Annotated in this window: 103 protein-coding genes, 7 tRNA genes and 3 pseudogenes (1 of these 113 running past the window's edge); 81 read left to right on the top strand and 32 right to left on the bottom strand. The window is 70.9% G+C overall.

Features of this window, described 5'->3' with window-relative positions:
- On the bottom strand, window positions 1-460 hold the 5' portion of the coding sequence (locus IE97_RS0123305; protein WP_030243875.1) for a 3-hydroxybutyryl-CoA dehydrogenase. Its footprint begins 413 nt before the window's first position; only the first 460 of its 873 coding nucleotides appear in the window; it begins with the start codon at window positions 458-460; its stop codon lies off the left edge, out of view.
- A gap of 180 nt (window positions 461-640) precedes the next feature.
- On the opposite strand from IE97_RS0123305, the gene IE97_RS0123300 reads away from it, so the two are divergent.
- On the top strand, window positions 641-1,879 hold the full coding sequence (locus IE97_RS0123300) for a glycoside hydrolase family 10 protein (RefSeq protein WP_030243872.1): 1,239 nt from the start codon (window positions 641-643) through the stop codon (window positions 1,877-1,879).
- Between the two features lies 1 nt (window position 1,880).
- On the opposite strand, the gene IE97_RS0123295 is transcribed toward IE97_RS0123300, so the two are convergent.
- Both IE97_RS0123295 and IE97_RS0123290 read right to left on the bottom strand, forming a co-directional pair.
- Window positions 1,881-2,081, bottom strand: a complete 201-nt coding sequence (locus tag IE97_RS0123295) for a DUF1918 domain-containing protein (RefSeq protein ID WP_030243868.1) — start codon at window positions 2,079-2,081, stop codon at window positions 1,881-1,883.
- A 92-nt stretch (window positions 2,082-2,173) separates the two neighbouring features.
- A complete protein-coding gene (locus tag IE97_RS0123290) occupies window positions 2,174-3,091 on the bottom strand; it encodes a DMT family transporter (RefSeq protein WP_030243867.1) in 918 nt (305 codons plus the stop codon).
- Between IE97_RS0123290 and IE97_RS0123285 the strand changes: the two genes are divergently transcribed.
- The 3 genes from IE97_RS0123285 to IE97_RS0123275 all read left to right on the top strand — a co-directional run bounded on the left by IE97_RS0123285 (window position 3,090) and on the right by IE97_RS0123275 (window position 5,674).
- Window positions 3,090-4,526: a PLP-dependent aminotransferase family protein gene (locus IE97_RS0123285; protein ID WP_030243866.1), complete on the top strand. Its 1,437-nt coding sequence runs from the start codon at window positions 3,090-3,092 to the stop codon at window positions 4,524-4,526. The genes IE97_RS0123290 and IE97_RS0123285 overlap by 2 nt on opposite strands.
- 40 nt (window positions 4,527-4,566) lie before the next feature.
- Window positions 4,567-5,007: a GNAT family N-acetyltransferase gene (locus IE97_RS0123280; RefSeq protein ID WP_030243863.1), complete on the top strand. Its 441-nt coding sequence runs from the start codon at window positions 4,567-4,569 to the stop codon at window positions 5,005-5,007.
- 73 nt (window positions 5,008-5,080) lie between these two features.
- Window positions 5,081-5,674 (top strand): histidine phosphatase family protein, encoded by a 594-nt coding sequence (locus IE97_RS0123275; protein ID WP_030243862.1) that lies wholly within the window; start codon window positions 5,081-5,083, stop codon window positions 5,672-5,674.
- On the opposite strand, the gene IE97_RS0123270 is transcribed toward IE97_RS0123275, so the two are convergent.
- The gene (locus tag IE97_RS0123270; RefSeq protein WP_030243859.1) at window positions 5,656-6,096 is read right to left on the bottom strand and encodes a DUF6314 family protein; all 441 of its coding nucleotides are present in this window, start codon (window positions 6,094-6,096) and stop codon (window positions 5,656-5,658) included. The genes IE97_RS0123275 and IE97_RS0123270 overlap by 19 nt on opposite strands.
- Window positions 6,097-6,233: 137 nt before the next feature.
- On the opposite strand from IE97_RS0123270, the gene IE97_RS0123265 reads away from it, so the two are divergent.
- The gene (locus tag IE97_RS0123265; protein WP_030243857.1) at window positions 6,234-8,717 is read left to right on the top strand and encodes an alpha-L-arabinofuranosidase C-terminal domain-containing protein; all 2,484 of its coding nucleotides are present in this window, start codon (window positions 6,234-6,236) and stop codon (window positions 8,715-8,717) included.
- Between the two features lie 73 nt (window positions 8,718-8,790).
- Here IE97_RS0123265 and IE97_RS0123260 read toward each other — a convergent pair whose 3' ends face one another.
- Both IE97_RS0123260 and IE97_RS0123255 read right to left on the bottom strand, forming a co-directional pair.
- Window positions 8,791-9,468, bottom strand: coding sequence for a hypothetical protein (locus IE97_RS0123260; protein ID WP_030243855.1), 678 nt, complete (start codon window positions 9,466-9,468; stop codon window positions 8,791-8,793).
- A 38-nt stretch (window positions 9,469-9,506) separates the two neighbouring features.
- Complete coding sequence (locus IE97_RS0123255) at window positions 9,507-13,988, bottom strand: CHAT domain-containing protein (protein ID WP_030243851.1); 4,482 nt, start codon at window positions 13,986-13,988, stop codon at window positions 9,507-9,509.
- A gap of 170 nt (window positions 13,989-14,158) precedes the next feature.
- Here IE97_RS0123255 and argC point away from each other — a divergent pair, with 170 nt between their 5' ends.
- From argC to IE97_RS0123230, 5 genes are read left to right on the top strand one after another with little or no spacing between them, the layout of a single operon-like run.
- Window positions 14,159-15,187, top strand: a complete 1,029-nt coding sequence (argC, locus tag IE97_RS0123250) for an N-acetyl-gamma-glutamyl-phosphate reductase (RefSeq protein ID WP_030243847.1) — start codon at window positions 14,159-14,161, stop codon at window positions 15,185-15,187.
- Window positions 15,184-16,335: a bifunctional glutamate N-acetyltransferase/amino-acid acetyltransferase ArgJ gene (argJ, locus tag IE97_RS0123245; protein ID WP_030243845.1), complete on the top strand. Its 1,152-nt coding sequence runs from the start codon at window positions 15,184-15,186 to the stop codon at window positions 16,333-16,335. Before argC ends, argJ begins: the two co-directional genes overlap by 4 nt.
- Window positions 16,332-17,258 carry an acetylglutamate kinase gene (gene argB / locus IE97_RS0123240; RefSeq protein ID WP_030243842.1) on the top strand — a complete coding sequence of 309 codons (927 nt, stop codon included), beginning with the start codon at window positions 16,332-16,334 and terminating at the stop codon, window positions 17,256-17,258. Before argJ ends, argB begins: the two co-directional genes overlap by 4 nt.
- Window positions 17,255-18,487, top strand: a complete 1,233-nt coding sequence (locus tag IE97_RS0123235; protein ID WP_078603354.1) for an acetylornithine transaminase — start codon at window positions 17,255-17,257, stop codon at window positions 18,485-18,487. The genes argB and IE97_RS0123235 overlap by 4 nt, the downstream gene beginning before the upstream one ends.
- A 7-nt stretch (window positions 18,488-18,494) precedes the next feature.
- A complete protein-coding gene (locus IE97_RS0123230; RefSeq protein ID WP_030243838.1) occupies window positions 18,495-19,040 on the top strand; it encodes an arginine repressor in 546 nt (181 codons plus the stop codon).
- Window positions 19,041-19,256: 216 nt separating this feature from the next.
- Here the strand turns inward: IE97_RS0123230 and IE97_RS0123225 are convergent, their stop codons facing one another.
- From IE97_RS0123225 to IE97_RS42200, 7 genes and pseudogenes are all read right to left on the bottom strand, one after another.
- Window positions 19,257-20,060, bottom strand: coding sequence for an FAD:protein FMN transferase (locus tag IE97_RS0123225; RefSeq protein WP_030243836.1), 804 nt, complete (start codon window positions 20,058-20,060; stop codon window positions 19,257-19,259).
- Complete coding sequence (locus IE97_RS43495; RefSeq protein WP_267881801.1) at window positions 20,053-20,175, bottom strand: hypothetical protein; 123 nt, start codon at window positions 20,173-20,175, stop codon at window positions 20,053-20,055. Before IE97_RS43495 ends, IE97_RS0123225 begins: the two co-directional genes overlap by 8 nt.
- 91 nt (window positions 20,176-20,266) lie before the next feature.
- A pseudogene (locus tag IE97_RS39360) lies at window positions 20,267-20,899 on the bottom strand (FMN-binding protein); the annotation flags it as partial.
- A gap of 39 nt (window positions 20,900-20,938) precedes the next feature.
- Window positions 20,939-22,321, bottom strand: coding sequence for a ferric reductase-like transmembrane domain-containing protein (locus IE97_RS0123215; protein WP_030243833.1), 1,383 nt, complete (start codon window positions 22,319-22,321; stop codon window positions 20,939-20,941).
- Window positions 22,322-22,457: 136 nt separating this feature from the next.
- The gene (locus IE97_RS0123210) at window positions 22,458-23,159 is read right to left on the bottom strand and encodes a L,D-transpeptidase family protein (RefSeq protein ID WP_030243831.1); all 702 of its coding nucleotides are present in this window, start codon (window positions 23,157-23,159) and stop codon (window positions 22,458-22,460) included.
- A gap of 3 nt (window positions 23,160-23,162) precedes the next feature.
- A pseudogene (locus IE97_RS38630) lies at window positions 23,163-23,749 on the bottom strand (pyridoxamine 5'-phosphate oxidase family protein).
- A gap of 105 nt (window positions 23,750-23,854) precedes the next feature.
- Window positions 23,855-24,522 (bottom strand): annotated as a pseudogene (locus tag IE97_RS42200) (hypothetical protein); the annotation flags it as partial.
- A gap of 222 nt (window positions 24,523-24,744) precedes the next feature.
- Here IE97_RS42200 and IE97_RS0123195 point away from each other — a divergent pair.
- From IE97_RS0123195 to IE97_RS0123175, 5 genes are all read left to right on the top strand, one after another.
- The gene (locus IE97_RS0123195) at window positions 24,745-25,941 is read left to right on the top strand and encodes an argininosuccinate synthase (RefSeq protein WP_030243823.1); all 1,197 of its coding nucleotides are present in this window, start codon (window positions 24,745-24,747) and stop codon (window positions 25,939-25,941) included.
- Window positions 25,942-26,038: 97 nt separating this feature from the next.
- Window positions 26,039-27,472, top strand: a complete 1,434-nt coding sequence (gene argH, locus IE97_RS0123190; protein ID WP_030243821.1) for an argininosuccinate lyase — start codon at window positions 26,039-26,041, stop codon at window positions 27,470-27,472.
- Window positions 27,473-27,607: 135 nt separating this feature from the next.
- A complete protein-coding gene (locus tag IE97_RS0123185; RefSeq protein ID WP_030243819.1) occupies window positions 27,608-28,579 on the top strand; it encodes an aldo/keto reductase in 972 nt (323 codons plus the stop codon).
- An 88-nt stretch (window positions 28,580-28,667) separates the two neighbouring features.
- Window positions 28,668-29,219, top strand: a complete 552-nt coding sequence (locus IE97_RS0123180; protein WP_030243816.1) for a TetR/AcrR family transcriptional regulator — start codon at window positions 28,668-28,670, stop codon at window positions 29,217-29,219.
- Complete coding sequence (locus tag IE97_RS0123175) at window positions 29,216-30,748, top strand: MFS transporter (RefSeq protein WP_030243814.1); 1,533 nt, start codon at window positions 29,216-29,218, stop codon at window positions 30,746-30,748. The genes IE97_RS0123180 and IE97_RS0123175 overlap by 4 nt, the downstream gene beginning before the upstream one ends.
- Window positions 30,749-30,871: 123 nt before the next feature.
- On the opposite strand, the gene IE97_RS0123170 is transcribed toward IE97_RS0123175, so the two are convergent.
- Window positions 30,872-31,546, bottom strand: a complete 675-nt coding sequence (locus tag IE97_RS0123170) for a lysophospholipid acyltransferase family protein (protein WP_030243812.1) — start codon at window positions 31,544-31,546, stop codon at window positions 30,872-30,874.
- A 416-nt stretch (window positions 31,547-31,962) separates the two neighbouring features.
- On the opposite strand from IE97_RS0123170, the gene IE97_RS0123165 reads away from it, so the two are divergent.
- From IE97_RS0123165 to IE97_RS0123155, 3 genes are all read left to right on the top strand, one after another.
- Complete coding sequence (locus IE97_RS0123165) at window positions 31,963-33,138, top strand: glycerophosphodiester phosphodiesterase (protein WP_030243810.1); 1,176 nt, start codon at window positions 31,963-31,965, stop codon at window positions 33,136-33,138.
- Window positions 33,139-33,230: 92 nt separating this feature from the next.
- Window positions 33,231-33,725 carry an RNA polymerase sigma factor gene (locus IE97_RS0123160; RefSeq protein ID WP_030243807.1) on the top strand — a complete coding sequence of 165 codons (495 nt, stop codon included), beginning with the start codon at window positions 33,231-33,233 and terminating at the stop codon, window positions 33,723-33,725.
- Between the two features lie 56 nt (window positions 33,726-33,781).
- On the top strand, window positions 33,782-34,279 hold the full coding sequence (locus IE97_RS0123155) for a GNAT family N-acetyltransferase (RefSeq protein WP_030243804.1): 498 nt from the start codon (window positions 33,782-33,784) through the stop codon (window positions 34,277-34,279).
- Between the two features lie 93 nt (window positions 34,280-34,372).
- Here IE97_RS0123155 and IE97_RS0123150 read toward each other — a convergent pair whose 3' ends face one another.
- The gene (locus IE97_RS0123150) at window positions 34,373-34,804 is read right to left on the bottom strand and encodes a hypothetical protein (RefSeq protein WP_030243802.1); all 432 of its coding nucleotides are present in this window, start codon (window positions 34,802-34,804) and stop codon (window positions 34,373-34,375) included.
- Window positions 34,785-35,144 (bottom strand): hypothetical protein, encoded by a 360-nt coding sequence (locus IE97_RS0123145; RefSeq protein ID WP_030243799.1) that lies wholly within the window; start codon window positions 35,142-35,144, stop codon window positions 34,785-34,787. Before IE97_RS0123145 ends, IE97_RS0123150 begins: the two co-directional genes overlap by 20 nt.
- A 69-nt stretch (window positions 35,145-35,213) precedes the next feature.
- Between IE97_RS0123145 and IE97_RS0123140 the strand changes: the two genes are divergently transcribed.
- The 10 genes from IE97_RS0123140 to IE97_RS0123095 all read left to right on the top strand — a co-directional run bounded on the left by IE97_RS0123140 (window position 35,214) and on the right by IE97_RS0123095 (window position 48,081).
- A complete protein-coding gene (locus IE97_RS0123140) occupies window positions 35,214-35,864 on the top strand; it encodes an HAD-IA family hydrolase (RefSeq protein ID WP_030243797.1) in 651 nt (216 codons plus the stop codon).
- 378 nt (window positions 35,865-36,242) lie between these two features.
- Entirely contained in the window at window positions 36,243-37,277 is a 1,035-nt protein-coding gene (locus IE97_RS0123135; protein ID WP_030243795.1) for a methionine ABC transporter ATP-binding protein, read from the top strand.
- Complete coding sequence (locus tag IE97_RS0123130; RefSeq protein WP_030243793.1) at window positions 37,274-37,981, top strand: methionine ABC transporter permease; 708 nt, start codon at window positions 37,274-37,276, stop codon at window positions 37,979-37,981. Before IE97_RS0123135 ends, IE97_RS0123130 begins: the two co-directional genes overlap by 4 nt.
- A gap of 62 nt (window positions 37,982-38,043) precedes the next feature.
- Complete coding sequence (locus tag IE97_RS0123125) at window positions 38,044-38,862, top strand: MetQ/NlpA family ABC transporter substrate-binding protein (RefSeq protein WP_030243789.1); 819 nt, start codon at window positions 38,044-38,046, stop codon at window positions 38,860-38,862.
- Between the two features lie 152 nt (window positions 38,863-39,014).
- Window positions 39,015-39,647 (top strand): GNAT family N-acetyltransferase, encoded by a 633-nt coding sequence (locus IE97_RS0123120; RefSeq protein WP_030243787.1) that lies wholly within the window; start codon window positions 39,015-39,017, stop codon window positions 39,645-39,647.
- A gap of 136 nt (window positions 39,648-39,783) precedes the next feature.
- Complete coding sequence (gene cbiE, locus IE97_RS0123115) at window positions 39,784-40,998, top strand: precorrin-6y C5,15-methyltransferase (decarboxylating) subunit CbiE (RefSeq protein WP_030243785.1); 1,215 nt, start codon at window positions 39,784-39,786, stop codon at window positions 40,996-40,998.
- A gap of 367 nt (window positions 40,999-41,365) precedes the next feature.
- On the top strand, window positions 41,366-45,379 hold the full coding sequence (cobT, locus tag IE97_RS0123110) for a nicotinate-nucleotide--dimethylbenzimidazole phosphoribosyltransferase (RefSeq protein WP_030243783.1): 4,014 nt from the start codon (window positions 41,366-41,368) through the stop codon (window positions 45,377-45,379).
- 175 nt (window positions 45,380-45,554) lie between these two features.
- Window positions 45,555-46,796, top strand: coding sequence for a uroporphyrinogen-III C-methyltransferase (gene cobA / locus IE97_RS0123105; RefSeq protein ID WP_030243780.1), 1,242 nt, complete (start codon window positions 45,555-45,557; stop codon window positions 46,794-46,796).
- A gap of 64 nt (window positions 46,797-46,860) precedes the next feature.
- Window positions 46,861-47,679 carry a TrmH family RNA methyltransferase gene (locus IE97_RS0123100; RefSeq protein WP_030243778.1) on the top strand — a complete coding sequence of 273 codons (819 nt, stop codon included), beginning with the start codon at window positions 46,861-46,863 and terminating at the stop codon, window positions 47,677-47,679.
- Between the two features lie 9 nt (window positions 47,680-47,688).
- Entirely contained in the window at window positions 47,689-48,081 is a 393-nt protein-coding gene (locus IE97_RS0123095; protein ID WP_030243773.1) for an NUDIX domain-containing protein, read from the top strand.
- A 29-nt stretch (window positions 48,082-48,110) separates the two neighbouring features.
- Here the strand turns inward: IE97_RS0123095 and IE97_RS0123090 are convergent, their stop codons facing one another.
- Complete coding sequence (locus IE97_RS0123090; RefSeq protein WP_420706134.1) at window positions 48,111-49,457, bottom strand: protein kinase domain-containing protein; 1,347 nt, start codon at window positions 49,455-49,457, stop codon at window positions 48,111-48,113.
- A gap of 696 nt (window positions 49,458-50,153) precedes the next feature.
- On the opposite strand from IE97_RS0123090, the gene IE97_RS0123085 reads away from it, so the two are divergent.
- From IE97_RS0123085 to IE97_RS0123075, 3 genes are all read left to right on the top strand, one after another.
- Window positions 50,154-50,363 carry a hypothetical protein gene (locus IE97_RS0123085; protein WP_030243769.1) on the top strand — a complete coding sequence of 70 codons (210 nt, stop codon included), beginning with the start codon at window positions 50,154-50,156 and terminating at the stop codon, window positions 50,361-50,363.
- A 329-nt stretch (window positions 50,364-50,692) separates the two neighbouring features.
- A complete protein-coding gene (locus IE97_RS0123080) occupies window positions 50,693-51,628 on the top strand; it encodes a phosphotransferase family protein (protein ID WP_030243767.1) in 936 nt (311 codons plus the stop codon).
- 78 nt (window positions 51,629-51,706) lie between these two features.
- Complete coding sequence (locus IE97_RS0123075; RefSeq protein ID WP_030953664.1) at window positions 51,707-51,997, top strand: zf-TFIIB domain-containing protein; 291 nt, start codon at window positions 51,707-51,709, stop codon at window positions 51,995-51,997.
- Between the two features lie 64 nt (window positions 51,998-52,061).
- Here the strand turns inward: IE97_RS0123075 and IE97_RS0123070 are convergent.
- The 5 genes from IE97_RS0123070 to IE97_RS0123050 all read right to left on the bottom strand — a co-directional run bounded on the left by IE97_RS0123070 (window position 52,062) and on the right by IE97_RS0123050 (window position 52,531).
- Window positions 52,062-52,133 (bottom strand) — tRNA-Val (locus IE97_RS0123070).
- Between the two features lie 43 nt (window positions 52,134-52,176).
- Window positions 52,177-52,248: transfer RNA gene (locus tag IE97_RS0123065), tRNA-Val, on the bottom strand.
- Between the two features lie 26 nt (window positions 52,249-52,274).
- Window positions 52,275-52,346: transfer RNA gene (locus IE97_RS0123060), tRNA-Val, on the bottom strand.
- Between the two features lies 1 nt (window position 52,347).
- Window positions 52,348-52,421, bottom strand: a tRNA-Cys gene (locus tag IE97_RS0123055).
- Window positions 52,422-52,458: 37 nt separating this feature from the next.
- Window positions 52,459-52,531 (bottom strand) — tRNA-Gly (locus IE97_RS0123050).
- Window positions 52,532-52,708: 177 nt separating this feature from the next.
- Here IE97_RS0123050 and IE97_RS0123045 point away from each other — a divergent pair.
- The 3 genes from IE97_RS0123045 (at window position 52,709) to IE97_RS0123035 (ending at window position 55,462) form a co-directional block, all read left to right on the top strand.
- Window positions 52,709-53,752 (top strand): chorismate-binding protein, encoded by a 1,044-nt coding sequence (locus IE97_RS0123045; RefSeq protein ID WP_030243765.1) that lies wholly within the window; start codon window positions 52,709-52,711, stop codon window positions 53,750-53,752.
- Window positions 53,749-54,570 (top strand): aminotransferase class IV, encoded by an 822-nt coding sequence (locus tag IE97_RS0123040; RefSeq protein WP_030243764.1) that lies wholly within the window; start codon window positions 53,749-53,751, stop codon window positions 54,568-54,570. Before IE97_RS0123045 ends, IE97_RS0123040 begins: the two co-directional genes overlap by 4 nt.
- A 67-nt stretch (window positions 54,571-54,637) precedes the next feature.
- Entirely contained in the window at window positions 54,638-55,462 is an 825-nt protein-coding gene (locus tag IE97_RS0123035) for a GNAT family N-acetyltransferase (protein ID WP_030243762.1), read from the top strand.
- A gap of 45 nt (window positions 55,463-55,507) precedes the next feature.
- Here IE97_RS0123035 and IE97_RS0123030 read toward each other — a convergent pair whose 3' ends face one another.
- Window positions 55,508-56,038: a DsbA family protein gene (locus IE97_RS0123030; RefSeq protein ID WP_030243759.1), complete on the bottom strand. Its 531-nt coding sequence runs from the start codon at window positions 56,036-56,038 to the stop codon at window positions 55,508-55,510.
- Window positions 56,039-56,230: 192 nt separating this feature from the next.
- Here IE97_RS0123030 and IE97_RS0123025 point away from each other — a divergent pair, with 192 nt between their 5' ends.
- Both IE97_RS0123025 and IE97_RS42575 read left to right on the top strand, forming a co-directional pair.
- A complete protein-coding gene (locus tag IE97_RS0123025) occupies window positions 56,231-56,671 on the top strand; it encodes a hypothetical protein (RefSeq protein WP_030243757.1) in 441 nt (146 codons plus the stop codon).
- A 153-nt stretch (window positions 56,672-56,824) separates the two neighbouring features.
- Window positions 56,825-56,977, top strand: a complete 153-nt coding sequence (locus IE97_RS42575) for a hypothetical protein (RefSeq protein ID WP_167545780.1) — start codon at window positions 56,825-56,827, stop codon at window positions 56,975-56,977.
- 98 nt (window positions 56,978-57,075) lie between these two features.
- Here IE97_RS42575 and IE97_RS0123015 read toward each other — a convergent pair whose 3' ends face one another.
- Both IE97_RS0123015 and IE97_RS0123010 read right to left on the bottom strand, forming a co-directional pair.
- Complete coding sequence (locus IE97_RS0123015; RefSeq protein ID WP_030243755.1) at window positions 57,076-57,636, bottom strand: CGNR zinc finger domain-containing protein; 561 nt, start codon at window positions 57,634-57,636, stop codon at window positions 57,076-57,078.
- Window positions 57,637-57,925: 289 nt separating this feature from the next.
- Entirely contained in the window at window positions 57,926-58,339 is a 414-nt protein-coding gene (locus IE97_RS0123010) for an SsgA family sporulation/cell division regulator (protein ID WP_004002642.1), read from the bottom strand.
- Between the two features lie 191 nt (window positions 58,340-58,530).
- On the opposite strand from IE97_RS0123010, the gene IE97_RS0123005 reads away from it, so the two are divergent.
- From IE97_RS0123005 to IE97_RS0122975, 7 genes are all read left to right on the top strand, one after another.
- Window positions 58,531-58,989, top strand: a complete 459-nt coding sequence (locus IE97_RS0123005; protein WP_030243752.1) for a TIGR02611 family protein — start codon at window positions 58,531-58,533, stop codon at window positions 58,987-58,989.
- Between the two features lie 75 nt (window positions 58,990-59,064).
- Window positions 59,065-59,136 (top strand) — tRNA-Val (locus tag IE97_RS0123000).
- A 350-nt stretch (window positions 59,137-59,486) separates the two neighbouring features.
- Window positions 59,487-60,776 carry an ABC transporter substrate-binding protein gene (locus IE97_RS0122995; protein ID WP_030243751.1) on the top strand — a complete coding sequence of 430 codons (1,290 nt, stop codon included), beginning with the start codon at window positions 59,487-59,489 and terminating at the stop codon, window positions 60,774-60,776.
- Window positions 60,776-61,777, top strand: coding sequence for a carbohydrate ABC transporter permease (locus IE97_RS0122990; RefSeq protein ID WP_030243749.1), 1,002 nt, complete (start codon window positions 60,776-60,778; stop codon window positions 61,775-61,777). The genes IE97_RS0122995 and IE97_RS0122990 overlap by 1 nt, the downstream gene beginning before the upstream one ends.
- Window positions 61,774-62,655: a carbohydrate ABC transporter permease gene (locus IE97_RS0122985; protein WP_030243746.1), complete on the top strand. Its 882-nt coding sequence runs from the start codon at window positions 61,774-61,776 to the stop codon at window positions 62,653-62,655. The genes IE97_RS0122990 and IE97_RS0122985 overlap by 4 nt, the downstream gene beginning before the upstream one ends.
- Before the next feature lie 7 nt (window positions 62,656-62,662).
- Window positions 62,663-63,253 (top strand): hypothetical protein, encoded by a 591-nt coding sequence (locus tag IE97_RS0122980; protein ID WP_030243744.1) that lies wholly within the window; start codon window positions 62,663-62,665, stop codon window positions 63,251-63,253.
- Between the two features lie 113 nt (window positions 63,254-63,366).
- Window positions 63,367-66,108, top strand: a complete 2,742-nt coding sequence (locus IE97_RS0122975) for a hypothetical protein (protein ID WP_030243740.1) — start codon at window positions 63,367-63,369, stop codon at window positions 66,106-66,108.
- Window positions 66,109-66,306: 198 nt separating this feature from the next.
- On the opposite strand, the gene IE97_RS0122970 is transcribed toward IE97_RS0122975, so the two are convergent.
- Window positions 66,307-68,673 carry an SCO7613 C-terminal domain-containing membrane protein gene (locus IE97_RS0122970; RefSeq protein WP_051705081.1) on the bottom strand — a complete coding sequence of 789 codons (2,367 nt, stop codon included), beginning with the start codon at window positions 68,671-68,673 and terminating at the stop codon, window positions 66,307-66,309.
- Window positions 68,674-68,772: 99 nt separating this feature from the next.
- Here IE97_RS0122970 and IE97_RS0122965 point away from each other — a divergent pair, with 99 nt between their 5' ends.
- Entirely contained in the window at window positions 68,773-69,219 is a 447-nt protein-coding gene (locus IE97_RS0122965) for an SRPBCC family protein (protein ID WP_030243735.1), read from the top strand.
- 39 nt (window positions 69,220-69,258) lie between these two features.
- Window positions 69,259-69,330: transfer RNA gene (locus IE97_RS0122960), tRNA-Val, on the top strand.
- Window positions 69,331-69,388: 58 nt separating this feature from the next.
- On the opposite strand, the gene IE97_RS0122955 is transcribed toward IE97_RS0122960, so the two are convergent.
- Window positions 69,389-70,117, bottom strand: coding sequence for a 3'-5' exonuclease (locus IE97_RS0122955; RefSeq protein ID WP_030243733.1), 729 nt, complete (start codon window positions 70,115-70,117; stop codon window positions 69,389-69,391).
- 168 nt (window positions 70,118-70,285) lie between these two features.
- Here IE97_RS0122955 and IE97_RS0122950 point away from each other — a divergent pair, with 168 nt between their 5' ends.
- From IE97_RS0122950 to IE97_RS0122935, 4 genes are all read left to right on the top strand, one after another.
- On the top strand, window positions 70,286-70,852 hold the full coding sequence (locus tag IE97_RS0122950) for a DUF4365 domain-containing protein (RefSeq protein WP_030243729.1): 567 nt from the start codon (window positions 70,286-70,288) through the stop codon (window positions 70,850-70,852).
- Window positions 70,849-72,078, top strand: coding sequence for a hypothetical protein (locus IE97_RS0122945; protein WP_030243726.1), 1,230 nt, complete (start codon window positions 70,849-70,851; stop codon window positions 72,076-72,078). Before IE97_RS0122950 ends, IE97_RS0122945 begins: the two co-directional genes overlap by 4 nt.
- Before the next feature lie 94 nt (window positions 72,079-72,172).
- On the top strand, window positions 72,173-74,149 hold the full coding sequence (gene thrS, locus IE97_RS0122940; protein WP_030243722.1) for a threonine--tRNA ligase: 1,977 nt from the start codon (window positions 72,173-72,175) through the stop codon (window positions 74,147-74,149).
- Window positions 74,150-74,215: 66 nt separating this feature from the next.
- Window positions 74,216-74,776: an HIT family protein gene (locus IE97_RS0122935; protein ID WP_030243718.1), complete on the top strand. Its 561-nt coding sequence runs from the start codon at window positions 74,216-74,218 to the stop codon at window positions 74,774-74,776.
- Window positions 74,777-74,924: 148 nt separating this feature from the next.
- On the opposite strand, the gene IE97_RS0122930 is transcribed toward IE97_RS0122935, so the two are convergent.
- Window positions 74,925-76,592 (bottom strand): hypothetical protein, encoded by a 1,668-nt coding sequence (locus IE97_RS0122930; protein WP_051705078.1) that lies wholly within the window; start codon window positions 76,590-76,592, stop codon window positions 74,925-74,927.
- 169 nt (window positions 76,593-76,761) lie between these two features.
- Entirely contained in the window at window positions 76,762-78,960 is a 2,199-nt protein-coding gene (locus IE97_RS0122925; RefSeq protein ID WP_030243714.1) for an elongation factor G-like protein EF-G2, read from the bottom strand.
- 217 nt (window positions 78,961-79,177) lie between these two features.
- Here IE97_RS0122925 and pgsA point away from each other — a divergent pair, with 217 nt between their 5' ends.
- The 4 genes from pgsA to IE97_RS0122905 all read left to right on the top strand — a co-directional run bounded on the left by pgsA (window position 79,178) and on the right by IE97_RS0122905 (window position 82,628).
- Entirely contained in the window at window positions 79,178-79,933 is a 756-nt protein-coding gene (gene pgsA / locus IE97_RS0122920; protein WP_030243711.1) for a phosphatidylinositol phosphate synthase, read from the top strand.
- Entirely contained in the window at window positions 79,930-80,838 is a 909-nt protein-coding gene (locus IE97_RS0122915) for a phosphatidylinositol mannoside acyltransferase (RefSeq protein ID WP_030243708.1), read from the top strand. Before pgsA ends, IE97_RS0122915 begins: the two co-directional genes overlap by 4 nt.
- Complete coding sequence (locus IE97_RS0122910; protein WP_030243705.1) at window positions 80,835-81,998, top strand: glycosyltransferase family 4 protein; 1,164 nt, start codon at window positions 80,835-80,837, stop codon at window positions 81,996-81,998. Before IE97_RS0122915 ends, IE97_RS0122910 begins: the two co-directional genes overlap by 4 nt.
- A gap of 87 nt (window positions 81,999-82,085) precedes the next feature.
- On the top strand, window positions 82,086-82,628 hold the full coding sequence (locus IE97_RS0122905; protein ID WP_030243701.1) for a membrane protein: 543 nt from the start codon (window positions 82,086-82,088) through the stop codon (window positions 82,626-82,628).
- A 116-nt stretch (window positions 82,629-82,744) separates the two neighbouring features.
- Here the strand turns inward: IE97_RS0122905 and IE97_RS0122900 are convergent, their stop codons facing one another.
- Window positions 82,745-83,050 (bottom strand): hypothetical protein, encoded by a 306-nt coding sequence (locus IE97_RS0122900; RefSeq protein ID WP_234310816.1) that lies wholly within the window; start codon window positions 83,048-83,050, stop codon window positions 82,745-82,747.
- A gap of 187 nt (window positions 83,051-83,237) precedes the next feature.
- On the opposite strand from IE97_RS0122900, the gene IE97_RS0122895 reads away from it, so the two are divergent.
- The 13 genes from IE97_RS0122895 (at window position 83,238) to relA (ending at window position 96,207) form a co-directional block, all read left to right on the top strand.
- Window positions 83,238-83,528, top strand: coding sequence for a hypothetical protein (locus IE97_RS0122895; protein WP_030243695.1), 291 nt, complete (start codon window positions 83,238-83,240; stop codon window positions 83,526-83,528).
- Between the two features lie 259 nt (window positions 83,529-83,787).
- Window positions 83,788-84,693 (top strand): pyridoxal 5'-phosphate synthase lyase subunit PdxS, encoded by a 906-nt coding sequence (gene pdxS / locus IE97_RS0122890; protein ID WP_030243693.1) that lies wholly within the window; start codon window positions 83,788-83,790, stop codon window positions 84,691-84,693.
- 14 nt (window positions 84,694-84,707) lie between these two features.
- On the top strand, window positions 84,708-85,313 hold the full coding sequence (gene pdxT, locus IE97_RS0122885; protein WP_030243690.1) for a pyridoxal 5'-phosphate synthase glutaminase subunit PdxT: 606 nt from the start codon (window positions 84,708-84,710) through the stop codon (window positions 85,311-85,313).
- Window positions 85,314-85,364: 51 nt separating this feature from the next.
- Window positions 85,365-86,117 carry a YebC/PmpR family DNA-binding transcriptional regulator gene (locus IE97_RS0122880; RefSeq protein WP_030243687.1) on the top strand — a complete coding sequence of 251 codons (753 nt, stop codon included), beginning with the start codon at window positions 85,365-85,367 and terminating at the stop codon, window positions 86,115-86,117.
- A gap of 217 nt (window positions 86,118-86,334) precedes the next feature.
- On the top strand, window positions 86,335-86,874 hold the full coding sequence (ruvC, locus tag IE97_RS0122875) for a crossover junction endodeoxyribonuclease RuvC (protein WP_030243685.1): 540 nt from the start codon (window positions 86,335-86,337) through the stop codon (window positions 86,872-86,874).
- Window positions 86,871-87,476 (top strand): Holliday junction branch migration protein RuvA, encoded by a 606-nt coding sequence (gene ruvA, locus IE97_RS0122870; RefSeq protein ID WP_030243683.1) that lies wholly within the window; start codon window positions 86,871-86,873, stop codon window positions 87,474-87,476. Before ruvC ends, ruvA begins: the two co-directional genes overlap by 4 nt.
- A gap of 25 nt (window positions 87,477-87,501) precedes the next feature.
- Window positions 87,502-88,596 (top strand): Holliday junction branch migration DNA helicase RuvB, encoded by a 1,095-nt coding sequence (ruvB, locus tag IE97_RS0122865; protein WP_030243681.1) that lies wholly within the window; start codon window positions 87,502-87,504, stop codon window positions 88,594-88,596.
- 184 nt (window positions 88,597-88,780) lie between these two features.
- Window positions 88,781-89,278, top strand: coding sequence for a preprotein translocase subunit YajC (gene yajC / locus IE97_RS0122860; protein ID WP_030243679.1), 498 nt, complete (start codon window positions 88,781-88,783; stop codon window positions 89,276-89,278).
- A 131-nt stretch (window positions 89,279-89,409) separates the two neighbouring features.
- The gene (secD, locus tag IE97_RS0122855) at window positions 89,410-91,161 is read left to right on the top strand and encodes a protein translocase subunit SecD (RefSeq protein WP_030243676.1); all 1,752 of its coding nucleotides are present in this window, start codon (window positions 89,410-89,412) and stop codon (window positions 91,159-91,161) included.
- Window position 91,162: 1 nt separating this feature from the next.
- Window positions 91,163-92,272, top strand: coding sequence for a protein translocase subunit SecF (gene secF, locus IE97_RS0122850; RefSeq protein ID WP_030243674.1), 1,110 nt, complete (start codon window positions 91,163-91,165; stop codon window positions 92,270-92,272).
- On the top strand, window positions 92,269-92,808 hold the full coding sequence (locus tag IE97_RS0122845) for an adenine phosphoribosyltransferase (RefSeq protein WP_030243672.1): 540 nt from the start codon (window positions 92,269-92,271) through the stop codon (window positions 92,806-92,808). Before secF ends, IE97_RS0122845 begins: the two co-directional genes overlap by 4 nt.
- A gap of 235 nt (window positions 92,809-93,043) precedes the next feature.
- Complete coding sequence (locus IE97_RS0122840) at window positions 93,044-93,451, top strand: hypothetical protein (RefSeq protein ID WP_158708325.1); 408 nt, start codon at window positions 93,044-93,046, stop codon at window positions 93,449-93,451.
- 239 nt (window positions 93,452-93,690) lie between these two features.
- Window positions 93,691-96,207, top strand: a complete 2,517-nt coding sequence (relA, locus tag IE97_RS0122835) for a GTP pyrophosphokinase (protein WP_030243668.1) — start codon at window positions 93,691-93,693, stop codon at window positions 96,205-96,207.
- Between the two features lie 77 nt (window positions 96,208-96,284).
- Here relA and IE97_RS0122830 read toward each other — a convergent pair whose 3' ends face one another.
- Together IE97_RS0122830 and IE97_RS0122825 are read right to left on the bottom strand one after the other, a co-directional pair.
- Entirely contained in the window at window positions 96,285-97,514 is a 1,230-nt protein-coding gene (locus IE97_RS0122830) for a DUF349 domain-containing protein (protein WP_030243665.1), read from the bottom strand.
- A gap of 136 nt (window positions 97,515-97,650) precedes the next feature.
- Window positions 97,651-98,496, bottom strand: a complete 846-nt coding sequence (locus tag IE97_RS0122825) for a peptidylprolyl isomerase (RefSeq protein ID WP_030243662.1) — start codon at window positions 98,494-98,496, stop codon at window positions 97,651-97,653.
- 167 nt (window positions 98,497-98,663) lie between these two features.
- On the opposite strand from IE97_RS0122825, the gene IE97_RS0122820 reads away from it, so the two are divergent.
- The 15 genes from IE97_RS0122820 to IE97_RS0122750 all read left to right on the top strand — a co-directional run bounded on the left by IE97_RS0122820 (window position 98,664) and on the right by IE97_RS0122750 (window position 114,656).
- On the top strand, window positions 98,664-99,371 hold the full coding sequence (locus IE97_RS0122820; protein WP_030243658.1) for an MBL fold metallo-hydrolase: 708 nt from the start codon (window positions 98,664-98,666) through the stop codon (window positions 99,369-99,371).
- 11 nt (window positions 99,372-99,382) lie between these two features.
- Complete coding sequence (gene hisS, locus IE97_RS0122815; protein ID WP_030243655.1) at window positions 99,383-100,645, top strand: histidine--tRNA ligase; 1,263 nt, start codon at window positions 99,383-99,385, stop codon at window positions 100,643-100,645.
- Window positions 100,646-100,859: 214 nt separating this feature from the next.
- A complete protein-coding gene (locus IE97_RS0122810) occupies window positions 100,860-101,516 on the top strand; it encodes a vitamin K epoxide reductase family protein (protein WP_030243653.1) in 657 nt (218 codons plus the stop codon).
- Between the two features lie 56 nt (window positions 101,517-101,572).
- The gene (locus IE97_RS0122805) at window positions 101,573-102,928 is read left to right on the top strand and encodes a replication-associated recombination protein A (RefSeq protein WP_030243652.1); all 1,356 of its coding nucleotides are present in this window, start codon (window positions 101,573-101,575) and stop codon (window positions 102,926-102,928) included.
- A gap of 311 nt (window positions 102,929-103,239) precedes the next feature.
- On the top strand, window positions 103,240-103,854 hold the full coding sequence (gene rpsD / locus IE97_RS0122800; protein ID WP_030243651.1) for a 30S ribosomal protein S4: 615 nt from the start codon (window positions 103,240-103,242) through the stop codon (window positions 103,852-103,854).
- Between the two features lie 175 nt (window positions 103,855-104,029).
- Window positions 104,030-104,470 carry a DUF948 domain-containing protein gene (locus tag IE97_RS0122795; protein WP_030901392.1) on the top strand — a complete coding sequence of 147 codons (441 nt, stop codon included), beginning with the start codon at window positions 104,030-104,032 and terminating at the stop codon, window positions 104,468-104,470.
- Window positions 104,471-104,479: 9 nt separating this feature from the next.
- Window positions 104,480-104,833, top strand: a complete 354-nt coding sequence (locus tag IE97_RS0122790) for a hypothetical protein (protein WP_030243649.1) — start codon at window positions 104,480-104,482, stop codon at window positions 104,831-104,833.
- Entirely contained in the window at window positions 104,833-107,502 is a 2,670-nt protein-coding gene (alaS, locus tag IE97_RS0122785) for an alanine--tRNA ligase (protein WP_030243648.1), read from the top strand. The genes IE97_RS0122790 and alaS overlap by 1 nt, the downstream gene beginning before the upstream one ends.
- A gap of 16 nt (window positions 107,503-107,518) precedes the next feature.
- Window positions 107,519-107,983, top strand: a complete 465-nt coding sequence (ruvX, locus tag IE97_RS0122780; RefSeq protein WP_030243647.1) for a Holliday junction resolvase RuvX — start codon at window positions 107,519-107,521, stop codon at window positions 107,981-107,983.
- 121 nt (window positions 107,984-108,104) lie between these two features.
- Window positions 108,105-109,796 (top strand): endolytic transglycosylase MltG, encoded by a 1,692-nt coding sequence (mltG, locus tag IE97_RS0122775; protein ID WP_030243646.1) that lies wholly within the window; start codon window positions 108,105-108,107, stop codon window positions 109,794-109,796.
- Between the two features lie 10 nt (window positions 109,797-109,806).
- Window positions 109,807-110,622 carry a shikimate dehydrogenase gene (locus IE97_RS0122770; protein WP_030243644.1) on the top strand — a complete coding sequence of 272 codons (816 nt, stop codon included), beginning with the start codon at window positions 109,807-109,809 and terminating at the stop codon, window positions 110,620-110,622.
- Window positions 110,623-110,844: 222 nt separating this feature from the next.
- The gene (gene aroC / locus IE97_RS0122765; RefSeq protein WP_030243642.1) at window positions 110,845-112,029 is read left to right on the top strand and encodes a chorismate synthase; all 1,185 of its coding nucleotides are present in this window, start codon (window positions 110,845-110,847) and stop codon (window positions 112,027-112,029) included.
- A complete protein-coding gene (locus tag IE97_RS0122760; protein ID WP_030243639.1) occupies window positions 112,026-112,541 on the top strand; it encodes a shikimate kinase in 516 nt (171 codons plus the stop codon). Before aroC ends, IE97_RS0122760 begins: the two co-directional genes overlap by 4 nt.
- On the top strand, window positions 112,538-113,629 hold the full coding sequence (gene aroB, locus IE97_RS0122755) for a 3-dehydroquinate synthase (RefSeq protein WP_030243637.1): 1,092 nt from the start codon (window positions 112,538-112,540) through the stop codon (window positions 113,627-113,629). The genes IE97_RS0122760 and aroB overlap by 4 nt, the downstream gene beginning before the upstream one ends.
- Window positions 113,630-113,792: 163 nt before the next feature.
- Entirely contained in the window at window positions 113,793-114,656 is an 864-nt protein-coding gene (locus IE97_RS0122750; RefSeq protein ID WP_063752211.1) for a Pro-rich N-terminal domain-containing protein, read from the top strand.
- Window positions 114,657-114,833: the final 177 nt, after the last annotated feature.

Raw genomic sequence — 114,833 nt, 5'->3', positions numbered from 1 at the left:
CCGGCGCCGGGTTGAAGAAGTGGATGCCGATGACCTGGTCGGGCCGCGAGGTCGCCACCGCCAGCTTCACCAGAGGGATGGAGGAGGTGTTGGAGGCCAGGATGGCGTCGGGCCGGGTCACGACCTGGTCGAGCACCTGGAAGATCTCCGTCTTGACCTGCTCGTTCTCGACGACGGCCTCGATCACGAGGTCACGGTCGGCGAACTCGCCGAGATCCGTGGTGAAGCTGAGCCGGGCCTGCGTCGCCTCCTGCTCCTCCTCGGTGATCTTGCCGCGCTCCGCTGCCTTGGCCAGAGAGCTGAACAGCCGGGTCCGGCCGATCTCCAGCGCCTCGCCGGTGGTCTCGGCGACCATGACGTCCAGGCCGGCGCGGGCACAGACCTCGGCGATCCCCGCGCCCATCTGACCGCAGCCCACGACTCCGACGCGTGCAATGTCTCCCGCTGGGATGTCCGTCACATCGTCCCTTTCGCTGCTGATCCACTTCTGGGCAGGTGCGCCGGGTTCCGGTGCCTGCTCCGTTCGTGCACGTTACTCCCAAGTATCGATGATCGATCGAGTGGGGCGGGACAGCTTCGGGCATCCTGGCCCAGGGACGATCCGCGACCGGGCGGATCCGCGGCTTTCTGGGGCATGCGGATGGGACGAGTGTCACGCAGGGCGTTCGCGGTGGCGGCGCTGTCGGCTTTCACGATGATGCCTCCGGCGTCGGCCGCGCCCAGGGGGGACGGCAAGGGGGGCAGCGGGGCGGCCTCGGAGATGCGGGGGGTATGGCTGGCCACCGTGGCCAACCGCGACTGGCCGTCGAAGCCGGGCCTGACCGCCACGCGGCAGCGCGCCGAGCTGATCAGCCACCTCGACAGGGCGGTCCGCGACCGGCTCAACACCGTGATCTTCCAGGTCCGGCCCACGGCGGACGCCCTGTGGCCCTCACCGTACGAGCCGTGGTCGCAGTACCTCACCGGCACCCAGGGCAAGGACCCCGGCTGGGACCCGCTGGGCACCGCCGTCGAGGAGGCGCACGCCCGGGGCTTGAAGCTGCACGCCTGGTTCAACCCGTACCGGGTCGCCGTGCACGCCGATCCGGACCGGCTCGCCGCCGGGCACCCCGCCCGCAGGAACCCGCACTGGGTGGTCACGTACGGCGGGAAGCTCTACTACAACCCGGGTCTGCCCGAGGTCCGTGCCTTCGTGCGGAAGGCGATGCTCGACGCGGTGGCCAGGTACCCCGTCGACGGCGTCCACTTCGACGACTACTTCTACCCGTACCCGGTGGCGGGCCAGACCTTCGACGACGACACGGCCTACGAGGAGCACGGCACCGCTTTCCCCAGCCGGGCCGCATGGCGGCGCGACAACATCGACAAGCTGGTGCGGGAGACGGCGGACCACATCAAGCAGGTGCGTCCCGGCGTCCACTTCGGCATCAGCCCCTTCGGCGTGTGGCGCAACGCCGCCACCGACCCGCTCGGCTCGGACACCAGGGCGGGCGTCCAGACGTACGACGACCTGCACGCGGACACCCGCACGTGGGTGCGGGAGAGCTGGATCGACTACATCGTCCCGCAGCTGTACTGGAACATCGGCTTCACCGCCGCCGACTACGAGAAACTCGTGCGGTGGTGGGCGGACGTCGCGCGCGGCAGCTCGACGCGGCTCTACGTGGGAGAGGCGCTGTACAAGGCCGGTGACCCGGCGCAGCCCGCCGCCTGGCAGGACCCGGCCGAGCTGTCCCGGCACCTGACGCTGGCGAGGGAGCACGCACAGGTGCGCGGGCACGTCTTCTTCGCCGCCAAGGACCTGGCGACCGATCGGATCGGGGCGATGGCGCGGGTGGTCGCCGACCACTACGGGCAGCCGGCGCCTTCCCCGCGCTGAGTCACGGCCCGGTGGTGGTTTCCCGGTGCCGGATCTCGGTGTCGGGTCCCGGTGAGCAGATGCCCTCGTGCCCGTCCTCGAAGCGGACGCGGTACGGGGGAGTGCCCTCCTGGCCGAGCACTTCGACGATCTCGCCCACCTTGTCGTGCTGACCGACCACCCTGCCGTGCTGGACAAGCTGGTCACCCACGGTTGCGCGCATCTGGGGCCTCCTCACGGGGTGCGGAGCAGCGGTCCGTGGCCACGAGTCTACGGCGGGGGGCGCGGGTCGGCAGGGGGCCGTGGCCGCCTCCCTCAGCCGCGCGCCCGCTGTGTGACGGCGATGCAGACCAGCACCGCCGCGGCCGTCAGCGGTGCGGCCACCGTCAGGTGCTCGCCCAGCAGGAGCACCGACCACACCAGTGTGAGCAGGGGCTGGGCCAGCTGCAACTGGCTGGCCTTGGGAATGCCGATCGCCGCCATGCCGCGGTACCAGACGACAAGCCCGAGGAACTGCGAACCCGCCGCGACCCACAGCAGCCCGGTCACGCTGTGCGCGGTGAGCCGTACGGGCTCCTGTGCCAGCGCGAGGGCGGCGACCGGCACGGTGAGCGGCAGGCACAGCACCAGAGCCCATCCGATGACCTGCCAGCCCGGCATGATCCGGGCCAGCCGGCCGCCCTCGGTGTAGCCGGCCGCGCAGACCAGCAGTGCCGCGAAGAGGTACAGGTCGGCCGCGGTCAGGGCACCGCCGCTCTGCTGCACGGTGAAGGCGAGCACCGCCGCCGCGCCCGCGAGGGCCGCCGTCCAGAAGGTGCGCGAGGGGCGGCTGCCGACGCGCAGGGCGGAGAAGAGCGCGGTGGTCAGCGGGAGCAGTCCGACCACGACGGCGGCGTGCGCGGTGGTCGACGTCTGCAGCGCCAGCGTGGTCAGCAGCGGGAAGCCGAGCACGACACCGGCCGCGACGACGGCGAGGCCCGGCCAGTGGTGGCGGGCGGGCAGCGGTACCCCCACCGCCATGAGCGCGATGCCCGCGATCACCGCGGCCAGGACGCTGCGCACCGCGACGAGCGACCAGGGCCCGAATCCCTCCAGCCCCCAAGCGGTGGCGGGGAACGTGAGGGAGAAGGCGACGACGCCGAGGGCGGCCTGGAGGGTGCCGAAGCCGGGACGGTCCCGCTCGGTGCTGACTGCTATCCGTGGTGCGGCAGTAGCGCTACTCTCTGCTCTCATGCAAGAGCGTAGCAGCGTCGGTGAACTGGCGGAACAACTGCGGCGGGAGCTCGACCGCTACTCGCCTGGTGGAAAGCTCCCGTCGAGTCGGACCCTCGTCGAGCGGTTCCGGGTGAGCCCGGTGACCGTGTCGCGGGCCCTCGCCCAGCTCGCCGCCGAGGGTCTGGTGGTCACCCGGCCGGGCGCGGGCGCTTTCCGCGCACCGGCCCGGACGACACCGGCCCCGGCCGGCGACACGTCCTGGCAGGAGGTCGCGCTCAGCGCCGAGGGTGCCGCCGAGCTCGTGCCGCGCTCGGTGGACGCCTCCGGGGTCCTGGTCTCGCTGGCCGCTCCGCCGCCCGGCGTCATCGAGTTCAACGGCGGCTATCTGCACCCGTCCTTGCAGCCGGAGCGGGCGATGGCCGCCGCCCTGTCCCGTGCGGGACGCCGCCCCGGAGCCTGGGGGCGCCCGCCCATGGAGGGGCTCGCGGAACTGCGCGAGTGGTTCGCGCGCGGTATCGGCGGGTCCTACACGGCGGCCGAGGTGCTGATCACCGCGGGCGGGCAGTCCGCGCTCACCACCGCACTGCGCGCCCTCGCCCCGCCAGGCGCCCCCGTGCTGGTCGAGTCGCCGACCTACCCCGGCATGCTCGCCATCGCCCGTGCCGCGGGACTGCGCCCGGTGCCCGTGCCGGTGGACCCGGACGGCGTGAAACCGGCGCTGCTCGCCGACGCGTTCCGGGCCAGCGGGGCCCCGGCCTTCGTCTGTCAGCCGCTCTTCCAGAACCCCACCGGCGCCGTGCTCGCGCCCGAGCGGCGCCGCGAGGTGCTGCGCATCGCCCGTGAGGCGGGGGCGTTCGTCGTCGAGGACGACTTCGTGCGGCGACTCGTGCACGAGGACGCGGGGCCCCTGCCACGGCCGCTGGCCGCCGACGACCCCGACGGCGTCGTGGTCCACGTGTGCTCGCTGACCAAGGCGACCTCGCCGAGCTTCCGGGTGAGCGCCCTGGCCGCGCGCGGCCCGATCCTGGAGCGGCTGCGCGCCATCCAGGTCGTCGACACCTTCTTCGTGCCGCGGCCCCTTCAGGAGGCAGCGCTCGAACTCGTCGGTTCTCCCGCCTGGCCGCGGCATCTGCGGGCCGTCGCCACCGAGTTGAAGGCGCGCCGCGACGCCATGACCGGCGCGCTCGCGCTGCACCTGCCGGAAATCGCCCTGCCGCACGTCCCGTCCGGCGGCTACCACCTGTGGCCGCGTCTGCCCGACGGAACGGACGAAGCCGCCCTGACGGCCGCGGCCCTGCGCGCGGGCGTCGCGATCACCCCGGGCCGCCCCTACTTCAGCGCCGAGCCGCCGGCCCCGCACATCCGGCTGAGCTTCGCGGCGGTCGCCGGGACCGGTGAGATCGCGGAGGGCGTGCGGCGGCTGCGCACCGCCTGCGACGAGGTGCTGGGATAAGCGTTCGACGCCGTGGCCGGGTTTTTGCGAGCATCGCGCCATGACCGACACCCCGCCCCTGCCCGAGGGCTACGAACTCTCCACCGACCCCGCCCGTATCGACGCCGTACGCGTGCACCACTGGTTGTCCACCGACGCGTACTGGGCGCTGGGCCGCTCCCGTGAGAAGCAGGACCGGGCGATCGCGGGCTCGCTCAACTTCGGCGTGTACGAAACGGTGTCGGGGGAGCAGGTCGCGTACGCCCGGGTCATCACCGACCGGGCGACCTTCGGCTGGCTCTGTGACGTGTACATCGACCGGTCGGTGCGCGGCAAGGGAGTCGGTTCGGCGCTCGTGGCGGCCGTACGGGACGAACTGGGCTCCTACGGGGTGCGCCGGATCCTGCTCGCCACGCACGACGCACACGGCGTCTACAGCAGGCTCGGTTTCGGCGAGTTGGAACACCCCGAGCACTGGATGGCGCTCATCTTCGGCCAGTGAGGTCGGGCCCACCCTGGGTAACTCCCGGATAACACCTCTTGACCTGCGCACTTGCGGGACGCACGATCCCCGCATGCCACTGAGGGTCACGTTCGTCGCCGCCGCTCGCAGCTCCCCGCTGCTCGCCGAGCGTTTCGAGGACGACCGGCCGCTGGACCAGGCCGGCTGGGGCGAGGTGGAGCGCGTCGCCCACGAGTTGCTGCCGCTCGCCGCCGCCGAGCTGCGGTACTGCTCGCCGACTCCGCGCAGCCGTGCCACGGGGGAAGGGCTCGGTTACGCGCCGCTCGTGCAACTCGGTCTGCGGGACTGCGACATGGGCCGGTGGGGCGGCCTGACCCTGGGCGAGGCGATGGCCCGGGAGCCGGAAGCCGTGGACATCTGGCTCGCCGACCCGCGGGCCACACCGCACGGCGGTGAGTCGCTGGTGGACTTCATCACCCGCGTCGGCGGATGGCTCGACACCCGGCCCGTCGAGGACGGCTGCCGGGTGGTGGCGGTGGCCGAGCCGTCGGTGATCCGGGCCGCCCTGGTGTACGCCCTGAAGGCCCCGCCCTCCACGTACTGGAACATCGATGTCCGCCCCCTGTCGACGACCGCTGTGACGGGCCGCGCGGGGCGCTGGAACCTGCGCTTCGACGGGGTGTCCGCTCAGCCTTCGCGCGCGTAGTCGGTGCGCAGTACGAGGTCCTTCGCGGGGCCGCGGACCCGCCACACCGTCCGCCAGTGGCCGGCGTCGCGAACGGTGAACTCGCCGCGGTAGAGGTCCGCCGCGCAGGGATGGCCGGCGACATGCCGCCCGGACCTCAGGTCCAGTTCGTGGAACGGCCGCCCGTCCGCGAACCGCACGTCGGCCGTGCCGTCCGGCCCCGGCAGGAACCGCAGGGTCCGCTCGGCGGGCCGGGCGACGCCGTGCCAGGTGAAGGTGCCGGACTCGACGTGCAGCAACCCGCCGGTCTCCTGCTTCTCGAAGAGAGTGGTTCCGGTGAACTCGCCCTGCACGCCCTCGGCGAGATCCCGCACCGACCGCGCCACGCGCCACCGTCCGGCCAGATACGCCAGGGCATCGGGCACTGGCCAGAACTCGCCCATACCGTCCCGCTTTCCGTCACATCCGTTGCCGCGCGACCCATTGACGCACTTGGCCCCCCTCCCTATCTTGCCGTTCGAAGTGCTGATCAATGTCTGATATTTCGAACACTCCTCTACCAGAGAGCCGCGGAGTATCCATGCCACGCACCGCCCGCACCCGATGGAGAGCCGGTCTCACGACCACCGCACTCCTGACGGCAGCAGCCCTCGTACCGGTCCCCGCGCACGCCGAGGACGTCACCGACTACGCGATCACCGTCGACCCGTCCGCCCGGGGCGCGAAGATCGACGACACGATGTACGGCGTCTTCTTCGAGGACATCAACCGGGCCGCCGACGGCGGTCTCTACGCCGAGCTCGTGCAGAACCGGTCCTTCGAGTACTCCACCGCCGACAACGGCTCGTACACGCCCCTGACCTCCTGGACGGTCGGCGGCACGGCCCAAGTCGTCAACGACTCCGGCCGGCTCAATGAGCGCAACCGCAACTACCTGTCCCTGGGCGCCGGTTCGTCCGTCACGAACACCGGCTACAACACCGGTATCCGGGTCGAGCAGGGCAAGCGGTACGACTTCTCCGTGTGGGCCCGCGCCGAGAGCGGCACCACGCTCGCCGTCTCCCTGAAGGACGCCGCCGGCTCCCTGGCGACCGCCCGCCAGGTCGCCGTCAAGGGCGGCTGGGCCAAGTACGAGGCCACCTTCACCGCGACCCGCACCAGCAACCGCGGCCGACTCGCCGTCGCCTCGGTGAACGCCGCGGCGCTCGACATGGTGTCGCTGTTCCCGCGCGAGACGTACAAGAACCAGCCGAACGGCCTGCGCAAGGACCTCGCCGAGAAGATCGCCGCCCTGAAGCCGGGCTTCGTGCGCTTCCCCGGCGGCTGCCTGGTCAACACCGGCTCCATGGAGGACTACAGCGAGGCCAGCGGCTGGCAGCGCAAGCGCAGCTACCAGTGGAAGGACACCATCGGGCCCGTCGAGGAGCGCGCGACCAACGCCAACGTCTGGGGCTACAACCAGAGCTACGGCCTCGGCTACTACGAGTACTTCCGCTTCTCCGAGGACATCGGCGCCATGCCGCTGCCCGTCGTCCCGGCCCTGGTCACCGGCTGCGGCCAGAACAAGGCCACCGACGACGACGCCCTGCTCAAGCGGCACATCCAGGACACCCTGGACCTCATCGAATTCGCCAACGGCCCGGCGACGTCGAAGTGGGGCAAGGTGCGCGCCCGCATGGGCCACCCGAAGCCCTTCCACCTGACCCACATCGGTGTCGGCAACGAGGAGAACCTCCCGAGGGAGTTCTTCGCCCGCTTCCAGCAGTTCCGGGCCGCCATCAAGGCCGAGTACCCGGACATCACCGTCATCTCCAACTCCGGCCCGGACGACGCCGGAACGACCTTCGACACCGCCTGGCAGCTCAACCGCGAGGGCAAGGTCGACATGGTCGACGAGCACTACTACAACAGCCCGAACTGGTTCCTGCAGAACAACGACCGCTACGACTCCTACGACCGCAGTGGCCCCAAGGTCTTCCTCGGCGAGTACGCCTCCCAGGGCAACGCCTGGAAGAACGGCCTCGCCGAAGCCGCCTACATGACCGGCCTGGAACGCAACGCGGACATCGTCAAACTCGCCTCGTACGCCCCGCTGCTCGCCAACGAGGACTACGTGCAGTGGCGGCCGGACATGATCTGGTTCAACAACCGGGCCTCCTGGAACTCGGCCAACTACGAGGTCCAGAAGCTGTTCATGACCAACGTCGGCGACCGCGTCGTCCCGTCGAAGGCCACCACCACTCCCGGCGTCAGCGGCCCCATCACCGGCGCCGTCGGCCTCTCCACCTGGGCGACCAGCGCCGCGTACGACGACGTGAAGGTCACCTCGGCGGACGGCGCGGTCCTGCTCGACGAGGACTTCTCCGGTGACGCCGCGAAGTGGAAGCACACAGGCGCCGGCAGCTGGAGCATCCAGGACGGCCAGTACGTCCAGACCGACACCGCCGCCGAGAACACCATGGTCACGGCGGGCGACCCCGCCTGGAAGGACTACGACCTGCACGTGAAGGCCACCAAGAAGTCCGGCAAGGAGGGCTTCCTGGTCGCCTTCGGCGTCAAGGACACCGGCAACTACTACTGGTGGAACCTGGGCGGCTGGAACAACACCCAGTCCGCGATCGAGCAGGCCGTGGACGGCGGCAAGGGCACGCTGATGACGAAGGCCGGATCGATCGAGACGGGCCGCGCCTACGACATCGACATCAAGGTGCGCGGCCGCCAGGTGACGCTGTTCCTGGACGGCGAGGAGTGGGGCAGCTTCACCGACGACAAGCCGGCCGAGCCGTTCCGCCAGGTCGTCACCGAGGACGCGAAGACCGGCGACCTGATCGTCAAGGTCGTCAACGCCCAGGCGGCCGAGGCCCGTACCGCGATCGACCTGGGTGGCGCGAAAGTCGCCTCCACGGCCCGGGTGACCACGCTGGCCGCCGACGAGGACGCGGTGAACACCGAGACGGACACGCCGGTGACCCCGGTGACGTCCACGTTCCGCGGCGTGGCCGGGAAGTTCAGCTACACCTTCCCGGCGAACTCCGTCACGTTCCTGAGGATCAAGCAGAGGTAGCCGTCGGGCCGGGGCGCGGGCCGCTGTCCGAGGGGCGGCGGCCCGCGCTCGTCCCTGGTCCGTCTGACGTGACTCACGCGAGCCGGACGGTCCTCTCGGTGGTGCTGGTCCTCGCCAGGAGCGGGATGAGCCGTGGCAGCCCCCGAAAACGGACCTTGACCCGAACCGTGAAGGCGGCGTGCACCGGCGTGCCGGCCGGGGCGTCCACGAGCAGCCGCAGCTCCTTGTCGGAGTGCAGATAGTCGCCCGCCTTGGGATAGAAGTCCCAGTACGCCTTGCGGAAGCCGACGCCCGAGGCCAGGACCATCGGGTGGTAGACCGTGCGTCGCCGCCCGACCTGCGGAGCGCCGGAGAGATCGACCACCGACGCGGCGACGGAGAAGGACAGGTCGAGACCGACCGTCGTCTCCACCTCGACCGGCAGGTCCTCGACCTCGCGCGGGGCCATGTCCGCGATGACGCAGTCCGGTGTCGGGCTGAGGTCGACCAGAAACCGGGACCAGGCGAACGTGCACTCGGGGTGGGCGTGCAGCGCGAACATCAGAGGCACGTCGTGGCCGCACCGGTCCGCCGCCTGGCCGGGAGCGGACACGCGTCTGCTGGGCGCACGGGCGATGGCCACCCGGTTCTCACGCTTGAGCAGGCGCAGCGTGGCGTCGTCGATCACTTCGGTGGCCGCGCGATCGGTCTCCTCCTCGTCCACGTCGAAGGCGAGTTCGGTGAGAGGCGTGAAGAGTGTGTCGTCGGTCATCCGTTGATCCCTCCCGTTGGTCCGTGGGGTGCCGCCGGTCAGCGCCAGTCGCCGATCAGCTGGAAGCCGGACCATCGGTCCAGCCGGTCCGGTCCGTAGGTGTCCCTGGCGTTCAGCACCGCACGGCGCAGCGAGTCGACCTTGCCGGCGCCGCTCTGGAGGCCGTCGTAGAACTGGCTCATCATGTCCCTCGTCGCCAGGTCCGGAACCTTCCAGAGGCTGACCACCATGGCACCGGCACCCGCGAACAGCAGGGCCCGGGTGAGACCGATCAACTCCTCGGCGGCGTCCGTCTCGGACACGCCGGTCTCGCAGGCGGACAGGGTGACGAGGGACAGCGACGGTGCCTTCAGCCTGAGGATCTCCCGAGCACTGAGCACACCGTCGGAGAGGACCAGTCCGGATGCCAGGGCGTCCCTGGGGTCGAAGCGGGCGTGCGCGGCGACATGCAGCAGGTCCACCGTCGTCAGGGCCTGCCGTACGGCAGCCGTCGAGGCGTCCCCGCCGAGCAGGGGCGTCGTCGCGAACCTCGCCGCGACGGACACGGCTTCGTCCCGTGCGCCCGGCAGGTCCCCGACCGGATCGCCGAACACCGCGGCGGGCTCCGCGGCCGGCACAGGGGCCGCGGAACGCAGGGCCCGCAGGAGGGAGGCGCCCGGCAGCAGGGCGAGAGGGTTCCGCTCCAGCAGGATCCGCTCTCCCGTCCGCAGCGCTCCGAGAGGAACATGGTGCAGGGCGCCCACGGGGCAGACGATCAGGAGTTCCTCCGGGTCGCAGACCGCTGTCAGCAGGTCGGCCACCGGCGCCATCTCGTGCTGGAACAGGTCCTCGGCGTCCACCGCCAGCTCCCGCACCCGCCCGGCCGAGCCGAAGTTCATCCGGACGAACCTGGTGAGCCGTGCCATGTCGACCGGACGGGTCTGCACGACCGGGGTCGGCCGGTCTCCCCGCAACGCGATCACACCGAGCAGCCCGTCGTCGAGCCGAACCAGACTGGCCAGCACGGCCGGACGGCCGCCCTGGTCCAGAAGGGAGGTCAGGTCCGCCGGATCCGCCGGCCGGGCCTGCCGCACCTCCACATACCCCTCGGCGGACGGGGACGTCCTGCGCATCTCCTCCCACACGCCGTCGAGCTCCTGGGTGAGGTCCCGGTACTCCGCCCAGAAACCGAGGTCCTGCGCCTCCTCGGCCTGCCGCAGGCGGCGCCGACGGATCAGCAGTTCCCTTTCCCGCTCCAGGAGGTCGGCAGGAACGCCGGGCGGAGGGGAGAGCTCGGCGTCGCCGAGCTCGTCGAGGAAGGCACGCGCCCGCATGGACTCGTTGGCCAGCCAGGCCTCCTCGGCGTAGAAGTCGGATTCCCGCCCGCCGCTGCACGCCAGACGGACCAGCACCTTTGTCAGGTCGGCGAAGGCCTCGATGCGCTGGTTCTGCACCGCGATCCGCTGACGGTCGTCCACCAGCCCGGTCCGCATCAGGTCCGCCAGCCGGGTGGCGAGGGTCAGAAAGCGGACGGCCGCCGGATCGTCCCCGGACTCCTGAAGGAACCGGCCGAGCCGTAACAGGACAGGCCAGGCACGGTTCGGCGCGCTGATCCGATACCGTGTGCCGTCCGTTGCCGTCCAGCCGAACGCGTCATGGCCGGGATCCGGCACGCTCGCGTAGGTCAGCGCTTGTTCCAGGTGACCGCGCGCGTCCCGGGCCTCGGGGGCGGTGGCCGCACCGGAGGCGCTCACCGCGTCGGCCAGTTCGGGGTGCTGCCGCAACACGTCGGCGATGTGCATGTGGTCGTACGCGAGACGATCGGCGTTGCCGGTCCGTTCGTTGAGCAGTCGGGCCCGGTCGAAGCAGGCCAGTGCCGCGCGCGCTGTGCCCAGCCGCAGGTGTCCCCGCCCCAGACCGTTCAGTGCCGTGGTCAGCATGCGCGGTACCAACGGGTCCGGATCGTCGTCCTCGGCAAGGTGGAGCGCATGCTGGAACAGGCCCAGCGCCTGGTCGGTCAGGCCGCTGTCGAGGGCCGAGTCCGCGGCAGCGATGAACCCCTGGACCTCCGCCTCGGTGGTGGGCCGGGACTCGTCCAGCCGCCTCGCCTCCCTCCGGTGTCGCTGTGCGGCGACGTGGTCCCCCAACTGGTGACAGACCTCGGCCAGTGAGTCGAGGATGCCGGACCGCACGCTCGTCTGGTGGAACAGCCGGTCGAACTGTGCCTCGCCTGCCAGCCCGGCCCGTGCGCGGGCGTTCTTCTCCGCGGTCAGCAGTTCGAGACAGTGCTCGTAAATGGCCCGTGCCTCCGGGAGCAGCCCCTCCGACACCCGCACACCCGCCAGGGACGTCAGCGCGTCCGCCAGGAGACGGTCGCGGCCCAGTTCCACAGGGCTGCCGGCCGGGCCGAAGTCCGCGGGCAACGCCTGTGCCAGCTCCACCTGCCGCCTCACCCACAGCTTCCAGCGGGGCAGGTCGCGGTCCTTGACGTGGTACTGAAAGCTGACGGCCACGGCCGTCAGACCGGCTCGCACGAGATCCTCGGGAGCGGCCGCCTCGACCCAGCGTGCGAACCGCTCGTCGTCGTCGACCGCGCCGACGAAGCCGTCGGGACCGTCCCGGTCGAGAAGGACGGAGACCAGGCGGTCGCCGTGGCCGGTACCTCCCGGCGCCACCTCGGCCGATGGTGACGACCAGACGGACTCCCGTCGCTCGGTGGGATCCGTCTGCTCCGCGGTGCCGGGAGCAGCAGCCGGGCCGGGACCGGCCGGCTCAGGTCCTCCGGACTGCGCCTGCCGGACGGCCGGCGCGACGACCGTGTCACCGGTGTCCGGCGGCTCAGGCCCGTCCGGCGGCTCCTGCTCCTCCAGAGCGGCGAGTGCCTGCCGGGCGCCCCGGTATTCCGGCGCGAGGCGCAGCGCGTTCTCGTAGCAGGGACGTGCCCGCCGGGCGCCGTGACCGCCGTACCGAAGCGCGTCGCCGAGGAAGCGGTAGGCCTCCGGCGTCGGTTCGATGGCCAGGGACTCCTCGAAGTAGGCCTGAGCGATGTGGTAAGCGCCCCGCCGGTACCACGTGTCCCCGAGGTACGTCATGGCCTGCACGTGGTCGGGCTGCAGCCGAAGGGTGGCCTCGTACTCGGTCTGGGCGTCGTCGAGGCGGCCGGCCGCGAAGTGTTCCTCGGCGGTACGGAAGTGCTCCATGGCCTCGGCCTGTTCGGGAGTCACCCGGACCAGTCCGAGCAGGGCCAGTACCCGCTCGGCCAGGGTGGGATCGTCGCGGAACAGCGTGTCGAGCAGTTCGCCGCCGTCCGGACTGCCCGAGACGACCGCCGCCGTCATGTGGGCGGATATCTCTTCCTGCGGCAGTTCGAAGAGCTCCTCGCTGACGTGCAGCTTGCCGTCGCTGAGGGCGGCGAGCAGCGGTGGGGGCTCGTCCGGCTCCACGACGACGCCCGGTAGTCCTCGGAACGGGTCGGAGTCCGGGTCCAGCTCCACGATCGCCTGACGCCACCGCAGGGCGTCCTCGGTGTCGCCGTTCAGGTGTGCCAGCATGCACAGGTCCACGAGAACCGGCAGGTCGTTGCGTTCCGGTGGGTCGCCGAGCAGCCCGGTCAGGAGTGCCCTGCCCTCCGGCCAGCGGCCCATCGAGGCGTAGACCACTGCCAGGGTCTTCAGGTCCGTCCTGTTGTCCGGGTCCCTGGCGAGCAGTTCGGACAGCAGCATCTCGGCGTCGGCCCACTGCCGCCTCCGGAACAAGGCGCGCGTCAGTTCCCGCAGACTCGACTCCGCCGTGATGGACTCCGGTCGGGCGGCGTCGGCGGCATGCGACATCCGCGCGGCCACCCGGGGGTCGTCGAGTGCCGACAGTGCGAAGTAGTGCAGCAGGGCTGAGCATTCCTCGTCGGCGTCCGCCGGACCGCGCTCCTCCGCGCCGCGTCCGGCGCGTACGTCCGCGGCCCAGGAGACGACCCTCTGGTACGGCTGGAGCGTTCGCCGCAGGGCGGCAGCGGCGTCGATGTCGCCGGCCGCCAGCAGCTCCAGTCGCTCGTGGGCTTCGGTGAAGTCGGCGTCGAACAGTGCAGCCTGGCTCGCGGTGGAAGAAGCGAACGACGCCAGCAGACCCAGGGCCTCCGCGCCGTCGCTGCGGTAGGCGAGCGCCGCGAGTTCGTAGGTCCGGCGCGCCTCGCTGGGGGACGTCAGATGCTCGTCGAGCCCGATCAGGAAGTGTGCGTGCGCGGATGCCAGCTCGCCTCCCGGGAAGCCGGTGCCGTGTCCGTGCGCCACGATCCGCAGCAGCAACCGCCCGGCGCCGTCGAGCCGGACTGTGCCGTCCCCCGCGGCTGTGGCGGAGAGCGCCCTGGTCAGCAGGGTGATCACCGCGCTCACCACACGGTCGTCATCGGCGGCGACCACGGCGTCACGCACCGCGCGAGGGTCGGCGGTCCTCAGACGGTCCACCCAGGCCTCGGCGCCGGGGTCCGGGGGCGCGGACGGCACCGTCACCAGGCGGGACCAGCACGACGCCAGCGTCGCTACGAACACGCTTCGCCCCCTCCGATGACGAGCCGCAACGGCACAAACAGTGTGAGCTTGTCGTGCTCCCCCCGCCAGAGCCAGGGAAGTCACTCGTACGAGTGAGTCATGGCCAGCGATCGCGGATTGCATAAACGTGCAGCAGAACGTATAGTCATGCTCTCTAAGGAGGAGGTTCCATGGCGGTACGTGCGGCAGTGGCCGGAGCGAGTGGATACGCGGGCGGGGAACTGCTGCGTCTGCTCCTGGCGCACCCCGAGGTCGAGATCGGCGCCCTGACCGGCAACTCCAACGCGGGACAGAGGCTCGGCGCGCTGCAGCCGCATCTGCTGCCGCTGGCCGGCCGAGTGCTCCAGGAGACGACCCCCGAGGTCCTCGCCGGGCACGACGTCGTCTTCCTCGCCCTGCCACACGGGCAGTCCGCCGCCGTCGCCGAACGGCTCGGACCGGACGTGCTGGTGATCGACATGGGGGCCGACTTCCGGCTCACGGACGCCGCCGCCTGGGAGAAGTTCTACGGCTCGCCGCACGCCGGAACCTGGCCCTACGGCCTTCCCGAACTGCCGGGTGCCCGCGCCGCGCTGGAGGGGTCCAAGCGCGTCGCGGTGCCCGGTTGCTACCCCACGGCCGTGTCGCTGGCGCTCTGCCCGGCCTACACCGCGGGTCTGGCCCGGCCCGAGGCCGTGATCGTCGCCGCGTCCGGCACCTCCGGCGCGGGCAAGGCGCTCAAGCCGCACCTGCTGGGGAGCGAGGTCATGGGCTCGATGTCCCCGTACGGCGTCGGCGGCGGCCACCGGCACACCCCCGAGATCACGCAGAACCTCGGCGCGGCCGCCGGCGAGCCGGTCACCGTCTCCTTCACGCCCACCCTCGCGCCGATGCCCCGCGGCATCCTCGCCACCTGCACCGCCGCCGCCCAGGACGGCGTCACGGGCGAGTCCCTGCGCGCCGCCTACGAGAAGGCCTACGCCGACGAGCCCTTCGTGCACCTGCTGCCCGAGGGACAGTGGCCCGCCACGGCCTCCGTCTACGGTTCGAACGCCGTTCAGGTGCAGGTCGCCCACGACGCCGCCGCCGGACGGATCATCGCGATCAGCGCCATCGACAACCTCACCAAGGGCACCGCGGGCGGTGCCGTGCAGAGCATGAACATCGCCCTGGGGCTCGACGAGTCCACCGGACTGACGACGATCGGAGTTGCGCCGTGAGTGTGACGGCAGCGAAGGGATTCACGGCGGCGGGCATCGCCGCCGGGATCAAGGAGAACGGCAACCCCGACCTGGCCCTCGTGGTCAACACCGGCCCCCGCCGCGCCGCCGCCGGCGTCTTCACCTCCAACCGCGTGAAGGCCGCCCCGGTGCTGTGGTCCGAGCAGGTGCTCAAGGACGGCCGGCTCTCCGCCGTCGTCCTCAACTCGGGCGGCGCCAACGCCTGTACGGGCCCGAAGGGCTTCCAGGACGCCCACGCCACCGCCGAGAAGGCCGCCGACGTGCTCGGTGTGGGCGCCATCGAGGTCGCCGTCTGCTCGACCGGCCTGATCGGCGTCCTCCTCCCCATGGACAAGCTGCTCCCCGGCGTCGAGAAGGCCGCCGGGTCCCTGAGCGAGCACGGTGGCGAGAAGGCCGCCATCGCCATCAAGACCACCGACACCGTCCACAAGACGTCCGTCGTGACCAAGGACGGCTGGACCGTCGGCGGCATGGCCAAGGGCGCCGGCATGCTCGCACCCGGCCTCGCCACCATGCTCGTCGTCCTCACCACAGACGCCGACCTGGACAGCGAGACCCTGGACAAGGCGCTGCGGGCCGCCACCCGCACCACCTTCGACCGGGTCGACTCCGACGGCTGCATGTCCACCAACGACACCGTGCTGCTGCTCGCCTCCGGCTCCGCCGGCGTCACTCCGGAGTACGAGGAGTTCGCCGAGGCCGTACGGCAGGTCTGCGACGACCTCGGCCAGCAGCTCATCCGGGACGCCGAGGGAGCCAGCAAGGACATCAAGGTCGAGGTGATCAACGCCGCGACCGAGGACGACGCCGTCGAGGTGGGCCGCTCCATCGCCCGCAACAACCTCCTCAAGTGCGCCATCCACGGCGAGGACCCCAACTGGGGCCGGGTGCTCTCCGCCATCGGCACCACCTCCGCCGCCTTCGAGCCGGACCGGCTGAGCGTCGCCATCAACGGCGTCTGGGTCTGCAAGAACGGCGGCGTCGGCGAGGACCGCGACAAGGTCGACATGCGCTTCCGCGAGGTCCACATCGTCGCCGACCTGGCCGCCGGCGCCGAGACCGCCACCATCTGGACCAACGACCTCACCGCCGACTACGTCCACGAGAACAGCGCATACAGCTCATGAGCAGTCCGACGCGGAAGCACACCGCCCTCCCCAAGGCCCAGATCCTCATCGAGGCGCTGCCCTGGCTGGTCCGGCACAACGGCAAGACCGTCGTCATCAAGTTCGGCGGCAACGCCATGGTCGACGAGGACCTCAAGGCCGCCTTCGCCCAGGACGTGGTGTTCCTGCACCACGCCGGCCTCAAGCCCGTCGTGGTGCACGGCGGCGGCCCGCAGATCAGTCGGGCGCTCGATCAACACGGCATCGTCAGCGAGTTCAAGGCGGGCCTCAGGGTGACCACCGAGGACGCCATGGACGTCGTACGGATGGTGCTGGCCGGTCAGGTGCAGCGCGAACTGGTCGGGCTGCTCAACCAGCACGGGCCGCTCGCCGTCGGCCTGACGGGCGAGGACGCGCACACCATCACCGCCACCAAGCACCAGCCCGAGATCGACGGCGAGCTCGTCGACATCGGGCGGGTGGGCGAGATCACCGCGATCGACACGGGCGCGATCGAGGCCCTCCTCGCCGACGGCCGCATCCCGGTCGTCTCCTCCATCGCCCGCTCCCAGGACGACGGACATGTCTACAACGTCAATGCTGATACGGCGGCTGCGGCACTCGCTGCTGCACTGGACGCCGAAACCCTCATGGTCCTCACGGACGTCGAGGGACTCTACGAGGACTGGCCGCACAGCGACGAGGTGATCAGCCGCCTCACCGCCTCCGAGCTGGAGCGGCTGCTGCCCGACCTGTCCTCCGGCATGGTGCCGAAGATGGAGGGCTGCCTGCACGCCGTGCGCAACGGCGTCACCACCGCCCGCGTCATCGACGGCCGGGTCCAGCACTCGATCCTGCTGGAGATCTTCACCGACGAAGGCATCGGCACGATGGTCGTGCCCGACGAGAAGCCCGGCGGACCGGGCGAACAGGGGGAGTCGTGAACAACGCCGTGGACAAGGTCACGGGCAACGTCGCGGGCAATCAGGAACTGACCGCGCGGTGGCAGGGCGCGCTCATGAACAACTACGGCACCCCGAGGCTCCCGCTCGTCCGCGGCGAGGGCACGAAGCTGTGGGACGCCGACGGCAACCAGTACCTGGACTTCGTCGGCGGCATCGCGGTCAACGCGCTCGGCCACGCCCACCCGGCGATCGTCGAGGCCGTGAGCCGGCAGATCGCCTCCCTCGGCCACGTCTCCAACCTGTTCGTCGCCGAGCCGCCGGTCGCGCTCGCCGAGCGGCTGCTGCGGCTCTTCGGCCGCGACGGCAAGGTCTACTTCTGCAACTCCGGAGCCGAGGCCAACGAGGGCGCCTTCAAGATCGGCCGGCTCACCGGCCGGACCCACATGGTCGCCACCCAGGGCGGCTTCCACGGCCGCACCATGGGCGCCCTCGCGCTCACCGGCCAGCCCGGCAAGCAGGAACCCTTCCTGCCGCTGCCCGGCGACGTCACGCACGTACCGTACGGCGACGCGCAGGCCCTGGCCGCCGCGGTGACGGAGGAGACCGCCCTCGTCGTCATCGAGCCGGTCCAGGGCGAGAACGGGGTCGTGGTCCCGCCCGCCGGCTATCTCAAGGCGGCCCGCGCGATCACCGCCGCGACCGGGGCGCTGCTCGTCCTCGACGAGGTGCAGACCGGCGTCGGCCGGACCGGGCACTGGTTCGAGTACCAGGCCCACGAGGGTGTGCTGCCCGATGTCGTGACCCTCGCCAAGGGCCTCGGCGGCGGACTGCCGCTCGGCGCGACCGTCGCCTTCGGGCGGGCCGCCGAGCTGCTCCGGCCCGGCCACCACGGCACGACCTTCGGTGGCAACCCCGTCGCCTGCGCCGCCGGGCTCGCCGTCCTCGACACCATCGAGAACGAGGGGCTGCTGGAGAACGTCAAGCGGCAGAGCGAGAAGCTGCGCGACGGGATCGAGGGCCTCGGCCACCGATTGATCGATTTCGTCCGGGGCTCGGGCCTCCTCCTGGGTATCGTGCTCACCGAGCCGCTCGCGCCCCAGGTGCAGCAGGCGGCTCAGGACGCCGGTCTCCTGGTGAACGCGCCCGCCCCCGATGTCGTACGGCTCATGCCGCCGCTGAACATCGCCGATGCCGAGGTGGACGCTTTCCTCCGGGCGCTGCCCGGCGTCCTCGACGCAGCCTACGGGGACGGACGATCCGGGGAATGAGACGACGATGAGCCAGGCGCAGGACCACGAGCAGCCGGGGGCGAACGGGCCCGCCGTGCCGCAGACCCGCACCGCACGCCACCGCCGGATCGTGGACATCCTCAACCGGCAGCCCGTGCGGTCGCAGAGCCAGCTGGCGAAGCTGCTCGCCGACGACGGGCTGAGCGTCACGCAGGCGACGCTCTCCCGGGACCTGGACGAGCTGAACGCGGTGAAGATCCGCAACGCCGACGGTGACCTGATCTACGCGGTGCCGAGCGAGGGCGGTTTCCGCACGCCGCGCGCGCCGCTGGGCGGGTCGGCGAAGGAGGAGCGGATGCGGCGGCTGTCGCAGGAGCTGCTGATCTCGGCGGAGGCTTCGGCGAATCTCGTGGTCCTGCGCACCCCTCCGGGGGCGGCGCAGTTCCTGGCCTCGGCGATCGACCAGGCGGAGCTGCACGACATCCTGGGGACGATCGCCGGTGACGACACGTTGCTGTTGATCAGCCGGGACCCTGTCGGGGGGCAGGCGCTGGCGGATCACCTGCTGAGGCTGGCGCAGAACGGGCACTGAGCGCCGTAGGGATGCGGGCCTGTGGTGGTGTGCGGGTGGACTGTGGCTGATCGCGCAGTTCCCCGCGCCCCCAAGAAGCCAACTCAGCTGCGGGCAGTCGTGCCGCTGGGGCGATGGGGGTCCCCGCTGCTCGAGCGGAGCCGAGAGCTTGGGGGAGGGTGTGCGCAGCGGCACCCCGCGCCGCCGGGTTGCGCAACGCCCCGCCCCGGCCCCCACTCACCCCAGCCTCGCTGCCAGCCCCCCAGTGCAGCGCACCTCGTCACCCGCCGTGATGAGTAACGCCTCAACCCCCGGCAGCGACTCCAGCCACGCCAGCCCCTCCCGCGACCCCATCGCGAACGCCGCCGTCGCCCAGCAGTCCGCCCACGTCAGCCGCGGCCCCACCACGGTCACGGCGACCAGGTCGGTCACGGCCGAACGCCCCGTACGCGGGTCGAGGATGTGCGCGCCCCGCTCCGCGGTACCGGACGTGGCCACCGCCAGCTCATCAACCCCGGCCGCCGTGACGACCGCCGCGAGGCCCCCCGGACGCAGCGGGTCCGACACCCCGACCCGCCACGGCCGCTGCGCCTCCGGCGCGCCGAGCATCTGCACGTCGCCGCCGCCGTTGATGTTCACCCCGCTCACGCCGGGCGTACGCGCCAGCCGCCGCGCCGCCCGCTCGACCGCCCAGCCCTTGACGATGCCGGTCGGATCGAGGCGGCCCTGGTACGACGTGCTGAACCAGCCGTCGCTCAGCCGCTCCGCCTCGGCGGCCAGCTCCAGTACCTCGGCGACCTCGGGGTCGCACTCCTCGACGGTCAGTTCGCCGCGCTGCAGCCGGGAGATCTGGCTGTCCTCGCGATAGGTGCTGAACACCTCGTCGACCCGGTGCAGCCCGGCCACCGCCTCGTCCACCGCCGCGCGCACGGCGGCCGGTTCCCCGCCGCGGACGTCGAAGGAGAAGACGGTCCCCATCGTCTCCTCCACATGACGCACCGCGGCGGGAGCCTGTGCGGAGTCGGCCACCGTGTCAGCCACCGGCCTGGTCCAGCGCCTGGTTGAGGCGGGGGACCGAGGAGGAGGTGATCTGGTCGCTGCGTCCGCCCTTGGGGGCCTGGACGGCCTCGGCCTTGGTGATCTTCCCGCCGGCCACGGTGATGCGGACCTGGACCGGACCGTACTCCGTCTGCGCGACACTGCCCGTGACGGTCCTGGCCTGGGCGCTGCCCGCGCCGGAGCCCGCGCGCCTGGTTGAGGCGGGGGACCGAGGAGGAGGTGATCTGGTCGCTGCGTCCGCCCTTGGGGGCCTGGACGGCCTCGGCCTTGGTGATCTTCCCGCCGGCGACCGTGATACGGACCTGCACCGGCCCGTACTGCGTCTGCGCCACGTCACCCGTGACCGTCTGGGCGTTGCCCGAGCCCTGCGAGGCGCCCGCCGAGGCCTTGGCCTTGTCCAGCGCCGACTGGAGGGACTTCTTGTAACCGGCGCTGGTGTACGTCGCCCCGGAGACGGCGTCGATGTCCGCGCTCTGCGCGGCGACCGCCGCCTGGTTGAGGCGGGGCACCGAGCTGGCGGTGATCTGGTCGCTGCGCCCGCCCTTGGGCGCCTGCACCGCCTCGGCCTGGGTGATCTTGCCGTTGCTCATGGTCAGGCGGACCTGCACCGCGCCGTACTCGGTCTGCGCCGCGTCCCCGGTGACCGCGCCGTTCACGCCGCCCTGCGGGGCCTGACCGGCCGCCGCGGGCGGGACCTGACCGCCCGCGGCCTGGGCGCCGCCCGGGTCGGAGGCCGGCTTCATGGACAGCAGCAGCACGATGCCGGAGACGGTGGCTGCGCCGGCGAGCACGGCACGCCGGACGGGGTGACTCTTCTTCATGTTCCTCAAGCTCCTGAAGGGCCGTTGATGTCCCGTCGCTCACATCTCGAACGACTCGTGATGGATACGGCGGGCGGGGACTCCCGCGCCGCGCAGTGCCTCGTACACCGACTGCGCGAAGCCGGGCGGCCCGCACATGAAGACGTCGTGGTTGTCGATGTCCGGGATCTTCCGCTGGAGGGATTCCGCGGAGATGTCGGGGCGTTCCCCGTCCGGGCTGTTGACCGCGTACATCAGCCGGGCTCCGCGCTCCTCGGCGATCTTCGCGAGTTCGCCCCACAGCGCCAGGTCCTGGGTGGTGTTGGCCCGGTAGAGCAGGGTGATGTCGCCGGACGCGCCCGGCAGCGTCTCGAACAGCGCCCGCATCGGGGTGATGCCGACACCGCCCGCGACCAGCAGCACCTTGCCGCGGCTGCGGCGCTGGGCGGTCATCGCGCCGTACGGGCCCTCGGCCCACACCTTGGTGCCGGGCTCGAGGTCACGCAGCCGGGAGGTGTGGTCACCGATCGCCTTGACGGTGATCCGCAGCATGTCCGGGCGGGGCGCCGCCGACAGCGAGTAGGGGTGCGAACTGAAGCGCATGCCCGGTGCCTTGAACCGCCAGCGGAAGAAGTGCCCGGCCTCCGCGCCCATCCGGTGCAGCTTGCGCCCGCTGATCAGCACGGACACGATGCCCGGGGTCTCCTCGATGACGGCCGCGACGCGCATACGGTGCCGCAGGTTCAGCCGGATCGGGGTGAGGATCCGGTACCAGAGCACCAGCGCGGTCACCACCCCGTACAGCCCGTACCAGAAGGTCTTCGCGGCGGGCTCGACGGCGAACTCGTTGCCGGTGGTGATCTGGTGCCAGAACGTCATGTACACCGAGGCGTACGTCAGCAGGTGCACGTGGTACCAGGTGTCGTACCCGATCAGCCGGCGGACCCCGCCGATCGACAGGATCCCGATGACGAACAGCAGGCCCGTGCCGATGGCGGCCTTGCCCATGTCCGGCAGCTGGTTGATGGAGTCGATGGTCTGCTGGACGATGTCGCCGAGCCCCTTGCCCGCCTGGAGGGCGTAGCCCCACATGGTGAGGAAGACATGGGCGAGGACCAGGCAGAGCGTGTAGCGGCCGCTCATGGCGTGCCAGCGCGCGACCCGGTCGCTGCCCACCCGCCGCTCCAGCGCCGGCACCCGGGCCATCTGGAGCACCACGAGCGCCATCAGGTAGCCGGCGAGCAGTCCGGTGATCCGGCCCGCGGCCAGGATCTTGCTCGAGGTGTCCGCGAGGGACGGTGTGTTGTCCCACCACAGCCACAGCACGGCCGCCGCACCGGCCGCCAGGGCGATCAGCAGCGGGACGGCCGGGGAGCGGCGCGGGCGGATGCGGCGCATCGTCTGGCGGCGGGCGGCACGTCCGCCTGCGAGCGTGGTGGTCACGGTTCCTCCGTGGGGACTTGACCCTTGGCCCACAGATACGTGCCGGGACACGGGAGTGTTCAGCCACGTGCCGAGTCATGTGCGCACAGGCGTGACCGGGGGTAACACGTCTGGGTGCCCGGGTGGTCTGCCGGCCCTAGTACCGGGTGACGGCCGTGGCGCCGCTCGTCGTCCCGACCGCGATGTGAGGGCGCCGCGCCGGGTCGGCCCACGTCAGGATCCGCCGCATCGCCTCCTTCGGCACGGAAACGCAACCGGCTGTCGCCCCGCGGCCGTGGACGTGCAGGAAGATGCCGGCCCCGCGCCCCCGTACGGGACGGCGGTAGTTGAAGCCGATGACGAGCGCGTGCGCGTACCGCTCCCCGTAGGTGATCAGGTGCTCGGACTCGGCGGCCCGGCAGTCGGCCGCGCGGGGCTCGGTCCAGCGGTTGTAGGAGCGGGACTCGTTGTCCTGGCACCACCAGGAGTCCCGGTGCACCCGGCGGTACCGGTACGCCGTCCCGCGCGGCGCCGCCTCGATGCCGAAGGCGTACGGCAGGCCGTAAAGACCCGTGGGTGTCGTGTTCGTGCCCTGCTTGCGGGAGGCGCCCTGGGCCAGCCCGTTCGCCCCGAAGCGGGCGCGTGTGGAGCCCGCCTTCACCCACCGTCCGCCCCTGCGGTCCCACCAGGTGACGGTGCCCGTCGTCGAGGTGGACCTCGGCGCCACCGCGGTGATCAGCTGGGTGCCGCCGCCGGTGTCCGCCATCCGGGCCGGCAGTGGCTGTGACGAGGGGGGCGGGGGCCCGACGCCGAGCACGACGAGGGAGGAGACGGCGAGGGCGACGGCACCGGGGCGCATGCCTCAGACCGTAGAGGGAGGCAGCGGCAACGGCAGCCCGGGTAGTCCGTCCAGGCTGGTCGCGATGTGCTCCTTCTTGGTGAAGTAGGCGCTCAGCGAGGCGTCGTCCTCACGGGCGAAACGCTTGCCGTCCAGATCGCGCTCCGCCTCGTACGCCATGAAGGGCACCGCGTAGCCGCAGGTGTCGCGGACGAGTTCGGCTGTGACGACGATGATCGCGCGCAGGCCGTGCTGTGTCGGGTCGATGTCCGGGAAGTGCGCGAGCAGTTCTCCGAACCGCGGCTCGTCGCGGAACACCGGCTCGCCCTTGCCGTGCACCCGCACGATGTTCGGCGGCCCCTGGAAGGCGCACCACATCAGGGTGATCCGCCCGTTCTCCCGTAGGTGGGCGATGGTCTCGGCGTTGGAGTCGGCGAAGTCGAGATAGGCCACGGTGTGCTCGTCGAGCACCACCAGAGAGCCCTTGAGGCCCTTGGGGAGAGGTTGACCGTGCCGTCGGCGGACAGGGGAGCGGTGGCGGTGAAGAAGACCGGCTGCGCCTCGATGAACGAGCGGAGCCGGCCTTCTATGGCCTCATGAGTCGTTCCCATGCCTCAGGATCATGGGCGCGAGTCCTTCGACCGTCTAAGGAATTGCGGGATCCGGTCACCTCTGCCGGATCCCGCCCCCGGCGCCTGCCTGTGGCCGCCCCGGCCGGCGCTCGAACGGGGCTCGAGCGGGCCGAGGATGGCGTTCTGGACGAAGTTGGGTCCGCCCTGGCCGACGGTGTCGACGAGGCGCTTGTTGGCCTCCTCGATCTGCTTGTTCAGGTCGCCCAGGTTGCGGTCGACCTCCGCCTGCGCGGAGGCGGGGACGGCCGGCAGCTGGGAGGCGACGTCCGGGCAGCTGATCGTGCCCGCGTCGGCGTTCCCCGCCTCACCCGCACCCGCGCCCGCACCCGCGTCCTCCCCGGCCCCGGCCTCCGCGCCCGCTCCGGCTTCCGCGCCGGCTCCGGCCTCGGCACCCGCTCCCGCCTCGGCGCCTCGAGCGGGCCGAGGATGGCGTTCTGGACGAAGTTGGGTCCGCCCTGGCCGACGGTGTCGACGAGGCGCTTGTTGGCCTCCTCGATCTGCTTGTTCAGATCGGCAAGGTTGCGGTCGACCTCCGCCTGCGCCGAGGCGGGGATCGCCGGCAGCTGGCCGGTGACGTCAGGGCACGAGATGCTGCCGGGACCGGCCAGCGTCCGCGCGTTCTTTCCGCCGCCCTCGGGCGTCTCCCCGGCGAGGGCGAAGCCGGCGATCACCGTGCCGGACAGCGCCACCGCGGCGGCGCCGCCGATGAACGTGACGCGACGCTTGTTGTACTTCGGAAGAGCCCTGGACATGCGGATGCCTCACTCGGGGTCGGGGGGTGTTGTGGGTGGTGCAACGCGGCGCCTGCGTTCGGCGAGAGGTACGGGTAAGCGATTTCTCGCGTTCAAAGGATCTTCAAATTTCTCTCGCGTGGCCGGAAGCAGGCCCCCGCCCCCTGCTCAGCGGATTGACGAATCATGCAGAACACTGCATACTCATGCATGTCAGTGGTTGCAGTATGAGGGGAAGAACCCGTGGCCGAGCGCGTCGTACTCGCCTACTCAGGCGGTCTTGACACCTCCGTCGCCATCGGCTGGATCGCCGAGGAGACGGGCGCCGAGGTCATCGCGGTAGCGGTGGATGTCGGCCAGGGCGGTGAGGATCTGGACGTCATCCGCAAGCGAGCCCTCGCCTGCGGTGCGGTCGAGGCCGAAGTCGCCGACGCCAGGGACGAGTTCGCCGAGGAGTACTGCCTCCCGGCGATCAAGGCCAACGCCCTCTACATGGACCGTTACCCGCTCGTGTCGGCTCTCTCCCGGCCGGTGATCGTCAAGCACCTCGTCGCCGCAGCCGAGAAGCACGGCGCCACCACGGTCGCCCACGGCTGCACCGGCAAGGGCAACGACCAGGTCCGCTTCGAGGCCGGCATCGTCGCCCTCGCTCCCGACCTGAAGTGCATCGCCCCGGTCCGCGACTACGCCATGACCCGCGACAAGGCCATCGCCTTCTGCGAGGAGAAGGGCCTGCCGATCGCGACCACCAGGAAGTCGCCGTACTCCATCGACCAGAACGTCTTCGGCCGCGCCATCGAGACCGGTTTCCTGGAGGACATCTGGAACGCGCCGATCGAGGACCTCTACGAGTACACCGAGAACCCGGCCCTCGCCCGCGAGCCCGACGAGGTGGTCATCACCTTCGAGCAGGGCGTCCCGGTCGCCGTCGACGGCGAGTCCGTCACCGTCCTGCAGGCGATCCAGCGGCTCAACGAACGCGCCGGCGCCCAGGGCGTCGGCCGGATCGACATGGTCGAGGACCGGCTCGTCGGCATCAAGTCGCGCGAGGTGTACGAGGCTCCGGGAGCGATCGCGCTGATCACCGCCCACCAGGAGCTGGAGAGCGTCACCGTCGAGCGCGAACTCGCCCGCTACAAGCGGCAGGTCGAGCAGCGCTGGGGCGAGCTCGTCTACGACGGCCAGTGGTTCTCCCCGCTCAAGCGCGCCCTGGACGGCTTCGTCGACGAGGCGAGCCAGTACGTCACCGGAGACATCCGGATGACCCTGCACGGCGGCCGCGCGGTGGTCACCGGTCGCCGCTCGGCGCAGTCGCTGTACGACTTCGACCTCGCGACCTACGACACGGGCGACACCTTCGACCAGTCCGCGGCCAAGGGCTTCATCGACATCTACAGCCTGTCGTCGAAGATCGCGGCGCAGCGTCAACAGCGGGCGTGACCCGGCGGGGCCTCGCGCAAGCAGTAGCGTGATGACCGCCTCCTCACCAGGGGTGAGGAGGCGGCGGCACATCCACACCCATTGAGGAGCACAGCAGGTGAGCAGCAACAGCGGTGACGTCCGGCTCTGGGGCGGCCGTTTCGCCGACGGTCCCGCCGAGGCCCTGGCGAAGCTGTCCGCTTCCGTCCACTTCGACTGGCGGCTCGCGCCGTACGACATCGCCGGTTCGCGTGCGCACGCGCGCGTGCTGCACAAGGCGGGCCTGCTCACCGAGGACGAGCTGACCCGGATGATCGCCGGCCTGGACCAGCTGGAGGCGGACGTCGCCGACGGCTCCTTCGTCGGCACCATCGCCGACGAGGACGTCCACACCGCCCTGGAGCGCGGCCTCCTGGAGCGGCTCGGTCCCGACCTCGGCGGCAAGCTGCGCGCGGGCCGCTCCCGGAACGACCAGGTCGCGACCCTCTTCCGGATGTACCTGCGGGACCACGCCCGGGTCATCGGCGGTCTGCTCGCCGAACTCCAGGACGCGCTGATCGGCCTCGCCGAGGCCCACCCCGACGTGGCGATGCCCGGCCGCACCCACCTCCAGCACGCCCAGCCGGTGCTCTTCGCCCACCATGTCCTCGCCCACGTCCAGTCCCTGTCCCGGGACGCCGAGCGCCTGCGCCAGTGGGACGAGCGCACGGCGGTCTCCCCGTACGGCTCGGGCGCCCTGGCGGGCTCCTCCCTCGGGCTGGACCCGGAGGCGGTGGCGAAGGACCTCGGCTTCGAACACGGCTCCGCCGGCAACTCCATCGACGGCACGGCCTCCCGCGACTTCGTCGCCGAGTTCGCCTTCATCACGGCGATGATCGGCGTCAACCTCTCCCGGATCGCCGAGGAGGTCATCATCTGGAACACGAAGGAGTTCTCCTTCGTGACCCTGCACGACGCGTTCTCGACCGGCTCGTCGATCATGCCGCAGAAGAAGAACCCGGACATCGCGGAGCTGGCCCGCGGCAAGTCCGGCCGTCTGATCGGCAACCTGACCGGCCTGCTCGCCACCCTGAAGGCACTGCCCCTCGCCTACAACCGTGACCTCCAGGAGGACAAGGAGCCGGTCTTCGACTCCATCGACCAGCTGGAGATCCTGCTGCCGGCCTTCACTGGCATGATGGCCACGCTCACCGTGCACCGGGAGCGCATGGAGGAACTGGCCCCGGCCGGCTTCTCCCTCGCCACCGACATCGCCGAGTGGCTGGTCAAGCAGGGCGTCCCGTTCCGCGTCGCCCACGAGGTCGCCGGCGAGTGCGTGAAGGTCGCCGAGGCAGAGGGCAAGGAACTGGACGACCTGACGGACGAGCAGTTCGCGAAGATCTCCAGCCACCTGACGCCCGAGGTGCGGACGGTCCTCAACGTCCCCGGCGCGCTGGCGTCCCGCAACGGCAGGGGCGGCACCGCCCCCAGCGCGGTCGCGGTACAGCTGGCCGAGATGAAGGCAGACGTGGAGACACAGCGCGCCTGGGCGACAGCGCGGCAAGGATCCTGAGGGGCGCGGGGAACCGCGCGACAAGCCCCAGAAGCCCCGCATCCGCAAGAGCGCGACAAGCCCCGAGGTCAGGGGCGAAGGTCATCCCGGGCGTTACGTTGGTCGAAAGCCGCAGCCGACCGAACGGAGCCCCCGATGCCCTTCGCCCGCCTGGCCACAGCGACGACCCCCACCTGCCACATCGGCCTGGGCCTCGCCGCCGTGGGACGCCCCGGCTACATCAACCTCGGCCGAGACGAGGACCTTCCTTCGGAGCGCACGGTCGATGCCCTGCGGGAGCGCACCCACGAACTCCTCGACGCCGCCTACGCACAGGGCGTCCGCTACTTCGACGCCGCCCGCTCCTACGGCCGCTCGGAGGAGTTCCTCGCCGACTGGCTGCGGAACAGGCCCGGCCTCGATGACATCGTCATCGGCAGCAAGTGGGGCTACACCTACACCGCCGACTGGTCCACCGACGCCGAGACGCACGAGGTCAAGGACCACACCCTGGCCGCCTACGAGCGGCAGCGCGCGGAGAGCCACGCCCTGCTCGGCGACCGGCTCGACCTGTACCAGATCCACTCGGTGACCCCCGACAGCCCGGCCCTCAGCGACAAGGAGCTCCACGCGAAGCTCGCGGAGGCCGCCGCCCAGGGCCTCACCGTCGGCTTCTCCACCAGCGGCCCCGCGCAGGCGGACGCGATCCGCGCCGCCCTGGCCGTGACGGTCGACGGCGAACCCCTCTTCCGTACGGTGCAGTCCACGTACAACGCGTTGGAGACCTCCGCCGCCCCCGCGCTCGCCGAGGCGCACGACGCCGGCCTGACCGTGATCGTCAAGGAGGGCATGGCCAACGGCCGACTGGCGGGCCCGCACGCGCCGGACGTCATGAAAGAGATCGCCGAGCGGACGGGACTGGGCTGTGACGCCGTCGCCCTGGCCGTCATCCTGCGTCAGCCCTGGGCCGGGGTCGTCCTCTCCGGCGCCGCCACCACCGGCCAGCTCGCCTCCAACCTGCACGCCGCGGTCGTGGACCTCGACGACGACCAGCTGGCCCGCCTCGCCACGCTGGCCGAGGAACCACGCGCGTACTGGGAGCGGCGCGGACAGCTGCCCTGGCACTGATCACCCCTCTCCCTCCGTGACTCGGCAGCAATGAGTCACGCATGCCCTGTGTGAGACATTCATGTCTCATATGGTCTATGCTCGTCTCATGGCTGTCGACCTTGACCATGTGCTGCGCTCCGCCGCCGCCCTGCTGACGCACAAATCCACCGCGACGATGGACGAGGTCGCCAAGGCCGCCGGGATCAGCCGGGCCACGCTGCACCGCCATGTCGCCGGACGGGACGCCCTCGTCCGCGCACTGGAGACGCTCTGCATCGCGGAGTGCCAGGCCGCCCTGGACGCGGCCCGGCTGGACGAGGGCGCGGCGAGCGAGGCCGTCCGCCGGCTGGTCGGGGCCGTCGAGCCGGCCGCCGGACTGCTCGCCTTCCTCTACACCGAGAACCAGCTGTTCGAGGGCGAGGAACAGAACGCGGGCTGGACCCTGATCGACGACCGGATCTCCGCCCTGTTCCGGCGCGGCCAGCTCAGCGGCGAGTTCCGCATCGACCTCACGCCGGCCTGGCTCACCGAGGCGCTGTACGGGCTGATCGCCTCCGGCGCCTGGATGGTGCAGAGCGGCAAGGGCGCCCCCAAGGACTTCCAGCACATGATCGTCGAGCTGCTGCTCGGCGGTGCACTACGGAGAGAGGAATCATGACCAGCACCCTGCAGACGGCGACAACGACCGAGGCGGTGAAGCGCCCGGGCCGCTGGCTAGCGCTCGGCGTTCTCGTGCTCGCCGTGCTGCTGGTGGCCGTCGACGCGACCGTCCTCGGTCTCGCGACCCCCTACATCAGTGAGGACCTGAACCCCTCGGGCACCCAGCTGCTGTGGATCGGCGACGTCTACTCGTTCGTCATCGCCGGTCTGCTCGTCTCCATGGGAAGCCTCGGCGACCGCATCGGCCGCAAGCGGATCCTGCTGGCCGGTGCCACGGCGTTCGGCGCGATATCCGTGTTCAACGCCTACGCCACCACGCCCGAGATGATGATCGTCGCGCGGGCGCTGCTCGGCGTCGCCGGCGCGACCCTGATGCCGGCCACGCTCGCGCTGATCCGCAACCTCTTCCACGACGCACGGGAGCGCAGTCTCGCCGTCGGCATCTGGGGCGCCACCGCATCGGCGGGCACCGCCGTCGGCCCCATCGTCGGCGGGTTCCTGCTGGAGCATTTCTGGTGGGGGTCGGTCTTCCTGATCAACCTGCCCGTGATGGCCGTGCTGGTCCTCGTCGGAATCAAGCTGCTGCCCGAGTCGCGCACGGCGAACCCGGGCCCCTGGGGCCTGGGCAGCGTCGTGCTGTCACTGGTCGGCATGGTCGGTGTCGTGTACGCGATCAAGGAGACCGCCACCCACGGTTTCGCCTGGGCCGCCTCGGCCGCCGGCCTGCTGGGTCTCGCCGCCCTGTACGGGTTCGTCCGCCGGCAGTTCCGGCTCCCGGCCCCACTGCTGGACATGCGGCTGTTCCGCAGCCGTGGCTTCAGCGGGGCGGTGCTGGCCGACCTGCTGACCATCCTCGGCCTGTCCGGACTGGTGTTCTTCCTCTCCCAGTACCTGCAGCTCGTGCAGGGCAGGGGGCCGTTCGAGGCGGGTCTGGCCGAACTGCCCGCCGCGATCGGCGCGGTGGTGGCCGGTCTGGTCGCGGGGCGTACGGCACGCCGCTTCTCGGTGCGTGCCGTCGTCTCCGGCGGCCTCGCGGCGATCGGCCTCGCCCTGGCCGCGCTCACGGTGATCGACCAGTCCACCGGCTACCCGCTGCTCGGAGCCGCGCTGCTGGTGGTCGGCGCCGGTGCCGGTTTCTCGTTCACCGTGACCGCCGACGTGATCCTCTCCAGCGTGCCCAGGGAGCAGGCGGGCTCCGCCTCCGCCGTGTCCGAGACGGCCTACGAACTGGGCGCCGCCCTCGGCATCGCCGTGCTCGGCTCGATCGTGACCGGCGTCTACCGCGACTTCACCGGCCCGGCGGGCACACCCGCCGCGGCCCACGAGTCGCTGGGCGGCGCGGTCGAGGCGGCCGCGGGCATGCCCCCGCACAGCGCCTCCGTGATGCTGGACGCGGCCCGCACGTCGTTCGTCGACGGACTGGCACTCGCGTCGGGCGTCGGCGCGGCGGTCCTGCTGGCCGCGGCGGCGGTGGCCTGGTTCCTGCTGCGCCACCAGAAACTGGAATCGACCCCGGACCACACCTGACCCGCCCGCCCGACGGAACGCCCCTGAGGGTGACCACCCTCAGGGGCGCGGGGAACTGCGCGACCAGGCCACGCCCTCCCGCGGCCGCGAGACCCACCGGCCACGGCGCGCGCCCGGTCGGAACTACGCCGCTTCCTTCGCCTTGCTCGCGTACATGTCCACGTACTCCTGCCCGGACAGCCGCATGACCTCACTCATCACCGAGTCGGTCACGGCCCGCAGCACGTAACGGTCCCGGTCCATCCCCTCGTACCGGGAGAACTCCATCGCCTCACCGAACCGCACGGTGACCTTGCCGGGGCGGGGCAGACCCGCCCCGCCCGGCTGGAGCCTGTCCGTGCCGATCATCGCGAACGGCACCACCGGCGCCCCCGTCATCAGCGTGAGCCGGGCAATGCCGGTACGCCCCCGGTACAGGCGGCCGTCGGGCGACCGCGTGCCCTCCGGGTAGATACCGAAGACCCGGCCCTCCTCCAGGACCCGTCGCCCGGTCATCAGCGCGGCCACGCCGCCCCGGCCGCCGTCCCGGTCGACCGGGATCATGCCGACGCCCGTGAAGAACCAGGCCATCAGCCGGCCCTTGAGGCCCTTGCCGGTCACGTACTCGTCCTTGCCGATGAAGAAGACCTGCCGGTCGCAGACCAGCGGAAGGATCATCGAGTCGATGAACGTCAGGTGGTTGCCGGCCAGGATGACCGGACCGTCGGCGGGAATGTGCTCCGCGCCTTCCACCTGTGGGCGGAACATCAGGCGCATGATCGGGCCGAGCACTGCCTTGATGAGCGCGAAGCGGGACAACGGACCCTCCGGTGTCAAGGGATTGCTTTATGAGTCTGTGCAGGTGAGGACGATACTCGCGGCCCCGGGGGTCGCGCACATCGGCACGGCGACTTAACCGAGGCCTTACGTACTGTTGACGCGTGTTTACCTGCGGTGACGCACCGTCGATGGCCGGTGACACAGCCGCCACGATGTGACGGACATCGCCCCGGGCGCGCCGCCGTCGGCCCCGCACGCGTTCCCAGCACAGCCGCTCCGAATCCACCGGGGCGCCGATCGGGGCCCGAGAAATGCGACGGTCCGTCAGTTCTCCCCCACACGGGCCACCGTGACATCCCTCGTCACCCGCGTGTTCCGCGCGGCGTCTCCCACTCGTCATGTACGCGCCCTTACGATCAGCCCGCACTGACGAGCCGACGGCAGGGAGGCCGCTCATGGGTACGCAGAAGTCGAACGAGGAAACGAGCGGCACCGGACGGCGGGCCCTGCTCGGGGCGGCGGTGCTCGGCGCCGGCGGAGCGGTCCTCGGCGTGACCGGCACGGCGAGAGCGGACGGCGCCCGGCTGCGCGGCGGCGCGCACGGGGGGTTGGAGAGCCTTCCCAAGCCGACGATCGTCGGCCACCGCGGGGCCAGTGGCTACCGCCCGGAGCACACCATCGGTTCGTACCAGCTCGCTCTCGACATGGGCGCGGACATCGTCGAGGCCGGCGACCTGGTGCCGACGAAGGACGGGCACCTCGTCTGCCGTCACGAGCCGGAGATCGGCGGCACCACGGACGTCGCCGACCACCCCGAGTTCGCCGACCGCAAGACGACCAAGCTCCTCGACGGCGTCTCCACCACCGGCTGGTTCACCGAGGACTTCACCCTCGCCGAGTTGAAGACCCTGCGCGCGGTCGAGCGCATCCCGGCCAACCGCCCGCACAACACCCTCTACAACGGGCGCTGGGAGATCCCCACCTTCGAAGAGGTCCTGGAGTGGCAGGGCGAGCAGACCCGTGAGCGCGGCAAGCAGGTCTGGATCTACCCCGAACTCAAGCACCCCACCTACTTCCGCAAGCAGGGCCTGCCGCTGGAGGAGCGGGTCGCCAAGCTGCTGCGCAAGTACCGCAAGTGCGAGCGAACGTCCCCGGTCGTCATCCAGTCCTTCGAGCCGACCAGCATCGAACGCCTCAACAAGCTCGTCGACAACCCCCTGGTCGTCCTGCTGTCCTCGGCGAACACCCGCCCCTGGGACTTCGTCGAGTCGGGCGACCCGCGCACCGTCGCCGACCTCGTCAAGCCGGCCGGCCTGAGGGAGATCGCCTCCTACGCGCAGGGCATCGGCCCGACGCTGGACCTGGTGATCCCGCGGGATGCCGAGGGCAACCTCACCGAGCCGACGACGCTGGTCTCGGACGCGCACAAGGTGGGCCTCATCCTGCACCCGTGGACCCTGCGCAACGAGAATCCCTTCCTCCCCGCCGACTTCCGCAAGGGCACGGAGGCCGACGCCTACGGTGACGTCTTCGGCGCGTACCGGGCGTACTTCGCGACCGGCATCGACGGCGTCTTCACCGACCAGCCCGACACGGGCCTGCTGGCCCGCGAGGACTTCCTCAACGGCTGAGCGCGTCAATGACCGAGCCCCACATCCACCCGGTGGGGTGAGCTCCGGCCGTCCGGGCAACCCGCCACCCGGGCGGCCGCGTCGCTCCGCATATGACGCACGACCTGGTCACCGACCTGCGCCCGCTGCTCAACGCCGAGGCCTGCGCCGAGGCGCCTGCCGCCGGAGCCGAACCGGGCGATCTGGAGCAGGCGGTCTGGCTCCGCCTGCTGGAGCGTCTCGACGCCGAGGATCCGCCGTCCGACCCGCAGGAATGGCTCCGCCGGGCCATCCGCTCGGAGGCCCGCCGCACCCGCCGTACCAGCCGCCTCGAACAGCCGTACGCCGTCGAGCCGGTCGACGACGATCGGCGCGGCCCCGAACAGCTCGCGCTCGCCGCGGCTCGCGGCCGTGCTCTGCGGGAGGCCGTACGGCGCCTCCCGGGCCGCTGCCCCCGGCTGATGGAGGCCCTGCTCTCGCCCGAGGACCTGACATACCAGGAAATCGCAGGGGAGTTGGGTATCTCACAGGGGAGTCTTGGTCCGGAACGTTCCAGATGCCTGGGATGTCTCCGCAGATTGCTCACGCCGGAGGTTGCGGCCCGCTGAGGACGGGGATAGGAGTGAGGGACGATAGTGATCAGATGAGCGGGAGGCGTGCGCACATGGGCATGAGTGTGACCATCTCTGCGGCGACCGAGCAGGACGCGGAGCAGATCTTCAGGCTGCAGTACCTGTGCTTCCAGCCGGAGGCGGCGCTGTACGGGAACTACCGCATCGACCCGCTCGTCCAAACACTCGACTCGGTCCGCGAGGAGGTAGCCCGCGACTGCGTCTTCGTGGCCCGGCTCGGCGACGAGGTCGTGGGCTCGGTCCGCGGCTCGGTCACCGAGGACGGCGCGGCCGCCATCGGCAAGCTCTGCGTGCACCCGCGACTCCAGGGCCACGGCATCGGCGCCCGCCTCCTCCGGGCGGCCGAATCGGCCCTCGCCGGCCAGCACGGCGCCACCCGCTTCCGCCTGCACACGGGCCACCGCAGCGAGGGCAACCTCCGCCTCTACCGCAAGGTGGGCTATCAGACGGTGGGCACGTCCCAGGGGGCGGACGGAGTACCGATGATCGTCCTGGAGAAGCCGGCCGGGACGTACGCGGCGACAGCCTGAAGCTCGCCCTTGAGGGGCGCGGGGCTATAGCGAAGTGCGGCTCCGCCGCGTGGGCGCGAACAGCGACACACTGCCCGCGGCCGCCTGATCACCTCAGGCGGCATCCCCATCTCGCGTACGCGAGATCCGTAGCCAGTAGATCGCCGACAACGGCAACAGAACCGGGATGAACACATACCCCATCCCGAAGTCCGACCACACGGTGGCGTCGGGAAACGCCGACGGCTCGACCAGCGTCCAGGTCCCCACCGTCAGCACACCCACCAGCTCCGCGACACAACACACCAGCGCCGCTCGCCGAGCCCTCTCCCCACCCCGCACCAGCGTGTACGTGATGAACCCGTACACGACACCGGCCACGGCCGACAGCGAGTACGCCAGCGGCGCCCGGTCGAACTCCGTCGCGATCTGGTACGCCGATCGCGACACCGCCCCGACGACCATCACGCCGTACAGCCACACCAGCAGCGTGCCCGGCCCACTGGTCAGCCGTCGCCGGCTCACCTCAGCCTCCCCAGATGTCATAGAGCCGCACCTCCAGCACGGCCAGCACCACACCACCCGCGGCGACCGTGACCGAGCCCCACCGCGTTCGCTCGGCCAGCGACATGAACCCGGCCGCGGGGATGCATGCGAACGCCCCCAGGAGATACGCCACGAAGATCGTCGTGCCCTGTTCCGGATCCTCGCCCTGCGCCAGCAGCACGATCCCCACCACGAGCTGGATCGCCGACAGCAGCGTGACGACGGCCATCCCGATGAAGTGCCAGTCCTTCGTCGGCTGGTCACGGTAGGCGGCCCAGCCGCACCAGGCGGCGAGCAGCAGCGCGGCGACGCCGGTCACCAGCGTCAGGGCATCAAGCATGGTGCGACCTTATTACGGCCGAAAAGGCCCGATGCCTCCGGCCCTGGCCCGCCCCGTAGGGTCGAGGACATGAAGATCCACGCGCACGCCCTGCTGTTCGACAACGACGGAACCCTCGTCTCGTCCCTCGCCTCCGTGGACCGCTGCTGGACGCGATGGGCCGCCGAGTACGGGATCACGGCCGAGGAGTTCGCGCGGGTCGAGCTGCACGGCAGGCCGGCCGCCGAGATAGCCGCCGACCTGCTGCCCGCCGAGGTCGTGCCGCGGGCCGTCGCGCGGATCGAGGACCTGGAGGTGGAGGACGTACCTCACGGCGGCGTGCACCTGCTGCCGGGGACGCGCGCCCTCCTCGACTCCCTGCCGGCCGAGCGCTGGGCCGTCGTCACCTCCGCCACCCGGCGGCTGGCCGAGGCCAGGCTCGACGCCGTCGGCATCCTGCCCAAGACGCTCGTCGCCGCCGACGACATCACCCGGGGCAAGCCCGACCCCGAGCCCTACCTGCTCGCGGCCCGCACCCTCGGCGTCGACCCCGCCCACTGCGTCGTCTTCGAGGACGCTCCCGCGGGCCTCGCGGCCGGGCGCGCCGCCGGCATGACCACCGTGGCGTTGACCACAACCCACCAGGCCCACGAGCTGCGGGCCGACCTGGTCGTCGAGGACCTGTCGGCCCTGTCGGCACAGGTCACCGACCACGGAGTGGAGATCTCCCTCCGCGGCTGACGCGTCCCGCCTGCCTGTCCACCGCTGTCCACCATCCGGACAGCGGCGGCTTGTCAGGACCGTACGCATGTTTTACTGACGGCATGACCACGACGAGCGACCGCATCCCCGCGACCGAGGCGACCATGACGCCCGGTGCTCGTTGTACGTGTCGAATGTGCGCCTTCTAGAGGGCCCCCGCACCACCCCCTGAGCTCGCGCCCCGAAGCGAGACCGCGGCATGTCCGCACGCCCTGAGCGATGCGTGACGCCCAGCCGCCCCGCGCACATGTTCTCCCCGGTTCCACGCCCCCGCGAGAACCGTGTCGCGTCCCTGAACGAACGCACCCGTGCCCGGGCACACCCGCGCCCGCGCACTCGACAGTGACGGAAACCCACGTGATCACCACAACGGACCTGACCAAGGTCTACCGTTCGCGCGGCCGCGAGGTCACCGCCCTGGACGGCGTCGACCTGCACGTCCGCGAAGGCGAGGTGTACGGCGTCATCGGCCAGTCCGGCGCCGGCAAGTCCTCGCTCATCCGCTGCGTCAACCTGCTGGAACGCCCCACCTCCGGCACCGTGACGGTCGCCGGACAGGACCTCACCGCCCTGGCGGGCAGGGGCCCGCGCGCCGGAAAGGAACTCCGGCAGGCGCGCAGCAGGATCGGCATGGTCTTCCAGCACTTCAACCTGCTGTCCTCGCGGACCGTCCAGGACAACGTCGAGCTGCCGCTGGAGATCCTCGGCAAGTCCGGGAAGGAACGCTCCCGCAAGGCGCTGGAGCTGCTCGACCTGGTCGGCCTCGCCGACAAGGCCGGCGCCTACCCCGCCCAGCTCTCCGGCGGCCAGAAGCAGCGCGTCGGCATCGCCCGCGCCCTGGCCGGCGACCCGAAGGTGCTGCTGTCCGACGAGGCCACCAGCGCCCTCGACCCCGAGACCACCCGCTCGATCCTGGCCCTGCTGCGCGACCTGAACCGGCAACTCGGCCTGACCGTCCTCCTCATCACCCACGAGATGGACGTCGTGAAGTCGGTCTGCGACTCGGCCGCGCTCATGGAGAACGGCCGCATCGTCGAGTCGGGCACGGTCAGCGAGCTCCTGGCGACCCCGGGCTCCGAACTGGCCGCCGCGCTGTTCCCGCTCGGCGGCGAGGCCTCCGGCGACGACCGCACCGTCGTCGACGTCACCTTCCAGGGCGAGAGCGCGACCCAGCCGGTCATCTCACAGCTCGCCCGCACCTACAACATCGACATATCGATCCTCGGCGCCGCCATCGACACCGTCGGCGGGCTCCAGGTCGGCCGCATGCGCATCGAACTTCCCGGCCGCTACGAGGACAACGTCGTCCCCATCGGCTTCCTCCGCGAGAAGGGCCTGCAGATCGACGTCCTGGGCCACCAGGCCGAACTGGTGAAGGAGGGTGCCAAGTGACCTGGTCCGAGATGCAGCCCCTGCTGGAACAGGCGTGCTGGGACACGCTCTACATGGTCGGCTGGTCCACGCTCATCGCCGTCGTCGGTGGACTCCCGCTCGGGATCCTGCTCGTCCTGACCGACCGCGGCGGCCTCCTGCAGAACCTCGCCGCCAACAAGGTCATCGGGCAGGTCGTGAACATCGCCCGCTCCCTGCCGTTCATCATCCTGATGGTCGCGCTGATGACCTTCACCCGCTGGATCACCGGCACGACCATCGGCCGCGAGGCCGCCATCGTGCCGCTCGCCATCGGCGCCATCCCCTTCTTCGCGCGCCTGGTCGAGACGGCCGTCCGCGAAGTGGACCACGGGCTCGTCGAGGCCGTGCAGTCCATGGGCGGCAACACCTGGACCATCGTCCGCAAGGTCCTGGTGCCCGAGTCGCTGCCGTCGCTGATCTCCAGCACCACCACCACGATCGTCGCCCTCATCGGCTACTCCGCGATGGCGGGCACCGTCGGCGCCGGCGGCCTGGGCGACATCGCCATCCGCTACGGCTACCAGCGCTTCGAGACGCAGCTGATGTGGATCACCGTCGCGATCCTCGCCGTCGTCATCTCCCTCATCCAGTTCGCCGGCGACTACGCGGCCCGCTCGCTGCACCGCCGCGGCGCCCACTCGGGCCCCGCCCCGAAACTGCGGCTGCTCAAAGCCGCCTCCTGATCCCCTCGTCCACCCACGACGAGGTCGCACCACTCGCAAGGCCATAAGGAAAGGCACTTTTCGTGCGTAACACCGCCAAGATCACCACTGCCGCCCTCGCCGCCGGAGCCCTCACCCTCGGGCTCAGCGCCTGCGGCGCGGGCGCCTCCGGCTCCGACGGACCCCTGATCGTCGCCGCCAGCCCCACCCCGCACGCCGAGATCCTGAACTACGTCAAGGACAACCTCGCCAAGAAGGAAGGCCTCGACCTCCAGGTCAAGGAGTTCACCGACTACGTCACGCCGAACACGGCGACGCAGGACGGCTCCGTGGGCGCCAACTACTTCCAGAACCAGCCGTACCTCGACGACTTCAACAAGAAGAACGGCACCGACATCGTGCCCGTCGTCACGGTCCACCTGGAGCCGCTCGGCCTCTACTCCCACAAGGTCAAGAAGGCCGACGCCCTGAAGAGCGGTGCGACCGTCGCCATCCCCAACGACACCGTCAACGAGGCCCGCGCCCTCAAGCTCCTCGCCGCCCACAAGCTCATCACCCTCAAGGACGGCGTCGGCAGCGAGGCCACCCCCGCCGACATCACCAAGAACCCGAAGAAGCTCAAGTTCAAGGAGCTGGAGGCGGCCCAGACCCCGCGCTCCCTCGACGACGTGGACGCCGCCGTGGTCAACGGCAACTACGCCATCGAGTCCGACCTCAAGCCCTCGAAGGACGCCCTCGTCCTCGAGTCCCCGAAGAACAACCCGTACGGCAACTTCCTCGCCGTGAAGAAGGGCGAGGAGGACGACCCGCGCGTGAAGAAGCTCGCGAAGCTCCTCACCTCGCCCGAGGTGAAGAAGTTCATCCAGGACAAGTACGCCGGCTCCGTGCTCGCCTCCTTCTGAGCCCCCGCCCGGCACCCGCCACGCACGGGGTCCTCCCGCACCGGACGACTGCCGGACGGGGGAGGGCCCCGTGGTGCGGAGCAGTGCTTTCATGCTGCATGCTGGGCAGTTCAGCAGGTCCCGAAGGTTCACCGAAGGTTACGGAGCGGCGCATGACGAGCACCTTTCCCAACGTCTCCATCAGCACGGAGCGGTTGGTGCTGCGTCCCCTCGACGAAGACGACGTCGCCGCCCTGACCGCGATGATGAACGACGAGCAGGTGGTGGCGTGGACCTCCGTCCCCCAGCCCTTCACGGAGGCCGGAGCCCGTACCTGGATCACCGAGTGCGCCCCCACCGAGCGCGCCGAGGGACGCGGCCTGGACTTCGCGGTCACCGAGTTCCTCACCCAGCGTCTGGTCGGCGTCATCCGGCTCGGCAAGACCAACTGGCAGGTGCGCTCCACCGAACTGTCGTACATCATCGCCCCCTGGGCCCGCGGCGAGGGCTACGCCTCCGAGGCCGCCCTCGTCACCGCCCGGTGGCTCTTTTCGGACCAGAAGTTCGAGCGCATCGAACTGCGCACGGCGGCCGGCAACACCGCTTCCCAGCAGGTCGCCCAGAAGATCGGCTGTATCAGCGAGGGCGTGCTGCGCAACGCCTGTATAGCCCGGGCGCGTACCGAGGACGGCACCTGGACCGACGTGCGCACCGACTTCATCGTGTGGAGCCTGCTCCCCGAGGACCTGGAAGGCGTGGGCGAGCAGCTGCCCGGCGGCTTCACGTCCTTCGGCGACTGGAACTGACCGGACGGATCCCGCGCGCCACGGCACCGCCGCTCCTTCCGCCGCCTTCACCGGGTACTCTCACGGAGCCCCGCCTGCGGGCCGCTCACCACACGACACGCAGACGACCTGCGAGAACCCCTGGAGACTGACGACGATGGCCGACCGGGTCACGGTGATCGGCTGGGACGGTTCGCCGCTGACCGCCGCGGCGCGCGCCGCCCTGGGCGCCGCCACGCTCGTGGCGGGTGCCGCCCACCACCTGGCGCTGCCGGAGGTCCCCGCCGGAGCCGAGCGCATCCGCCTCGGCAGCGTCGCCCTCGCCGCCCGCCGTATCGCCGCCCACCGCGGCACGGCCGTCGTGCTCGCCGACGGCGACCCCGGCTTCTTCGGCGTGGTACGCACCCTGCGCGCCCCCGAGTTCGGCCTCGAGGTCGAGGTCGTCCCCGCCGTCTCGTCGGTCGCCGCCGCCTTCGCGCGCGCCGGTATGCCCTGGGACGACGCCCAGGTGGTCGTCGCACACCGCCGCACCCTGCGTCGCGCGGTCAACGTGTGCCGAGCCCACACCAAAGTGGCCGTGCTCACCTCACCCGGCGCCGGCCCCGCCGAACTCGGCCTGCTCCTCGAAGGAGTCCACCGTTCCTTCGTCATCTGCGAGGAACTCGGCACCGAACGCGAGCGGGTCACCGTCGTCACCTCCGACAGGGCCGCCGACCACACCTGGCGCGATCCCAACGTCGTCATCGTCCTCGGCGGTCCGGCCCGCCCCAGCTCGGAGTCCGGCGGCTGGATCGCCGGCCGCGACCCGTCCGCCGGGCCACGTGGCTGGACCCTGCCCGCCGAGGCGTACGGCGGTGACCTCGGCGAGGGCGAGAACCAGCTGCTGCGCGACTCCCAACTCGCCCGTCTCGGGCCGCGCGTGGGTGACCTCGTGTGGGACATCGGCTGTGGCAGCGGCGCCTTCGCCATCGAGGCCGCGCGCGCCGGCGCCGCCGTCATCGCCGTCGACAGCGACCCGACGGCCTGTGCCCGCACCGACGCGACCGCCCGCCGCCTCGGTGTCCAGCTCCAGATCGTGCACGGCACCGCCCCGCACATCCTGGAGAACCTCCCCGAACCCGATGTCGTCCGCGTGGGCGGTGGGGGAGCGGCCGTCGTCTCCTCGGTGGCCGACCGTCGCCCGCAGCGCATCGTCACCCACGCCGCCACCCGCGACGCCGCCGAACTCATCGGCCGGGACCTGACGGAGCACGGCTACCGTGTCGAGTGCGCGCTTCTCCAGTCCGTCGAACTCGACACCCGGGCCTGGTCGGAGAAGGAACGGAGTGTCACGTTCCTGCTCAGCGGTGTACTGCCCCGGCGCAGCGCCTGACCCCGCCGCCGTCCCCGTGATCGGTTTGTCGTACCGCGCGCGGTAGGCTGGCCGATCGCTGCACCGCACCAGGACGCCCGGCAGTTCGTCGGTCAATGTCCGGAAAACCCGCCCGTTTTGGGGTGAGTGTGGTACGGCACAACCGGAGGACGCGCAACGTGGCGCAGTCCACAGCGGAACCGTCGCGGATCAAGGTGCCGTGACGGTGGTTCGGCCGCAACAATGCCAGTGAGTGGCTTTGTCGCCTTTTCCGGGCGGGCCGTTCGTGCCGCTGGGGACGCACGCTCGTTCTTCACTGTGGGGCGGTCGGTGCGCCGTTCCAGGCGAGCTGGTCGTAGGAGCACTAACCGATGGGCGAGGGGTACGCATGACCGACACCGGCCAGGTCCCGGGCGAGGGACTGCCGGAGAGCGCAGGCATGGTGGAGCAGCCGGGCGCCCCCGCGCACGGTGCGTACGCCTACCTCTCCGAGGACACCGTCGAGGATGAGGACCTTCTGCTGCCGGGCTCCCACGGTGCCTGGGGCAACGAGGTCACCCCGCCCGCGCCGGAGCCGGTCGTCGAGGCCGTGCACCAGCCGGGTCCGCATGAGCTCTCCGGCCGCGACAGCGGTTCGGTCGACCTCGGCGGCGTACGCCTCCCCGACCCCCCGCCCATCCCGCCCACCACCCCGCGCAGGCCCCTGCACCTCGGCCCGCCCCTGCCCGACAGCTCCGCCAGCCCGGTCCGTTCCCTCGCCGACCGCGGCCCTGCGGACGCGCCGGTACGCCAGCCCGCACCGGCGTCGGCCGGCCCCGAGTACCTCGATGCCCCGCGCGCTGCCGAGCCGCTCTCGCCCCCGGCGGCTCCCTGGGGCGCGCAGCCGACGCCCCAGGCCCAGGTGAGCGCCGGGGCGGCACCTGCGGAAACGGTTGTTCCGGCTCCGCATCCGACGGGCACGGCCCAGGCCGTGGCGACGGACACGGCCGAGCCGGCACCGGCGCACCCGGCCGAAACCGAACAGCTGCCGGCGACCGCGCAGGGCACGGAACCCACGGCCGCCCCCGGCCCGGACGAGGCCCAGGCGGCTGCCGCCGAGGCGGAGTCTGCGGTGCCCGTGCAGGGCGCCGGGGTCGTCGGCGAGCCGGGCGCCGCCCCGGACGTTGCCCAGGCGGGTGCCGCCCAGGCGCAGTCGCCGGTGCCTGCGCAGGGTGCCGAGGTTGCCGGCGAGCCGGGTGCGGCGGAGGTCCGCCCGGAGGCCGGCCAGGTGGCCGACGCCGAGGGCGGGCAGGCCGCGCCCACGCCTGGTGTGACCGACGCCGCCGGAACGGGCACCGGGCCGGAGGCAGATCCTCCGGTAGCCGCCCAGGCCGGGCAGGTGGCGTCCGTTCAGGGCGCCGAAGTCGCGGCTGACCCCACAGAGGCCGGGATCGTGCCTGCGCAGACCGATGAGTCGGCGCCGGTGGACAGTGCCGGTCAGGACGGTGAGCAAGGGGCGGCCGCCGCTGCCCCCGAAACCCCCGGCGCGGCCGTCGCCGACGACTTCGCCGACGGTGCTGCACAGGGCCCGGCGGCCGCCGCCGCGGAGCAGGGTGTGGCGCCCGCTCCTGTCCCCGAGGCCGTCCAGGCCGCCGAAGCGGTCCCCTCCCCGGAGGCTCCCGTCATGCCCGAGCCCGCCGTCACGGCGCCCCCCGCGGCTGGTGCCGGAGAGGCGGTTGCCGCGCCCGGGGCTGCCGAGGCCCCCGCACCGGCCCAGGCGACCGGTGCCGGTCCCGAGGCCGCCGCCCCGGATGTGGCCGCGGCCGCCGCCCCGGAGCCGGACGCGCCGGGTGCCGAGGCCGCGGCTCCGGCCCAGGTGACCGGTGTTGGTCCCGAGGCCGCCGCTCCGGGTGGGGCCGTGGGCGCCTCCGGGGCTGCCGCGCAGGCGCCGGACGCAGAGGATGTGGAGGCCGCGGCTCCGGAGCCGGACGCCACCGGCGTCGAGCCTGCCACGCACCCTGCCGAGCAGGTCGCCCCGCAGGCCAACTCCCAGGCTTCCGAGGCAACTGACGTCGCGGCAGCCGCGCAGGAGGCGACGCCGGAGCAGACCACCGCTCCCGAAGCACCCGCAGACGCCCCCGCCGCTCCGGCCGCCGAGACGGTGGCCCCTGCTGTGCCCGCCGACGCGCCCACCCCCGAGGCACCCGCCGACGCACCGGCTCAGCCCGTGGAATCCGCGCCCGCTCAGGCCGCTGACACCGCGCCCGCTCAGCCCGCCGAGACGGTCACCCCGGACCCCTCGGCGGAGCCCCCCGCACCTGCTCAGGCAACCGAATCGCCCGTCCCCGACCCGGCAGCCGAGACGCCCGTGGAGACGGAACGACCCGCACCCGAGCCGACCGCCTCCACATCGGCTCCCGCCGAGAACGTCACCCCGCCGGCCGTCGGCGAACAAGGCGCACAGCCCGTCCTCCAGGGCCCGCAGCAGTCCCAGCCCCCCGCCGCTCAGCCGGCCCGACCCGAGGCGGAACCCGTGGTCATCGTCCCCGCCCCCCGCGAGGGCGACGCCGAACTCGCACAGAACGCCGACGACCTGGACACCCGGGCCGCCGAACAGGAAGACCCGGCGGACCAGGAACGCCACGGGTCGGAGAGCGCGGCCGAAGTGCCAGAAGCACGACAGCCCACCGGCCCCGCCGCACCCGGCTACGATCCCGCCGAGCGCGAGGCCGTGCTGAAGGTCATGCGCGAACGCCGCGACATCCGCAACGGCTTCCGCAGCGACCCGATCCCGCACGAGGTGCTGCTCCGCGTCCTGGAGGCCGCCCACCACGCGCCCTCGGTGGGCCACTCGCAGCCCTGGGACTTCGTCGTCATCCGCTCCGCCGACACCCGGCGCGCGATGCACGAACTGGCCATGCGCCAGCGTGACGCGTACGCCAAGTCCCTTCCCAAGGGCCGGGCCAAGCAGTTCAAGGAACTGAAGATCGAGGCCATCCTCGACACGCCGGTGAACATCGTCGTCACCGCCGACCCGACCCGTGGCGGCCGCCACACCCTCGGCCGCCACAGCCAGCCCCAGATGGCGCCGTACTCGGCCGCCCTCGCCGTGGAGAACCTCTGGCTCGCCGCCCGCGCCGAAGGCCTCGGCGTCGGCTGGGTCAGCTTCTTCGACGAGCGCGAGATGGTCCGCTCGCTCGGGCTGCCCGAGCACCTCGAGGTCATCGCCTACCTGTGCGTCGGATACGTCGACGAGTTCCCGGACGAGCCCGAGCTGCTGCAGGCGGGCTGGTCCAAGCGCCGCCCGCTGTCCTGGGTCGTGCACGAGGAGACGTACGGCCGACGCGCCCTGCCCGGAGAGGAACCGCACGACCTGCTCGCCGAGACCGTGGCGCAGATCCGCCCGCTGGACGCCAAGGCGCTCGGCGAGGCGTGGGAGCGCCAGAAGCGCATGACCAAGCCGGCCGGAGCGCTGGGCATGCTGGAGATCATCTCCGCACAGCTTTCCGGCCTGTCCCGCCAGTGCCCGCCGCCCATCCCGGAGCCCGCCGCCGTCGCGATCTTCGCCGGTGACCACGGCGTCCACGCGCAGGGGGTCACCCCCTGGCCGCAGGAGGTCACGGCCCAGATGGTGGCCAACTTCCTCGGCGGCGGCGCCGTCTGCAACGCGTTCGCCACCCAGGTCGGTGCCGAGGTCTGCATCGTCGACGTGGGCGTCGCCGCCGACCTCCCGGCCACGCCGGGCCTGCTGCCCCGCAAGGTCCGTGCCGGTACGTCCGACATGACCACCGGCCCCGCGATGACCCGTGACGAAGCCAGGCAGGCCATCGAGGTGGGTATCGAGACGGCCCGCGACCTGGTCGCCGCCGGTAACAAGGCGCTGCTCACCGGCGAGATGGGCATCGGGAACACGACCGCTTCGGCCGCCCTGATCTCCGTCTTCACGGGTGCCGAGCCGGCCGAGGTCACGGGCCGGGGCACCGGCATCAACGACGAGACCCTCGCCCGCAAGACCGAGGTCGTCCGCCGCGCCCTCGAACTCCACCAGCCGGACCCGGCCGACCCGATCGGTGTGCTCGCCGCGATCGGCGGCTTCGAGCACGCCGCCACGGTCGGTCTCCTCCTCGGCGGAGCGTCCCTGCGGACGCCGGTCATCCTGGACGGCGTCAGCGCCGGCGCCGCCGCCCTGGTGGCCCGCGCCATCGCCCCCGAGGTGCTGGCCGCCTGCATCGCAGGCCACCGCAGCGCCGAGCCGGGCCACGTGGCCGCCCTCAACAAGCTCGGCCTGCGCCCTCTGGTCGATCTGGACCTGAGGCTGGGCGAGGGCACGGGCGCGCTGCTGGCCCTCCCGCTGGTCCAGAGCACGGCCAGGGCGATGCACGAGGTGGCGACGTTCGATTCGGCGGGAGTCACCGAGAAGTAAGCGCTCGCGGGTCCTTGGGTCCCGTGGGTCCGGGTGTTCCGGGTCCGCGGGTCCTGTGGGGCCCGCACCCGGCAACCATGCCCAGCCACCGGACACCTGTGCGCCCGAACCCACCCGCAGCCTAAAATCCGCACGTCAGGGCACCGATAACCGCCACAACAGGAGCCACACCGTCATGGCCGAACACCCCGCCTACCCCGTAGGCCTCCGCCTCACCGGCCGCCGCGTGGTCGTCCTCGGCGGTGGTCAGGTCGCCCAGCGCCGTCTCCCCGCCCTCATCGCGGCCGGCGCGGACATCCACCTCGTCTCCCCCGAGGCGACCGCGTCCGTCGAGGCCATGGCCGACGCCGGCGAGATCACCTGGCACCGGCGCCCCTACGAGGAGGGCGACCTCACCGGAGCCTGGTACGCCCTGATCGCCACCGGCGACAGCGAGGCCAACACCCGGGCCTCCGCCGAAGCGGAGCGCCACCGTGTCTGGTGCGTCCGCTCCGACGACGCCGACGAGGCGACGGCCTGGACCCCGGCCACCGGCCACAGCGAGGGCGTCACGGTCGCCGTGCTGACCACCGACGCGCGCGGCCGCGACCCCCGTCACACCGCGGCCATCCGCGACGCCGTCGTCGAGGGCCTGCGCGACGGCACGCTCGTCGCCCCGCACCACCGCACCCGTACTCCCGGCGTCGCCCTGGTCGGCGGTGGCCCCGGCGACCCGGACCTGATCACGGTGCGCGGTCGCCGCCTGCTCGCCGAGGCGGACGTCGTCATCGCGGACCGCCTCGGCCCGCGCGACCTCCTCGCCGAACTCCCGCCCCACGTCGAGGTGATCGACGCGGCGAAGATCCCCTACGGCCGCTACATGGCCCAGGAGGCCATCAACAACGCGCTCATCGAGCACGCGAAGCAGGGCAAGTCGGTCGTCCGTCTGAAGGGTGGCGACCCCTACGTCTTCGGCCGTGGCATGGAGGAACTGCAGGCTCTCGCCGAGGCCGGCATCGCCTGCACGGTCGTCCCCGGGATCTCCAGCTCGATCTCGGTCCCGAGCGCGGCCGGCATCCCGGTCACCCACCGCGGCGTCGCCCACGAGTTCACCGTGGTCAGCGGCCATGTCGCGCCCGACGACGAGCGCTCCCTGGTCGACTGGCCGTCCCTGGCCAGGCTGACCGGCACGCTGGTGATCCTCATGGGCGTCGACAAGATCGGAAAGATCGCGGAGACGCTCGTCGCGCACGGAAAGCCGGCCGACACCCCCGTCGCGCTCGTCCAGGAGGGCACGACGGCCGCCCAGCGCCGCGTCGACGCGACGCTGGCGACCGTCGCCGAGACCGTGCGGGCCGAGGATGTGAAGCCTCCGGCGGTCATCGTCATCGGCGAGGTCGTGAAGGTCGGCCCCACGGCTGCGGCGACAAGTGAGTAACCCGGGGTAACCCAACCCGTCCCAAGCCGTTGGCACCGTACCCAGGACAAGGCAGTATCACCCTGTGGCCGATCTCATCACCGTCGAGGATCCCGACGACCCGCGCCTGCACGACTACACCGGCCTGACCGACGTGGAGCTGCGCCGCAAGCGCGAACCCGCCGAGGGCCTCTTCATCGCCGAGGGCGAGAAGGTCATCAGAAGGGCCAAGGAAGCCGGCTACGAGATGCGGTCCATGCTGCTCTCGGCCAAATGGGTCGACGTCATGCGCGACGTCATCGACGAGCTCCCCGCCCCGGTCTACGCCGTCAGTCCGGAACTCGCCGAGCGGGTCACCGGCTACCACGTGCACCGCGGCGCGCTCGCCTCCATGCAGCGCAAGCCCCTGCCCACGGCGGCCGACCTCCTCCGCACCACCCGCCGCGTCGTGATCATGGAGTCGGTCAACGACCACACCAACATCGGGGCGATCTTCCGCTCGGCCGCCGCCCTCGGCATGGACGCCGTCCTGCTCTCCCCGGACTGCGCCGACCCCCTGTACCGCCGCAGCGTGAAGGTCTCCATGGGCGCGGTCTTCTCCGTGCCGTACGCCCGTCTGGACACCTGGCCCAAGGGCCTGGAGTCGGTCCGCGAGGCGGGCTTCACGCTCCTCGCCCTCACCCCCGACGAGAAGGCCCGCCCCCTCGACGAGGCCGCCCCGCACACCATGGACCGGGTGGCCCTCATGCTCGGTGCCGAGGGCGACGGCCTGTCCACCCAGGCACTGGTCGCCGCCGACGAGTGGGTCCGCATCCCCATGTCCCACGGCGTCGACTCCCTCAACGTGGGCGCCGCGGCCGCGGTGGCCTTCTACGCCGTGGCCACCGGCCGCCCCCGGACCTAGGGGCCGTACGTGGAGCAGCGCGAGGCCATCGTGGCGGTACTGCGGCGCGGGGACCGCGTCCTCGCGATCCGGCGCGGACCGGCCGTCGCCCGCCCCGGCTACTGGCAACCCATCAGCGGCAAGATCGAACCGGGCGAGACCCAGGAGCAGGCGGTCGCCCGGGAGGTCCGCGAGGAGGTCGGCCTCACCGTCGTGCCGCTGGCGAAGGCCTGGGAGTCGGAGACCGACGACCACCGGTTCCGCCTCCACTGGTGGACCGCCCGCGCGGACACGGGGGAGGTGCTTCCCGACCCGGGCGAGGTGGCCGAGACCCGCTGGGTCACGCCGGAGGAGTTCCTGGCCCTGGACCCGGTGTTCGACGGCGACCGCGAGTTCTTCGAGCGGATCCTGCCGGGTATGTGAGCGCCGGCCCGGGCCGCCGTCGAGCCGGCTCAGCCCCGGCTCGGGGCACCCGGCCTCGCAGCCGCGCCGTTCAGCGGCTGCGAGCGGTGAACCTGCCGTTCCCGTACGCCGTCTCCGTCGTCGCCGAGCCCCCGCGCCGGGCCCTGGCAGCCCTGGATCAGGGCGATTCCCAGGGCCACCACCAGGGTGACCACGACGAACACGAACAGCCGCTGCCGGAGCAGCCGCGGATTGGCGGGCCGCAACCGGGACCCCGTGTTCCTGGACGCCGGGCGCCCGGTGCCGCTGTGCGGAGCGGTGCGGCTGCCGCTGCCCGAACGCGTCCCGTTGCGCCCGGTGGGCGTCGGCCGCGCCCCGGACCGTGACGGCGAGCCGCCGCGAGGGGCGCCGCCACCCGTCGGCGCTCCGCCGCGGGAGCCGCGCCCGGTGGGCTTGCCGCTGCCCTGCGTACCGTTCGCCCGCCGGGGCACGCCGTCCCCCGCGGGAGAGGCCCCCCGCGACGGAGTACCACGGCCCCGCTGCGCGCCGGACGCGCCGGCACCCTGCTGTGTCTGTGGACGCCGGGTGCGCTCGGGGTAGGTGTCGGCATGCCGCTCGGTCTCGGCGCCGCGCGGCCCGGGCGGCCGTACGCCGGCCAGATCGTGCGCCTCACGAGCGGCGATCTCCTTGAGGCGCAGGGAGAGTTGGAGCGTGCTGGGCCGCTCCTCGGGGTCCTTGGCCAGGCAGGCCCGGACGAGTGGGGCCAACGCGTCGGGCACGCCCTGAAGCTGCGGTTCCTCGTGCACGACGCGGTACAGCATCACCTCCGAACTGCCGTGCCCGAAGGGAGAGTCGCCCATGGAGCAGTACGCGAGCGTGGCGCCGAGCGAGAACACGTCGGTGGCCGGGGTGACGGCCGCCCCGCGCACCTGTTCCGGTGCGAGGAAGCCGGGCGAGCCGACCGCCGTGCCGACATGGGTGAGCGTCGAGGCGCCGGTGGCCCAGGCGATGCCGAAGTCGATGATCCGCGGCCCCTTCGGGGACAGCAGGATGTTGGACGGCTTCAGGTCTCGGTGCACGACCCCGGCCTCGTGCACGGCGACCAGGCCCTCCGACAGCGCGGCTCCGACGGCCGCGACGTCGGCCGCGCCGAGCGGTCCCTCGGCGGCGACCTTGTCGTGCAGGGAGGGGCCGGGTACGTACTGCGTGGCGAACCACGGGCGGTCCGCGTCGAGGTCGGCGGCCACGAGACGTGCCGTACAGCCGCCGCGGATCCGGCGCGCCGCCGACACCTCACGGGCGAACCGCGAGCGGAACTCCTGATCCTCCGCGAGATCGGGCCGGATGACCTTGAGAGCGACCCGCTGGCCCTTCTTGTCGGAGCCCAGGTAGACCACGCCCATCCCGCCCGCGCCGAGCCGTCTGTGAAGCCTGAACGAGCCGACGACGCGCGGGTCCTCGCGCCTCAGGCGCATCATCGCCATGTTCATCCCCGCTGCCCGGTCCTGTGACGAGCCACAGCTTACGTTTCCACGGCCGCCCGCGCGCAGAGGCCGCGCCCTCTCGGGGCGACGGATTGTCAGTGCTGCGCCGGAAACGTGAAGGGCGGTCAGGGGACCTGCGGGCAGCACGCGTTCACACGGATGGGTAACCCAACCAGCTGCTAGATAGGGGCGATTGGATCCGTCACGAGGGATCGTGCGGAGACGGCCGTGAACGCGGGCCACCCGACGCGGAGGTACGAGGTGGTGGCGGGACGGACGGGCCGCAGGGCGGAGACTGCGGCACGCCGGGGCCCCGTGGGAGTGAGCGAAGTCACGCGATGGAGTGTGCCCGGACAGCTCGCCAGGGTGGGGGAGTCCGGCGTCCCCTCGGGGAAGACCCTGAGACCGGGGGCCGCGTCTCCAACCAGGGGAGTACATCCCGGATGACGGCTCATCCTCGGGGAGGCCCGGCAATCGGTACGAGGGCATGACGCCCCGAGGGGGGCCGGGAGCCTAGATTTGAGGTCAAGCGGCGGGTGCAGCACTCGTCCCCCGAGGTCAGACACCCGCCGCTGCCAACGACAACTGAGAACGGTCAGGAGAGGGACCATGGCCCACACGGCACCGCGGACGATGATCCGCGAGGAGGGACGCAAGGTGTACGCCGCCGCGTTCCGCCCCCGCCGCCAGGGCCGTCGCCACCCCGTGGTGGCGACGCTGATGGCCCTCCCCCTGGCGGTCCTGCTCCTCGTCGTCTTCGACGGCTGGGAGACAGTGGCCACACAGGCGTCGTCCGTGGGCGAGATGCTGGGGCGCTGAGCGGCGACCCCAGGCCCGGAAGAGCGGTCCGGGCGGGGACATCCACCCATGAAACCCCGTGGGGACGGGGGTGCGGCGGACGGCACAGATGCCGGCGCAGCTGGGGAGCTGCGCCGGCATTGCTTTTGCCCCCGGGAGGTTGGGCCGTGCCGCTGGGGCGATGGGGGTCCCCCCTGCTCGAGCGAAGCCGAGAGCTTGGGGGAGGGTGGGCGCAGCGGCACCCCGCTCCGCCGGGCTGCGGACCACCCCCGGCCCCAGCACCCACACCGGGTACCTGGAGTCGACCGTTTCCTACGGCCCTGATCTCGCCTGCGCGTACCCTCGCCCGCGTGAACCCGACCCTGCTCCTGCGAGATCTCACTGCCCAGGCCCGAGCCACCGCCCACGCCCGCTCACCGGCCTGCCCCTGCGAAGCAGCCACCCTGGCGGACCGCTCCGACGGCACCGTCGTCCGCCACGCGGACACCGTCGCGAAGGCCCACCCTCCGGACACCGACCCCACCGAACTGGCCGGCCGCCTCACAGTCGCCGCCGGCCACCCCGGCATCCTGCTGCCCCCACTCGCTCCGACCCCGGCCGACCTGCACGGCCGCCTCGTGACCTTCTGGCCGTACGGATCCCCCGTCGACCCGGACACCCCCGACGCCGCCCCCTGGGAAGCCGCCGCCGCACTCCTCGCCCGGCTCCACCGCACCCCGGCCCCGCAGGCCCTGCCCGTCATGCGGGGCCCGGCCAAGGCGGCCCGCGCCGTCGCCCGGCTCCGGGACGCCGGCCGGCATCCCGCCGCCGCCCCCGTCCACCGGGCCTGGGACACGCTCCCTGCCTGGGCCCGCGCCGAGGCCCCGATGCCGGACACCACGACGCTGTGCCACGGCGACCTTCACCTGGGCCAGCTCGTACGCCACCCCGCTCCCGACGGCCCCTGGCTGCTGATCGATGTCGACGACCTCGGCGTCGGCGTCCCCGCCTGGGACCTCGCCCGTCCCGCCGCCTGGTACGCCTGTGGACTGCTCCCGCCCGACGAGTGGGGCCGTTTCCTCGCCGCCTACCGTGCGGCCGGAGGCCCCGCCGTCCCCGTCGACGGCGATCCCTGGCCCGCCCTGGACGTCCCCGCCCGGGCCATCACCGTGCAGACCGCGGCCAGGGCCGTCGCCAAGGCGGTAGCGGCCGGCCGGCCCCTGGACGAGGTGGAGCAGTCGGTCGTGGACGCCTGTGACCGAATGGCCACCGTCCCGCCGCAGTTGACGCGGGAGCACGCGAAGTAGGGTGCAACCGACCACAGCGGGACAGAGTCTGTCCTGTCGACACACGAAGCAGGACCGACCGGCGAGGAGTGAACGACCATGCAGTGTCCGAAGTGCCATGCGCCGATGCACACGTACAACCGCAACGGCGTCCAGATCGAGCAGTGCAGCGGCTGCCGTGGGATCTTTCTCGACTACGGCGAGCTGGAGTCGCTGACCCGCCTGGAGGCCCAGTGGTCACAGACCGCCCCGCCGCCTCCGCCCGCCCCGCAGGCCTACCCGGCTCCTCCGGCCCCCGCTTGGGGCGCACCGCACGGCGGCCACGGTCATCACGGCCACCACGGACACCACCGCCACAAGAGCTTCGGGCACATGCTGTTCTCGTCATGACGGGGCGAGGCGGACACGACCGAGCCCCCGGCCGATTCGTTCGGCCGGGGGCTCCGGTGTGATGTGGACGATACTGGGATTGAACCAGTGACCTCTTCCGTGTCAGGGAAGCGCTCTCCCGCTGAGCTAATCGTCCTCGGGACCATGGCCACTCAAAGGAGCGGATCATGGGCACTGCGTGCGCGATACTGGGATTGAACCAGTGACCTCTTCCGTGTCAGGGAAGCGCTCTCCCGCTGAGCTAATCGCGCGGGTTCGGATCTTCGAACAGATCCAGTGGACGATACTGGGATTGAACCAGTGACCTCTTCCGTGTCAGGGAAGCGCTCTCCCGCTGAGCTAATCGTCCTTGGAGGTGGAGACGGGATTTGAACCCGTGTAGACGGCTTTGCAGGCCGTTGCCTCGCCTCTCGGCCACTCCACCAGGAGTGTAGGGGGCCGGGAAGCCCCCTGTTCCTTCGAGCGGACGACGAGGCTCGAACTCGCGACCTCAACCTTGGCAAGGTTGCGCTCTACCAACTGAGCTACGTCCGCCTGTCGTTTCGGTCCGCTCTCGCGGCCCGGCGACGTGTTGAACTCTAGCGGATTCCGGGGCCAGTACAAAAACGCGTTTGTGCAGCGTGCTGCGCCTCACCTGCTCAGGCGCGTCGCAGAGCGTCCTGAGGGGACATGCCCCGGTCACCCGGAGGACACCGCCATAGACTCGACTGCGTGCTCGACCTCCCTCCTCTCGCCCGCTTCGGCGACCGCGTCGCCACCGGGCTCCTCGATGTCACCGATGATCCCGAAGCCCTGGAATCCAGCGGCTTCTGGGCCGTCTGCGCCGACTTCGAGGGCCGTCTGACCTGCGCCCGCTTCCGGGAGGTGCACCGGGCTCCGGTGCCCGCTCCCGTGCCCGGCGCATGGCGGGGACCGGCGGCACATGACTGGACGTCGTCGCTCGATCGCACCGCGTACACCGCGGCCGTGCGGCGGATCCGCGAACACATCGCGGCCGGCGAGGTCTACCAGGCGAACCTGTGCCGGGTCCTGTCCGCGCCCGTCCCACCCGGCGCCGACGTGGACGCCCTCACCGCGCTGTTGGCCCGCGGCAACCCGGCCCCGTACGCAGGAACGATCCGCCTGCCCGCTCACGGGGTGGAGATCGCCACGGCTTCCCCCGAACTGTTCCTGCGGCGCGCCGGCCGGGTCGTCGAGTCCGGGCCGATCAAGGGCACCGGCCGCACCGAGGCGGACCTGCTGGAGAAGGACTACGCCGAGAACGTGATGATCGTGGACCTGGTGCGCAACGACGTCGGGCGGGTCTGCGCGACCGGCAGTGTGACGGTGCCCGACCTGTGTGCCGTCGAGAAACACCCGGGGCTGGTGCATCTCGTCTCGACGGTCCGCGGTGAGCTGGCGGACGGGGCCGGCTGGGCCGAGCTGCTCGGCGCCGCCTTTCCGCCCGGCTCCGTCACCGGCGCGCCCAAGTCGAGTGCCCTGCGGATCATCGACGCGCTGGAGACCGCGCCCAGGGGGCCGTACTGCGGGGGGATCGGCTGGGTCGACGCGGACCGGCGGGCCGGTGAGCTGGCCGTCGGCATCCGTACCTTCTGGATCGACCGGACCGACGGCCTGCTGCGCTTCGGTACCGGTGCCGGCATCACCTGGGGTTCGGACCCCGAGGGGGAGTGGCGGGAGACCGAACTGAAGGCGGCCCGGCTGCTCGCGATAGCGTCGGGAACATACGAGGCGAGTGGAGAGGACCTGACGTGAAGATCTGGCTCGATGGCGGGCTGCAGGACATCGAGTCCGCCCGCGTCTCCGTCTTCGACCACGGACTGACCGTGGGCGACGGCGTCTTCGAGACGCTGAAGGCCGTGCACGGCCGCCCGTTCGCGCTCACCCGGCACCTCGACCGGCTCACCCGGTCGGCGCGCGGCCTCGGACTGCCGGACCCGGACCACGACGAGGTGCGCCGCGCCTGTGCCGCCGTCCTCGAAGCCGATCCCGTGCCGCTCGGCCGCCTCCGCATCACCTACACCGGTGGCCACGGTCCGCTCGGCTCCGACCGCGGCGAACACGGCCCCACCCTTGTCGTCGCCGTCGGCGAGACCACCCGCCGCCCCGATTCCACCGCCGTGATCACGGTCCCCTGGACCCGCAACGAGCGCGGCGCGCTCACCGGCCTGAAGACCACCTCGTACGCCGAGAACGTCGTCGCCCTGGCCCGGGCCCGTGAACAGGGCGCCTCCGAGGCGCTGTTCGCCAACACCGTGGGTCAGCTGTGCGAGGGCACCGGGTCCAACGTCTTCGTGGTCCTCGACGGTGAGATCCACACGCCGCCGCTCGCCTCGGGCTGCCTCGCGGGCATCACACGCGCGCTGACGATCGAGTGGACCGGCGCCACGGAGACCGACCTGCCGCTGGACGTCCTCGAGCGGGCCGACGAGGTGTTCCTCACCTCCACGCTGCGGGACGTGCAGGCCGTGCACCGGGTCGACGGCCGTGAGCTGCCGGACGGGCCGGGCCCGGTGACGGCCAAGGCCATGCGGATCTTCGAGGAGCGGTCCGGGAACGACCTCGACCCCTGACACGCTTCGTCACGTGCCTCGGACATCCGGCTGAAGAGGGCCGCGGCTCGTGGGTAGAACAGCCCTGATGACCACGACCCTGCGGCCGAGCGAGCCGCTTCAGCAGAACGGCGACGGGACGCGCTCACGTCGCTACCAGGTGTGCGTGAACAGCCGTCCCGTAGGGGCGATACACCTCGGCACACACCCCGTGTTCGGTGGCGCCGTGGCCCGGATCATGAGCCTGCGCATCGAGGAACCGGACCGGGGGCGCGGCCGGGGGACGGTGGCCGCGCTCGCGGCGGAGGAGGTGGCGCGGGGCTGGGGGTGCCGGCGTATCGAGGTCGCGGTGCCCGCCGGCTCCGCGCCGGCGTTCCGGCTCGCCACGGCCCTCGGCTACGTGGTGCGCAACCGGGCCATGGCGAAACCGCTCGGCGACACCGCGCCGGACCTGCCGGAGGGCAGCCGTGCCCGGCCCATGACCGAGGCGGAGTTCGGCCCCTGGCTGGAGAAGGGCAAGGAGGACTACGCGCGGGACTGGATCGAGCGGGGCGTTCCGGAGGCCGAGGCCCGGGCCAAGTCGGAGCGCGACCACGCCACCCTGCTGCCCGAGGGCCTCGCCACCCCCGGGAACCTCATCAGCGTCGTGGAACACGAGAGCACGTCCGTGGGCACGCTGTGGCTCGCGCTGCGCGAGGACAACGCTTTCGTCTTCGACGTCGAGACCCACGCCGCCCACCGGGGCAGGGGACACGGCCGCACCCTCATGCTGCTCGCCGAGGCCCAGGCGATCGTCGAGGGCAGAAGGGTCATCGGCCTCAACGTCTTCGCCGGCAACGAACCGGCGGAGCGGCTCTACGCCTCGCTCGGCTACGAGACCGAGCAGTACGCCATGTACAAGCCGCTGCTGTAGCGGCCGGGGCAGGGGATCAGGGATCAAGGGCCGGGGACCGGGCGGTCAGCCCTGCTGCTCCTGCCCCGCCAGCAGCCGGTCCGCGATCTCCTCGATCCGAGCGCGCAGCCCCTCCTGGCTCTTGCCCCCGTCGAGCCGCTCGCCCCCGATGACGTACGTCGGGGTGCCCGTCACGCCGATCGCCTTGCCCTCGGCCTGGTCGGCGTCCACGAACAGGATGTGCCGGCCGTCGATCAGCGCGGTGTCGAACTCCTCGGCGTCCAGGTCCAGTTCGCGGGCCAACTCGACCAGGAAGGGCTCTCCCTTACGGCCCAGCTCCTCGACCCGCCCGAGCAGTGCCTCGACGTAGGGCCACCCCCGGCCCTGTTCCCACGCCTCCTCCGCGGCCTGGGCGGCGGCGAAGGCGTGCTTGTTCTTCTCCAGCGGGAAGTGCCGCAGCCGCAGCTCCAGACGGTCGCCGTAGCGGGCGCGCAGGGCACCGAGGTCGTCCAGCGCGGTGCGGCAGTCCGGGCACTGGAGATCGCACCAGATCTCGAGAACGGGGGCGGCGGGACGGGCGGGGGCTGAGTCGCTCATGCCGACAGTCTTCCAGCCCGTGTGCACCTCGCCCCAATCGGACCTCACCGGGCCGGACCCGCCCGGCACCCGAGGAGGAGACGACCCGGAGATGTCCCTGATGTCCGGCCGGGGCATGGCCCGCCGGGGTGCGGCGGGTGCAGGATGGAAGAGACGAAGGCCCTGCTCGACCGCGCCACGCTGGAGGACCGGATGATCGCCGAGACAGTCTGCTCCGCCGTGTCCGCGGCAGGCCTGGGTATCGCGGCCATCACGGCATACCGTAAGCGTTTCCTCGCGGCGGTCCGCATCGCCGCGTACTCGCTCGTGCCGATCGGCCTGGTGATGACCGGAGTCGTCGAGTGGCTGGCCGACACCGCGTTCAGCCCCACGGCGTGGGCCGGCTTCGGGGTGCTCGGCGTCGCCTGGGTGCTGTTCACGACCACCCGTGTCGTGGAGCGCCGCCGCGGCGGCACCCGCAAGGAACGCAGAGCGGCGGCCCGCGCGGCGGCCCAGCCGGACGCGGTGGCCCCGGCGGCCTCGGCACCCTCCCTGAGCCAGGGCTCCCGCCCTGCTTCCCGGCCCGCGGCGGCCCCCAAGAAAGACGACGACTTCAGCGACATCGAGGCCATCCTCAAGAAGCACGGCATCTGACGGGCCACACGTCGGCTGAATCGTCACAGTGCGTCCGAGGGCGCGCGGAAGTGATCACAACCCGAACCGGACCTCGCCGAATCGGCGCACTCCCGCTCCGAACCGGGGCGCTGATCGCGTCCGGTCGCCCGGCTGCGTCATCATCGCCGCGAGATGCTGGACACGACACAGAGCGACCCCGCGCCGCCCCAGGACGAGCCACGGGGTTGCCTCTTCGCCCTTTCCCAGCCACCGCTGATGATCTTCCTTGCGGTGATCGGGAGTCTGCTGCTCATGGCCTCGTTGCACGACCTGCTGCTGCTGTGAGCCGTACTCGCGGTGCCCGGCGTCACCCGCTGGGGCCGCGTGGGCGTCCATGTCCTTCCGGAGTCCCGCCGGACCGGCCGCGCGCGGCGGACCGGGCGTCAGCCGGCGGCTTCCTTGCGGCGTGCCCGGTACGCGGCCACGTGCAGGCGGTTTCCGCAGGTGCGGCTGTCGCAGTACCGCCGTGAGCGGTTGCGGGACAGATCGACGAAGGCCCGTCGGCAATCGGGCGCCTCGCAGCGCCGCAGCCGCTCCTGCTCCCCGGCGACCACGAAGAACGCCAGCGCCATCCCGCAGTCGGCGGCGAGGTGATCGGCGACGGACGCACCGGGCGCGAAGTAGTGCACGTGCCAGTCGTAGCCATCGTGGTCCGTGAGCCGCGGAGTGGTGCCGGCGGCCGCTACCAGCTCGTTGATCAGGTTCGCCGCGGTCCGGGCGTCGGGGGCGGCGAAGACGGAGGCGAACCGCCCGCGGATCTTGCGCACCGCCGAGAGATCGAACTCCGAGAGCACACCGACATCGCTGATCTCGTGGTTTCGTACGAAATCTGCGAGGGCCGCCACGTCCGGCAGCCCGTCCGGCGCCGTGTCGTCCTCCGGTGCGGTGTTCACCAGATCGACCACGGTGTCGAGGGCGCACCGGGTGTCGTGGGTGATCAGCACGATTTGCTCCCTGGCCTGGGGGTCGGGCAGGCGCCCGCCGATGCTGGCCGATGGTAACGGCTCCACCAGCGCCGGACCGCCCTCATGCCCGCACATGGCTTCGATTACAACGCTGCCGGGCTCGGCATGGTTCCCACCGCGGCCGGCCAGGCGTGGCCGGGGCGCACGCGAACCGGCGCCGCCCCGCGAGATGCGCGGTGCCGGCGCCGGTGTATCCCGTATGCGGTTGTCCGGGCCCGAGCCGTCTCCCCGAGTCGACGGCGCCGGGCGGCTTCGTGAGCGCCTCGCCCTAGCTTTCCGCCAGGATGTGCGACAGCTCCTGGTCGAGATCGAAATGCCGGTGCTCCGTGCCGGGCGGCACGGCGGCGTCTGTGCGCTTCAGGAAGGACTCCAGGGCCCTTGCCGGGGCCTCGAGCAGAGCCTCGCCCTCCGGAGAGCTCAGGGCGATGCACACGACGCCCTGGCCGTGACTGCGCGACGGCCAGACGCGGACGTCGCCGGTGCCCGTAGGGCGGTGAAGTCCCTCGGCGAGGAGGTCGCGGGCGAACACCCACTCGACGGTCTCCTCGGCTCCGGTGTGGAAGGTGGCGTGCACGGCGTAGGGGTCGGCCGTGTCGTACCGCAGGCCTGCGGGGACAGGCAGGGAGGACTCGCTCGACACAACGAGGCGCAGGTGCAGCTCGCAGCTGACCGTGGTGTTCATAAGCGCCAGGGCCTTTCGCTCAGTGTGCGCTCGGGGATTCGCACGTCGGCGAAATCGACATGCCACCTACGGTGCCGTTGTAAACCCCTCTGAGTGTTTTGCGTGCCTTTACGTAACCCTTCCGGCCGAGAGATCGTTCGCGTCGTGCGTCCATTCCGGTGACTGGTTTCGCTCAGGTAGTGTTTGCCCGTATGAATACGGGGAGTAACGAGCCGGGCGAGGTGGCCGTGGCGTCGAACGAGACGGGGACCGACGAGGCGAGCGGTGAACAGGAGCGGGGGCTCGGTTCGCGTGCGCCGGAATTCATCAAAGCGCGCCGCGTGCTGCATGTGAGCTGGCAGGTCGGCGTCTTCATCATCGGGCTCGCGGTGGTCGTGACGGGCATCATCATGCTGCCCCTGCCCGGACCGGGCTGGGTCGTGATCTTCGGCGGTATGGCGATCTGGGCGACCGAGTTCGTGTGGGCCCAGCTGGTGCTCCGCTGGACCAAGCGGAAGGTCACGGAGGCGGCGCAGCGCGCCCTCGACCCCAGGGTGCGGCGCCGGAACATCATCCTGACCTCGATCGGGCTGGTGATCGTGGCCGTACTGGTCGGTATCTACGTGTGGAAGTTCGGCATCGTCATGCCGTGGAAGATCGAGAACCAGTGAGGCGTGGCGGGGTGCCGGTGCCGGCCCGCTGGTCACAGGCACCCCCTGACATGGGGTAATGTTCTTCCTGCGCCCGGGCGATTAGCTCAGTGGGAGAGCGCTTCGTTCACACCGAAGAGGTCACTGGTTCGAACCCAGTATCGCCCACCCGGGTCGGCGGCCCGCCTGCACAGCACGTGCAGGCGGGCCGCCGTCGTTGTCCGCGCGGGCGGTGTCCGTGGATGTGCGTGTCCGCTGCCGCCGCCTTTCGGCCGCGACCGAAAAACCTGCGCCCCGCCCGGAGCCGTTGGAACCTCCCGTCGCACCTGCCTCACCAGTGATGTCGCCGCGTCGGCACCTCCCCGGGCGGGTCGCCGTCCACTCCTGCCCTCCGGCCGCTCGGTGAGAAATTCTTGCCCGAGTCATTGACGCACTCTCAGCCCCTCCGTACCTTGTGCCAGCAAGCGCTTACTTGAAACGATTCATGCGAGCGGGACGACGTGCGGGGAGGTCCAACCGTGGTGAACGGCGGGAATGTTGACAGACGTACGATCCTGAAGGCGGCCGGTGCCACGGCAGCCACGCTGGGGCTGGCCGCGACCACCGGCTGCGGCGGGGACGGAGGCACTTCCGCGGACGGGACGGTGACGATCCGTTACGCGTGGTGGGGAGCGGAGGACCGCGCCCAGCGCATCAACAGGACCATCGCGCTCTTCGAGAAGAAGTACCCGAAGATCAAGGTGAAAACGGACTTCCAGTCTTATCTCGACTTCTGGAAGAAGTTCAACACCCAGGCCTCCGGCGGGAATCCGCCGGACGTCTTCCAGAATGCCATCGGGTTCCTCCGCAAATACGACTCCAAGAACGTGCTGCTCGATCTGAGCGAGCAGGTCAAGGCCGGCAACCTCCGGACGGACGGATTCCGTGCGGGACTCGAGAAGTTCGGCGAGATCGACGGGAAGCTCCTTGGGGTTCCGGTCGGCTCCAACTCGATGGCCCTGGTGATCGACAAGCCCGTCTACACCAGGGCCGGCGTGAAACCGGAGCAGGGCTGGACCTGGGACGATTACCACGCGGCGATGAAGAAGATCCGCGACAAGACGGGGCGTGCCGGTGACACCGGCCCGTACAACGTCATGTACCTCTACGACCTCTACCTGCGCCAGAACGGCAAGGCGTTCTTCACCGAGGACGGACTCGGGTTCACCGAGGCGGATCTGAAGGACTGGTGGGCGAAGGCCAAGGAAGGCGTCGAGGACGGCAGCTACGCCGACCAGAAGAAGGTCGCCCAGATCAAGCCCAAGTCGGCGGTCGCCGGGGAGATCTCCGGCGGTGAGTTCACCTGGGACAACTTCACCGTCCGCTACACCTCCGAGGGCAAGAGCGAATACGGTCTGGCCCCCATCCCGACCACGGACGGCAAGAAGACCGGCCAGTACCTCGGCTCGCTGATGCTGAGCGCCTCCAAGCGCACCCAGCACCCCAAGGAGGTCGCCCAGTTCATCGACTTCATGGTGCACGACCCCGAGGTCGCCAAGATCATGGGCTACGACCGCGGGGTGCCCGCGACGCAGGCCCAGTACGACGCGTACCAGCCGACCGATCCGGTCAACAAGGCGATAGCCGAGTACGAGGAGTCCCTCGTCGAGGCCGGTGTCCTGGAGCCCATCACGCCGCACCCGAACGGCGCGGACATCTGTGAGACCGCGTTCCTGCGCATCGGCGAGGAACTCGGCCTGGGCAAGCGCTCGGTGGACGAGGCCGTCAAGCAGTTCTTCACCGAGTCGAAGACGGCTCTCGGCACCTGATGGGAACCACCGTGACACACGCCCCTGCGATGGAGGCCCTGACCAAGGACTCCGAGCCGCGGCACGGTCCGGTGAAGCCCGCGCGCCCCGCCGCCCTCAAGCGGCGACGGCGCCGGGAGAACCTGGCCGGCTATCTCTTCATGTCCCCGTGGATCGCCGGGTTCCTGCTGCTCACCGCGGGCCCGATGATCGCCTCGCTGTACTTCGCGTTCACCGACTACAACCTGTTCGACGCGCCCAAGTGGATCGGCCTCGACAACTTCTCCGAGATGTTCGGCGATCCGCGCTGGCGCCACTCGGTGCAGGTCACGCTCTGGTACGTCGTCGTCGGTACACCGCTGAAGCTGCTCGCGGCCCTCGGCGTCGCGCTGCTGCTCGCCCAGAGCCGGCGGGGGCAGGCCTTCTACCGGGCCGCCTTCTACGCGCCGTCGCTGATCGGCGCGAGCGTGTCCATCGCGATCGTCTGGAAGGCGATCTTCTCGGACGACGCGATCGTCGACCGTACACAGAAGATCTTCGGCGTGGACGTCGGCGGCTGGACCGGCGACCCGGATTTGATCATCTACAGCCTGGTGGCGCTCACCGTCTGGCAGTTCGGCGCCCCCATGGTCATCTTCCTGGCCGGCCTCAAGCAGGTCCCGCGCGAGCTGTACGAGGCTGCCGAGGTCGACGGGGCGGGCAAGCTGCGGCGGTTCTGGAACATCACGCTGCCGATGATCTCACCGGTGCTCTTCTTCAACGTCCTGCTGGAGACGATCCACTCCTTCCAGATCTTCAGCTCGGCGTACATCGTCGGCGGCGGCGCAGGCGGCAACGCCTGTGGCCCTGCGGACGGTTCCATGGTTTACACCTGCTATCTCTACGTCCAGGGCTTCGAGAACAGCAGGATGGGTCTCGCCTCCGCCATGGCCTGGGTACTGCTCGTCGCGGTGGCCCTGGTGACGGCGGTGCTGTTCTGGTCCCAGAAGCGCTGGGTGCACTACGAGGAGGGCGCCCGATGAGTGCTCAGGTCACCGACGTCACCCCGCGAGGGGGCGGACTGCGGCACAAGCTGCCGGGCTCCCTCGCCTGGCACATCGGGTCCCTGCTGGTCCTCGCGGTGATCCTCTACCCGGTGATCTGGGTCATCGGCGGTTCCTTCAAGAAGAGCGAGGACATCGTCGGCAGCCTGGACCTCCTCCCGGGCGACCCGATCATCGGCAACTACACGAGCCTCGCCGACGGCATCGCCGGCATCTCGATCTCCACGTTCTTCTTCAACTCGCTCTTCCTCGCGGTCGGTTCCGTGGTCGGCATCCTGCTGTCCTGCTCGCTGACGGCCTACGCCTTCGCGCGGATCCGGTTCGCGGGCCGCAATCTGCTCTTCACGCTGATGATCGGCACGCTCCTGCTGCCGTACCACGTGCTGCTGATCCCGCAGTACGTGCTGTTCCGCAACATGGAGATGATCAACACCTATACGCCGCTGCTGCTCGGGAAGTACCTGGCCACCGAGGCGTTCTTCGTCTTCCTGATGGTGCAGTTCATGCGCAACATGCCCAAGGAACTGGACGAGGCGGCTCGCCTCGACGGCTGCGGGCACCTGCGGATCTACTGGTCGATCGTGCTGCCGCTGAGCCGGCCGGCCCTGATCACCAGCGCGATCTTCACCTTCATCAACTCCTGGAACGACTTCATGGGGCCGCTGATCTACCTCAACGAGCCCGACAAGTACACGGTCTCGCTCGGCCTGAAGATGTTCGTCGACCAGGAAGGAGTGGCCAACTACGGCGGCATGATCGCCATGTCGCTCGTCGCGCTGCTGCCGGTCCTCGCCTTCTTCCTCGCCTTCCAGCGGTACCTGATCGACGGCATGGCCACGTCGGGTCTGAAGGGCTGAGGTGAGCATGGCCGGGACTCGGGTGAAGGCACGTGGTGAGTCGGTGCTCGCCGAGAGGTTCTCCGTGTTCGCCGAGTGCTTGCTGACCGGGGTCTGGATCGCGGTGGCCTCGCTGGGAGTTGTCACGTACCCGGCGGCCTTCGCCGCCGGGGCGCGGCATCTGCGGCGGCGTACCGCGCACGAGGGCGGGGGGTGGCGGGAGTTCGTCGCCGACTTCCGGACGGCCCTGCGCGGCGGGTGGCTCGCCGGGGTCGCCGGGTGGGCGGCGGTGGCCGCGGTCTGGGTGGACGTCCAGGCGGCCCGGGCGGGGATTCCCGGCGGGCCGCTCGTCGGGGCGGTAGGGGTCGTCGCGCTCATCGGGCTCGTGGTGGCCGGGCTGCGCGCGGCGGCGGTCTGGGAGCCGGACGCCCGCTGGCGGACACTGCTCGCTCAGGCCTGGCGCCGGACGGTCCTCGACCCGGCCGGTTCCTTCCTCGTCGTCGCCGGTCTGGCCGTGGTCGCGCTGTCAGCCTGGTTCGCCGCGCCGCTGGCGGCCCCGGTGCTCGGGGCCGTCGCGGCGGCGGCCGTCGCCGTGGAGCAGCGGTACCGGCACCGCTGACCGGTGGTGCCCTCATTCCAGGTCGGCGCCCCGGACGCCGCACCTCTCTCTGTCATGCCCTGATCAGCGCACGGAATCGCTTCCCGCACGGACAAGGAAAGGCAGCATTCTCAATGTCCCCCATCCCTCGCAGGTCCCTCCTGAAGGCGGCCGCCGTCGCCGGAGCCGCCGCCCAGTTCAGCTGGGCGCTGGGAGCGCAGGACGCGCAGGCCGCACCCGTGGCCGAGAACGCCGACCCCGACCCGGTGATCCTGGACTGGCTGGAGGACGGCGGCCTCGGCGCGGCCCCCGGCTCCACCGTCGGCGTGCCCTGGCCGAAGGGCGCCTACCAGAAGGACCAGACCTTCGCGCTGACGGACGCGGACGGCAAGGCCGTACCCGTGCAGTCGTGGCCGATCGGCTACTGGCCCGACGGCTCCCTCAAGTGGACCGCGCACGCGGTCGGTTCGGGCACCGGCAAGCTCACCCTGAAGGCCGGGACGCCCGCCGCCCCCGAGAAGAAGGTCACCGTCGACAAGAGCGGCGGCACCATCGACGTCTCGACCGGCGTCATCACCGTGAGGATCGGCAAGTCCGGCTCCACGATCGTCAAGTCGGTCACCCGGGGCTCGACGGAGATCGCCAGGAATGGCCGGCTGGTGCTGATCCGCCAGCCGGAGATCGAGGACGAGGACCAGGGCGCGGTCAAGACCGAGCGCTTCGACGGCGCCGTCTCCAAGGTCGAGGTCGAGCAGGAGGGCCCGGTCCGCGCGGTCGTCCGCATCGACGGCAAGCACCGCAAGGGCGGCCGCAGCTGGCTGCCCTTCTCGATCCGGCTCTACTTCTACGCGGGCGCCGAGTCGTTCCGCATGGTCCACACCCTCACCTTCGACGGCACCCAGGAGCCCGGAAAGGCGAGCGGCGACTTCATCCGCGGGCTCGGCGTGCGCTTCCAGGTGCCGATGCGTGACGCGGCCTACGACCGGCACATCCGCATCGGCGGCGACGGCACCGGCCTGCTCCGCGAGGCCGTCAAGGGCATCACCGGCCTGCGCCGCGACCCGGGCGCGGCCGTGCGCACGGCCCAGTTCGAGGGCAGGAAGCTGCCCGACCCGTCGACCTGGGACCAGCGCGTCACCACCCGCCTCCAGTACATCCCCGAGTGGGGCGACTACACCCTCTCCCAGCTGTCCGCCGACGGCTTCACCGTCCGCAAGCGCACCAAGAAGGGCCACGGCTGGATCGGCGCGGGCGGCGGCCGGAGAGCCAGCGGCTTCGGGTACGTCGGCGGCGCGAGCGGCGGATTCGCCTTCGGCCTCAGGGACTTCTGGGAGAAGTTCCCCGCCCAGCTCGACATCCGCGACGCCCAGACCGACACCGCCGAGATCACGCTCTGGCTCTGGTCGCCGGAGGCGCAGCCCATGGATCTGCGCTTCTACCACGACGGCATGGGCCAGGACACCTATCCCGAGCAGCTCGAAGGCCTCAACATCACCTACGAGGACTACGAGCCCGGCTTCGGCACCCCCTACGGCATCGCCCGCACCAGCGAACTCCTCTTCTGGGCCCACGAGTCCACACCGAGCGCCGAGCGGATGGCCGAGCAGGTCGAGGCCGTACGCACCCCGCCGCAGCTCGCCGCCCCGCCCAAGCAGCTCATCAAGGCGGGCGTCTTCGGCAAGCTGTTCTCCGAGCCCGACCGCTCCACCGCCGCCAAGGCGAAGATCGAGGACCACCTCGACTTCCTCTTCACCTACTACAAGGACCAGGTGGAGCAGCGCCGTTGGTACGGCTTCTGGGACTACGGCGACATCATGCACAGCTACGACCCCAGCCGTCACCAGTGGTGCTACGACGTCGGCGGCTACGCCTGGGACAACTCCGAACTCTCGCCGGACCTGTGGCTCTGGTTCGCGTACATGCGCTCCGGCCGCGCCGACATCTTCCGGTTCGCCGAGGCCATGACCCGGCACACCGGCGAGGTCGACGTCTACCACCTCGGCAAGTGGGCGGGCCTCGGCACCCGGCACGGCGTCCAGCACTTCGCCGACAGCGCCAAGCAGCAGCGCATCGCCAACACCACCTACCGGCGCTACTACTACTTCCTCACGGCGGACGAACGGGTCGGCGACCTCATGCACGCCAACGTCGACTCCGACGAGACGTTCCTCGTCCTCGACCCCATCCGCAAGATCCGCACCGAGCCCTACACGCCCGACCGCAACGCCCTGTCCGTCGGCTTCGGCACCGACTGGAGCGGTCTGGTCTCCGCCTGGCTCACCGAGTGGGAACGGCGCGGCCCCAAGTGGGAGAAGGCCAGGGCCAGGGTCCTGTCGACCATGGAGACCATCGCCGCCCAGCCCAACGGCTTCGTCCAGGGCAACGGGCTGTACGACCTGGACACCGGGAAGTTCGCCATCGCGGACAAGCCGGTGGTCGGGGTCTCGCACCTGTCGGCGATGTTCGGCCTGGTCGAGATGTGCGCGGAACTCATCGACCAGATCGACATGCCGAAGTTCAAGGAGGCGTGGCTCGACTACTGCCGCTACTACAACGCCACCAAGGCCGAGCAGAAGGCCCGCTACGGCTCCGACTTCGGCAGCCTGCTCCTCTTCCAGGGCCACTCCCGGCAGGACGCCTACGCGGCTGCCCGGACGGGCGACGAGAAGCTGGCCGCCCGGGCGTGGCGGCAGTTCTACAACAGCGCCGACACCTGGGACTACAAGGAGAGCACCGACTGGTCGACGAAGAAGATCGAGGGCCCGACCGCTCTGGTGGCGGGCAGCGAGGCGGCCTGGGTCTCCACCAACGCCACGGCGCTGTACGGGCTGGCCGCCATCCAGAACCTGGCGCTGGTCGGAGACAAGATGCCCTAGGGGGTGTCCGCAAAGTCCCGCCTGCCCCGCGACGCCCGGCACGCACTCTCGCCGCACCGGGCGAACACCCGAGTACAACCAGTACGCGGGCGTCCGCCCGGCACGCCGAGAGCACGCACCGGACGCCGCGGGGCCCGCCCTCCGGGCGGACGACGCGACATTGCGGACACCCCCTAGCCGACGGCTGGTGCCGCGGCACTAGTTCATCCTCCCCAGGACCTCCCGCACCCGCCGGACGTCCCGGATCCGCTGCTCGTACGTCGCCCCGAGCGCGAGCAGCAGGAGTCCGGCGAGGGCGGGAGGTGCCCAGCGGGGGAGTGCCCCGGTCACCTGCGCGATATACGGGGCGAGTTCGTGCAGTGTGACCAGGGCCAGCACCGAGCCGCCGAGCGCCAGCGGCGCCTGGAGGCGATGACGGGCTCCCAGCAGGGTCACCAGCAGTGCGGCCGTGCCCAGCAGCAGCGGCCTTGTCCAGCCCGGGTCGCCCCAGGCCGCGACGAGACTCGGCGTGAGGGTGGCCGCGAGCCCGGGACCGTAAGCCGCCCAGGAGGAGGCCTGCGGGTCCCGCCGCCGGCGCAGGGCGCCGACCAGCAGCGCCGGAACGGTGACCGGGAGCGTGTACGCCTCCGGCGTGGCGACCTCCCAGGCGGCCAGGCGTACCCAGGCGGCCAGCACGAACAGGGCGGTGGCCACGTAACCGGCCCGGCGACGCCCCGGACGCAGCGCCGTGCCCGCGGCGATCACTCCGCACAGGGCGAGCACCAGGGCGAGCAGCGGAGGGTCCGTGACGGCGAGGCCCACGGCGAGCAGGCCGGTGGCGGCTCCCACGACCTCGACCGGCACGGTCGCCCGGGACCCGTCGAGGCGTGCCGCGAACAGGGCGGCGGCCACGGAAACGGCCAGGACCAGCAGGGCGACACGGGCCGGCGGCCAGTCCGCGGCGGCGCCCGTCGCCGAGGCCAGGACGGCGGCGTACCCGAGGGCGGCCGGAGCCGTCACCGGTGCGACGCCCGCCGGCCACGAGGCCGCCGCGAACAGTGCCGTCAGCACGGACAGCACCACGAGGGTCGCGCTCTGGGAGGCGAGCGACACCAGGGTGAGACAGACGGAGGTGACCAGGGCGAGGACGAGGGCGGTGGTCCGTGCGGCGGACACCACCGTCCGGCACAGGTACAGGGCAGCCGCTGTCAGCACCCCCAGGACCAGCAGGCCCGCGACGTACGGGACCGCGAGGACCGCCGGGAGGATCAGCGCCGTGGCCGCTCCCAGGCCGAGCGCGCCGGTCCGCGCCCGCGCACGCCACTTCTCCGCACGGACGGCCAGAGCGAGAACCACCGCGACGGCCATCAGGACGACAGGGGCGCCCAACGCGTCGGGCGGCCAGGGGGCTTCGACGGTCACCGCGGCACGCGCGTCCACCGGCGTACCGCTCCACACCCGGCCCAGCCAGCCGGCCGGCCCCAGCACCACCACGGCGACCACGGGCAGGGTCCACAGCACGGCCAGCGCCTGCACGACACCGGAGGCCCAGGCGAAGCCCATCCGCACCGGGTCCGGCAGCCACCCGGCCCGCAGCGCCGCCAACAGCGCGATCCCGCAGAGCAGATACCCCGGAACCGTCCACATCTCCGGCGTCCAGGAGCGGGCCAGGCCGCCGAGCGCGCCGACCGTGAGCAGCCCCGAGGCCACCGCGAGGCCCAGGGGGTGGTGGTCACCCGGGCTGCGCCAGGCGGCGCCCAGTGCGATCACCGCGGCGAGAAGGAGGAGGGCTCCGGCACGAGCGGACCCGGCCGGACCGTCGGCCGCCAGGGAGAGCCACGCCGCGGCCAGGACGCCGCAGCCGCCCACGGCGTACGCACCGGCCATGGCGGTGATCCGTACGGACCTGCTCATGACGCGCAACGCCACCGCGGCGTCGAAACCGGCCGTCACCAGCAGGGCGGCCGTGACCGTGTACGGACCCGCGTCGACAGCCAGGGCACACAGCGGCAGCGGGAACTGTGCCGCCGCCACGGCGCAGGGGAGGGGCAGCCGGAGCGCGGCCGTGGCGGGCAGCAGACCGTACGCCGACCAGACCGCGGCCAGCACCGCTGACGCGACCGCCGCGTACCCGGTGCCGGCCGCCCCGGCGAAGGCCGCCGCGTGCAGTGCGTAGGCATCCAGGACGGTCAGCGCCAGCCCGAGCCCCGCCACCGACTCGGCGGTCGAACGCAGCCCCCGCTTCAGCAGCACCACCGGTGCGGCGAGCGTGGCCACCGTGACCGCGCCGAGCGCCAGCGCCCGCCCCGCGATCCCCAGGTGCCCCCAACTGACCAGCGTGAACACCGCCGCCGCGAGAGTGAGCAGGACACCGCCGAGCACCAGGAGCACGTTCTGCACGCTGGGCGCGGTGGTCTCCGGGCGCGGCGGTGCCGCGGGCGGCGTCTGCGGCGGCGGCTGCGTCTGGCGCAGGGCCGCGACCAGCCAGGCGCGACGGGCCAGCAACTGGGTGCGCCGGGCCTCCAGTTGCCAGAGTTCGGCATCGAGGAGCCGCAACTCCTCGGCCGGGGGCGGAAGGTGCGTCATGCCTCGCAGTGTGGTGCGGGTCACCCCGTGCGGGCATGAGTGCGGATACTCAGGCGCGTACTCAGACAGCACACCACGGTGTGTGGGCAGACTGCCGTCATGGACTGGAACCATTACCGCTTCCGCAGCCGGTGGAACCTTCCCGCGCCGCCCGCCACCGTGTACGAGACGCTGGAACGCGCCGAGGACTACCCCCGGTGGTGGCGCCAGGTCCGCGAGGTGACCCGGCTCGACGACACGACCGGGGTGCTCCGGATCCGCTCCGTCCTGCCGTACGACATCACCTTCACGGCGCGCGAAACGCGGCGCGACCCCGCGGCGGGCGTGCTGGAGATCGCCCTGTCCGGCGACATCGAGGGGTCGGCACGCTGGACGGTCACGCCGCTCGGGACCGGCGCCCTCGCGCGGTACGACCAGGTCGTCGACGTCCGCAAGCCGCTGCTGCGCCGGCTCGCGCTGCCGTGCCGGCCCGCCTTCCGGGCCAATCACCGGCTGATGATGCGGGCGGGAGCACGAGGACTGGCCAGGCATCTCCAAGCGGTTTGAAGGAAACGTGCCGGGGCCTGTATTGTTCAGTGCGTTCCCGGGCGATTAGCTCAGTGGGAGAGCGCTTCGTTCACACCGAAGAGGTCACTGGTTCGAACCCAGTATCGCCCACCGGAAACAGCCGGTCCGCCTCAGGCGGACCGGTTTTTTCATGCGCCGCGCCAGGCGCTCAGGCCGCCGCCGGCAGGTCCGGACGCAGGGGCCAGGCCGGGTCGACCGCCTCCTCCACGCCGCTGCGCGCGAACCACGCCTGCAGCCCCCGGGCCTGCGCCGCGTGCCACACCGCCTGCAGCGTGTGCAGCTCACCGGGAGCGAGCCGCTCCAGCCGGGTCGCGAAACGCCGGCCCACCGCCCGGGTGACCTCCAGCGCCGCCATGGCGTCGGCCGCCGCGTCGTGCGCGCCCTCCAGGGCGACGCCGTAGTGCGCGCACAGGTCCGTCAGGGTGCGACGGCCCTTGCGGTAGCGGTCCAGATGCTTGTCCAGGACCCTCGGGTCGAGCACGCACAGGGGCGCCGACTCGAACCAGCGGCTCAGGGGCGAGGCGCGGTGGCGGCGCAACTCCCGGTCGAGCAGCGTCAGATCGAACGGCGCGTTCATCACCACCACCGGACGGCCGACGTGGGCCTGCTCCGCCAGCGCCTCCGCTATCTCGTACATCACCGGTGCCGGCCAACGCCCGCTGCGCTGCAGGTGCTGCTCCGTCAGCCCGTGCACCGCCGTCGCCTCGGCGGGCACCGGCACCCCCGGGTTCACCAGCCAGCGGCTGACCCGCGGCCGGACGCCCGGGGCGTCCTGGACGACCACGGCGGCCGACACGATCCGGTCGGTCTCGACGTCCACGCCCGTGGTCTCCGTGTCGAAGGCGGCCAACGGCCCCTCATACCAGCACGTCGTCATAGCCATCAACCCCTTGTTGACCTTCGGCAGTTGACGCACCGTCCGCTGCCCGATCCGGTGATACCCGGGCTGTTTGCGCCGTACGCCGGAAGGAGACAACAGAAGTACGGGTTGATGCAGTTCAGCGGCCCGCAACGGGGACTCACTTGTTCTGGAAGGCTGTTGGCCATGGCCATTGCGCAGCCCGAACGGGGCGGGCTGCTGCCCGAGCGCACGGCTCCCTCCCGCGGCACTCTCGCCACCACCGCCTGCATGGAGACGCTGCAGGTCGGCTATCTGCACGCCGTCGCGGCGGCCGCCGGCTGCTCGCTGTCCCAGCCGTTCCCGGACAACGGCATCGACTGGCACGTCAGCCACAGCGCCCCCGGGCACACGGTCGACGACGAGGTCACCATCAAGGTGCAGCTCAAGGCCACCTACCAGGTGCCGCCGAACCCTCCGGGCCGCACCTTCGCCTTCACCCTCGACAACGACCACCTGGCGAAGCTCGCCCGCACACCCGTCTCCGTGCACAAGATCCTGGTGGTGATGCTGGTGCCGCGCTCCCAGGACGACTGGCTGCGCGCCGGCCACGACCGGCTCGACCTCAGGCACTGCTGCTACTGGACCAACCTCGCCGGCCACCCCATCACCGGCCGCCGCCGCACCACCGTGCGGATACCGACCTCACGCATCTTCGACGACCGGGCGCTGTGCGAGATCATGACCCGGGTCGGGACGGGAGACAGACCGTGACGCACCGCCCCACGGAGGAGCCAGTACGGCAGGTCCGGCCGCACCCCGCCGAGACCACGGGCCGGCACGGCCGCCCACCCGAGCCCCTGGACGTCGACCCGGCCGTCCTGGGCACCCTGCTGCGCCGGCACGGATGGCAGCGACGCGGCGGCGCACCCGGGCGCTACGGCCGCTGGACCCCGCCCGGCCCCGGCGGCAGCGGCACCAGCCTGCTGGTGCCCGAGAGCCGCGCCTTCCCCGACAGTGACGACCTGCTCGGTGAGGCGATGCTCGCCCTGTCCCGCAGCGGCTCACCCGCCGCACGCGAGGTCCTCGTCTCCCTCGCCGTGCCCAGCGACGAGATCCGCTGGTGGCACGACGTACCAGCCGGGCCGGCCGGTGCGGCGCCCTGGGCCGTCGAGGACCGGCTGCGCACCGCCGCCCGCCGCATGCTGCTCGCGGCGGCACTCGCCACCCGCGCACGGACCGGCTACCACGGGGCCCGCCACCGCCGCTCCGCGGCCGCGTCCCTGGAGAACGTCCTCGTCGGCTCCGCCACCGACGGCCGGCTCACCGCCTTCGTGCCCGTCGCCGGCGGCCGCCCGCTCGCGGTACGTCTCCACCACGCCCTGTTCGCCGCCCGGGAGGCCATCGACTACCAGCGCGCCACCGGTGGCATGGACGCCTTCGACGGGGCGGTCGAGGCGGGAGTGAGCCATGAGTTCACCGAGGCGCTCGTGTCCCTGGTCCGGGGTACCGAGGGTGCCCGGATCGCCGTCGACTGGGCCCCGGCGGCCGGAGTGCCCGAGGGCTGCGCACCCTCCGCCGAGCCGGTGGAGTTCTCGCCCGGTGACCTGCCCGCGCTGCGCGAGGCCGGGGCACGCTACCGCCGCGAGGAACCCGCCGTGCCGGTCCGGATCACCGGAACGGTCGTCCGGATGCGCAGGTCGGGGCCGCGTGGAGAGGGCACCGTACGGCTGCGTGTGCTCGCCGGGATCGACGTGCCGCACGTGCGGATCACCCTGGACGAGGAGGCGTATCGGATCGCCGGGCACGCCCACCTCGTCGGACTGCCGGTGCGGGTGCGGGGGCGGCTGGAGAGCCGCGGCGGATTCCGGCGCCTCACCGGCGCCCACGGCGTCGTACCGGTGCATGTCGACGACGCCGAGCGGGACCGGATGATGAAGGAGCTCCACGAGAACCTCGACTTCTTCGAGGAGGCCTGCGGCGGGGACTGCGGGGACTGATTTCGCCCAGGGCGGTCCGAGGTCGGTACGATCCTTACTCGTGCGCGCGCTCCGGTATGGCGCCCGCAGCCCCACCTTCAGTCAGGAGAGACCGGTGTCAGACGTCCGTGTGATCATCCAGCGCGATTCCGAGCGGGAAGAACGCGTGGTGACGACGGGCACTACGGCCGCCGAGCTCTTCGCCGGCCAGCGTTCGATCATCGCCGCGCGCGTGGCCGGCGAGCTCAAGGACCTGTCGTACGCCCTCTTGGACGGCGACGAGGTCGAAGGCGTCGAGATCTCCTCCGAGGACGGCCTCAACATCCTGCGCCACTCCACCGCGCACGTCATGGCCCAGGCCGTGCAGGAACTCTTCCCCGAGGCCAAGCTGGGCATCGGCCCGCCCGTCAAGGACGGCTTCTACTACGACTTCGACGTCGAGAAGCCGTTCACGCCCGAGGATCTCAAGGCCATCGAGAAGAAGATGCAGGAGATCCAGAAGCGCGGGCAGAAGTTCGCCCGCCGCGCGGTCACCGACGAGGCCGCCCGCGAGGAGCTCGCGAACGAGCCGTACAAGCTGGAGCTGATCGGCCTCAAGGGCTCCGCGTCCAGCGACGACGGCGCGGACGTCGAGGTCGGCGCCGGCGAGCTGACGATCTACGACAACCTGGACGCCAAGACCGGCGAGCTGTGCTGGAAGGACCTCTGCCGCGGTCCCCACCTGCCCTCGACCCGGGCCATCCCGGCGTTCAAGCTGATGCGCAACGCGGCCGCCTACTGGCGCGGCAGCGAGAAGAACCCCATGCTCCAGCGCATCTACGGCACCGCCTGGCCGAGCAAGGACGAGCTGAAGCAGCACCTGGAGTTCCTCGCCGAGGCCGAGAAGCGCGACCACCGCAAGCTCGGCAGCGAGCTCGACCTGTTCTCCATCCCGGAGCAGATCGGATCCGGCCTCGCCGTCTTCCACCCCAAGGGCGGCATCATCCGCCGGGTCATGGAGGACTACTCGCGCAAGCGGCACGAGGAGGCGGGCTACGAGTTCGTCTACACCCCCCACGCGACGAAGGGCAAGCTCTTCGAGACCTCGGGCCACCTGGACTGGTACGCCGACGGCATGTACCCGCCCATGCAGCTCGACGAGGGCGTCGACTACTACCTCAAGCCCATGAACTGCCCGATGCACAACCTGATCTTCGACGCGCGCGGCCGCTCCTACCGCGAACTGCCGCTGCGCCTGTTCGAGTTCGGGACCGTGTACCGGTACGAGAAGTCCGGTGTCGTGCACGGCCTCACCCGGGCCCGCGGCTTCACCCAGGACGACGCGCACATCTACTGCACCCGCGAGCAGATGTCCGAGGAGCTCGACAAGCTCCTCACCTTCGTCCTGGACCTGCTGCGCGACTACGGCCTGAACGACTTCTACCTGGAGCTGTCCACCAAGGACCCGGAGAAGTTCGTCGGCTCGGACGAGGCCTGGGAGGAGGCGACCGAGACACTGCGCCAGGTCGCCGAGAGGCAGGGCCTGCCGCTGGTCCCGGACCCGGGCGGTGCCGCCTTCTACGGGCCGAAGATCTCCGTCCAGGCCAAGGACGCCATCGGCCGCACCTGGCAGATGTCGACCATCCAGCTCGACTTCAACCTGCCGGAGCGCTTCGACCTCGAGTACACGGGCGCGGACGGCTCCAAGACCCGCCCGGTCATGATCCACCGCGCGCTGTTCGGCTCGATCGAGCGCTTCTTCGCGGTGCTCCTGGAGCACTACGCCGGTGCCTTCCCGGCGTGGCTCGCCCCGGTCCAGGCGGTCGGCATCCCGATCGGTGACGCGCACGTCGAGTACCTGGAGAAGTTCGCGGCGGCGGCCAGGCAGAAGGGCCTGCGCGTCGAGGTGGACTCCTCCTCCGACCGGATGCAGAAGAAGATCCGCAACGCCCAGAAGCAGAAGGTGCCCTTCATGGTCATCGCGGGCGACGAGGACATGTCCCACGGGTCCGTGTCCTTCCGCTACCGCGACGGCTCCCAGGAGAACGGCATCCCCTTCGACGAGGCCATCGCGAAGATCCAGAAGGTCGTCGAGGAGCGGGCGCAGGTCTGATCACAGGGCGCACGGGCCCCCGGAGAGATCCCGGGGGCCTTTGCCGTCCCCCCAGCTCGACGCCATATGCTGCACTGCATGACGAGTGAGCCGGAGCAGCAGCTGGGAGTGGGGACGCAGGACGCGTTCCAGCGTCTGTGGACGCCCCATCGGATGGCCTACATCCAGGGCGAGAACAAGCCGACCGGCCCGGGCTCCGGCGACGGCTGCCCCTTCTGCTCGATCCCGGCCAAGTCCGACGAGGACGGGCTGGTCGTCAAGCGCGGCGAGCAGGTCTACGCGGTGCTCAACCTGTACCCGTACACCGGCGGCCACCTGATGACGGTGCCCTACCGCCACGTCGCCGACTACACCGACCTCACCGCGGGGGAGACCGCCGAGCTCGGCGAGCTCACCAAGCAGGCGATGACGGCCCTGCGCACGGCCTCCGGCGCACACGGCTTCAACATCGGCATGAACCAGGGCTCGGTCGCCGGCGCGGGCATCGCGGCGCACCTGCACCAGCACATCGTGCCGCGCTGGGGCGGGGACACGAACTTCATGCCGGTGGTGGGCCACACGCGGGTACTGCCGCAGCTCCTGGCCGACACCAGGAAGATGCTGTCGGAGGCCTGGCCGGCTACCTAGCCTGCGGGCAGTCGTGCCGCTGGGGCGATGGGGGTCCCCCCTGCTCGAGCGAAGCCGAGAGCTTGGGGGAGGGTGGGCGCAGGCGGCACCTCGCAGCGCCGAGTGCGCACACCCCCCGCCCCAGCGACAACGCCGCGCACCTCAACAACTAGGCGTCGTACACGTCCGCCTTCTTCGGCGAAGCCTCCTGCACGGTCCCACTGAGCGCCGCCGACCGCGCCCCGAACTTCTCCACGTCCACCCCGTTCTCCCGCAGCACCTTCAACGCCGCCGCATGCACCACACGCAGCACAGGCGTCGCGGCCCGAAGGGCGTCGTCCGCCATGAACCGGTGCCGCCACGGCTGATCCGCCCACGCGTGCCGCAGACCGAACGGCTCCGGAAGCGTCAGCTTGCCGCCGAGCCAGTTCAGCAGCGGTGGGTACCAGGTCAGCGGGGCCCGCGCGGCCAGCCGGACCACCTCGTCGGTGTCGATCAGCGGGAGCTTCACGGTGCGGGTCTCCCAGAACCGCAAGGACTTCTGGACCGTCTTCTCCTTGGCCGCGGGCTTCTCGTTGAACAAAGGGTTGACCGGCCCCAGCGCGTGCCCCGTGACCTCGATGCGCAGGGTGTCGTGCAGCACCGTCACCGTGATCAGCATCGTGATCACCAGATGGCCGTCCCAGAGCGTCCACTGCACGCCGAGGTAGTGCCGGTCGCCGCTGCCGAACTGCTGCTTGTTGCAGATGTCCTGGACGGCGTGCGTCCGGATCGTGTACGCGTCGACGTCCGTGCCGCTCGGCCGGGACACCTCCGTCGCCTTCTCCCCGATCGGCGTGACGATCCAGTGCGTGATCGACGGCTTGGGGAAGCCGCCGGTGTTGATGGACGTGCGCTCCAGCATGCTCAGTCCGCCCTGGATCGCCACGATGACGTCCCAGCTGCGGAAGGGGTGGAAGTCCTTGCCCGGCTCCGCGGAGACCAGTTCCTCGGCCAGCTGCCAGCTGCCCCAGCGCGTGCCCATGCCGAGTATGCCCCTGGGGCCCGCGTAGAAGACGGAGTTGGAGCGCTGCTCGGCGCCGAGGCGGGCCAGTTCCTTGCGCACCTGCTCGGCCGCGTCGCCGGGATTGCCCGGCACGGCCTCGGGGATCTTGGCTCCCACGCCGCCGCCGGACAGCAGACCCGCCCACCGCTCCCGCAGGTCGCGGGCCGTCCGCTCGCAGATGTGCTTGGCCCAGAACCAGCCGACGACCGGCATGATGACCGCCGCGCGCCCGTAGAGGGCCCAGAAACCCGTGAACGGCATGCGGATCAGGAACAGCACGGCGAGGGCGCCCACCGCGACCAGCAGGGTCGTGGCGAGGGCGCCGGCGCGCTTGTCCTCGCGCTTGGCCATGGTGGTGCGCAACGTGAACACCAGCAGCCACACGAGGAAGCCCGGCAGGAAGAGCACCCCGCAGATCACCGTGACCGCCGAGAGCCAGTTGTCGCGGTCGCGGCGGATGCGGTGGGCCGCCAGACAGTGCTCCACGACGACCTGGGGCTCGATGCCGAAGGACTGGATGACCGGTGCGCGATCCGCACCCAGCATCCGGTCGATGACGGCGCGGGAGAAGGCCTCCCCGAAACGCGGGCGGAAGATCTTCGCCCAGGGACGCGGCGGGGTCACCTTCGACTGGTGCCACTCGTTGTCCGCGTTCAGGATCTTGGTGACCTCGTCGTCCCGGTACGCCGCGGCGGCCAGTGCGTAGGTCGCCGCCGTCTGGCCAGTCGCACCCGCCAGGGGCACCTGAGCCCCTGGGCTGAAGTCGAATCCGTCCGTCACTGCCGCCCCCATCGCTGCCGCACCTGCATTGCGGCCTTCCCGACTTCCGCGCTCCGCACACCTGTTGATCAGGTCATCAGCGTATCGGCAGGCGCCGGCATCCGTCGGCGGGCGGCCCGCAAGCCACCCGCCGCTGCGGAGAGAAGCCCCCAGGGGGGAACTTGGTGGCGCCGGGCGCCAATTACGAGGCCGCGCGCGCCTCCTCGCGCACCCTTTCCGCGACCTGCGGCGGCATCGGCTCGTGCCGCGCGTAGCGGCGGCTGAAACGGGCCGTGCCGTGCGCCATCGACCGCAGGTCGATCGCATAGCGGCCGATCTCGATCTCGGGCACCTCGGCCCGGATCAGGGTGCGGCCGCCGGGCGTCTGTTCGGTGCCGAGCACCCGGCCGCGGCGCCCCGACAGATCGCTCATCACGGCACCCACGAACTCGTCGCCGATCAGTACCGACACCTCGGCCACCGGCTCCAGCAGATGGATCTTCGCGTCCGCCGCGGCCTCCCGCAGCGCGAGCGCGCCGGCCGTCTGGAACGCGGCGTCGGAGGAGTCCACCGAGTGCGCCTTGCCGTCGAGCAGCGTCACACGTACGTCGATGAGCGGATGCCCGGCGGCGACTCCCTTGGCGGCCTGGGCCCGTACGCCCTTCTCCACCGACGGGATGAACTGCCGCGGCACCGCGCCGCCGACGACCTTGTCCACGAACTCGATGCCCGAACCACCGGGCAGCGGCTCGACCTCGATCTCGCAGATGGCGAACTGGCCGTGCCCGCCGGACTGTTTGACGTGCCGGCCGCGCCCGGCCGACTTGCTCGCGAACGTCTCACGCAGGGAGACCCGGTGCGGGACGACATCGACCTGGACGCCGTACCGGCTGCGCAGCCGCTCCAGGGCGACGTCCGCGTGCGCCTCGCCCAGGCACCACAGGACCACCTGATGCGTGTCCTGGTTCTGTTCGAGCCGCATCGTCGGGTCCTCGGCCACCAGCCGGGCCAGGCCCTGGGAGAGCCGGTCCTCGTCCGGTTTGCTGTGTGCCTGGATGGCCAGCGGCAGCAGCGGGTCGGGCATCTGCCAGGGCTCCATGAGCAGCGGGTCGTCCTTGGCGGACAGGGTGTCCCCGGTCTCGGCGCGGCTCAGTTTGGCCACGCACGCGAGGTCGCCCGCGATGACGTGCGACACCGGGCGCTGCTGTTTGCCGAACGGCGTGGACAGGGCGCCGATCCGCTCGTCGACGTCGTGGTCCTCGTGCCCGCGGTCGGCCAGGCCGTGCCCGGAGACGTGGACCGTCTGGTCGGCGCGCAGAGTGCCGGAGAAAACGCGGATCAGGGACAGCCGGCCGACGTACGGGTCCGAGGACGTCTTCACGACCTCGGCGACCAGCGGGGCGTCGGGGTCGCACGGCTTGAGCTCCCTCGGCTTGCCGTCGATGGTGGTGACCCGCACCGTCTCGTGCTCCAGCGGGGTCGGGAAACCCCGCGTGATCAGCTCCAGCAGTTCCACCGTGCCGAGCCCCTGCCGGGAGCCCTCGGCCGCGGGGGCGGCGGCCAGGACGGGGAAGAACGCCCCGCGTGCGACGGCGCGCTCCAGGTCGTCGATCAGCGTCTTGACGTCGACCGGCTCCCCGCCCAGGTAGCGGTCCATGAGGGTCTCGTCCTCACTCTCCGAGATGATCCCCTCGATGAGCCGGTTGCGGGCCTCCTCGATCACCGGCAGCTGGTCCTCGCCCGGCTCGGACTCCTTGCGCTCGCCCGTCGAGTAGTCGAACAGCTTCTGCGACAGCAGGCCGATCAGGCCGGTCACCGGCGCGTGCCCGTCCGGGGCCTGGGGGCCGTGCAGGGGCAGGTAGAGCGGCAGGACCGCGTCGGGGTCGTCCGCGCCGAAGGCCTCGGCGCACACCCGTGTCATCTCCTCGAAGTCCGCGCGTGCCGCTTCGAGGTGCGTGACGACGATGGCCCGTGGCATGCCCACGGCCGCGCACTCCTCCCACACCATGCGGGTGGAGCCGTCCACGCCGTCCGAGGCCGAGACGACGAAGAGGGCAGCGTCCGCCGCCCGCAGACCGGCCCTGAGCTCCCCTACGAAGTCGGCGTAGCCGGGGGTGTCGAGAAGGTTGACCTTGATGCCGTCCCATTCGACGGGCACCAGGGAGAGCTGCACCGAGCGTTGCTGCCGGTGCTCGATCTCGTCGTAGTCGGAGACGGTGCCGCCGTCCTCCACGCGGCCCGCCCGGTTCACCGCCCCCGCCGTCAGCGCGAGGGCTTCCACCAGCGTGGTCTTGCCCGATCCGGAGTGGCCGACCAGCACCACATTCCGTACGGACTGGGGGTGGTCGGCCGCCTGTGCCCTGCCGGCGGCTCCGGGGTGTGTCTGTGCCTTGTCGCCCATGGTCCTGCCTCCCGTGCACGGTGAGGTCACTGTGGGCGCGGACACGCGGGATCCGCGTGCGGTGCGGCTCCGGCGACGCCCGCGGTCATTCGACCTTCCCACTCCCGTCACGGTGCGTCCATACGAACGACGTGATCGCCCCTCCCGGCAGCCGCTTGACGGTTCAACCGAAGGGGTCAGGGTGCCCACCCCTCGCCCGCACTCGCGCGTGGCTACGATGGGCCAGCCGGTGGCCAGCAGGGGCCAGACGGCGACACCGACCCTCGGGAAGGCCATGCTGAACAAGTACGCGCGTGCATTCTTCACGCGTGTCCTCACACCGTTCGCCGCGTTTCTGATCCGGCGTGGCGTCAGCCCCGACACCGTCACGCTCATCGGCACCGCCGGTGTGGTCGCGGGTGCGCTGGTCTTCTACCCCAGGGGCGAGTTCTTCTGGGGCACGGTCGTGATCACGCTGTTCGTGTTCTCCGACCTCGTCGACGGCAACATGGCCCGCCAGCTGGGCCGCTCCAGCCGCTGGGGCGCCTTCCTGGACTCCACGCTCGACCGGGTCGCCGACGGCGCGATCTTCGGCGGCTTCATCCTCTGGTACGCGGGCGGGGGCGACGACCTCGTCCTGTGTGCCGTCTCGATCTTCTGCCTGGCCAGCGGGCAGGTGGTGTCGTACACCAAGGCCCGCGGCGAGTCGATCGGCCTGCCGGTCGCCGTCAACGGGCTCGTGGAGCGTGCTGAGCGGCTGGTGATCTCCCTGGTCGCGGCGGGTCTCGCGGGCCTGCACGCGTTCGGTGTGCCCGGTATCCAGTACCTGCTGCCCGTCGCCCTGTGGATCGTCGCCGTGGGCAGCCTCGTCACGCTGATCCAGCGGGTCGTCACGGTCCGCCGGGAGTCCGCCGAGGCCGAGGCCGCCGAGGCGGCGCAGGACAATGAAGGCAAGCAGCACAACGCCTCTCACGGGAGCGAGGCGGCCACGTGAGCGCCCAGGACCGGCTGACGGACGCGCTGTACGGCCTCGGCTGGAGCACGGTCAAGAAGCTCCCCGAGCCGGTCGCCGTCCGGCTCGGACGGACCATCGCCGACCTCGCCTGGAAACAGCGCGGCAAGGGCGTGCAGCGTCTGGAGAGCAACTACGCGCGCGTGGTGCCCGGCGCGGGCCCCGAGCGCCTCGCCGATCTCTCCCGCGCGGGCATGCGGTCCTACCTGCGCTACTGGATGGAGTCCTTCCGGCTCCCCACGTGGAGCAAGGAGCGCATCGAGGACGGCTTCGACGGCAAGGACCTGCACTACCTCACCGAGGGCCTGGCCGCCGGCAACGGCGTCATACTCGCCCTGCCGCACCTCGCCAACTGGGATCTGGCCGGCGCCTGGGTCACCACCAAGCTGGGCATCCCCTTCACCACGGTCGCCGAGCGCCTCAAGCCGGAGACGCTGTACGACCGGTTCGTCGCCTACCGCGAGGGCCTCGGCATGGAGGTCCTGCCGCACAACGGAGACACCGCCTTCGGCACCCTGGCCCGGCGGCTGCGCGACGGCGGCCTGGTCTGCCTGGTCGCCGACCGCGACCTGTCCGCCTCCGGCGTCGAGGTCGACTTCTTCGGCGACACGGCCCGGATGCCGGCCGGACCGGCCCTGCTCGCCCAGCAGACGGGCGCCCTGCTGCTGCCCGTCACGCTCTGGTACGACGAGTCGCCCGTGATGCGGGGCCGCGTCCACCCGCCGGTGGAGGTGCCCGAGTCGGGCACGCGCGCCGAGAAGACGTCCGTCATGACACAGGCGCTGGCCGACGCCTTCGCCACCGGGATCGCCGACCATCCCGAGGACTGGCACATGCTGCAGCGCCTGTGGCTGGCGGACCTCGACCCTGCGAAGGGAACCTCGTGAGAATCGGCATCGTCTGCCCGTACTCCTGGGACGTACCGGGCGGCGTCCAGTTCCACATCCGTGACCTGGCCGAGTACTTCATCCGGCTCGGGCACGAGGTGTCCGTCCTGGCCCCGGCCGATGACGACACCCCGCTCCCGCCGTATGTCGTCTCCGCCGGACGCGCCGTGCCGGTGCCGTACAACGGCTCGGTGGCCCGGCTGAACTTCGGCTTCCTGAGCGCCGCCCGGGTGCGCCGCTGGCTGCACGACGGCGCGTTCGACGTCATCCACATCCACGAGCCGACCTCGCCGTCGCTGGGTCTGCTGACCTGCTGGGCCGCCCAGGGCCCGATCGTGGCGACGTTCCACACCTCCAACCCGCGCTCCCGGGCCATGATCGCCGCGTACGCGATCCTCCAGGCCGCCCTGGAGAAGATCAGCGCGCGGATCGCGGTGAGCGAGTACGCCCGCCGCACCCTCGTGGAGCACCTCGGCGGTGACGCGGTGGTGATCCCCAACGGCGTCGACGTCGACTTCTTCGCCAAGGCCGAGCCCAAGGCCGAATGGCAGGGTGACACGATCGGCTTCATCGGCCGCATCGACGAACCCCGAAAGGGTCTGCCGGTGCTGATGAAGGCCCTGCCCAAGATCCTCGCCGCCCGCCCACAGACCCGCCTGCTGGTCGCCGGCCGCGGCGACGAGGAGGAGGCCGTGGAGACGCTCCCGGCCGAGCTGCGCTCCCGCGTCGAGTTCCTCGGCATGGTCAGCGACGAGGACAAGGCCCGCTTCCTGCGTAGCGTCGACCTCTACGTGGCGCCCAACACCGGCGGCGAGAGCTTCGGCATCATCCTGGTCGAGGCCATGTCCGCCGGAGCGCCCGTCCTCGCCTCCGACCTGGACGCCTTCGCACAGGTCCTGGACCGGGGCGAGGCCGGCGAACTGTTCCCCAACGAGGACGCCGACGCCCTGGCCGACGCGGCCGTACGCCTCCTGGACGACCCGGCCCGCCGCGCGGAGCTGCGCGAGCGGGGCAGCGCCCACGTACGCCGCTTCGACTGGTCGACCGTCGGCGCGGACATCCTGTCGGTGTACGAGACGGTGACCGCGGGGGCGGCGGCGGTCGCCGAGGACGAGCGGACGACGGGGCTCTGGGGCCGACTGGGGCTGGCCCGGGACTGACACCGGGCCGCGGGGGCATTTCCAGCCGGTGCGCGGGACGGGGTGGGGCGCACGGACGGACCGGCCCTGGCGCTAGCCTTGCCGCCCGTGACCACCACTCTCATCTGGATCGCCGTGGCCCTGGTGGCGATCGGGCTCTACCTGAGCTGGACCGCCGGGCGCCTCGACCGCCTCCACGCCCGGATCGACGCCGCCCGGGCCGCCCTGGACGCGCAACTGCTGCGCCGGGCCTCGGTGGCACAGGAACTGGCCACCTCCGGGGTGCTCGACCCGGCCGCCTCGATCGTGCTCTACGAGGCCGCCCACGCCGCCCGGCAGGCCGAGGAGGAACAGCGGGAGGTCGCCGAGAGCGAGCTGAGCCAGGCCCTGCGCGCCGTGTTCGCCGAGCCCGCGCAGGTGGAGGCCGTACGCGAGGCGCCCGGGGGCGAGGAGGCGGCCCGGGAGCTCACCGAGGCCGTCCGCCGGGTCCCGATGGCCCGGCGCTTCCACAACGACGCCGTACGGGCGGCCAGGGCCCTGCGCCGGCACCGCAAGGTGCGCTGGTTCCGCCTGGCCGGCCACGCGCCTTTCCCTCTGGCCTTCGAAATGGACGACGAGCCTCCGGCGGCATTGGTGGAGCGGGCCGCCTAGTACTCCAGCCGTAGATCGTGATCTCGAGGGTGAGGGGCGCCGAGGAGACAGGTGGCCAGCGTCGATCGTCTGGACGAGATCGACCCCGCCATCGGGGGCGTCCGTTCCGTCTCGGCCTACGCGAGTCCGCCGAGACGGAGGGCGTCCCTTGTCTCGCTGAGCTTCGCGGTCGTCGCCGGGGTCCACTCCTTCTCCTGTTCACCGAGTCGGAGGGCATCCTCGATCTCGCTGAGCTTCGCTGAGGACAGGGCGCCCGCCCGCTCGATCAGGTCGTCCCGGGACACGGTGGTCAGCCACGTGCAAGGGGTAAAGCCTGGACGCGGGAACGCGAACCGCAGCACGCCTTCAAAGGGCAGTCCTTCCATGGCGCCTACTACCACTTCGACGCCCAGACCGCTGATGTCGGACCAGGGGGGAGCCACGCGAACGGTGGTTCGGCCTACCGTGAGAAGAGCGTCTGCCTCGACCCCAAGAAGAAGTTCGCAAGTCCTCCAGGGACAGCGGAGAGCGGGAAACCCACTGCGTCACCATCGTGGTGAGCGTGTACGGGGATCTGCTGACGATGTACCCGATTCCTCCGACACCCTGAAACGAGAGAGGAGAGCCGGCATGGGTCTGGGCATGCGGAGACTGAACCGCGCGCAGGATGTCGTCGAGGAGTTCGGTGACGATGTGGAGGATTCGTTCCTCGCCTTGTGCGCGCGAGCGCCGGAGAGCAGCCTGCGGCGGGGCATCTCGCCGTACGACCTCACGATGTTCAACACCCCCCAGCTGGAGCGCCTTGTGGTGGAGCTGGAAGAGCTGCGAGAGGAGGAGAAGACCCCGGTGGTGAGGCGTGTCATCGAGGAGGCTCACCAAGCGATCCGCCGCTCGGGCTACCTGATCTTCATTGGCGATTAGTCGTGCGTGCGGTCCGGCAACTTGCGGTCGGACCCTCCGTCGTTTCCTGGTGCCGGGCTGGGGACGGGCTTCGGATCCACGTCCGACGGGGCCTTCCGAGCGCGCAAGGCCCGAGGACCACGCCGAGGTGACCGACCCTTGGTGAACGGCCGCTCGCCGAAAAGAATCCACCGGCTTCCTATTGGCCCTTGATGTGGCCTGTTCCCCTCACGTTTCCTCGGTGCTTGCAGTAACCCCCTTTCACTCAGCGAGGTCACCCGTGTCCATCTCCGAGAACCAGGCCCCCGAGACCGGCACCGCCCGTGTGAAGCGCGGCATGGCCGAGCAGCTCAAGGGCGGCGTCATCATGGACGTCGTCACGCCGGAGCAGGCGAAGATCGCCGAGGACGCGGGAGCCGTCGCGGTCATGGCCCTGGAGCGGGTCCCGGCCGACATCCGCAAGGACGGCGGCGTGGCCCGCATGTCCGACCCGGACATGATCGAGGGCATCATCGAGGCCGTCTCCATCCCGGTGATGGCCAAGTCCCGCATCGGCCACTTCGTCGAGGCCCAGGTGCTGCAGTCCCTCGGCGTCGACTACATCGACGAGTCCGAGGTCCTGACCCCGGCCGACGAGGTCAACCACTCCGACAAGTGGGCCTTCACCACGCCGTTCGTCTGCGGTGCCACCAACCTGGGCGAGGCCCTGCGCCGCATCGCCGAGGGCGCCGCGATGATCCGTTCCAAGGGCGAGGCCGGCACCGGCAACGTCGTCGAGGCCGTCCGCCACCTGCGCCAGATCAAGAACGAGATCGCCAAGCTGCGTGGCTTCGACAACCACGAGCTGTACGCCGCCGCCAAGGAGCTGCGGGCCCCGTACGAGCTGGTCAAGGAGGTCGCCGAGCTCGGCAAGCTCCCCGTCGTGCTGTTCTCCGCCGGTGGCGTCGCCACCCCCGCCGACGCCGCGCTCATGCGCCAGCTCGGCGCCGAGGGCGTCTTCGTCGGGTCCGGCATCTTCAAGTCCGGGGACCCGGCCAAGCGGGCCGCCGCCATCGTCAAGGCGACCACCTTCTACGACGACCCGAAGATCATCGCGGACGCGTCCCGCAACCTCGGCGAGGCCATGGTCGGCATCAACTGCGACACCCTGCCCGAGGCCGAGCGCTACGCCAACCGCGGCTGGTAAGGCACATCAGAGACATGACCGAAGCACCTGTGATCGGCGTCCTGGCCCTCCAGGGCGACGTACGGGAGCACCTCGTCGCCCTGGCCGCGGCCGACGCCGTGGCCAGGCCGGTGCGGCGCCCCGAAGAACTCGCCGAGGTGGACGGCCTCGTCATCCCCGGCGGCGAGTCCACCACCATCTCCAAGCTGGCCGTGCTGTTCGGGGTGATGGAGCCCCTCCGCGCGCGAGTGCGCGACGGGCTGCCCGTCTACGGCACCTGCGCCGGCATGATCATGCTCGCCGACAAGATCCTCGATCCCCGCTCGGGACAGGAGACCATCGGCGGCATCGACATGATCGTGCGCCGCAACGCCTTCGGCCGGCAGAACGAGTCCTTCGAGGCGGCAGTACAGGTCAAGGGCGTCGAGGGCGACCCCGTGGAGGGCGTCTTCATCCGCGCCCCCTGGGTCGAGTCCGTCGGCGCCGGGGCCGAGGTGCTCGCCGAGCACGACGGCCACATCGTCGCCGTCCGCCAGGGCAACGCGCTGGCGACGTCGTTCCACCCGGAACTGACCGGCGACCACCGCCTGCACGCCCTGTTCGCCGAGATGGTGCGCGAGAACCGGGCAGCCGACTCCTAGTAGGATTCCTGCGTTCGTTGCTGAGATGGGTTACGCGAAGGAGACAGGCAGATGTCCGGCCACTCTAAATGGGCCACGACGAAGCACAAGAAGGCCGTCATCGATGCCAAGCGCGGCAAGCTCTTCGCGAAGCTGATCAAGAACATCGAGGTGGCGGCCCGGATGGGTGGCGCCGACCCCGAGGGCAACCCGACGCTGTACGACGCCATCCAGAAGGCGAAGAAGTCGTCGGTCCCCAACAAGAACATCGACTCCGCGGTCAAGCGCGGCGCGGGCCTGGAGGCCGGCGGCGCCGACTACGAGACGATCATGTACGAGGGCTATGGCCCGAACGGCGTCGCGGTGCTCATCGAGTGCCTCACCGACAACCGCAACCGCGCCGCCTCCGAGGTTCGCGTCGCCATGACCCGCAACGGCGGCTCCATGGCCGACCCGGGCTCGGTGTCGTACCTCTTCAACCGCAAGGGCGTCGTCATCGTCCCCAAGGGCGAGCTGACCGAGGACGACGTGCTGACCGCCGTGCTCGACGCGGGCGCCGAGGAGGTCAACGACCTCGGTGAGAGCTTCGAGGTCCTCAGCGAGGCCACCGACCTGGTCGCGGTCCGCACCGCACTGCAGGACGCCGGCATCGACTACGACTCAGCCGACGCCAACTTCGTCCCGACCATGCAGGTCGAGCTGGACGAGGAGGGCGCCAAGAAGATCTTCAAGCTGATCGACGCGCTGGAGGACAGCGACGACGTGCAGAACGTCTTCGCCAACTTCGACGTCAGCGACGAGGTCATGGAGAAGGTCGGCGCGTAACGCTGCCGCGAATGCCGCGAATGCCGCGAATGCCGCGATCTCGGCGGGCCGGAGGACACAAGTCTTCCGGCCCGCTGTCGTTGTCGGTGGCAGCGGATAGCCTGGCTTGGTCAAGATCACCGTCCACGGACCGCGACCATCAATTGAGGAACCACGACGGTGCTCAGCCAGGTCCGCGAGAGCGGCGGCGGGTTAGCCGCAGAAAGGGGAGGGGCGCGTGCGCGTGCTGGGGGTGGACCCGGGGCTCACCCGGTGTGGTGTCGGCGTGGTCGAGGGCGTCGCCGGACGGCCGCTCACCATGGTCGGCGTCGGCGTCGTCCGGACGCCCGCGGACGCCGACCTCGGCCACCGCCTGGTCGCCATCGAGCAGGGCATCGAGCAGTGGCTGGACGAGCACCGGCCGGAGTTCGTGGCCGTCGAGCGCGTCTTCAGCCAGCACAACGTCCGTACGGTGATGGGCACCGCCCAGGCCAGCGCCGTCGCCATGCTCTGCGCCGCCCGTCGCGGGATCCCCGTCGCCCTGCACACCCCGAGCGAGGTCAAGGCCGCCGTCACCGGCAGTGGCCGGGCCGACAAGGCCCAGGTGGGTGCCATGGTGACCCGGCTGCTGCGGCTCAGCGCACCGCCCAAGCCCGCCGACGCGGCCGACGCCCTCGCCCTCGCCATCTGTCACATCTGGCGCGCCCCCGCGCAGAACCGACTCCAGCAGGCCGTCGCCCTGCGCACCGCCACAGCACCGAAAGGCCGAACGGCATGATCGCCTTCGTCAGCGGCACGGTCGCCGCGCTCGCCCCCGACGCCGCGGTCGTCGAGGTCGGCGGCGTCGGCATGGCCGTGCAGTGCACGCCGAACACGCTGTCCACGCTCCGTACGGGCCGGCCCGCCAAGCTGCACACCTCCCTCGTCGTACGCGAGGACTCGCTCACCCTGTACGGTTTCGCGGACGACGACGAGCGGCAGGTCTTCGAGCTGCTCCAGACCGCGAGCGGCGTCGGCCCGAGGCTCGCCCAGGCCATGCTGGCCGTGCACGCGCCGGACGCCCTGCGCAGGGCCGTCGCCACCGCCGACGAGAAGGCCCTCACCGCCGTCCCCGGCATCGGCAAGAAGGGCGCGCAGAAGCTGCTCCTGGAGCTGAAGGACCGGCTCGGTGAGCCGGTCGGCGCGCCCGCCGTCGGCGCACCCGTCAGCACCGGCTGGCGCGACCAGCTGCACGCCGCCCTGATCGGCCTCGGGTACGCGACCCGGGAGGCCGACGAGGCGGTGACCGCCGTGGCCCCGCAGGCCGAGGCCGCCGAGGGCACGCCCCAGGTGGGACAGCTGCTGAAGGCGGCCCTGCAGACCCTGAACCGCGCCCGCTGATCCACGACTTGCTGAGGCACTGCATATGAACTGGGACGACACGACCGACACACCCGGCGGCGAGCGGCTCGTCGGCCCCGCCGCGGAGCGGCTGGTGGGCTCGGTCGCCGACGGCGAGGACCAGGCCGTCGAGGCCGCCCTGCGCCCCAAGGACCTGGACGAGTTCATCGGCCAGGAGAAGGTCCGCGAACAGCTCGACCTCGTTCTGCGCGCCGCACGTGCGCGTGGCGCCACCGCGGACCACGTGCTGCTCTCCGGCGCCCCCGGCCTCGGCAAGACCACCCTGTCGATGATCATCGCGGCCGAGATGGGCGCCCCCATCCGCATCACCTCCGGCCCCGCCATCCAGCACGCCGGCGACCTCGCCGCGATCCTCTCCTCCCTCCAGGAGGGCGAGGTCCTCTTCCTCGACGAGATCCACCGCATGTCCCGGCCTGCCGAGGAGATGCTGTACATGGCGATGGAGGACTTCCGCGTCGACGTCATCGTCGGCAAGGGCCCCGGAGCCACCGCCATCCCGCTGGAGCTGCCCCCGTTCACCCTGGTCGGTGCCACCACCCGCGCGGGCCTGCTGCCGCCCCCGCTGCGCGACCGCTTCGGCTTCACCGCTCACATGGAGTTCTACGAACCGGCCGAACTGGAGCGGGTCATCCACCGCTCGGCGAACCTCCTCGAGGTCGAGGTCGAGCCGGACGGCGCCGCAGAGATCGCCGGCCGCTCCCGCGGCACGCCCCGCATCGCCAACCGGCTGCTGCGCCGCGTCCGGGACTACGCGCAGGTCAAGGCCGACGGGCTGATCACCAAGGACATCGCGGCGGCCGCCCTCGCCGTCTACGAGGTGGACGAGCGCGGCCTCGACCGCCTCGACCGGGGCGTGCTCGAAGCCCTGCTCAAGCTGTTCGGCGGAGGCCCGGTCGGCCTGTCCACGCTCGCTGTCGCGGTGGGGGAGGAGCGTGAGACCGTGGAAGAGGTCGCCGAGCCCTTCCTGGTGCGGGAGGGACTGCTCGCCCGCACCCCGCGAGGCCGGGTTGCCACCCCCGCCGCATGGGCGCATCTCGGCCTCACCCCGCCGCGCTCCCAGACCGGGGGAAACGGACAACAGGACCTGTTCGGGGCGTGACGGCGCCGTCACACGTCCGGACGGCGAGGTCAGTGGCCGGAGCAGGAACCCCGGTGCCATGCTGGGCGTTGTTCCATGCGCGCGGACTCGCTTAGACTCCGCCGATGCCGCCTTTGTCGGCGGCGTACAGACCCCCAACCAGCTGGCCGCTCACAGCGCGGTCGTGTGAAGGAAGTACCGACCCGTGAGTCTCCTGACCCTCCTCCCGTTCATCGTGCTCATCGGGGCCATGTTCCTGATGACCCGGTCGGCCAAGAAGAAGCAGCAGCAGGCCGTGGAGATGCGGAACCAAATGCAGCCCGGCAGCGGTGTCCGCACCATCGGGGGCATGTACGCCACGGTCAAGGAGGTGAACGAGGACACCGTCCTCGTCGACGCCGGACCGGGCGTCGAGCTCCTCTTCGCCAAGAACGCCATCGGTGCCGTCCTCACCGACGACGAGTACAACCGCATCGTCCACGGCATCGAGCACGACCTGAAGTCCGACGCCGACCTCGTCCCGGACGACGCCTCCTCCCTCACCGAGACCGGCGACTCCGCCGCCGACGCCACCGCTGACGACAAGGCCGTCGACCTCGGCAAGAAGGACGCCGGCGACGAGCCCGCCGACGACTCCCCGGCCGGCGAGGCGAAGACGGACGAAGAGCCGAAGAAGACCGACGGCGACTCCGACGCGAAGTAGTCGTGTCCCGGGGTGCGCGGGCCAGTCCCGCGCACCCCGGGACACGCCCAGCTCGCACGGAATCCCGACCTTAGTCATGGCCGCCCGTCCGCCGATCCGGAGCGCGGCGGCCCGAGAGGGAGTACGAGAAGGTGGCCACACCTAAAAAGGGCCGGAACGCGAGCGCCCAGAGCAAGCCGGGGCGCTCGCTGGTCCTGATCCTGATCGCCATCGCGGCGCTCACCGGTGGAATGTTCGCCTCGGGGCACACGAAGCCCCGTCTCGGCATCGACCTGGCCGGCGGTACCAGCATCACGCTCCGCGCGGTCGCCGAGCCCGGCCAGGAAAACGCCATCAACAAGACCAACATGGACACCGCGGTCGAGATCATGGAACGCCGTGTCAATGGTCTGGGCGTCTCGGAGTCCGAGGTACAGACCCAGGGCAACAAGAACATCATCGTCAACATCCCCAAGGGCACCAACTCCAAGGAAGCCCGGGATCAGGTCGGCACCACCGCCAAGCTCTACTTCCGCCCGGTCCTGCAGCGCGAGGCCGCCCCCGGCGAGGCTGCGCCCACCCCGAGCGCGAGCTCCGGTGGGAGCGCCTCCCCGAGCGCGTCCGGCTCCGAAAAGGCCAAGGACTCCGCGACGTCCGGCTCCCCGAGCCCGTCGGCCTCCGCCACCTCTCAGGGCCGTGCCGTGACCGACGCGCTGAAGGCGGACGCCACACCGTCCGCCGACGACAGCCCCAAGGCCTCCGGCAGCCCCTCGCCGTCGAGCACCACCGGCTCCCCGTCCGGCGGGCTGGAGAAGGAGTACGCGGCCCTCGACTGCTCCGACCCGAAGCAGCGTGCCACCGCGGGCAAGGCGGCCAAGAACGACCAGCCCACCGTCGCCTGCGGGCAGGACGGCACGGCATGGAGCAAGTTCCTTCTCGGCCCGGTCGCCGTCGACGGCACCGAGATCAAGAAGGCCCAGGCGAGCCTCAACACCCAGGGTGCCGGGGGCTGGCAGGTCGACATGACCTTCAACTCCGCGGGCACCAAGAAGTTCGCCGACATCACCGGCAAGCTCGCGCAGCAGACCACCCCGCAGAACGAGTTCGCGATCGTTCTGGACGACGAGGTCGTCTCCCACCCGTTCGTCCAGACCGCCATCGGCGGCGGCAACGCGCAGATCTCCGGCAGCTTCACCCAGGAGGAGGCCAAGAGTCTCGCCAACATGCTGTCGTACGGAGCCCTGCCGCTGTCCTTCGAGGAGGACAGCGTCACCACGGTGACCGCCGCGCTCGGCGGCGAGCAGCTGGAGGCCGGTCTCATCGCCGGCGCCATCGGCCTCGCGCTGGTCGTCATCTACCTGCTGGTCTACTACCGCGGCCTGTCGTTCATCGCGATCCTCTCGCTGCTGGTATCGGCCGCGCTGACCTACACGATCATGTCGCTGCTCGGCCCCACCATCGGCTTCGCGCTGAACCTGCCGGCCGTCTGCGGCGCCATCGTCGCCATCGGCATCACGGCGGACTCGTTCATCGTCTACTTCGAACGCGTCCGTGACGAGATCCGCGAGGGCCGCTCGCTGCGCCCCGCCGTCGAGCGGGCCTGGCCGCGCGCCCGGCGCACCATCCTGGTCTCCGACTTCGTCTCGTTCCTGGCCGCCGCCGTGCTCTTCATCGTCACCGTCGGCAAGGTCCAGGGCTTCGCGTTCACGCTCGGTCTGACCACCCTGCTCGACGTGGTCGTGGTGTTCTTCTTCACCAAGCCGCTGCTGACGCTCATGGCCCGCCGCCCGTTCTTCGCGAACGGCCACAAGTGGTCCGGCCTCGACCCGAAGAGCCTGGGTGTCCAGCCGCCGCTGCGCCGCACCCGCCGTCCTGCCGTCCCCGTCGACCCCAAGGAGGCCTGAGATGTCGAAACTCGGCAACCTCGGCGCCCGACTGCACCGTGGCGAGGTCGGCTACGACTTCGTCAAGAACCGCAAGCTCTGGTACGGCCTGTCGATCCTGATCACCATCACGGCCATCGTCGGCCTGGCGGTCCGGGGCCTGCACATGGGCATCGAGTTCCAGGGCGGCGCCGTCTTCACCACCCCGAAGAACACCAGCGCCTCGGTGTCCCAGGCGGAGGGGTACGCGGAGGAGGCCTCCGGCCACGACGCGATCGTCCAGAAGCTCGGCGACGGCAGCATGCGCATCCAGGTCGCCGGCATCGACACCGGCGCCGCCGACAAGATCAAGGACCAGCTGTCCGACGACCTCAAGGTCGAGGCGGAGCAGATCAACGCCGAACTGGTCGGCCCGAGCTGGGGTGACCAGATCGCCAACAAGGCCTGGCAGGGCCTCGGCATCTTCATGGTGCTCGTGGTGATCTACCTCGCGATCGCCTTCGAGTGGCGCATGGCTCTCGCGGCGTTCGTCGCACTGATCCACGACATCACCATCACGGTCGGTATCTACGCCCTCGTCGGCTTCGAGGTCACACCGGGCACGGTGATCGGTCTGCTGACCATCCTCGGCTACTCGCTCTACGACACGGTCGTGGTGTTCGACAGCCTCAAGGAACAGACCAAGGACATCACCAAACAGACCCGCTGGACCTACAGCGACATCGCCAACCGCTCGATCAACAGCACCCTGGTCCGCTCCGTCAACACCACGGTGGTCGCGCTGCTGCCGGTCGCGGGCCTGCTGTTCATCGGTGGCGGTGTGCTCGGCGCCGGCATGCTGAACGACATCTCGCTGTCGCTGTTCGTCGGTCTCGCGGCCGGTGCGTACTCCTCGATCTTCATCGCCACGCCGCTGGTCGCCGACCTCAAGGAGCGCGAGCCGCAGATGAAGGCCCTGAAGAAGCGAGTCCTGGCCAAGCGGGCCCAGTCCGGCGACAAGGGCGAGACCGAGGTGCACGACGAGTCGTACGCCGGTGAGCCCGAGGATGCCGCGCCCGCCGTCGTCGGCCCCCGCAACCAGCCGGCGTCCCGCACCCGCGGACGCGGCCGTCCCTCGGGGAAGCGCCGGTGACCGACATCAAGGAACTGCTGCTCAGCCGCATCCGGGACGTGGCCGACTACCCGGAGCCGGGTGTGATGTTCAAGGACATCACCCCGCTGCTCGCGGACCCGGCGGCGTTCACCGCGCTCACCGACGCCCTGTCGGAGATCGCCGAGCGCACCGGCGCCACCAAGGTCGTCGGTCTGGAGGCCCGCGGCTTCATCCTGGGCGCTCCGGTCGCCGTCCGCGCCGGCCTCGGCTTCATCCCGGTGCGCAAGGCGGGCAAGCTCCCCGGAGCCACCCTCGCCCAGGCCTATGACCTCGAGTACGGCTCGGCGGAGATCGAGGTGCACGCCGAGGACCTGGCCGCCGGCGACCGCGTCCTGATCGTCGACGACGTCCTTGCCACCGGCGGCACCGTCGAGGCGTCCCTCCAGCTCATCCGTCGAGCTGGAGCGGAGGTCAGCGGTGTCGCGATCCTCATGGAACTCGGTTTCCTCCACGGCAGGCAGCGGCTCGAGCCCGCGCTGGCAGGCGCACCATTGGAGACGTTGATCACCGTCTGAGATGGCCGAGATCGTGAGGGCGGGTGCCCCGGAACTCCCGGGGCACCCGCCCTCACGTTTGCGCACATTGCTGGAGCGAGCCGCCACACCCTCGCTTGATCCATTAGCTCAGATGTTGCTCAAGATCCTTGTAGGGCGCCAAAAGGGGTTGGAATGATCGATTCCGACCACCCCGCTCGCCTGACCGACCCACTTGTGGGTGCGAGCGGGAACAAGGAAACGGAGGATTCGAGTGTTGATCTCACGCAAGATCGCCACGGGGGCGGTCACGCTGGTGTCCGCGGCAGCGATCACCGCGGCGGCGGCGCCCGTGAACGCCGCTCCGGCGAGCATCTCGTCGCCCGCTGGTGCGAGCTGCTCGAGCTCGTGGAAGAACGCGGGCTCTGTCCCCGGCCGCTGGAGCAAGGTCAAGGACTCCGACTGCAGCATCATCGGCCGCGACGGTCTGAAGGTCGGCTACCAGTGGGCAGTCGAGCGCGGCGGCCGTATCTGCGTCAAGGTCAAGGGCTCCGACGCGCGAGGCCAGGTGAAGTGGTACGACGCCGGCTGCGGCAAGAAGGGCTCCGTCAAGGTGCACTGGGGGAACGTCGCCGACATCAAGGAGATGAAGGTCAAGGGCGCGGCCCTCTTCAAGTGGCGCTGACCGCTCCGCGGACGTCCGCGAGCGACGGCCGGCGAGATCTGAGGTTCGAGCTGCCCGGCAGTAGCGCGCTGACGACGTAGGGTGCCGGAGGCGGGGCCGGAGGAATCCGGCACCCGCCTCCGGCGTTTGCCGGTTAGACGGCTCTCACATTGGCCTGAAGGCGATCCCGGAGCTCAGGATCGCTACCATGGGGTCTCCGGAGCCTGACCGGGGACCCGGATCGCGCACGAGGAGCCCTCTTGCCAGACGAGGCCCAGCACCTGACCGCCGCCAAGCCCGAGTCCGCCTCGGCAGCCGCGGCCAAGCCCGCGCCGAACACGCCGCACGCGAAGAACGACTCCCGCGGGCCGGTCGAGCACGCCCAGTCGGCGCCGGTCGACAAGCCCGCCGAGCAGTCGCGCCCCAAGCCCGCTCCGCCCGCCGTGCGCCAGAGCGCGGGCCAGCCCGCCCGCACCGGCTCCTCCAACCGCGTCCGCGCCCGTCTGGCCCGGCTCGGCGTGCAGCGCGCGAACCCTTACAACCCGGTGCTGGAGCCGCTGCTGCGCATAGTGCGCGGCAACGACCCGAAGATCGAGACGGCGACGCTCCGCCAGATCGAGCGGGCCTACCAGGTCGCCGAGCGCTGGCACCGCGGTCAGAAGCGCAAGAGCGGCGACCCGTACATCACGCACCCCCTCGCCGTCACCACCATCCTCGCCGAGCTGGGCATGGATCCCGCCACGCTGATGGCGGGCCTGCTGCACGACACCGTCGAGGACACCGAGTACGGCCTGGACGACCTGCGCCGCGACTTCGGCGACGTCGTCACCCTGCTCGTCGACGGTGTCACCAAGCTCGACAAGGTCAAGTTCGGCGAGGCCGCCCAGGCCGAGACCGTGCGCAAGATGGTCGTCGCCATGGCGAAGGACCCGCGCGTCCTGGTCATCAAGCTCGCCGACCGCCTGCACAACATGCGCACCATGCGCTACCTCAAGCGCGAGAAGCAGGAGAAGAAGGCGCGCGAGACCCTCGAGATCTACGCGCCGCTCGCCCACCGCCTGGGCATGAACACCATCAAGTGGGAGCTGGAGGACCTCGCCTTCGCGATCCTCTACCCCAAGATGTACGACGAGATCGTCCGGCTGGTGGCCGAGCGGGCACCGAAGCGTGACGAGTACCTGGCCATCGTCACCGACGAGGTCCAGCAGGACCTGCGGGCGGCCCGCATCAAGGCGACCGTCACCGGCCGCCCCAAGCACTACTACAGCGTCTACCAGAAGATGATCGTCCGCGGCCGGGACTTCGCGGAGATCTACGACCTGGTGGGCATCCGCGTCCTCGTGGACACCGTCCGCGACTGCTACGCGGCCCTCGGCACGGTGCACGCGCGATGGAACCCGGTCCCCGGCCGGTTCAAGGACTACATCGCGATGCCCAAGTTCAACATGTACCAGTCGCTGCACACGACGGTCATCGGCCCCGGCGGCAAGCCGGTCGAGCTGCAGATCCGCACGTTCGACATGCACCGCCGCGCCGAGTACGGCATCGCCGCGCACTGGAAGTACAAGCAGGAAGCCGTCGCCGGCGCCTCCAAGGTCCGCACCGACGCCCCCAAGTCCTCCGGCAAGGACAAGGACGCCATCAACGACATGGCGTGGCTGCGGCAGCTCCTCGACTGGCAGAAGGAGACCGAGGACCCCGGCGAGTTCCTGGAATCGCTGCGCTTCGACCTCTCCCGCAACGAGGTCTTCGTCTTCACCCCCAAGGGCGACGTCATAGCGCTCCCGGCCAGTGCCACCCCGGTGGACTTCGCCTACGCGGTCCACACCGAGGTCGGCCACCGCACGATAGGCGCCCGGGTCAACGGCCGGCTGGTCCCGCTGGAGTCCACCCTCGACAACGGCGACCTGGTCGAGGTCTTCACCTCCAAGGCACCCGGCGCCGGCCCCTCCCGCGACTGGCTCGGCTTCGTCAAGTCGCCGCGGGCCCGCAACAAGATCCGGGCCTGGTTCTCCAAGGAACGCCGCGACGAGGCGATCGAGCAGGGCAAGGACGCCATCGTCCGCGCGATGCGCAAGCAGAACCTGCCGATCCAGCGCATCCTGACCGGTGACTCGCTGGTGACCCTCGCGCACGAGATGCGCTACGCGGACATCTCCGCGCTGTACGCGGCGATCGGTGAGGGCCACGTCTCCGCGCAGAACATCGTGCAGAAGCTGGTCCAGGCCCTCGGCGGTGAGGAGGCCGCCACCGAGGAGATCGACGAGTCGGTCCCGCCGGCCCGCGGCCGCAGCCGCAAGCGCCGCTCCAGCGCCGACCCGGGCGTCGTCGTCAAGGGCGTCGAGGACGTGTGGGTCAAGCTGGCCCGCTGCTGTACGCCCGTCCCGGGCGACCCCATCATCGGCTTCGTCACCCGCGGCAGTGGCGTATCGGTTCACCGCAGCGACTGCGTCAACGTCGACTCACTCTCCCGTGAGCCGGAGCGCATCCTCGACGTCGAGTGGGCGCCCACCCAGTCCTCGGTCTTCCTGGTGGCCATCCAGGTCGAGGCACTGGACCGCTCCCGCCTGCTCTCCGACGTCACGCGGGTGCTGTCCGACCAGCACGTCAACATCCTCTCCGCGGCCGTCCAGACCTCCCGCGACCGCGTGGCCACCTCCCGGTTCACCTTCGAGATGGGCGACCCGAAGCATCTCGGCCATGTGCTGAAGGCGGTCCGGGGCGTGGAGGGCGTCTACGACGTGTACCGGGTGACCTCGGCGCGCAGCAGGTCGTAACCGGCCGTAGCGCGCGAAGGGGGCTCCCGTACGACACGTACGGGAGCCCCCTTCGCATGTCCTCCTGTGCCGACTGATCAGCCCCCGAACTCCTGCAGACCCTTCAGCGCCTGGTCCAGCAGCGCCTGCCGGCCCTCGAGCTCACGCTGGAGCTTGTCGGCCTTGGCGTTGTTGCCCTGCGCCCGGGCCTGCTCGATCTGGCCCCTCAGCTTGTCCACGGCGGCCTGCAGCTGGCCGGTCAGACCCTCGGCACGCGCACGTGCCTCCGGGTTGGTCCGCCGCCACTCGGCCTCCTCCGCCTCCTGGATGGCCCGCTCGACGGCGTGCATACGGCCCTCGACCTTCGGCCGGGCGTCGCGCGGCACGTGACCGATGGCCTCCCAGCGCTCGTTCACGTTCCGGAACGCGGCCCGGGCCGCCTTCAGGTCCGTGATCGGCAGAAGCTTCTCGGCCTCCTCGGCCAGCTCCTCCTTGAGCTTGAGGTTCTCCGCCTGCTCGGCGTCCCGCTCGGCGAAGACCGAGCTGCGGGCCGCGAAGAAGATGTCCTGGGCGCCGCGGAAGCGGTTCCACAGATCATCCTCGTGCTCGCGCTGGGCACGGCCGGCGGCCTTCCACTCGGCCATCAGCTCGCGGTAGCGCGCGGCCGTCGCACCCCAGTCCGTCGAGTTCGACAGCGCCTCGGCCTCGGAGACCAGCCGCTCCTTGGTCCGCCTCGCCTCCTCGCGCTGCGCGTCCAGCTGCGCGAAGTGCTGCTTGCGCCGCTTGGAGAACGCCGACCGGGCGTGCGAGAACCGGTGCCACAGCTCGTCGTCGGACTTGCGGTCCAGCCGCGGCAGACCCTTCCAGGTGTCCACCAGGGCTCGCAGCCGCTCACCGGCCGCCCGCCACTGGTCGGACCGCGACAGCTCCTCGGCCTCGGCGACCAGCGCCTCCTTGGCCTTGCGCGCCTCGTCGGACTGCTTCGCCCGCTGCGCCTTGCGCTCCTCACGGCGCGCTTCCACCAGCTCCACGAGTTTGTCCAGCCGGACCCGCAGCGCGTCCAGATCGCCCACCACATGGTGCGCGTCGACCTGCTCGCGAATGTGGTCGATCGCGGCCTGGGCGTCCTTCGCGGACAGGTCGGTGGTCTTCACTCGCTTCTCGAGGAGGCCGATCTCGACAACCAGGCCCTCGTACTTGCGCTCGAAATAGGCCAGCGCCTCCTCGGGGGAGCCTGCCTGCCAGGAACCGACGACCTGCTCGCCGTCGGCCGTACGCACGTACACGGTCCCCGTCTCGTCGACGCGGCCCCACGGGTCGCTGCTCACAGCGCCTCCTCCACATGATGCCTGCGAGGGGCCTGTGGCACCCCCGGGCATCGTCCACAGTTTCGTCACGGCCAACATAGGCGACCGGCGGGGGGCGTGTCCGCATCCCGCGCGACCGAAATTACGCAGTTGGGGATCAGGATTTCGTGACCGTGGCCTTGTTGATCACGACCGTCGCGTTGGGCGCCGTGTTGCCCGTCTGAGGGTCGGGCCCCTGCGCCCCCGCCTTGGCGATCTTCTGCAGGACCTTCATGCCCGCCTCGGACACCGTACCGAACGGTGTGTAGTCGGGCGGCAGCTGACTGTCCTGGTAGACGAGGAAGAACTGGCTGCCGCCGCTGTTCCGGCCCTGCTTCGTCTGCGCGTTGTACTGGTTCGCCATCGCGACCGTGCCCGCCGGGTACACCCCGCCCTTGAGGCTCTTGTCCTTCAGGTTCTCGTCCGGGATCGTGTAGCCCGGTCCGCCCATGCCGGTGCCCTGCGGGTCACCGCACTGCAGGACGTAGATGCCCTGGTTGGTGAGCCGGTGGCACTTGCTGTGGTCGAAGTAGCCCTTTCCGGCGAGGAAGTTGAACGAGTTGACGGTGTGCGGCGCCGCCGACGCCTTCAGGGCGATGTCTATCTCGCCGCAGGTCGTGTCCATCTTCATCGTGTACTTCGCCGACTTGTCGATGGTCATCGCCGGTTCCTTCTTCCAGGTGTCCGACTTGACCTTGCCCGCGGCGGGCTTCTCGCACGGGTCCGGGGCCTTGCTGGGGGAGGCGCTCGGGGTGACCTCCGCGCCCGCGTTCTCCTTCTTGCCGTCGTCCTCGAACGGCTTGGTCAGGAAGACCGTCACGGACAGCACCACGACCACGCCGAGGACCGAGGCGATCACGGAATTGCGGATGCGGGCCTTGCGTCGCGTCTGAGTGCGCCGCTGCTGCTGCCGCAAGTACTTCTCACGGGCGAGCTGACGCCGCCGCTGTTCCTGGCTGACCACCGGGTTCTCTCCTCATGCGTCTGATACGTCGACCGGTACGCGCGGGTCCTGTGCGCCGACCGCCTGCGTGTGCCCCGTACCGTATATGGGTTCGCTGAGGAATCGGCAGCGCCGGTAGGCTCTGTGGACAGCCGCAGCCGCCCGTATCGACACAACGAAGGACGATCGTGCTCATTGCCGGGTTCCCCGCCGGGGCCTGGGGGACGAACTGCTATCTCGTCGCCCCCGCCGCCGGTGAGGAGTGCGTGATCATCGACCCCGGCCATCAGGCCGCCGACGGCGTCGAGGAAGCGATCAGGAAGCATCGGCTCAAGCCCGTCGCCGTCGTCCTCACCCACGGCCACATCGACCACGTGGCCTCGGTCGTCCCGGTGTGCGGCGCGCACGACGTGCCGGCCTGGATCCACCCCGACGACCGGTACATGATGAACGACCCCGAGAAGGGGATCGGCCGTTCCATCGGGATGCCGCTGCTGGGCGAGCTGACCGTGGGGGAGCCGGACGACGTCAAGGAGCTGGCCGACGGGGCGAAGCTGGAGCTGGCGGGCCTGGAGCTGTCCGTCGCCCACGCGCCCGGCCATACCAAGGGGTCGGTGACCTTCGGCATGCCCGAGGCGGCGGACATCCCGCCGATCCTGTTCTCGGGCGACCTGCTGTTCGCCGGCTCCATCGGACGCACCGACCTGCCCGGCGGTGACATGGCCGAGATGCTCGACTCGCTGGCCCGCGTGTGCCTGCCGCTCGACGACTCGACCGTGGTGCTGTCCGGCCACGGCCCCCAGACGACCATCGGCCAGGAGCGCGCCACCAACCCGTATCTGCGGCAGGTGGCGGCCGGCCAGGGAGCCTTCGACGCTCCCCGACGAGGAATGTGACGAGACCTTCCGTGAGCACCTTCAAGGCCCCCAAGGGCACGTACGACCTGATCCCGCCGGACAGCGCGAAGTACCTCGCCGTCCGCGAGGCCATCGCCGCGCCGCTGCGCAACTCCGGCTACGGCTACATCGAGACGCCGGGCTTCGAGAGCGTGGAGCTGTTCGCGCGCGGGGTCGGTGAGTCGACCGACATCGTCACGAAGGAGATGTACGCCTTCGAGACCAAGGGCGGCGACCGGCTCGCCCTGCGCCCCGAGGGCACGGCCTCGGTCCTGCGCGCGGCGCTGGAGGCCAACCTGCACAAGGCGGGCAACCTCCCGGTCAAGCTCTGGTACTCGGGTTCGTACTACCGCTACGAGCGCCCCCAGAAGGGCCGCTACCGCCACTTCTCGCAGGTCGGCGCCGAGGCGATCGGCGCCGAGGACCCGGCGCTCGACGCCGAGCTGATCATCCTGGCCGACCAGGCGTACCGCTCGCTGGGCCTGAGCGACTTCCGGATCCTGCTCAACAGCCTGGGCGACAAGGAGTGCCGCCCGGTGTACCGGACCGCGCTGCAGGAGTTCCTGCGCGGCCTGGACCTGGACGAGGACACACTGCGCCGCGCGGAGATCAACCCGCTGCGCGTCCTGGACGACAAGCGCGAGTCGGTCCAGAAGCAGCTGGGGGAGGCCCCACTGCTGCGCGACTACCTGTGCGACGCGTGCAAGACGTACCACGAGGAGGTCCGCGAGCTGATCACGGCGGCGGGCGTCGCCTTCGAGGACGACCCGAAGCTGGTGCGCGGCCTGGACTACTACACCCGCACGACCTTCGAGTTCGTCCACGACGGCCTCGGCTCCCAGTCCGCGGTGGGCGGCGGCGGCCGCTACGACGGCCTGTCCGAGATGATCGGCGGACCCGCGCTGCCGTCCGTCGGCTGGGCCCTCGGCGTCGACCGCACCGTCCTCGCCCTGGAAGCGGAGGGCGTCGAGCTCGAACTGCCCGCCACCACCAGCGTGTTCGCCGTCCCGCTCGGCGAGGAGGCCCGCCGCGTCCTGTTCGCCAAGGTCACGGAGCTGCGCAAGAACGGCATCGCGGCCGACTTCTCCTACGGCGGCAAGGGCCTCAAGGGCGCGATGAAGAACGCCAACCGCAGCGGCGCCCGCTACACGATCGTCGCCGGCGAACGCGACCTCGCCGAGGGCGTCGTCCAGCTCAAGGACATGGAGTCGGGCGAGCAGACGGCGGTGGGTGTGAACGAGATCGTGGCGGAGCTGGAGGCCCGGCTCGGCTGAGGCGCATTCGGAGGGCGCCGGGGTTCTCGGCGCCTTCCTCGCTCTCCCAAGGCCGTACGCCTGTGCTGTCGTGCTACGAGCGTTGGCCGGAACCGAACCCTCGGGGACGACCCTGCGGACATGCTTATGTCCACTGAACGGTGCACACAGCCCCCGTGCGGCAGAATGGCCCTGACCGAAGTTGTCCGGGTCTCGAGTGACGGAATCGGGCGGGATGAGCAAGACGACAGTGAAGGACGTCTCCACGGAGGCCCAGCCGGAGCGCGCCGAGATCGCGCCCCGCCGTGAGGGCGGCAGCCGGGCTCTGGCCCTGCTGCTGGTGATCACCGGTGCGGCGGGGGTGCTCGCCTCGTGGGTCATCACGATCGACAAGTTCAAGATCCTCGAGGCCAAGGTCGAGGGCAAGACGTTCACGCCCGGCTGCAGCCTCAACCCCGTCGTCTCCTGCGGCAGCGTCATGGAGAGCAAGCAGGCCGAGGTCTTCGGCTTCCCGAACCCGATGCTCGGCCTGGTCACCTACGCGATCGTCATCGGCGTCGGAGTGGCCCTGCTCGCCCGCGCCCGCTTCCCGCGCTGGTACTGGCTCACCTTCAACGCCGGCTGCCTGTTCGGCGTCGGCTTCTGCGCCTGGCTGATGTTCCAGTCCCTGTACCGGATCAACGCGCTGTGCCTGTGGTGCTGCCTGGCCTGGGTCGCCACGATCCTGATGTTCTGGTACGTGACGTCGTTCAACATCCGCAAGGGCTTCCTGCCCGCCCCGAGCTGGCTCAAGGGCTTCTTCGGCGAGTTCACCTGGGTCATGCCCGTGCTGCACGTCGGCATCATCGGCATGCTGGTCCTCACCCGCTGGTGGGACTTCTGGACCAGCTGACCCGGGCGTTCCGGGGCCCGGCCGGATTGTCGGTGCCGTGATTTAGGGTTTCTGACGTGGAGCCCGACCTGTTCACCGCCGCAGCAGAAGAACGCCAGGAGAAGGAACCGACCAGCAGCCCCCTGGCGGTGCGGATGCGCCCGCGCACCCTCGACGAGGTCGTGGGCCAGCAGCACCTGCTGAAGCCCGGCTCACCCCTGCGCAGACTGGTCGGCGAGGGCGCCTCCGGACCGGCCGGCGCCTCCTCGGTGCTCCTCTGGGGCCCGCCCGGCACCGGCAAGACCACCCTGGCGTACGTCGTCTCCAAGGCCACCGACGCCCGTTTCGTCGAGCTGTCCGCGATCACCGCGGGCGTCAAGGAGGTCCGCGCGGTCATCGACGGCGCCCGCCGAGCCTCCGGCGGGTACGGCAAGGAGACGGTCCTCTTCCTCGACGAGATCCACCGCTTCAGCAAGGCCCAGCAGGACTCCCTGCTCCCGGCCGTCGAGAACCGCTGGGTCACGCTCATCGCGGCGACCACGGAGAATCCGTACTTCTCGGTGATCTCACCCCTGCTGTCCCGCTCCCTGCTGCTCACCCTCGAACCGCTCACGGACGACGACATCAGAGGGCTCATCCGCCGCGCCCTCACCGACGAGCGCGGCCTCAAGAGCGCCGTCACCCTCCCCGAGGAGACCGAGAACCACCTGCTGCGCATCGCCGGCGGCGACGCCCGCCGCGCCCTCACCGCCCTGGAGGCGGCCGCCGGAGCCGCCCTCGACAAGGGCGAGACGGAGATCGGCCTGACCACCCTGGAGGAGACGGTCGACCGGGCCGCCGTGAAGTACGACCGCGACGGCGACCAGCACTACGACGTGGCCAGCGCCCTCATCAAGTCCATCCGCGGCTCCGACGTCGACGCCGCCCTGCACTACCTGGCCCGCATGATCGAGGCCGGCGAGGACCCCCGCTTCATCGCCCGGCGCCTGATGATCTCCGCCAGCGAGGACATCGGTCTCGCGGACCCGACCGCCCTGCAGACGGCGGTCGCCGCCGCCCAGGCCGTCGCCATGATCGGCTTCCCGGAGGCCGCCCTCACCCTCAGCCACGCCACCATCGCCCTCGCCCTCGCGCCGAAGTCCAACGCCGCGACCACCGCGATCGGCGCCGCGCTGGAGGACGTCCGCAAGGGCCTGGCCGGCCCGGTCCCCGCGCATCTGCGGGACAGCCACTACAAGGGCGCGACCAAGCTCGGCCACGGCAAGGGGTACGTGTATCCGCACGACCTGCCCGAGGGCATCGCCGCTCAGCAGTACGCCCCGGACGCCCTCAAGGACCGCGAGTACTACGAGCCCACCCGGCACGGCGCGGAGGCCCGCTACGCGGACGCCGTCGAATGGACCCGGAAGAACCTCGGTCGAAAGCGGTCCTGAGCACCCTGTAAACTCGTCCGAAGTGCCGCGTCTCGTGCAGTCAGAACGGGACAGTCGGTCGGAGCCAGTCGGGGGCACGGTTCTCCGGAATCGGCTCCAGGAGCGTCGCGCACCGTCGAACGGTGTCGCGGGCAGCCCACCACCACCCGCCCTGCGGCGGGAGCGGCCGGTGGGCCACTCGCGTGCTGCACGTATGTGCCCAGACCAGGGGAGCGGCTGCCCACCCCGTCCGCAAGGGCGAGGCGGGATTCCCCGGCTGCGGATGCGACCTCCCACAACCCTGACAAGCCGAATCAAGGAAATGAGAGACAGTGGCGAACCAGTCCCGCCCCAAGGTCAAGAAGTCGCGTGCCCTCGGCATCGCGCTGACCCCGAAGGCCGTCAAGTACTTCGAGGCCCGCCCCTACCCGCCGGGTGAGCACGGCCGCGGCCGCAAGCAGAACTCGGACTACAAGGTCCGTCTGCTCGAGAAGCAGCGCCTGCGCGCGCAGTACGACGTGTCCGAGCGCCAGCTCGTCCGCGCCTACGAGCGTGCCTCCAAGGTCCAGGGCAAGACCGGTGAGGCCCTGATCATCGAGCTGGAGCGCCGTCTCGACGCCCTGGTCCTGCGTTCGGGCATCGCCCGCACGATCTACCAGGCCCGCCAGATGGTCACCCACGGCCACATCGCGGTCAACGGCAAGAAGGTCGACAAGCCCTCCTTCCGTGTCCGCCCGGACGACGTCGTGCAGGTGCGCGAGCGCTCCAAGGAGAAGACGCTCTTCACGATCGCCCGTGAGGGTGGCTTCGCCCCCGAGGGCGAGACCCCGCGCTACCTCCAGGTGAACCTCAAGGCCCTGGCGTTCCGCCTGGACCGCGAGCCGAACCGCAAGGAGATCCCGGTGATCTGCGACGAGCAGCTCGTCGTCGAGTACTACGCCCGCTGATTTCTCAGCAGGCGCGCGGTACTTCAGCCCGCTGTTCCCCCGCCCTCGGGCGGGGGAACAGCGGGCTTTCGCGATTGCCCTGCCCCGGGGCGGTAATCCGGTACGGAGCGCCACCCCCGGCGCGATAGGCTCGTGGCACGACTTTTTCGATGTTCAGGCACGTTTCAGGGAGCGGGTGCACACAGTGTCCGGTGGAGAGGTGGCCGGGATCCTGGTGGCCGTCTTCTGGGCGATCCTGGTCTCCTTCCTCGCCGTCGCGCTGGCGAGGCTGGCCCAGACGCTCAAGGCGACCACCAAGCTGGTGGCGGACGTGACCGACCAGGCCGTCCCGCTGCTGGCGGACGCCTCCACGGCGGTGCGTTCCGCGCAGACCCAGATCGACCGGGTCGACGCGATCGCCTCCGACGTCCAGGAGGTCACGTCGAACGCCTCCGCACTGTCGACCACCGTCGCCTCCACCTTCGGCGGCCCCCTGGTCAAGGTCGCCGCCTTCGGGTACGGCGTGCGCCGGGCCATCGGCGGCCGCAAGGAGGAGGCGCCGGCCAAGGAGTCCAGGCGGGCCGTGATCGTCGGCCGCACGGTCAGCCGGCGCAGCACCCGAGGCAAGAAGGACTGAGAGCCAGCGATGTTCCGCCGTACCTTCTGGTTCACCACGGGCGTCGCCGCCGGTGTCTGGGCCACCACCAAGGTCAACCGCAAGCTGAAGCAGCTGACCCCCGAGAGCCTTGCCAGAACAGCGGGGAACAAGGCGCTCGAGGCCGGTCACCGCATCAAGGACCGCGCGGTGGACTTCGCGCTCGACGTCCGGCACAACATGGCCGTGCGGGAAGCCGAGTTGGGCGACGCCCTCGGGATCAACGAGAACCCCGAACTCCCCGCACCCCGGCGGTACCCCGCCATCGAGAACCGCAACAACCCGAAGTACGTCGAGGGCTCGGCTTACCAGACGTACCCGTACAACCGGAATGAGGACCACTGATGGAGTCGGCTGAGATTCGCCGCCGCTGGTTGAGCTTCTTCGAGGAGCGCGGTCACACCGTCGTCCCTTCGGCGTCGCTCATCGCGGACGACCCGACTCTGCTCCTCGTCCCGGCCGGCATGGTGCCCTTCAAGCCCTACTTCCTGGGTGAGGTCAAGCCGCCCTTCGCCCGTGCCACCAGCGTCCAGAAGTGCGTGCGCACGCCGGACATCGAAGAGGTCGGCAAGACCACCCGGCACGGCACGTTCTTCCAGATGTGCGGCAACTTCTCCTTCGGCGACTACTTCAAGGAAGGCGCCATCAAGCTCGCCTGGGAGCTGCTCACCAGCCCCCAGGACAAGGGCGGTTACGGCCTCGACCCCGAGCGCCTGTGGATCACCGTCTACAAGGACGACGACGAGGCCGAGCGCATCTGGCACGAGGTCGTCGGCGTGCCGAAGGAGCGCATCCAGCGCCTGGGCAAGAAGGACAACTACTGGGACATGGGCGTCCCCGGCCCCTGCGGCCCCTGTTCCGAGATCAACTACGACCGCGGCCCCGAGTTCGGCGCCGAGGGCGGCCCCGCCGTCAACGACGAGCGGTACGTGGAGATCTGGAACCTCGTCTTCATGCAGTACGAGCGGGGCGAGGGACCGGGCAAGGACTACCCGATCCTCGGCGACCTGCCCAGCAAGAACATCGACACCGGCCTGGGCCTCGAGCGTCTCGCCATGATTCTGCAGGGCGTGCAGAACATGTACGAGATCGACACCTCGATGGCCGTCATCAACAAGGCCACCGAGCTGACCGGCGTCCGCTACGGCGACGCCCAGGCCTCGGACGTCTCCCTGCGCGTGGTCACCGACCACATGCGCACCTCCGTGATGCTCATCGGCGACGGCGTCACCCCCGGCAACGAGGGCCGCGGCTACGTGCTGCGCCGCATCATGCGCCGCGCCATCCGCAACATGCGCCTGCTCGGCGCCACCGGCCCGGTCGTCAAGGACCTGATCGACACCGTGATCGAGATGATGGGCCAGCAGTACCCGGAGCTCATCACCGACCGCGAGCGCATCGAGAAGGTCGCCCTCGCCGAGGAGAACGCCTTCCTCAAGACGCTGAAGGCCGGCACCAACATCCTCGACACGGCCGTCAGCGACACCAAGGCCTCCGGCGGCACCGTCCTGCCCGGCGACAAGGCCTTCCTGCTCCATGACACCTGGGGCTTCCCGATCGACCTCACCCTGGAGATGGCCGCCGAGCAGGGCCTCTCCGTGGACGAGGACGGCTTCCGCCGCCTGATGAAGGAGCAGCGGGAGCGCGCCAAGGCCGACGCCCAGGCCAAGAAGACCGGGCACGCCGGCGCCGGCGCCTACCGTGAGATCGCCGACCAGGCCGGTGCCACCGACTTCATCGGCTACACCGACACCGAGAGCGAGTCCACGATCGTCGGCATCCTCGTCGACGGTGCCTCCTCCCCGGCCGCCACCGAGGGCGACGAGGTCGAGATCGTCCTCGACCGCACCCCCTTCTACGCCGAGGGCGGTGGCCAGATCGGCGACACCGGCCGCATCAAGGTCGACTCCGGTGCCGTCATCGAGATCCGCGACTGCCAGAAGCCGGTCCCCGGTGTCTACGTGCACAAGGGCGTCGTCCAGGTCGGCGAGGTCACCGTCGGGGCCAAGGCCCACGCCGCCATCGACGACCGCCGCCGCAAGGCCATCGCCCGTGCCCACTCGGCCACGCACCTGACCCACCAGGCCCTGCGCGACGCCCTCGGCCCGACGGCCGCCCAGGCCGGTTCCGAGAACCAGCCCGGCCGCTTCCGCTTCGACTTCGGCTCCCCGTCCGCCGTCCCGACGGCCGTGATGACCGACGTCGAGCAGAAGATCAACGAGGTGCTCGCCCGCGACCTCGACGTCCGCGCCGACGTCATGGGCATCGACGAGGCCAAGAAGCAGGGCGCCATCGCCGAGTTCGGCGAGAAGTACGGCGAGCGCGTCCGCGTGGTCACCATCGGCGACTTCTCCAAGGAGCTGTGCGGCGGCACGCACGTGCACAACACCGCCCAGCTGGGTCTGGTGAAGCTGCTCGGCGAGTCCTCCATCGGCTCCGGTGTCCGCCGCATCGAGGCCCTGGTCGGCGTGGACGCCTACAACTTCCTCGCCCGGGAGCACACGGTCGTCGCCCAGCTCCAGGAGCTGATCAAGGGCCGCCCGGAGGAACTCCCGGAGAAGGTCTCCGCCATGCTCGGCAAGCTGAAGGACGCCGAGAAGGAGATCGAGAAGTTCCGCGCCGAGAAGGTCCTCCAGGCCGCCGCCGGTCTCGCCGAGTCCGCCAAGGACGTCCGTGGGGTTGCGGTCGTGACCGGTCAGGTCCCGGACGGCACGACCGCCGACGACCTGCGCAAGCTGGTTCTCGACGTGCGCGGACGCATCCAGGGCGGCCGGGCCGCCGTCGTCGCCCTGTTCACGGTGGCGAACGGCAAGCCCCTGACGGTCATCGCCACCAACGAGGCCGCCCGTGAGCGCGGTCTGAAGGCCGGTGACCTGGTCCGCACCGCCGCCAAGACCCTCGGCGGCGGCGGTGGCGGCAAGCCGGACGTCGCCCAGGGCGGCGGCCAGAACCCGGCCGCCGTCGGTGACGCCGTCGATGCGGTCGAGCGCCTAGTCGCCGAGACGGCCAAGTAGGAATCGGGTCAAGCAGATGCGCAGAGGACGTCGACTCGCGATCGACGTCGGGGACGCCCGCATCGGGGTCGCCTCGTGCGACCCCGACGGGATCCTCGCCACCCCGGTGGAGACGGTCCCGGGGCGTGATGTTCCCGCAGCTCAGCGGCGGTTGAAGCAACTGGTCGAGGAGTACGAGCCGATCGAGGTCGTGGTCGGTCTCCCGCGCTCCCTCAAGGGCGGCGAGGGTCCGGCCGCGGTCAAGGTCCGTGGCTTCGTCCAGGAACTGGCGCGCATGATCGCGCCGATTCCGGTGAGACTCGTCGATGAACGCATGACGACGGTGACGGCCAGTCAGGGACTGCGCGCTTCGGGCGTGAGGTCCAAGAAGGGGCGTTCCGTCATCGACCAGGCAGCAGCCGTGGTCATCCTGCAACAGGCCCTTGAATCCGAACGGGTGTCAGGTAAAGCACCCGGCGAAGGCGTCGAAGTGGTCATCTGATCGCGATACGGTAACGTTCCGCGCGATGTGGCGGCGTTCGAACAGCCACCGCACAGCAAGAGGCGGGACGGGAGCCGGGCCGGAAGCCGCGTGACCGCCGCCTCGCGGCTCTAGGGGATCGATGACTGAGTATGGCCGGGGCCCAGGCTCCGAACCGTGGCATCCGGAGGACCCGTTGTACGGGGACGGCGGATGGGGAGGACAGCAGGCCCACCAGGGTCAGCAGTCCCCCTACGGCGGCCAGCCGCAGCACTATCCAGAGCAGCAGCAGTACGGTGACTGGGGCACCGGCGAACACGCCGGATACGGTCAGGCGCAACAGCAGTACCAGTACGACCAGCAGTACGCGGCGCAGGGGCACCAGCCCTACCAGGGGCAGGGGTACACGCAGGGGCAGGGCCCGCAGCAGAACCAGCACCAGCAACAGCAGTACGACGAGGGCGGTTGGGCCACCGGATCGCACCAGCAATCGCCGTACCCCGGTGACGCCGCGGACCCCTACGGGCAGCAGGCCGCCGGGTACGGCCCGGAGCAGGCCGACGACTACGGCACGGCCGATGCCTACCCACCGCCGGAACCGCCCAGCCGGCGGCGCGCCGAGCCGGAGCCGGAGACCGACTGGGACCCCGGGCCCGACCAGGGCGAGCACGCCTTCTTCGCGGGCGGGGACGACGATGACGAGCAGCGGGACCGCCGCGGGCGCGACGACGAGCGAGGACGCGGCGGCAACCCCAAGAAGCGCCGCAACGGCATGGCCTGCCTGCTGGTCGTCCTGATCCTCGGCGGCGGTGTGGGAGGTGTCGGTTACTTCGGCTACCAGTTCTTCCAGGATCGTTTCGCCGATGCCCCGGACTTCGCCGGGGACGGCAGCGGGCAGGAAGTGTCCGTGGAGATCCCCAAGGGCGCGGACGGCTACGAGATCGGCCGGGTGCTGAAGTCCGCGGGGGTCGTCAAGAGCGTCGACGCCTTCGTCTCGGCCCAGGCGGGCAACCCCGACGGCCGGAACATCCAGGACGGCGTGTACACGCTGCAGAAGCAAATGTCGGCCGAGAGCGCGGTCGAGATGATGCTCAGCCCGGAGAGCCGCGACAACCTGATCATCGCCGAGGGCAAGCGCAACGCTGACATCTACCGCCTCATCGACAAGCGGCTGGAGGTCAAGGAAGGCACCACCGCCGCGGTCGCCAAGAAGGACTACAAGAAGCTCGGCCTGCCCGGCTGGGCGATGAACCACCCGGGCGTCAAGGACCCGCTGGAAGGGTTCCTCTACCCCTCCAGCTACGGCATCGCCAAGGGGCAGACGCCCGAGGGCGTTCTGAAGCAGATGGTCCAGCGGGCCACCGAGACGTACGAGAAGCTCGGCGTCGAGCAGAAGGCCGACAGCCTCGGACTCGAAGGCCCCTGGCAGCTGATCACCGTCGCCAGCCTGGCCCAGGCCGAGGGCACGAGCCACGACGACTTCCGCAAGATGGCCGAGGTCGTCTACAACCGTATGAAGCAGGGGAACCCGCAGACCAACGGCATGCTGGAGTTCGACTCCACGTACAACTACATCAAGAACCAGAGCAAGATCGATCTGAGTCTGAGCGAGCTGCGGACCTACGACAACCCGTACAACACGTACTTCCACAAGGGCCTGCCGCCCGGACCGATCGACAATCCGGGGGAGGAGGCGCTGAAGGGCGCGCTCAACCCGACCAAGGACGGCTGGTACTACTTCATCTCGCTGGACGGCAAGACCAGCGAGTTCACCAAGACCAACGCAGAGCACCAGAAGCTGGTCGACAAGTTCAACGCCTCGCGGAACAACTGAGGAACATCCGATGGCCGCACCTCGCCGGGCCGCCGTTCTCGGCTCGCCGATCGCTCACTCCCTGTCACCGCGACTGCACACCGCGGCGTACCGGGCACTGGGACTGACCGACTGGTCCTACGACCGGTTCGAGATCGACGAGGAGGCGCTGCCCGGCTTCCTCGCGGGGCTCGGCCCGGAGTGGGCGGGGCTGTCGCTCACCATGCCGCTGAAGCGTGCGGTGATCCCGCTGCTCGACGAGATCACCGGCACGGCGGCCTCGGTGGAGGCGGTCAACACCGTGGTCTTCCAGCCGGACGGACGGCTCGTCGGTGACAACACCGACATCCCCGGGCTGGTGGCGGCTCTGCACGAACGCGGTGTGGAGAAGGTGGAGAGCGCGGCGATCCTGGGCGCCGGCGCCACGGCGTCCTCGGCACTCGCGGCACTCGCCAGGATCTGCACGGGAGAGGTCGCCGTGTACGTGCGCAGCGAGCGACGCGCGGCGGAGATGCGCCAGTGGGGCGAGCGGCTCGGCGTCCGGGTCCGGCCCGCCGAGTGGACCGACGCGGCGCGGGCCTTCGAGGCGCCCCTGGTCGTCTCCACGACCCCCGCCGGGGGAACGGACGCGCTGGCCGAGCAGGTGCCCGCGCGGGTGGGCACCCTCTTCGACGTGCTCTACGAGCCCTGGCCCACGCCTCTGGCGGCGGCGTGGGCGGAGCGTGGCGGCCAGGTGCTGAGCGGCCTCGACCTGCTGGTCCACCAAGCGGTGTTCCAGTTCCGGCAGTTCACCGGCGACCCCCGCTCGCCGCTCGCCGCGATGCGCGAGGCAGCCCAGCGGGGCTGACGCGTCAGCCGGCACAGTCCAGGGGCTCGCGTGCACACGGGGCGTCATGGCTGCGCCCTTCGTCCCGGCTGTCCGTCTGCCGGACTCGGATCGGAGCCGTTCCCGGGACGTGGGAGGATCGGAGGCGGCGGACCGTGGCCGCGCATCCGGTCCGCCCGTCGCCGTACGCGGTGACATGCGTACGCTGGGCAGTAAGCAGGCCGTGAGCACTGAGGAGCACCGTTGAGCAGGTTGCGCTGGCTGACCGCGGGGGAATCCCACGGTCCCGCACTCGTCGCGACGTTGGAGGGTCTTCCCGCCGGCGTGCCGATCACCACGGACATGGTGGCGGACCATCTCGCGAGGCGACGCCTGGGCTATGGGCGCGGTGCCCGCATGAAGTTCGAACGTGACGAGGTCACCTTCCTCGGTGGCGTCCGGCACGGCCTCACCCTCGGCTCCCCGGTCGCGGTCATGGTGGGCAACACGGAGTGGCCGAAGTGGGAACAGGTCATGGCGGCCGACCCGGTCGACCCGGAGATCCTCGACGGACTCGCCCGCAACGCCCCGCTGACCCGCCCGCGGCCCGGCCACGCCGACCTCGCCGGCATGCAGAAGTACGGCTTCGACGAGGCCCGGCCCGTTCTGGAGCGGGCCTCCGCCCGTGAGACCGCCGCTCGTGTGGCGCTGGGCGCGGTGGCCCGGTCGTACCTGAAGGAGACGACCGGCGTCGAGATCGTCAGCCACGTGGTCGAGCTGGCCGCGGCGAAGGCGCCGAAGGGTGTGTATCCGACGCCGGCGGACGTGGAGAAGCTGGACGCGGACCCGGTGCGCTGCCTGGACGCCGACGCGTCGAAGGCGATGGTCGCCGAGATCGACCAGGCCCACAAGGACGGCGACACCCTCGGCGGTGTGGTCGAGGTGCTGGCCTACGGCGTGCCCGTCGGGCTGGGTTCGCACGTGCACTGGGACCGCAAGCTGGACGCCCGGCTCGCCGGCGCGCTCATGGGCATCCAGGCGATCAAGGGCGTCGAGATCGGCGACGGCTTCGAGCTGGCGCGGATCCCCGGCTCCCAGGCGCACGACGAGATCGTGAAGACCGACGAAGGCATCCGGCGTACCTCCGGCCGCTCCGGCGGCACCGAGGGCGGCCTCACCACCGGTGAGCTGCTGCGCGTCCGTGCCGCGATGAAGCCCATCGCGACGGTCCCGCGCGCCCTGCAGACCGTCGACGTCACCACCGGCGAAGCGGCGCAGGCCCACCACCAGCGCTCCGACGTCTCCGCCGTCCCGGCCGCCGGTATCGTCGCCGAGGCCATGGTGGCCCTGGTGCTCGCGGACGCCGTGGCGGAGAAGTTCGGCGGCGACTCGGTGGCCGAGACCCGCCGCAACGTCACCTCGTACCTCGACAACCTCGCCATCCGATGAGCGGGCCGCTGGTCGTCCTGGTCGGCCCCATGGGGGTGGGCAAGTCCACCGTCGGCGGGCTGCTGGCCGAGCGGCTCGGGGTCGCCTACCGGGACACCGACGACGACATCGTCGCCGCGCAGGGACGGACCATCGCCGAGATCTTCGTCGACGAGGGCGAGCCCGCCTTCCGGGCGATCGAGAAGGCGGCCGTGCACAAGGCGCTCACCGAGCACGACGGAGTCCTGGCGCTGGGCGGCGGCGCCGTCCTCGACGCCGACACGCGTGCGCTGCTCGCCGGGCAGCGAGTGGCGTACCTGTCGATGGACGTCGAGGAGGCGGTCAAGCGCACCGGTCTCAACGCGGCCCGGCCACTGCTCGCGGTCAACCCCCGCAAGCAGTGGCGCGAGCTGATGGAGGCCCGTCGGCACCTGTACGAAGAGGCCGCCACGGTCGTGGTCGCCACCGACGGCCGCACTCCCGAAGAAGTGACCCAAGCCGCCCTGGACGCACTGGAGTTGAAGGACGCATGACTGAGGCTGTGACGCGGATCCAGGTCGGCGGCACCGCGGGCACCGACCCCTACGAGGTCCTGGTGGGCCGCCAACTCCTCGCCGAACTCGGCGGGTTGATCGGTCCCCAGGTCAAGCGCGTCGGGATCGTCCACCCCGAGGCCCTGGCCGAGACCGGCGACGCGCTCCGTGCCGACCTGGCCGAGCAGGGCTACGAGGCGGTCGCCATCCAGGTGCCCAACGCCGAGGAGGCCAAGACCGCCGAGGTCGCCGCCTACTGCTGGAAGGCGCTGGGCCAGTCCGGGTTCACGCGCTCGGACGTGATCGTCGGGGTCGGCGGCGGCGCGACCACGGACCTGGCCGGGTTCGTGGCCGCCACCTGGCTGCGCGGGGTGCGGTGGATCGCCATCCCCACCACCGTCCTCGCCATGGTCGACGCGGCCGTCGGCGGCAAAACCGGCATCAACACCGCCGAGGGCAAGAACCTGGTCGGTGCCTTCCACCCGCCCGCCGGTGTGCTCTGCGACCTGGCCGCGCTGGACTCCCTCCCGGTCAACGACTACGTCTCCGGACTCGCCGAGGTCATCAAGGCCGGCTTCATCGCCGACCCGGTGATCCTGGACCTCATCGAGTCCGACCCCGAGGCCGCCCGCACCCCGGCAGGGCCCCACACCGCCGAGCTCATCGAGCGCTCCATCCGGGTCAAGGCCGATGTCGTCTCGTCGGACCTGAAGGAATCGGGCCTGCGAGAGATCCTCAACTACGGCCACACGCTCGGCCACGCCATCGAGAAGAACGAGCGCTACAAGTGGCGCCACGGCGCCGCGGTCTCGGTGGGCATGCACTTCGCAGCCGAACTCGGCCGCCTCGCGGGCCGGCTGGACGACACGACGGCCGACCGCCACCGCACCATCCTGGAATCGGTCGGGCTGCCCCTGCACTACCGCCACGACCAGTGGCCCAAGCTGCTGGAGACCATGAAGGTCGACAAGAAGTCCCGCGGCGATCTGCTGCGCTTCATCGTCCTCGACGGTCTGGCCAAACCCACCGTCCTGGAGGGACCCGACCCGGCCGTGCTGCTCGCCGCGTACGGCGAAGTGGGCCAGTAAGTACCACGGCGCGCCTTCCGCCCGAAATCGCCTTACGGGCCGGGCACTTCGGACCGCCCCCGGCCGTTCACACAACGACGACCAGGGGCGGTACCGTTCGGTGACAGCGGGTTCCGCCCTCGCTGTCAGCGCCCATCGCCTGTACGAGACGGAGTGGCACCGGATGCAGCACGCAGTGGGTTCTCCGCTGCCGCCGCCCCACCAGACGGGGCACGGACCGGCCGCCGGCTGGTCGCCGGCCGCACACCACCCGGGCCCCCAGCAACCGGGCGCCCACCAGGGCTCCGCGCCCGTTCCCCCGCCGCCTGGGTACCCCGCGCCCCCGCCCGCGCCGTCACCGCATGCCCCGCCTCCCCAGCACGCCTCTGTTCCTCCCGTGCCGGACACCACCGGCCATGTGCCGCTGCCACCGGCCGGGCCGGTGGGTGTGCCGAGCGTGCCGCCCGCCGCCGCAGCACCCGACCCGGCGGGAACGACGCTCGCCGTGCTGCTCATCGGGCCGGCCGGCGCCGGCAAGACCAGCGTCGCCAAGTACTGGGCGGACCATCGCCGGGTTCCCACGGCGCACATCAGCCTCGACGACGTACGCGAGTGGGTCCGCTCCGGCTTCGCCGACCCGCAGTCCGGGTGGAACGACAACTCCGAGGCGCAGTACCGCCTCGCCCGCCGCACCTGCGGCTTCGCCGCGCGGAACTTCCTGGCCAACGGCATCTCGTGCATCCTCGACGACGCGGTCTTCCCCGACCGGCCGGTCGTCGGCCTCGGTGGCTGGAAGCGGCATGTGGGGCCGGGGCTGCTGCCGGTCGTCCTCCTTCCCGGGCTGGACATCGTTCTGGAACGCAATGCGGAGCGCTCGGGGAACCGGCGGCTGACGGACGAGGAGGTCGCGCGTATCCATGGGCGGATGGCCGGGTGGTACGGGTCCGGTCTGCCGATCATCGACAACTCGCAGCTGGACGTGCCGGAGACGGCGCGGGTGCTGGACGATGTGCTGGCCAGGTCCATCGCGAGTCCGCCGCAGTGGTAAGAGGCCTGTGGTCGGCCCGGTGAACCGACGTTCCGAGTGTGCTGGGCGTTGGTCCTGAGGCCGGGGCATCGCGCAACTCGGCGCTGCGGGGTGCCGCTGCGCCCACCCTCCCCCAAGCTCTCGGCTTCGCTCGAGCAGGGGGGACCCCCATCGCCCCAGCGGCACGACTGCCCGCAG

The sequence above is a fragment of the Streptomyces sp. NRRL S-455 genome, from assembly GCF_000717875.1.
GTDB lineage: Bacteria > Actinomycetota > Actinomycetes > Streptomycetales > Streptomycetaceae > Streptomyces.
Note: the sequence above shows the minus strand (reverse complement) of the source record. Positions and strands in the feature narration are given on the sequence as shown.

Excerpts from the sequence above, each read along its gene's own strand:
- IE97_RS0122970 (WP_051705081.1), bottom strand. The coding sequence starts at position 68,673 with ATGACGCACCTTCCGCCCCCGGCCGAGGAGTTGCGGCTCCTCGATGCC.
- IE97_RS0122930 (WP_051705078.1), bottom strand. The coding sequence starts at position 76,592 with ATGGGGGCGGCAGTGACGGACGGATTCGACTTCAGCCCAGGGGCTCAG.
- IE97_RS0122880 (WP_030243687.1), top strand. The coding sequence starts at position 85,365 with ATGTCCGGCCACTCTAAATGGGCCACGACGAAGCACAAGAAGGCCGTC.
- IE97_RS0122895 (WP_030243695.1), top strand. The coding sequence starts at position 83,238 with ATGGGTCTGGGCATGCGGAGACTGAACCGCGCGCAGGATGTCGTCGAG.
- IE97_RS0123285 (WP_030243866.1), top strand. The coding sequence starts at position 3,090 with ATGCAAGAGCGTAGCAGCGTCGGTGAACTGGCGGAACAACTGCGGCGG.
- IE97_RS0122985 (WP_030243746.1), top strand. The coding sequence starts at position 61,774 with ATGAGTGCTCAGGTCACCGACGTCACCCCGCGAGGGGGCGGACTGCGG.
- IE97_RS0123005 (WP_030243752.1), top strand. The coding sequence starts at position 58,531 with ATGAATACGGGGAGTAACGAGCCGGGCGAGGTGGCCGTGGCGTCGAAC.
- IE97_RS0122965 (WP_030243735.1), top strand. The coding sequence starts at position 68,773 with ATGGACTGGAACCATTACCGCTTCCGCAGCCGGTGGAACCTTCCCGCG.
- IE97_RS0123010 (WP_004002642.1), bottom strand. The coding sequence starts at position 58,339 with ATGAACACCACGGTCAGCTGCGAGCTGCACCTGCGCCTCGTTGTGTCG.
- IE97_RS0123085 (WP_030243769.1), top strand. The coding sequence starts at position 50,154 with ATGGCCCACACGGCACCGCGGACGATGATCCGCGAGGAGGGACGCAAG.
- IE97_RS42575 (WP_167545780.1), top strand. The coding sequence starts at position 56,825 with ATGCTGGACACGACACAGAGCGACCCCGCGCCGCCCCAGGACGAGCCA.
- argB (WP_030243842.1), top strand. The coding sequence starts at position 16,332 with ATGAGCAGTCCGACGCGGAAGCACACCGCCCTCCCCAAGGCCCAGATC.
- IE97_RS0122975 (WP_030243740.1), top strand. The coding sequence starts at position 63,367 with ATGTCCCCCATCCCTCGCAGGTCCCTCCTGAAGGCGGCCGCCGTCGCC.
- cbiE (WP_030243785.1), top strand. The coding sequence starts at position 39,784 with ATGGCCGACCGGGTCACGGTGATCGGCTGGGACGGTTCGCCGCTGACC.
- IE97_RS0123145 (WP_030243799.1), bottom strand. The coding sequence starts at position 35,144 with ATGCTTGATGCCCTGACGCTGGTGACCGGCGTCGCCGCGCTGCTGCTC.
- IE97_RS0123210 (WP_030243831.1), bottom strand. The coding sequence starts at position 23,159 with ATGCGCCCCGGTGCCGTCGCCCTCGCCGTCTCCTCCCTCGTCGTGCTC.
- mltG (WP_030243646.1), top strand. The coding sequence starts at position 108,105 with ATGACTGAGTATGGCCGGGGCCCAGGCTCCGAACCGTGGCATCCGGAG.
- ruvB (WP_030243681.1), top strand. The coding sequence starts at position 87,502 with ATGAACTGGGACGACACGACCGACACACCCGGCGGCGAGCGGCTCGTC.
- IE97_RS0123300 (WP_030243872.1), top strand. The coding sequence starts at position 641 with ATGGGACGAGTGTCACGCAGGGCGTTCGCGGTGGCGGCGCTGTCGGCT.
- IE97_RS0123280 (WP_030243863.1), top strand. The coding sequence starts at position 4,567 with ATGACCGACACCCCGCCCCTGCCCGAGGGCTACGAACTCTCCACCGAC.
- IE97_RS0123265 (WP_030243857.1), top strand. The coding sequence starts at position 6,234 with ATGCCACGCACCGCCCGCACCCGATGGAGAGCCGGTCTCACGACCACC.
- cobA (WP_030243780.1), top strand. The coding sequence starts at position 45,555 with ATGGCCGAACACCCCGCCTACCCCGTAGGCCTCCGCCTCACCGGCCGC.
- alaS (WP_030243648.1), top strand. The coding sequence starts at position 104,833 with ATGGAGTCGGCTGAGATTCGCCGCCGCTGGTTGAGCTTCTTCGAGGAG.
- IE97_RS0123030 (WP_030243759.1), bottom strand. The coding sequence starts at position 56,038 with ATGAGCGACTCAGCCCCCGCCCGTCCCGCCGCCCCCGTTCTCGAGATC.
- IE97_RS0123260 (WP_030243855.1), bottom strand. The coding sequence starts at position 9,468 with ATGACCGACGACACACTCTTCACGCCTCTCACCGAACTCGCCTTCGAC.
- IE97_RS0122810 (WP_030243653.1), top strand. The coding sequence starts at position 100,860 with ATGAGCAAGACGACAGTGAAGGACGTCTCCACGGAGGCCCAGCCGGAG.
- IE97_RS0123075 (WP_030953664.1), top strand. The coding sequence starts at position 51,707 with ATGCAGTGTCCGAAGTGCCATGCGCCGATGCACACGTACAACCGCAAC.
- ruvX (WP_030243647.1), top strand. The coding sequence starts at position 107,519 with ATGCGCAGAGGACGTCGACTCGCGATCGACGTCGGGGACGCCCGCATC.
- IE97_RS0122750 (WP_063752211.1), top strand. The coding sequence starts at position 113,793 with ATGCAGCACGCAGTGGGTTCTCCGCTGCCGCCGCCCCACCAGACGGGG.
- ruvA (WP_030243683.1), top strand. The coding sequence starts at position 86,871 with ATGATCGCCTTCGTCAGCGGCACGGTCGCCGCGCTCGCCCCCGACGCC.
- IE97_RS0122770 (WP_030243644.1), top strand. The coding sequence starts at position 109,807 with ATGGCCGCACCTCGCCGGGCCGCCGTTCTCGGCTCGCCGATCGCTCAC.
- IE97_RS0122955 (WP_030243733.1), bottom strand. The coding sequence starts at position 70,117 with ATGACGACGTGCTGGTATGAGGGGCCGTTGGCCGCCTTCGACACGGAG.
- IE97_RS0123180 (WP_030243816.1), top strand. The coding sequence starts at position 28,668 with ATGGCTGTCGACCTTGACCATGTGCTGCGCTCCGCCGCCGCCCTGCTG.
- IE97_RS0123150 (WP_030243802.1), bottom strand. The coding sequence starts at position 34,804 with ATGACATCTGGGGAGGCTGAGGTGAGCCGGCGACGGCTGACCAGTGGG.
- IE97_RS0123025 (WP_030243757.1), top strand. The coding sequence starts at position 56,231 with ATGATCGCCGAGACAGTCTGCTCCGCCGTGTCCGCGGCAGGCCTGGGT.
- IE97_RS0122950 (WP_030243729.1), top strand. The coding sequence starts at position 70,286 with ATGGCCATTGCGCAGCCCGAACGGGGCGGGCTGCTGCCCGAGCGCACG.
- IE97_RS0123160 (WP_030243807.1), top strand. The coding sequence starts at position 33,231 with ATGACGCACGACCTGGTCACCGACCTGCGCCCGCTGCTCAACGCCGAG.
- argC (WP_030243847.1), top strand. The coding sequence starts at position 14,159 with ATGGCGGTACGTGCGGCAGTGGCCGGAGCGAGTGGATACGCGGGCGGG.
- IE97_RS0122990 (WP_030243749.1), top strand. The coding sequence starts at position 60,776 with ATGGGAACCACCGTGACACACGCCCCTGCGATGGAGGCCCTGACCAAG.
- aroB (WP_030243637.1), top strand. The coding sequence starts at position 112,538 with ATGACTGAGGCTGTGACGCGGATCCAGGTCGGCGGCACCGCGGGCACC.
- IE97_RS0122935 (WP_030243718.1), top strand. The coding sequence starts at position 74,216 with ATGCTGCACTGCATGACGAGTGAGCCGGAGCAGCAGCTGGGAGTGGGG.
- IE97_RS0123175 (WP_030243814.1), top strand. The coding sequence starts at position 29,216 with ATGACCAGCACCCTGCAGACGGCGACAACGACCGAGGCGGTGAAGCGC.
- cobT (WP_030243783.1), top strand. The coding sequence starts at position 41,366 with ATGACCGACACCGGCCAGGTCCCGGGCGAGGGACTGCCGGAGAGCGCA.
- IE97_RS0123275 (WP_030243862.1), top strand. The coding sequence starts at position 5,081 with ATGCCACTGAGGGTCACGTTCGTCGCCGCCGCTCGCAGCTCCCCGCTG.
- IE97_RS0123270 (WP_030243859.1), bottom strand. The coding sequence starts at position 6,096 with ATGGGCGAGTTCTGGCCAGTGCCCGATGCCCTGGCGTATCTGGCCGGA.
- IE97_RS0123140 (WP_030243797.1), top strand. The coding sequence starts at position 35,214 with ATGAAGATCCACGCGCACGCCCTGCTGTTCGACAACGACGGAACCCTC.
- IE97_RS0123120 (WP_030243787.1), top strand. The coding sequence starts at position 39,015 with ATGACGAGCACCTTTCCCAACGTCTCCATCAGCACGGAGCGGTTGGTG.
- IE97_RS0122760 (WP_030243639.1), top strand. The coding sequence starts at position 112,026 with ATGAGCGGGCCGCTGGTCGTCCTGGTCGGCCCCATGGGGGTGGGCAAG.
- IE97_RS0123185 (WP_030243819.1), top strand. The coding sequence starts at position 27,608 with ATGCCCTTCGCCCGCCTGGCCACAGCGACGACCCCCACCTGCCACATC.
- IE97_RS0122980 (WP_030243744.1), top strand. The coding sequence starts at position 62,663 with ATGGCCGGGACTCGGGTGAAGGCACGTGGTGAGTCGGTGCTCGCCGAG.
- IE97_RS0123165 (WP_030243810.1), top strand. The coding sequence starts at position 31,963 with ATGGGTACGCAGAAGTCGAACGAGGAAACGAGCGGCACCGGACGGCGG.
- secF (WP_030243674.1), top strand. The coding sequence starts at position 91,163 with ATGTCGAAACTCGGCAACCTCGGCGCCCGACTGCACCGTGGCGAGGTC.
- IE97_RS0122925 (WP_030243714.1), bottom strand. The coding sequence starts at position 78,960 with ATGGGCGACAAGGCACAGACACACCCCGGAGCCGCCGGCAGGGCACAG.
- IE97_RS0123035 (WP_030243762.1), top strand. The coding sequence starts at position 54,638 with ATGACCACGACCCTGCGGCCGAGCGAGCCGCTTCAGCAGAACGGCGAC.
- IE97_RS0123290 (WP_030243867.1), bottom strand. The coding sequence starts at position 3,091 with ATGAGAGCAGAGAGTAGCGCTACTGCCGCACCACGGATAGCAGTCAGC.
- IE97_RS0122790 (WP_030243649.1), top strand. The coding sequence starts at position 104,480 with ATGTTCCGCCGTACCTTCTGGTTCACCACGGGCGTCGCCGCCGGTGTC.
- pdxT (WP_030243690.1), top strand. The coding sequence starts at position 84,708 with ATGACCGAAGCACCTGTGATCGGCGTCCTGGCCCTCCAGGGCGACGTA.
- pgsA (WP_030243711.1), top strand. The coding sequence starts at position 79,178 with ATGGGCCAGCCGGTGGCCAGCAGGGGCCAGACGGCGACACCGACCCTC.
- IE97_RS0123230 (WP_030243838.1), top strand. The coding sequence starts at position 18,495 with ATGAGCCAGGCGCAGGACCACGAGCAGCCGGGGGCGAACGGGCCCGCC.
- IE97_RS0123295 (WP_030243868.1), bottom strand. The coding sequence starts at position 2,081 with ATGCGCGCAACCGTGGGTGACCAGCTTGTCCAGCACGGCAGGGTGGTC.
- IE97_RS0123155 (WP_030243804.1), top strand. The coding sequence starts at position 33,782 with ATGGGCATGAGTGTGACCATCTCTGCGGCGACCGAGCAGGACGCGGAG.